The organism is Staphylococcus cohnii subsp. cohnii (assembly GCF_002902365.1).
GTDB lineage: Bacteria > Bacillota > Bacilli > Staphylococcales > Staphylococcaceae > Staphylococcus > Staphylococcus cohnii.
The window spans coordinates 1-115,343 of the sequence record NZ_PPQC01000014.1 but is presented as its reverse complement, the minus strand read 5'-3'; the positions used below and the strand labels follow the sequence as shown (position 1 = coordinate 115,343).

Here is a 115,343-nt window from a genome sequence, read left to right as displayed (position 1 = left end):
ATCTTGTTGGTTATTTCTATTTTTATCATATACGTTGTTTTCTTCTGCTAGTTCTTTTAATCTCTGTTGTCTTTCTTTTTCATTTTTCTCCAACATACTTTTGTATTCTTCCATTTGTTGCTTATTTGCTAGATTATTAGCTCCTAATTTTTCGCCAGTTTCTCTATCAATGATTATTTCGAATGGCATAGGTGTTGAAATTCCATTGTAATAATATTTAACATGATACTCATTTTTATTAGTTCTATCTTTATCTATATGGAATGAATTCCAATCAATGTTTTGAACATCAATTACATCTCCACCAGGAAAGTCTTTAGCTTGTTCAATTGCTGCAACTTCCCCTATATCATTTGCGCTATTTTCCGTAGAAGTATTAGTTTTTTGATTGTTGTTAGTTCCATTGTCTTGATTGTTAGTGTTAGCTGTTTGCTCATTTGATTCTACATTATCTTCTTGGTTTTTGTTGTTTGAAGAGGTGTTATTATTTGCACTTGTTTCGTTTTCTGAATTATTCTTTTGGGAATCATTATTGGATTTTTCTTCTGTTTTGTGGTCTGATTTGTTATTAGATTCTTTATCTGAAGAATTATCGTTATTGCATGCGCCTAAAACTAATGTCCCAGTTAATAGAAGGATTAAAAATTTCTTCACTTTAAAATACTCCTTTAAATAATAATTATTTTGTGAAAATACTCAATGAATTATTGATCTCACTAAGAATTTCCCATTCCACATTCCCCCTTGATATATCATTCTTCTTTCTCTAACCCTAATATGATCAATATTGCAACTGTAATTATGATAGATGGTGCAAATAAAGATAAGGCTATAAATATTAGGATTAAAAGTAAATAGAACTCATCAATTTTATACTTACCGAATTTCATAATAATCCTCCTATTTTTGTTCCTCAAATCCACATATTAAACAGATTAGAAATGCTACAAAAACTGCTGGTACAAATATAGATGTTACTAAGAGTGGTATCGACATCAGTAAATAGTTGTAATCGTATTTGTACTTACCGAATTTCATAAAAATACTCCTTTTGCTATTTATTTTGCTTTTTATATTCTATGTATTTATTCACTACAAGCGTCAGCATCGATGTGAAGATTATTAGACTGAATATAGATAAACATGTAGCAACTACATCATCTTTAGTCAAAATGTTGTGAATAGATAGACCAATGAAGAATAAATGTAATAAAACAGTGATTGGTAACATTGTCTTGAACAATTTTGAATTTGGTTGATTCCTATTTTGTTTGATGAATATGACTCCTTTCAACACTACTTAATTAAAAATTTACTATGTATCTCACAACCTTAAAATAGGGCGTACGTGTGCAAAGACACGTAGGGGTGGTGCTATTCCTTATTCTTTTTTCTCTCTTTAATAAACTCCTTAAAATACAAGTAACCATCGAGCATTGTACTTAATATGAAATTTATTACTTTAATTACTATACCTATAATATACTCCACAGCGATACCCCTTTGTAAACGTAATAGGTATTAATATACTTTATGAACGTATGAAAGGACACAGTTATTGTTCCTATTCTTTTATCTCATCTTCTTTTTTATTTTTACGTCTAAACATCTTACTCAATAACTTTGATGTTTCCTGTTCAAATAAGCTTACTATAGCTACAATTATATCTATTATTTTGATTATGACTCCTATAAGTATATCCACAATGATGCTCCTTTATGTAAGTAATGAGTACGATTTATTGGATTTTTGTTTGATCGTTTAATTTTACAATCCATAAAATTGAAGAGGTCAACAAAACTTTTCTAGCATTTTGTTAATTTACGAGCTAATGCGCTAAAATGGAGCATCTGTCTATTATTAGAATATGACTAGATAACCAAAATACAAAAAGTCCGATTGCATTAGTAAAAAAAATTAATAATTGCCAATATCAAAAAATGTAATAGCTCAAGTTTATCAAAAGACCATTCCAAAAAGTTAGTTTTTATAGAAACATCTTGTTTAATCAATAATATGGATTTAAAGTAACTTATTTAAAATAACTTAAGTAGATTGCAATAATAACAAAGATTGCTGCACAAATAGCGTGTACTATTAAGATTAAATTGTTTCTTAGTCATAGGTTTAAAATTGTTACGTTTTATTCTTCTATTATTTTCCCAACGATATATAGATGCCCAAAAGTAAGCGTAAATAGGTATAATGATGATTCCTAATATTATCGCAACAAGTAAGCTCATTGTTTATCACCTTTTTGTATAAGGATAGCATGGAAATATTTAATTGTTAACAATGTAAAAAATGAAAGTTAGTTCTTGGAATGATACTGTGTTATTACTGTTTAATGGATGTAGTTTTAGAGGTTTTATAAATGTTGGTGAACTATCGTTCATACACAACAAAAAACCAATTTTTACACTACCTTAATTGAAATGAATTTTAATTTTGTTAAACTTATTTTGGAGATGTTATTTATATAGTGATTTGGGAGAATTATTATATAAAAGGAGATTTAACATTGAATAAGCAAATTAAAAAAATATTAACTGCTAGTGTAGCTACAGCGATTTTATCTGGTCCTGTATATTTTACTATTGATTCTGGTAAGGCGAATGCTAAAACTAGAAGTGAAATAGATAAAGAAATGAATCAAAGAAAAGAGATTGGTGATGCACTCTTAAAAGAGATTGATAATAGTAAAAGTGATTTTAAAGATCCGGCAGTTGCTGAAAGGCTAAAATGGCAAGTGAAAAATTATAGAGGTGGTGTAGCTGAAAGAGGCAAAGCCACAATGACTACAAAAGCAGGAGCCCAAGCAATTAGAGCTACTGTAAATAAGGTCGGTGAAAAGGCATGGAACAAATTGGTAAAGAAAATAGAAAATACAACTGGTACTAAACTCGTTATGTTCCATTATCAAAGTATTAATAAATTTTGTGATATTTTAACAGGGTTTGAAGGCAACTTAGCAGATGGCATAGCGAATGGGTTAACTAATAAGTTTGGTTTTAATAAACAATTTGCATATGTTGTTGCTAGAGCATTTATAGCAATTGTTTTGTAGGTTTTACATATGAGTAATAAAAAAAATTTATCTAATATTTTTAGTAATAACATTTATAATTTATATTTCTTTGCCAATTATTTTTGATGATAATTCTTTTAACATACGTTTATTTGCCATATTCCCATTATTATTTTTTGGTGCATTTTTATTTTCTTCTAACTCTAATAATAAAAAGTAATGATTTTATTCAATATTTCTTTGTACTAAGGCAATTTAATATAAAAGGGAAGTAGATATTATTCCAAAATCTCAACAAATAATATTAGCCATTTTGCTATTCTTTATGAGTTTTAATTTTTTGTTACCTATAATAGGAGCAATTTTTCAAATTGAAATTTTAGAGTTTGGTTCAATTTTTATAAAGCTACTTGATAGCATAACTTTAATAGTTGCAATCATCTTTGTATACAGACAAATTAAACGCAAAGGTTTTTGAATAGAAGTATGTAACCCAATATTTTTGATATGAGGAGTGGTATGTAGGATAAACATCTATGTACTTGACCTATTTTTTATATTTATATTCTGAATAAGATTAAATAAACTGAAATAAAGGTTGCTAGAAGGGAGTATTTTAGTCTATGAAATTAAGTCAATGGATAATTTGTATAGTGACTGGAGGATTAATTTTTTTAGTTTCCTTTTATATGGGAGATATGAATTTTTGGCCATCTTTGATTAATGGGTTAATAGGGTTTGTAGGATCTGTTTTTGTAGGAGAAGGTTTAAAAAAAGGTGGAAAATTATGAAGAAAAAAGATTTGAAAATTTTAAAGATTACTTTCTCTGGGTTAACAGCTATTTTATTTTATATTTCTGGATTATGGATTGTTAGTGCTTTCTTTGCTTTACTGTCATTGTATTTTATGGATGAAAAAAAGAAATGAGTTATATGTATAATACAATTCTAAACATCAATACGTGCTGCTGTAGGTTGTTCATATTTCTAATATGTTAGTTTGTGTTTGGTTGTGAACTACACAAAATGCAAGGAGAAGTCTATGTTTGTTATTGATAAAGGTTTTATTATTAGATCTTTAAAAATATTTTTATTTAGTCTGAGTATAATGATCTTAACGATTGTAATTACATATAGTATCGATATGAATGTGGAAGCAATGATTAAAGGTATAGATAACGATATATCCAGTTCTCTTAAACAATCTTCAGGACTAGGTGCAGTTATTATATATATCGTAAATAATGGTTTTATAGTTCCACTACAAATGTTTTTGCTTTCACTAATACCTATTCAATTTTTATACTTCTTTAATTTGATATATAGTTCTATATTGCCAGGTATTGTGATTGGTATTTTATTAAAAATTGATTTTTATAAAGCTATAGCTAACATCATATCTGTATTTCCTCACACTACACTAGAAATTTTAGGTTTCTGTATGTTTGCAAGTGTATTGTTTCAGATAAATAAATCAATTCGAAGTAAAATCAGAGAGCTATTTAATAAGAATAATAGTAAACGAACATCTGTTATAAAATCACTTTTCAGTACAATCAAAATCTATATATTTGCAGTGATACCAGTAATAATATTAGCAGCATTTTGTGAAGAATATTTAAGAGAGTTTTTATATTCGCTTCTTACAGGTATATAATTAACAACCCATCAACAGAAATGTTGATAAGGGTTTATATTTAAAAATTTCGCAAGATTTATAGAGTTTGAGAATTAATAAAATTTGTATATAAAAGCAATAGAACAGAGATACCTGAAATTAATTAGCAATATCTTAGTAGCAACAAAATAGAAGATAATGTTCACTTAAAAAATAAAGTAATATTCATATTAAATGTGTGATTATTTTATGGGGAATAAGGTATCTATATAGTAAAGGGGAATGCTGTATGGACATAATTGGAAAAATATTAACATTTTTAATGAATACATTTTCTAACTTTGCAGGTAGTGACTCCTTGATTAAGGATATTAAAAAAGGATTTAAAGAAAATTCAAAAAAAGAAAATTAGCTATTTCCACCCGTCAGTATAATTTCTGATGGGTGTTTTCGTATTATATTTAAAAACCACAAAATATAAAATTTTGAAAGAGTGATAATTATGATTGAAAAGTTGAAATCTGTAGATGAAGCACCGATTGAACTTCTGTTATTGGCAGATCCATCAAAAAATTTAATTTTAAATTATTTAAAAAATGGTGAATGCTTTGTATATAAAGAAAATAATGAGACTTTAGGATGCTATGTATTACAAAAAATTAATCAAGATAAAATTGAATTAGTTAACATTGCAGTACTTGAATCTAAACAGAAGACGGGGATTGGTAAAAAGTTACTAGCAAATGCTTTTGAATATGCCAAGAAGAATGGTTACAAAAATATAAAGGTTGGTACAGGTAATTCTAGTATAGGGCAAATTGTATTTTATCAAAAAATGGGTTTTAGAATGTGTAATATAGATATAGGCTTTTATGATAGAAATTATAATGAAAAAATTTATGAAAATGGGATATTATGTAGAGATATGATTCGTTTTATAAAGGAATTGTAAGTAAACTTTTAGAAAGCGCCCACAACTTTAAAATTGAAATATAGACTATTTTATACACAATATAAATTTAATCGAGGGTGTGTTAGTATGAAAGCATATTTAAAACAATATTTGTGAGGACTTTTATATGAAATTTCTTAGCAAGGTGTTTGCAACTATCGCATCATTTATTGTAGATGTTATTGGAGGTAGCTTTTTTAGCTATTTAGCAGATATTACTTTTTTGAATAATGTTTTTTACAAGAAAGATAATAAAACTAAAAAGAAGGACTGAATTCACGATGACAATTTGGCTTTCAATATTGGGAATGTGGTTTTGCATAGGAATTGCATTCTTAGCCATTTATTTAAATAAGAAAAACAATAAAAATTAATGAGTAATGAAACACATAAATTTGAAAATTGAAAGGCTGTGTTTATTTGGTTTTTGTATACATAATTCTATCAGCTATTTTACTTTATTATGCAATTAAATACGGTATTAGAGACGGTTTGATTGATCATGATGCTAATAAAGAAAAACTTATCTATTTAAATAAAAGTGCAAACTTATTTGAAGAAATTGGTGATTTATATAGTGCAGTGGCTAAAGAGGGCAAATCTAAAGCTAAGAGCATATATGATAAGTCACTAGATGTATTATTGTCTGAAGTGGAGCCTAATGAAAAGTACAATACTATGATCGAATTAAAAAAACAGATAATAAATTTGAAAGATGGATAAATTAATATTAGGAGATGAATAATATGGACGTACTAAAAATTATATTTTTAATTTTATCTGTGATTTCACTCGTGATTTTTATTGGTTATTCTATCTTTACTTTTTATTATATTTTAAGTAAAAAGAAAAATGAAATGTCTGATAATGAATATCAAGAAAAACTTAAAAAGATAGGCATAACAAATGCTATAATTCTTATTGTAGTGGTTCTAGTTACTGTTGTTTACACTTTGATTCCTTGATCAATAATAAAAGGTTATAGCTCAATTGATTTAATAAAGTTTGATACAAAGCATACGTAATATTAAGGAAAAAGGAATGGTTTTAATAATAAGGGCAAATGTATGAAATGGCATTTACAGAAATGTGCTAGTAAATGCCTTTATAACAGCATTTTGAACATTAATGATTATTAATAAAATAGTAGTATATATAAAGCACGATAATAGATATTGTATCTGAAAACCCCGTAGGCATATACCTACGGGGTTATTTTTGTGTGTTATATATTTTGGGAAAGGACATTAAACTTTATTCAAGTGTAAGAAATTACTAATTTTAAATAAGTGTATTTTAAGTTTTTTAAGTGAACTTTCTATAATATCATTATTGTTGAAGTTTGCGTAGTGATGATTTAGATTAATCGTCATCATCTAATAAATTTATAACATTTACAATGATTTCTCTTGTATCAACATTAAACGAGACATCATTTCCATAACTTAGTGATTTAACTTTTATAGTATCATTTTCCAATTTTAAATATAGGGCAACGTGTTGATAGTTTTCTAAAATAACTAGTGTATCTTCGTCTCTAACTATATTATATGATCCTTTGCCATTAATTGTAACTGTCCAATTATTGAATTCCATTATACCCATCTCCTTTTATATATTATTCATCTTTTTCTAATCCTAAAATAACCATTAACACAGCTGAAATGAGCATGAATGGTACAAAAATAGATGTTATTAAAAATCAGCCAATCATGATTAGATAAAACTCATCAATTTTATATTTGCCAAATTTCATCATATCACTCCTTATAAAGTTATATTACTTCTTGTTATAGTCGTCTATCGTAACGCCGTCTTTTTCGACTTTTTTCGTGCTTGCTCGTATTAATAAAATTGCATTACCCATAAAAATTATTGCTAATATTAATAAAATGGTAAATCCACCAATATTTGTATAATTAAAAATAATGAGTGCTATCATTAAAATGATATTAATTGTATGGTGTATAGCCATTCTCTTATTCATTTTCTCCACTCCTCAAATATTAATCCTCTGGTTTTTAACATTTGGAATCAAAGATTTGTAATGAACTACCTAGCATTATTGTATTTTGACTCGAAATCCATGAGTGCAATAGTATAATTTTTCCACCATGAATCTTTTTCGTAATATTCTAAAAGTATTTTTAATTCCATAATACTATATGTAACTGTGCAATCTGCAAATATTAAAGGATAGGATAGTGTATGTCCTTCATACCAAAAGCCCATATCAACAATTAATCTATTCAAATTATGTCAACTCCTAGAATGATTTGGATGGATACAACATATATTTTATAAAAAGTATGTTAGGATTGAAATAATATTATAATAAAAAGGAGTATTTATATGTGGAATAATATTGAGATAGTTGTTTCATTTATTATATTTGTAGGTGCACTCATATTTGCTGTTTATTCATTTTACAATAATTCTATTACAGCAGGTATTGGTGCTTTAATTGTGACTACAGTAAATATCTATTACATAGTTCAAGCATTGAGAGACAAAAGAAAGAGAAGATAATTACTAAGTGTAGGTATTGTATTAAATAATTATAGAGACATCGCATAATTCAGCACATTATTAATAAATCAAATCAATATATAAGTTTATGTAATACGAGTGAGGTATTTTTTCTAAAATATTAGTGTAATAGGAGTGAGAAATTTGAAAAATAATATGGATACGAGTTTTATAATTGCTAATTTTATGAATATAATTTTAGTACTATTGTTTGCTTTTGGCGCGTTTAATCACCTTAATAATTTTTTTACAGTGATTTTTGCAATAATAACTGTTTTAAATGCAGGCTTTTTAGTTTATAAAAGTATCGAAATTTCAAAGAAAAATAACCATTAAAAGCCTTAACTAAAGTATTTTCTACACTATATAATCCACTGACAGAAATTTAAAAACATAAATACTAATCTTAAGTATTTTAAAATGATTGTTCATATAGCATTTTGGAGGTATTTTATGAATCATGAAAATGATAAGAAAAAATATCAGAAAATAGAAGTTATAGCAAACACTTTTGGCATAGTAGCTTTGATCTTAGTATTTGCCTCATTGATTCTAGCTTTGATTTTTGAATGGAAATTTCTAGACTATGTTGTTAACGGGTCTGGCGTACTTATTATACTAAGCTTAATCATAAGTGCGATACCGCACGTTATGGAAAAAAATATCAAGATAATAGTTTTTGATATTATCTTTATCGTAATAATAGCGATTATATTTTATAGTTTATAAGGGGTTATGTATGAAATTTATCACTAAAATTTTAGATGTTTTAGTATGGATATGTGTTATTTTATTGTTTAGTAAGTATATTGTTAAATATGCAAATATGATGTTTGATTGGAATTTAAGATGGTATTTTCTTGAAGATATTCCTCATTTAGCATTGATATTATTTATTTTACTATTTATATTTGCAGTACCTTCTGAAATGATAAAAGAAAAACATAATAATGAATAAAGTTTTACATATATTTTTGTGTTGTTAGAAAAGAAGACTTGGAATGATTTTGACGATATTAATCATATTTTTATTAATTAATCTCTTGCCAGCTCTATATTTTGGCAAAAAATATAGTGATTTGAAGAAGAAAAATACATCAAATCAAGACTTTGAAAAGTTATCAGATTCAATGATGCATGCAGATAAATTTATAATACCATTGTTAGTCATTATAGTTATAATGCTTTATTGCATTAAATGAAAAAATAAAATTATAAGATGAAATCAAGCGCATGTTACAAATTTAAGATTTACATTATCGTCATGTAGTTTTATAATTAGTTTTGCATGCCCACGGGTGTGCGAAAATGAGGAGATGGGTTTTCTGTGTGCCCTTGGGCATGCAGAAGATTCATAACTCCCGTTATAAGGCCCCTTTTATTAGGGGTCTTTTTGTGTTTAAAAACATTGATTACTATTTACGTAAATAAAGTAATTGTGGTATTGTATTTTCATGTTGGTTATCGTAATATTCATGTGTTTAAAAATATACAAATAAAAAGGAGTTTATGCATATGAGTTTTATAATAATGATCATTGTAGGTGGCCTAATTGGCTGGATTGCAGGCGCTATCGTAGGTAAAGATATTCCAGGAGGTATCATTGGTAATATTGTTGCTGGTCTAGTTGGTTCTGCGATTGGTAGTAGATTGCTAGGTACTTGGGGCCCAGTATGGGGCGGCGTACCAATTTTTCCAGCGTTGATTGGGTCAATTGTATTTATATTTATCGCTTCACTTATTATTAGTGCGCTAAGAAAAAAATAATTAAGATAAAGCGACTTACAAAAAGTTAGAAAAAATTTTTATTATAACGGGTAGAAATTATGATCTTTTTTGTAAAGATATTACGATAATCAACGACCATCTCACATTTATATTATAAAGGTGGTTTAGTATGATAAACATTATTTCAGCTATTGGTTCTATTGGAACTTTTATAATGGCACTATTTTATTTTGTTTCAGTTTCAATACAACTGTACCAAATGAAAATAAGTTTTATTCCTGCGCTTGGATTTAATCAAATTTTACTTTCTTTAGATAAAGATAATCAACTACAAATGATTAATACAAGTTCTGATTCTGTTGAACATCAAGATTATTTAAAATTGTTTAATCTAGGTGGCGGGGCAGCAAAAGATATTGATATTGAAATAATTCTTAATGAAGATAACGTAATTCAAAAAAAATATGTAAGTATATTACCAAGTAAAGAAGGCTATTTATTACCAATTAATAAAGACGTTTTTGATGAGTTGCAAAGTACTATTCAAAATAATGGTTATGAGTCTAATTTAAATATTAGAATTAATTATTATCATAACGTTAGTAGAAAAGTAAAAACAATTATACTCAATGGTAAATTAGATAGATTTAATACGTATGATGAGAAAGAACTTTATGAATTACAATTTATTAATAAATAATACAATTTATGCTTTGTGCATATATATATAAACATTTTATGAAAAACACTCATTAGATAACTTTAGGGTTATGGTGAGTGTTTTTGTTATGTTTTATGACATAGATTTGCTTTAAATATACAATAAAGCAGAGGTGAAGCGATATGATAAGACAAGCACGACAATCGGATTTGCAATCGATTTTAACTATATATAATCATGCAATATTAAATACGACTGCAGTTTATACATATGAAGCAGTAACTATTGAAGAAAGAGAAGTTTGGTTTCATGAAAAATTAGAGCAAGACGAACCCATTTTTGTATATTTAAAAGGTGACAAAGTTGTTGGATTTGCAACATATGGCTCGTTTAGAAATTGGCCAGCGTATCAATACACTGTAGAACATTCCATTTATGTTGATCCAGAAACGAGAAAAGAAGGTGTAGCTTCACAACTGTTAGTTAAATTAATTGAAGAGATCAAAAACAGAAATTATAAGACAATTGTTGCAGGTATTGACGCATCAAATAATGCTAGCATTAAATTACATGAAAAATATGGTTTTGAATTTTGCGGAAATATAAAAAGTGTTGGTTACAAATTTGACAGATGGTTGGACTTAGCTTTTTATCAATTGATATTGAAATGACTATGTTTAAAGCCAAATGATGGTATTTTAAGCAAGTAATTAATTTATTATAAAAATCGAACTAAAACCAGGTATTTGAAATAGAAAACAAAAGTGGTAGTTAGTTTAATGTATGGAAAGGGTATGGATAAATAAATAATATGACCTTTTCATAAGAGATTTATGTTTTTATGTAATGATACGGTTTGAAGATCTTATTAATATGACTTGGGGTGATTGGATGGCTGTGTTTGCGTTGTTATTTCATTTAGTCTGTTTAATTATTGTTTTAATCGCAGGTTTTAAAGCATTAAAAGAGTTCAAAAAACCTATGAATCAACGTAATCAAAGAAAAATTGATTCTATCTTAATACTTGTGTTAGTGGTGGCTTTGATTGCGATATTGTCTAGTGTTTTTACAGATATTTAATAAAACGTCGTTGCTCAAATGAGCGACGGCTTTTAATTTTGCTTTAGAAACCTCAAGTATCTTTAATATGAAGTATAAAACAATATTTCATTTTGTAATTAATTCAATATTAATATAGAATGAATTAAAGAAGTTTTGTAAATGAAATTTTTTGTTACATACATATTAACCGTATGAATATTTTATTTAAGGAGATATCGTTATGAAGTTTAGATTTAGTGTTTCATTGTTATTAGTTTCGAGCTTGCTACTGTCACAAACTGCAATTGCAGCACAAGAAAATAAAAACACGCAAGATACGAAGAAGAATGATACACAAAACAAAGAAAATACGAGCAAGGCCATTTAATATGAAAAAGCTCAAAAAATGAGTCCACAGCAATTGAAAAATGCATTAACGCCAGGAGATTTAAAGTTACATAATAAAGATGGTGAACGTCAAAATACTGAAATGAGAAGTTTTTCGGCTAATCGAGCGTATCAAGATGTAAATACATACATAGCAAATAATAATATAAAACCAGCTAAAATCGTACAAGATTCCAGAATGAATAACTTACCAAAGTATAATTATAAATCTGGTAAATACATTGGTGTAGTAATACATGAAACTGCAAATCCAAACAGTACAATCGATGGTGAAGTAAACTACATGTACAACAATTATAATAGTGCGTTTGTGCATGCGTATGCGGGTAGTGATAAAATTGTTCAAACTGCGCCAAGTCAATATTTAGCTTGGGGCGCAGGTGCTAATGCCAATCCATATTTTTATCAAATTGAATTAACAAGAGCTAACACATTTGATGGGTTCGCAAGATCTGTTAATAACCAAGCATATTTAACTGCAAAAATGTTGAAAGCCAATGGGCTACAGCCTTCGCTTGCTGACAATAATCAAGGAACAGGAACAATTATAAGTCACAATGCGGTAAGCCAATATTGGGGTGGTTCAGATCATTCAGATCCGGTTGGCTATTTCGGACAATGGGGATATAATATGAACCAGTTTTACAGTTTAGTACAGAAACATTATAAATCTCTATCAGGTGGAGGTAGTGACGGAGCAATTACTGGCAACACATATAAAGTATCAAAAGGTGATACGCTGTATAGCATTTCGAGAAGAAGTGGTGTTGCAATAGATAATATTAAAAAATGGAATAAACTAACGAGCAACACGCTTTCTGTAGGGCAAGTACTGAAGTTGAAAAATCCTAGCACCCCAAGTGATTCCATTACTGGCGATTCACACAAAGTGGTTGAAGGAGATACACTATATAATATTTCAAAACGAAGTAAAGTAAGTGTGGCAAACATAAAAAAATGGAACCATTTAAAGTCGGATAATATTAGTAAAGGACAAATTTTATATCTAGTTAAGACATATACGGTTAAAAAAGGTGATACATTATATAGCATTGCTAAAAATCAAGGTACCTCTGTAGATAAAATTAAAAAGGATAACAAGTTGAGTTCTAATAGTTTAAAAGTAGGCCAAATTCTAAAAATAAAATAGAAGCGTTGCATAGAACGAGCATCGTCTAATAAGACGATGCTCGTTTTTGTAATAAATTAAAAAATGTTTTTATGAATATAATTGTGAACGTCATAATTTCGTGTTACTTTAATAATATAAAGTTATGGGTGGGTTTAGGAAATGAAGCAATTCAGTTTAATCATATCATTATTATTTTTATCAGTGATCCTGACAGCATGTGGTAACAATGAAAAAAATAATGATGACGTTGAGCAAAGCAGTAATACAAACAAACAGGATGAAGATAATAATCAACATGAGGAACGACAATCTACAGAACAAAGTGAAGCAAAAAAGGATCAGTCGTTACATCAAGATTCAGCGGCTGAAAATGACAAGAATATGGATTCAAAAGCTAAAACGAAAAACGATAATGCTTCAAAAATGAAAAATAATGATAATAGCAAAAGTTATTTAAATGGTTTAAGTACTTCAAAAATCGAATACGCCCGTATTTGGCATCAACTAGGAATGATTAAAGATGTCAAAAATATTTATGTCAAAAAATATCCAAAAGGAACGCCCGTAAATAAAAATGCGGAAAAGAGCGCATTGTATCCTGAGGATGTCGTTAAATTAGAAGCGCCAATGAAAGTGGGTGGTTCGATAACTTATAGTAGTAATGGTGATGGAACTATTAATATTTATAAAAAAATACCATATAGATGGGAATCAAATGCGTCCTCGAACACTGAGGATATTTATCAAGACACTAAAAATGCAGTTGAACAAGATATAGAAACGGTTGAAATTAATGCTACAGACAATGCGCAAATCAAAAGGTTGGCCCAAAGTATCCAATTGGTTAATGATTGATTAGTTGTGTTTTAAAATAATTACAAATTTTGAAGTATTTTAATCATGATTTATCTGGAATTAACAATTCTCAGTATTTTATGATTATATATAGTGTGATACATTATATGTAATTGAAGTGAGTGCATTGTTAGCGTATTATATAGAGCGTTTGTAACGTTAAATTAAGTTGAGGTGATACAGATGTTAACTAAAGGTATTAAATATCCATATGTTAAATTTTTATTTGATGTGATTGGCATTTTATGTGCAATAAGTGTATTAGTGCTTGTGTTTGTTAACGGTTTTATCAATAATCAATCTGGGAACTTTAGCTTAGGATTTGATGTATCTGGTACACATATGGTGATTATGAATGCTTTGGTATTAATGACTATGATTTGTGCGATAATATCTACAATTTTAAGAAAAGTGAAATAATGTTATTAAGATTTGATTAGACGATACTGAAACGAATAGCGATGTGAAATAGCAATAGACCAGAAATTAAAAGCTAATTTCTGGTCTATTTTCATTTCTTTATAGATGTACATTTTCTTTAGCATAATGAAATTTTTGATTTTTTTCAGTAATAAATAATTGGAGGAATGTAAGTATACCAATTTTACCAATTAACATTGTGAGTACAATAACTATTTTCGTAGGGCTATCATAAAACGTCGTGAAGTTCATCGATAGCCCAACAGTGCCGAAAGCAGAAATGACTTCGAATAATACTTTAGTATAAGATATTGCTGAATTTAAATAACTTACTATAAATGAGACGATTATAACAAATGCACCGGCAGAAAATGTAATGGCCACGGCAGTTTTTAATGTGTGCTCATTTATAGATTTTTTGAAAATAGAGGGGTGCTGTTCGTTTCTTAATGTACTTTTTATAAATAATAACGTTAAGACTAAAGTTGTTACTTTTATACCGCCTGCAGCGCTGATAGGGGCGCCACCAATAAACATTAAAAGCATTAATAATATTGAAGTAGGTGGTGTGATTTGCCCAATATCGACACTATTAAAACCAGCAGTTCGGGTAGTAACAGACTGAAAGAATGAAGCGCCAAGTTTTTCTAAAAATGACAAATGTGCCATAGAATGGTTATATTCTAAAAAGTAAAATACAACCCAACCAATAAGTATCAGTATGACAGATGTCGTTAATACTATTTTTGAGTGTAGGGTTAATTTACTTAACTTTCTAGTTGTAGCGACGTCTAAAAAGACAAGCGGTCCAATACCACCCATGATTATAAGAATTGGAACGATCATAGTTATTATAGGGTCATTAACAGTGCCCATCATATTGTCACTAAATAATGAAAAGCCAGCATTATTAAAAGCAGAAATTGAAGTAAACGCACTTAAAAATATTCCTTTACCTAAGCCATATTTTGGAATAAATGAAAGTGCGATACATATTGCCCCAATGAATTCTGTAAGGATACTATAAATGACAAATTGAAGAATCAATTTGATGACGCCGCCAGGTGATTCAATGTTCCAAGTTGTCATAATCAAATAACGGTTTCTTAAACTGATTTTTCGATGCATCAGAATAAGTGTTAAAAGTGTTACAGTGACGATTCCTAATCCGCCAATTTGAATAAGTAATAAAATAATTGTATCGCCTAACCAATTAAATTGACTAGATATATCTATAGTCGCTAGGCCAGTAACTGTGAAAGCACTGGCAGAGATAAAAAATGCGTCTACAAAATTTAAAGGTTTTACGCCTGTGATTGGTAAATATAACAATAAGGTTCCAACGATTGTGGTGAATGAAAACAACATTAAATACATATATAATGGTTTGTTTAATAGTCTCATTTTTAATGTCCTTCGTATTTTAATAATCAGTATTTTATACTCATTATTAAAAAAAGCAAGTCAATTGATACAAGTAAACTGAAAAAAATAAAATTTTATGTTCGTGAACGAATACCTTTAGTGACAGCTTCTGCGAAATCATAAATTGAATCTCGGTATTTATTTGTATTTTCTCTCGTTTCTCTGTTTAAGTTATCCTTTTTGAAAAATGATTTTCTAATAGATGTAGATATTTCCAGTTGAACACCTGAACCAGAGTCGTTTTCATTGATGAAATTTTTAGAAGAACGACCGTTAATATTATTGGGACTTTTTTCTACATTAAAACCTTCTTTTTCTAATTCTTTTTTTATAGATTGCGCCATTTTTTTATCTTGGCCACCTATATAAACGATATCTTTATCGCCTTGAAATCCGTGTATAGAAATAGATTCTTGTGAACGATTAGTCATTTCGTTCAATTTAGGGTCGTCAAAATTGGTAGATGTAATATGCAATTGTTTGTTATTTGATTTTAATAATCCTTCAAAACTATATAAATTAAAGTCACCTTTTTTAGAAATGATTTTAGCTAATTCAGAGGTTCCTGGTTCTATACCACCACCATGAATAGCAGTGATGAGAATATCTTTATTGTTTGTTTTTTTAATATTTCTTTGCCAATCACGCTGTTTCACTGTGTCTGATTTTAATTGCGCGAAATTTTGATATTTATCTTGATTTGGTGCCTGGTTATTGTTCCATATATATGTAAAATATAGACTAATTAGTATTATGCCAACAATAACAAGCATAATTAAATAGTATACGTAAGTGCTTAGAATATTTTTCATAATTAACTCCTGAACAAAAGTATTTACTAACTAGTAAAGTATAACAAATTTATTAATACTATATAGATTATATGTTATTTACAATTATGTTAATGGCATTGTAATGAACTTTATATTTTGGGGTATGAAATATATAGAGTAAGAAGATAGATTGAAAATAAGACACCTTTGGTATTTTAAACACAACAATAGCGACTGATTGGAAAATGCAATATATAGTGGTGGGATTTTTATAACACACAAGTTTATGATTTTCTTTATCATGTAAGGCTAAGTCTTTTCTTGTTCGGTCAATCATGCTGTGTGTCTTAAGACAATATAATTATGTATTTTCATTGATGATTATAAAACGTTTAACTTTAAAAGAAAGGTTGTGGATCTTTTGGATATAGTAACTAAAATGCAAGTAAATGTATCTAGTAATCAAGTATTTGAAGCTTTTGTCAATCCAGAATATATCGGAGGATTTTGGTTTACTTCTAGTTCTGAACGTTGGGAAGAAGGTAAAACGATTACTTTACGATACGAAGCGTATAATGCTGAAATCGATATTTTAATAGAAAAAATTGTTAAAAATGAATCAATTCATTTCAAGTGGGGCAATAATCATGTGACTATTGAATTGGATGGTGATGATAATCACACAATTGTGACTACTACCGAAAAAGATATTGAAGAAAACGAGGTAGAACGTTTATTAGGTCAAAAAGAAGGTTGGGTATATATGCTTAGTTGTCTGAAATCATATTTAGAATATGGCAATAAAATAAGCGGTGCATTATTGTAACTGTCCAATAAGGATTGAAGGTGTGGTCAATGTTTAACATTGAACGTTCTTTCGATCTTTTTTAATACGCCTTTCAAATATCAAAACAAAACTTTTGCACAATATAGTTTAATATGTTTAAATGTAACTATAAAAGTTTCAATTAAACGTAAAAGGTGATTTCTATGAATTTAGAATTCAATATTGCAGTTCATTTACTGACTTTTTTGCTAAAGCACTATGATGAGCGTTTTAGCAGCAATGAATTAGCAGAACGTATCTGTATTAATCCGGTTCAACTACGCAGGGTAACACGTAAGTTAAACCAACATCATTATTTAGAAACTTCAAGAGGTAAATTTGGAGGATACCAGGCTAATGATATGACAGCAAATGTCAACTTGTCTGAACTATTTGTGATGTTTAAAGAAGACCGTTCGGAAGGACGGTTATTTACTGGTGATGCAGGCAGTGATTGTGAAGTTTCAAAAGAAATAGGCAACACGATGTTTAAGTTTTATAAAAAAGAAGAAGAACTATTAATTCATTATTATCAAAATGTAACGATTAAAGATGTCTTAAATGAAACAATTAAGGAGGATAATTATGAAAAAGTATGATTTATTAATTATTGGATTTGGTAAAGGTGGTAAAACTTTAGCGAAATTTGCGTCTGGCCAAGGAAAAAATGTAGCTGTAGTTGAAAAATCTCAAAAAATGTATGGTGGTACATGCATTAATATAGGTTGTATTCCTTCAAAAACACTTGTACATGAAGGATTAGCGCACGGCTCATTTGAACAAGCTTTTTCTAGAAAATACAATGTAGTAAATGCGCTAAACAATAAGAATTATCATAACTTGGCAGATGATGATAATATCAGCGTATTAGATTATACTGCAGCATTTAAATCTAACAATGAAGTAGAATTATTAGATGAAAGTGGTGAGGTACAAGAAACAGTTACTGCCGAAGATATAGTGATTAATACAGGTGCACAACCAATTATTCCGTCTATCGAAGGTGTAGAAACATCACAACATTTATATGATTCTACTGGCATTATGGAATTGGCAACACAACCTAAGCGTTTAGTTATTGTGGGCGGAGGTTATATTGCTCTAGAATTTGCTTCTATGTTTTCGAACTTTGATACACAAGTAACAGTTTTAGAGAGACATGATGATATTATGCCTAAAGAAGATAAAGATGTTGTGGCAGAAGTCAAAAAAGATCTTGAAAATAAAGGTGTTAAGTTGGTATTTAATGCTGATACAGAGCGTTTTGAAGATAATGCATCTGGTACGACAGTACACACAACGCAAGGTAGCTATGAAGCAGACGCGGTATTGTTAGCTACTGGTCGTCAGCCTAATACAGACTTAGGTTTAGAAAATACGGATGTTGAAATTGGTGAACGTGGAGAAATCAAAGTAAACCAAAACTTACAAACGAATGTGCCAAATGTTTATGCATTAGGTGATGTTAAAGGCGGCATGCAATTCACGTATATATCATTAGATGACTTCAGAATTGTAAAAGATCAATTATTTGGTAATGGCGAACGTACTACTGAAAATCGCAGTGCTGTGCCATACACTGTATTTATTGATCCACCATTATCACGTGTAGGTTTAACAGCAGATGAAGCCAAAGCGCAAGGTTATCAATTTTAGAAAATGCAGTACCTGTAAACACAATACCTCGCCATAAAATAAACAACGATACAAGAGGTTTGTTTAAAGCAGTAGTTAATAAAGAAACGAGTGAAATATTGGGAGCTACTTTATATGGCTTACAATCTGAGGAAATTATTAACTTAGTAAAATTAGCAATTGATCAACACTTATCTTATGAAGTATTAAAAGAAAATATTTATACACATCCTACAATGGTTGAATCATTTAATGACTTATTTAATATGTAAGGCAAATATTTTTAACACTTATTAAAAAATGTCGAATCAAAAAGAGCAGGGTTAAGAAATCTGGTTTAACTGGATTTCTACCCTGCTCTTATTTTTATATTAAATTTTATATAATTGATCTAATAATCTGACCTATAAATCCAAAAATACCAATGATTAAACAGACAACGCCAAAGCTTACTAAACTTTGTTTTTTGCCGACACCTTCATTTTTAGGTGTGCGTTTATTTATGATGAGCAACACAATACCAACGATAATGAGTAATATTGAAACAATCCACATTTTGCGTCCCTCCTTACTTTTATCGATAAAATAATAATGCTTTTACTATATATTTACCCTGTTAACTACTAAAATTAACGCATTCCTTGTTCTTTACACATTATATGTGATGTGGCATCAAAAACCTATTTAAATATATTATAAATGATTATGTAAAGTACGGGTATAAAAAGCTATAAATAGATTGATAAACATTAATTTGAGGATGTAGTATGAAGAGAATTGGTTATATTTATGTATTTGCTACAAATAAACTAGAAGGTTTTTAAAAATATTTCACTCAAATGGTTGGATTAGGCATAATAAGATTAAAGCAGTTATAAATGCTAACACACATATAGTGATAGCAAAATACAATGGTAGTGTCGAAGGATTGGTTCGAAATTTATCAGGCAGTGTTTTTAACGCGTCAATTTATGACGTTATCGTGGATAAATCCTATCAAAATCATAGTAATAGATTATGACAGTGTTCATAGAATGATTATACAATTAGGTGGGAGTCGTGTGTACATTTGATTTTCAAAAATTAAAAGGTGAGTATACTGATTAATGTCTATCAGTTATACTCACCTTTTTGGTCGAGAATTTAGATTATAAAATATTGTGGCTCACATCCTCATGTGAATAGTTTTTCAATAAAGAACAACCTAGTGGATGATGACCATTGTCAACGTAATGGTTGATTTCTTCAAGTACATCTAAAATTTCATATTCTGGAGTATTTACATCAAACGTATATTTGAATACTTGTTTCTTGTCAGATAATACAGTAGCAACGAGTTCATTGTTTTGCATTTTGTAATTTAACAATTTCATAATAATCCCTCACTTTTATCAATATTTTGGTCTTGCTAACGGAAGTACTCAATTGAGAATAAGTTTCATTAACAACACTATTACATTATAATTATTATAATGTAATCCTTATTATACATTAAAATACATAAAAAGTAGAGTGTTTTGGCCTAAAAAATAATTTAAAACGCTTTCTTTTTAAGAATTAATATAATTTATTATAAAATGAAGTATCTGAACTTGAAGTTTAAAGTGTAATTTGATACGATTTCATTAATTGAATAAACCTTTCTAGGGTTCCACAACGATGGTGTTGGTTCGGTCCGAGAGAAAGGCACATATTTATATGTGACACGGAAGGATAAAAGCCTGGGAGATAGTATAGATAACTATCTCCTAGGCTTTTTTAATTTTTAAAGGAGGAATTTGCTATGAATTGGTTAAAAATTGTTATTGCAGCCGTCTTTGAAGTGGGCTGGGTAATTGGTTTAACTCATGCTTCATCAGTATTTGAATGGATTTTGACAGTGATTGCTATATTTTTAAGTTTTTATTTACTTATAGAAGCATCAAAAGTATTGCCAGTGGGTAGCTCTTATGCAGTTTTTGTAGGACTTGGTACAACAGGCGTTACGTTATGTGATTTTATATTCTTTGGTCAACCATTTAATCCAGGGAAAATAGTATTAATCATAACATTGTTGCTAGGTGTAGTTAGTCTGAAATTAGTAACAACAAATGAAGGAGGGCGTTCATAATGGCTTGGATTTTATTGATTTGTGCAGGTGTATTTGAAATGCTTGGTATTACATTTTTGAATGCTTATGTACATAGTCGCAAATATCAATCGCTCGGTTTGATGTTAACATTCTTTGCAATTAGTTTTTTAGCATTATCTATTGCTATGCAACAGTTGCCGATGAGTACTGCATATGCTGTATGGACCGGTATTGGTGCTGTTGGAGGAGCAGTTTTGGGTATGGCTTTTTATAAAGAATCAACAGATATTAAACGGATTATTTGTATTCTTGTTATATTAGGGAGCACGATTGGGTTGAAATTATTAAGCTAAAAACGAATTAACTTGAATCACAACAATTAATTTTGCTGTTCCAAGCTTTTTAAATATTGACTAATGATCTCAATTTGAATTTAGTTCATCTATTATTGTCACTTTATAATAAACGGATAGTAAAAGATTTATTTCGCGTGTTGCGATACCGTGCGCATCTTGATAACATAATTAAGGTGGAGGTGCAGAATATGGAAGGATTAGCCGCATTTATAACAATTACATTAATGATTATTATCGTTCCAGGACCTGATTTTTTCGTCGTGATGAAAAATTCGATCACATCTGGTAAAGGTAATGGCGCAATGGCAGCATTGGGCATAACGACAGGCCATGTTGTTTACTCTCTACTAGCGGTATTTGGTATTATTTTTATTTTGGCTAATATGTATTATGTGTTTTTAGTGATTAAAATACTGGGCGCTTGCTATCTTATATATTTAGGTATCAAAAGTATTATTAGCGCACGTCAAAGTATGAATTTTTCAACCACACAAATGAAAGCACAACAAATAAGTTATTTAAGCTCATATAGACAAGGTTTCTTTAGTACCATTTTAAATCCCAAAGCATTACTCTATTACATAAGTATTTTGCCGCAATTTTTAAGTGCGGGCGATGGTGTTACAACACAAATAGCAGTGTTATCTGCGATTGTAACAACGGTTATTTTATTATGGTTTATTTTCTGTGTATATATTTTTCAATACATTAAATTACTTTTTGCAAATAGAAAGATTAAAGCTATTTTTGACTATACGGTAGGAGCAGTATTGATTGGTCTGTCGCTTAATTTATTATTTAGCAAAAGTAGTTAATCTAGATTTAACTAAAAAAACAGCTTGAGGAAGTTAAAACTTTCCAAGCTGTTTTTTAGTATATTTTCATGGCTATCTAATATTCAAAAACAAACGATTTATCTTAGGGGTTAAAATAAGCATTTTCAGAAATTAATACTTTGATGCCACGATAAACATTTTTAATCGTATACCAAATCGTGAGTATAATTAAAATAATTGCAAAAATAATCGTTATCACTATAATTGTTTGATGTTGTTGATTGACTAGCATACCACCTAAACTTGCAATGATAATAATAAATATTGGCCCTAAATATGTGATGATATGATAGAATAACGATTTAGCAGCATGCGTTGATGCTGGTTTGTCAGCAAAAATCCAAATGATGATGGGTAATATGATTGGTGCGAAAAATATACTAAAATAACTTACAGAAGCTAAGACACGTCCTGCTTGTGCATCTGATTTTAAAGGTTGTTCATTCATTTTTATCACCTCACATTTAAAGTAACAAAAATAAATCTTGTTTTATAGAAGTTATACTTCATCTAACAAAAATGTTACCTTATTTAAAAATGTAAAGGAGTACAAACATATGAAGTTATACTTAATTCGTCATGGTGAATCAAAATCAAATTATGATAAAAAAGAAGGAAATCATTATTTTTGTGGTCAATTAGACGTTCCATTAACTGAAAAAGGCGCTCGAGATGCACAATTATTACAACATCATTTTAATAAATTAAAAATTGATCATATCTATATGTCTGATTTAACAAGAACGAGACAGTCTTATAATGCAATTTTTGATAAAGATATTCCGGCAAGTGTGACGACATTACTGAGAGAACGTTCTTTAGGTAAGTTTGAGGGCGAAAAAGTGAGTGAAATTGAACAAGATACTCAATTTGCAACATATTTTAATGGCGGCCCTAATAGTTCGTTTAGACACAGTTTTACTCAAAAAGCACCAGCAGGGGAAAGTTATGAAGATGTGTTACAACGTGTAGCATCATTTTTTAAACAAGAGCTAGATACATCTTTAGATACGGTTGTAATCATTGCCCACCAAGTTGTAATTAGGTGTTGTTTCGTTTACTTAGGCTATGAAAATAAAACATCTGTGATAGATAAGAAAATTGAAAATTGTGTACCTTATGAAATTGAGCTATAGTATCGATAAAATATTGTATTAAAAAACCTGAACTGTTTACCTATTCAGTTCAGGTTAATATTTTTTTGCTGCTGTTAAGCTATCGTGAAATCCTTGGAATATAGTGTTGATATTGTCTAAGAAGCTACCAACAATAACTGCGAGTATGACGTAAGTAATACTTAAAGCAATGGATTTATATGAAATTACGCCATAAGTTTCTTTTTTCTCAAAGAAATTAAAAGCTATGAAGACAGCAGCCATGGCACCTAGTAAAATCGTAATTACCATAGTGCGACCTCCTTAAAAAGTTTTCGGCTGTGCTCCTATGTTTACTATGTTCAATCTTATAACATAGGATAACAAATACTTCTCTGAGAAAAAAAGGCATTTTATATTAAAAAACCTTACAATCGTGTAAGGTTTTTTACAAATATAAGTCAATATGAATCATATAATTTTAATTAAGCGCTGAAAAGGCTTTATAGTTCTGGAAATAGTTAATGTCATCATTTTGTAATGCATTTTGTTTAATTTGATATCAACTTAAAGTAAAATTGATAATTATTCAAAAATTGTTCACAAACTCAAGTGGTTACATAACGATGAATTGTATTTTACTTATCTATTGCATCACTTTTAATGCCCTTATCTTTAAGGAATTTTTTGATTTTTTCTTGTTTTTTACCATTTACGTCACCCGCTTGTTCTGCGGGTACGTCTACTACGTTTAGTTTATTTTGAGGTTGGTAGTTTACTTCTTCAATTTGCTTATCAGCATCTTTAATAGTGGTATTTAACGCTGTGAAATAGTTTATGATTCGATCCACATCGTCTTTATAACCTTTAGGTAGATGATTGTCTTTGACAAATTTTTTGAAACGCACGTCATTTTTAACTGCATTGTGTGATAAATCAGATAATCTTTTTGCTTGTGCATCTGTAATTTTAGTGTCCGTACCAGTTTGTTTATCTAATTTATATTGTAATAAATATTTATTATCGAGGATATCTGAATTCACATCCAAATATTTTTTAATCGCTTTGTTCATTTCCGCCTCGCTAATATTTTCTCCTTTTTGGTTAGAATCAAAGATATCATTTTCTGTAACTTTTTTTACATTTGAAGGGGCGTGTCTCTCACTGTGTTGCTTATCACCATTTGAATCGCCATTAGCACATGCTGTGAGCATCACAGTTAACATGAATACTAATGTTATAAGTATACTTTTTTTCATAAAACGTATTGCTCCTTTAATCATAGTCCGATTTATATATTAATTTATATGCTTTTGAAATTATAACCTAAGACTATCATTTCAAGCTATTGATTGATATAGATGTCATAAAGTTAAACGCACAATCTTTTGAACAAAGTTTGAAAATTCAAGTCTATACGTTTCATAATAGCGAAAAATTGTCGCTGCTATCACATAGAAGTTAAAACAACAAAAATAAAAAGGAGAACCAATTTGGTCCTCCTTTTTAATCTATTTGAATAGGGAAGTAATTAGTGTCGAATAATATAATCAAATGCATTTAGTGCAGCATTTGCACCTGCGCCCATTGAAATAATAATTTGTTTATTACGATCGTCTGTGACATCACCTGCAGCAAATACTCCAGGGATGCTTGTAGCATTTTTACGATCAATGATTATTTCATTTGCTTGGTTTAATTCAACGTAATTTTCTAACCATTCTGTATTTGGAAGTAGTCCGATTTGTACGAATATACCTTCCAATTCTATTGTGTGATCTTCACCAGTTGCTTTGTCTTGATATTTAAGACCAGTAACTGCATTTTCACCTAATACTTCAGTTGTTTGTGCATTTTTAATAATTGTAACATTTGGTAAAGAGCTTAAACGTTCTTGTAATACGTTGTCTGCTCTAAGCGTAGCGTTACGCTCAAGTAGGGTAACATGTTCTACAATACCTGCTAAGTCTATTGCAGCTTCAACACCTGAGTTACCGCCACCTACAACAGCAACGTTTTTATTTTCAAATAGAGGTCCGTCACAGTGCGGGCAGAATGCCACCCCTTTATTAATAAGGGCTTCTTCACCAGGTACTTCTAACTTACGCCAGCGTGCACCTGTAGCGATAATAACAGTTTTACTTTGTAATTTAGCATCGTTATCTAAAGTGATAACAATACCATTGTCTGTTTTTTCAATATCACTTGCTCTGACACCTGTCATGATATCCACATTATATTGTTTTACATGATCTTCAAGTGCAGATGAGAATTTAGGACCATCTGTTTCTTTGACAGTAATAAAGTTTTCAATTGTTGCAGTATCATTGACTTGACCACCAATGCGATCAGCAACAATACCAGTGCGCAATCCTTTACGTGCAGTATAGATAGCGGCACTACCACTCGCAGGACCACCACCAACGATTAACACGTCATAAGGATCTTTATCGTTGAATTCTGAAGGGTCTGCTTTACTACCTAGTTCAGATAATATATCTTGTACTGTCATACGTCCATTACCAAATTCTTCACCATCTAAATAGATAGCTGGTACTGCCATGATATCCTCAGATTCTTCTCTGAAAATAGCACCATCAATCATTGTATGAGTGATATTTGGGTTTAATAAACTCATTAAGTTCAATGCTTGAACGACATCAGGGCATTTTTGACAGGTTAAACTAATATAAGTTTCAAAATTGAGTGGGCGATCTAAAGCTTTAATTTGATCTATTACAGATTGTTCTTCTTTAGGCGCGCGACCACTTACTTGTAATAAAGCTAATACAAGTGAATTAAATTCATGACCCATAGGTAAACCAGCGAATGTAATACCTGTATCTTCGTCAGGTTTATCCACTGTAAAGCTTGGTGTACGTTTTAAGTCTTTCTCTTCAATTGTGATATGAGATGATGCTGCAGCAACTTCATCTAGCAACTCTTTTAGTTCTTTTGATTTATCATCTGTACCAAGACTTGCGCTTAGTACAACATCACCTTCCATTAATTGAAGTAATTGTTGTAATTGTGATTTTAGCTGATCATTAAGCATTCAAATCAATGCCTCCTTAGATTTTACCTACTAAGTCAAGACCAGGTTGTAATGTTTCTGAACCTTCTTCCCATTTTGCTGGGCAAACTTCACCTGGGTGTTGACGTACATATTGCGCTGCTTTAATTTTGTGTACTAATGTACTTGCATCACGGCCAATACCGTCTGCATTAATTTCAGCTGCTTGAACTACACCATCAGGGTCAACGATAAATGTACCACGTTGAGCTAGGCCAAGTTCTTCATCTAATACGTCAAAATTACGAGTGATTGTTTGTGAAGGGTCACCAATCATTGTATATTGAATTTTATTAATCGCTTCAGAGTGATCATGCCAAGCTTTGTGTACGAAGTGTGTATCAGTTGAAACTGAATATACGTTTACACCTAATTCTTGTAATTTATCATATTGATTTTGTAAATCTTCTAATTCAGTAGGGCATACGAATGAGAAGTCTGCTGGGTAGAAGCAAACAACACTCCAAGAACCTTTTAAGTTTTCATCAGAAACTTCGAAAAACTCATCTTTCTTTGGATCGTAAGCATTAGCTGTAAATGGTAAAATTTCCTTGTTGATTAAAGACATGTGAAACATCCTCCTATTTAATAACTTAGTGTTAGTTTAAGTATTATTGAATTAGATTATCATAATTTCTTAATTATAATAATTCTAATCTTTCGATTACTATTATTGCATGTAGCTATCGTTTCGTCAACATTAGAACCTTCAAAGCACATTGGTTTTAAATCGTGCTCGTTATTTGCATTGGAAGACAATAAAGTTAATTCAGCTACATTCAAAAATGAAAGCATATACATTATTTGTATTTTCTTTCACACTCAATAAATAACCTTCCTATTCTCAACTAAACATAAGAATTGAGAAGGAAGGCTATGAAAGTTTGATATGGTGGGCTTATAAAAATTGTCACAAATTTGTGAATGCAATTACCGTTTTCGGAATCTGTAATGATAAGCGAATATTACATCATTTTTAATGATAATTAATAGATTTATTGTTTCACACTATCATCGCATTTTCACATTTATTCAACGATTTCATACTAAAAATAGATAACTGTATTTATTGAATGATTAAATTGCATAGAGTAATTATTGTAATTTTGGGAAGCATCGCTTTTTATAATTAAACAAACGACTGTACCATCCACCAAATAATAAATGCTACAGGGAAGAATAACCACCAATAGTTAGATAAAAACTCCCAACCATTCATAGGTCGATCTTTCTGATTAGAAACTGGTTGTTGATAGGTTTCAATAATCGTCTTTTTTAATGCTTTATCTCCTTTAATGAGTTCATCTAAAGACACGTCGAATAAATCGCTCATTTTAATGAGCATATCAATACTAGGATAGACTTTGTTTAGTTCCCATTTTGAAATACTTTGACGCGAAATATTTAATATTTCAGCAAGTTCATCTTGTGACCAATTTTTGAGTTCACGTTGTTCTTTGATTCGTGTTCCAATTTCCATAGTTATCACTCCTTTTATTTGAAATTAACTGTATAACCATGTAATGTCACGCACTTAATCGTTTCCTATTATGCAACTCGAGGTTGCAATTGCGTATTTGAAGGTATTTTGGAATAAATAGAGTTTAAAATTAAATATTTAAATGTTTAGTATGTATTTACCCATATTTACATAAAAAAGACGAGAAAGAAATTAAACTACAATGAAAAAATTTCTTTCTCGTACTTTTGTATCATTAAATATATCGTTTAATGGACAGATGATTTTAATTGTATAAGCTTATCTGTCCCAATATCTTGCGCGTTCAAATGCTTGAACAATTGTTTGAGCATCATCTGAAATAAATACACCGGGTGCGTCCAAGTCTAGTTTTGCACTTGATAGTTTTTCTGATGCAGCTTGATTAACTATTAACGGTTTGTTGTGTTTGTAAGTAAGTTCAGCAAATGCCTCTGCATCCGGTGATAATTCTGTACCATCTGAAATTACAAACACACTATCAAATAATGTAGGGTGTGCAGTATCATACGTTTCAGTTATGCCGAAATCTTTAGTGATATCTTTAGGCTGCTTGCCTACAAAAGCATAGTTGAGTTTATTGTCGACAAATGTTTTGGCGTATGATTTTAATGTTTCTTCATCTATTTCACCATTCACTAGTACTGCTACAGAATGCCCAGGTAATGGTATATCGAATTTTTCCATTGTTAACTTACTATCTTTTACATCAGTTTGTACTTCTTCATTTTCTGCTGGCACTTCGACACCTACGTTTGCTGCGACACGTTCTGCCAATGTACGATCAACTTTGTTCAATTGATTTACTGCATTTTGTTTAACCACAGCTGATTTACATTTACCAATTTCAAATGAAAATCCGTCTACGGTATGGTCAAATTCAGGCTCTGTTAAACTGTTTAAATAAAGTTTAGCTTGACTGTAGTAGTCTTTAAAGCTTTCACTACGTTTTTGTATTTTACGGCCTTCAACTTTTTCTTGGTAATGTTCATAACCGCCTTCTTCTTTAGGTGTTGTGTGAGGATCGTTGTTGTTTAAAGCATTGTTGTGGTACGCTGTTTGTCCTTTATGGACATTCATTTGATGCATAGCGTCTCTTTGATTGTTGTGTACTTCGTTAACTGGTCGATTAATTGGAATTTGATTAAAGTTTGGTCCGCCCAATCTTGATATTTGCGTATCTGTATATGAGAATAAACGTCCTTGTAATAGAGGATCGTTAGAAAAATCAATGCCAGGTACGATGTGACCAGGATGGAATGCGGCTTGTTCTGTTTCATCAAAAACATTAGATACATTTTGATTTAACGTCATTTTGCCAACAATTTCAACTGGAACCTCATCTTCGGGCCATATTTTTGTTGGGTCTAAAATATCAAAATCAAAATCAAATTCTTGCTCTGGTCGAATGATTTGCAGACCTAATTCCCACTCAGGGTAGTCTCCTTTTTCAATTGCTTCATATAAATCTTTACGGTGGAAATCAATATCTTTACCAGATAAGATTTGTGCTTCATCCCATACCAATGATTCTAAACCTTGAACTGGTTTCCAATGGAATTTAACAAAATAGGATTGCCCTTTACTATTAACTAAACGGAAAGTATGAACACCAAAGCCTTCAATTTGTCTGAAATTTTTAGGGATTCCTCTGTCACTCATAGCCCAAACAGCCGTGTGCATTGTTTCTGGGTTTTGTGCGAAAAAGTCCCAAAATGTATCGTGTGCAGTGCCACCTTGAGGCATTTCATTGTGCGGTTCAGGTTTAACAGCGTGAATTAAATCTGGGAATTTAATAGCATCCTGTATAAAGAAAACAGGTATATCATTACCTACTAAATCAAAGATACCTTCATCTGTATAGAATTTTGTAGCAAAACCACGCACATCTCTTACCGTGTCTGGAGAACCTTTTGACCCTTGGACAGTAGAGAATCTGACAAACACTGGGGTAGTCTTTTCAGGATGTGTTAAAAAGTCTGCAGAAGTGTATTCAGATAAATCTTTGTAAACTTGAAATTCACCGTGAGCGCCAAAACCACGTGCATGTACGATTCTTTCAGGAATACGTTCATGGTCAAAGTGCATAATTTTTTCTCTGAAATGAAAATCTTCTAGTAAGCTAGGACCACGTTCACCAACAGTTAAGGTGTTTTCATCCTCGCTTACTTTAACACCATTATTCATCGTCATTGCTTTATCGTCATTGTTTTTTTCTACATTTTTTAATTGTTCCTGTTTTTTGTTACTCAAATGAATTACCCCCTTATTAATATCATTCCACATTAAATGATTTTGAAAACATTTCAATTTTTGAATTAGTTTTGAACGTTATTATTTTTTTAACAAGGTATTTTACAAAACGCCAAAAAGTTTGTAATAATGCGAAATCTGAGAGAAGAATTTTTAGAAATATGCTTTATGTGTTCATTTATATTATATGTGTTAAGATGACTTATTTATTTGAGTCACATAAGCGTTACATTCATGCTTTATTTTGTTCATATATTTTATGAATACCTAATATTTAAAAGGGGATTAACATTTAATTAGTGTGAAAAAGGGTAAACAAATAACAAGCAATTCACTGCGAGCTTTGTTAACATTTAAATACTATAAACACTTACATAAAAGAGGAGCGGATAATACATGTCTGATTATGTATACAACTTATTGAAAAAACACCATTCAGTCAGAAGTTTTAAGGATGAACCTATTTCAGAAGAACATATTAAAAAATTAATTGAGGCCGGGCAAAGCGCCTCAACGTCTAGTTATTTACAAGCCTATTCAATTATAGGTATAGATGATCCTGAAATTAAAGAAGACTTGAAAGAAGTGTCAGGTCAACCTTACGTGGTAGAAAACGGTTATTTATTTGTTTTTGTCATGGATTATTACAGACATGCAATTGTAAATGAAAATACTAAAAAAGATATGGCGACTTCATTTGAATCAGCAGAAGGTTTATTGGTCGGGACGATTGATGCGACATTAGTTGCTCAAAATATTGCTGCTGCAGCTGAAGATATGGGATATGGCATGGTTTATTTAGGATCACTGAGAAATGATGTTGAACGTGTGCGTGAAATTTTAGACTTACCTAAGCATACTTTCCCATTATTTGGTATGGCATTAGGTCTGCCAGCAGATGATGAAAATGGAAATCCTAAACCACGCTTACCACTTGAAAATATCTTCCATCACAATAAATACGACAGTGATAAAGAAACGCAGCGTAAAACATTGGCAGATTACGATGAAACCGTAAGTAAATATTATGCATCTCGTACAAATGGCGAACGTAATGAAACATGGTCAGAACAAATTTCTAATTTTATGAGTGCTAAGCAGAGACTAGATATGTTAGAACAATTGAATAAATCAGGTTTTATTAAAAAATAATTCACTGACAACTTCTGTTGCGTGTCATTTATGATGGATAGGTCATATTTAAGAAAGGGGTTGGTTATGTTGAGCATGTTTGATAAATTTTTTGGTAAGAAAGCGCATGGAAAGCATAAAGCGAATGAGCAATATATTTATTCTTCTAGCAGTAAACTAACCCCTCAAGAAGCTCAAGCCTATTGGGTGAAAATGGCCCAAAAGTTAGTTGTCGGAGCAATTAATTCCGTTGATCACACAGCAGAACGTATATTTATTCTTATTTCATTTAACGAAGATGATTCTACAATAGATATATTCTTCCAAATGGACGGCCAGTTAAGAATGTGGAATGATTTAGATAATCAAACGCATAAAAAAACTATATCTAATAGTTTAATTTCACAAGCTCCGAATCTCGTGAAGCATGTAAACTGTTTATATGATAGTGTTGATTTAACTCGTCTCGCATATTCACAGATTCAGTATGAATTTGAAAGTAAGGCATGGTATTTACACGATATTAGTGAAGACAGTGCCGAAGCGCATTTAGACAAAAACCCTGCATTTTTAAAATGGTTTGATGATGTGTCGAATACGATTGATTCCATTCCGTTAGATGGCAAACAGAAAATTACTTGGGGTCCCTTCAAACCGAGATAGTAAATATTAAAAAGTGACGATAAAATCATCTTTAATGAAATTATAGAAAAGCTATCGTTAAGAAAAATAATTAAGCATGAAACATTTTCATATTAAAAAGATTTATTAAGTTGATTATCTCAATATGACCAATGCTTTAAGCGTTCGTAATATTAGTAGTTTCGCTTAAACAGTAACCGCCAATTTCTATTGTAACAATATAGAAATTGGTGTTTTTTATGAAATTTTTGAGTTTGTTGCGCAATGACAGTGCTTAATATTTTATGATAATAAGAAAAATTCAGGTGTTTGTTCAAGTTCTAATAATTTTTGTATGCATATCCTGGTTTAAAGTTTATTCGCTTTCATAAATCCATTAACTTAATATAATAATCAATTTGTTAAATTGTTTATTATATTATATAAAATTCTCTATTTTGTGAATTTATTCACAAATATTTCATAAAAGTCTGTTTTTTTGCCGTTGTAAGTGCTTTCACAAAGTTTTATGATGTGGTTGGAAATAAAAAAGTGATAGATATCAATGAAAATAGAAAGAGGTTTGAGGAAATGGATATTATTTTAGGTGTAGGAACGCTACTCATTGTTTTGTTAGCTATGACGTTATTTTTAAACTTTGCACCTTATGGTAAGAAAGGGCTACAAGCATTATCGGGCGCTGCCTGTGCAACATTCTTACCGCAAGCATTTTTAAGTTATGCTATTGGTGGTGTTTTTGACATTAAATTTTTGCAAGAGATTGGTGACTTAGCTGGTAGTTTAAGTGGTGTAGCAGTTGGCTTTCTTACTTGTTTAAAATTAGGTGTCTCGCCAGTTTTTGCTGTAATTGTTGGTTTAGTACTTCATGACTTTAAATTACTACCTGCTTTTTTAGCTGCTTATTTAGTTTCTTTTGCTATTAAATTTTTAGAAAAGAAAGTCCCTGAAGGCTTAGATTTAATAACTGTAATTTTATTTGCCCCTGCTGTTTCATTCCTTCTTGCAAGTATTATGAGCCCTGGCGTTATCGCATTATTAAAACAAATTGGTAGTGCTGTGACGGCTGTTGGTGATAATAATCCTTATGTCTTAGCAATTATTTTAGGCCTCATTATTCCTGTTACAGGTATGACACCACTTAGTTCTATGGTATTAACAAGTTTATTAGGACTAACTGGTTTGCCAATGGCAATTGGAGCACTGACATGTACGGGTAGCTCATTTGTCAATTTCATTATGTTTAAACAATTAAAAATAGGTAACGCCTCTAAAGCTTTTGCAGTTGCAGTTGAACCATTAACCCAAATAGATATCATTGCGAAGTATCCTTTACAACTCTATGGTACAAATGCGCTTATTGGTGTGGTAAACGCATGTATTGTCACATTTAGTGGATTAGTAATCAATGTGACGGGTATGGCGACGCCAATTGCCGGTGCTATTGTACTGTTTGGATTTAATGATCCAATTAAGTCTGTAATAACGATTGTTACGGTATCAATTACTAGTATTTTATTAAGTCTAGTTATAGGAAAAATGATTAATAAATTTAATATGACAAGCTTAAATTTCAATCTACCTAGAATGAAAAAACAGACAAATTAAGGAGAGAGAAGAATGGCAAGAAAACAAGATTATCAAAGTGCTTTTGATGTTATTGGGCCAATTATGATGGGACCATCTAGTTCTCACACGGCAGGTGCAGTGAAAATAGGCAATGCTGCACGCACAGTACTACAATGTGAACCTCAAAAATTGTGATTCATTATTATGAATCATTTGCCTCCACACACAAGGGACATGGAACGGATTTAGCAATTATAGGTGGATCATTGGGTTTCAGTACATTTGATGAACGTATTAAAGACGCTATTTCATTTGCTGAAGCTCAAAATATTGATATAGAAATTATAGAAGAAACAAGTGCTAGCTTAGGTGAACATCCTAACTGCGCATTAATTAAATTAGATGGCAACGAACGACATGTGGAAATTAATGGTATTTCAATCGGTGGAGGTACAATCAAGATTAAAAGTATTCATGTGGACGGTCTTTGTATCCTTATGCATCACGCATTACCTATTTTGGTTGTAGATGGAGCAGCTAATATTTCATTAATTAACCATTTGATTAATGACTTGATTGAGTATGAAGTAGATATTAATGAAGAGATAAAAACAATTAATAATGACAATTGTTTATTGGCATTACACTTAAATAAAGCTTTAGATATAGATAGTTTAAGTAGGTTACGCGAGAAATATAAAGAATTAGATTTTTCATATATCTGTTAGAGGAGTGGCAATATGTATCATTCAATGCGAGAAATTATAGATTATGCAATGACGCACAACACAACATTTGCTGAAATGATGATTCGTGAGGAGATGGATTTAAAAGGGATATCGAGGGATGAAGTTCGTGCATTAATGAAACAAAACCTTGATGTTATGAGAGAAGCTTTAGAAAAGGGACTTTCTGGAGAAGGCGTAAAAAGTGTCACGAGTTATACAGGACAAGATGCCGTGAAACTAGATCGATATAATGAACATTACCATGCATTATCTGGGCATGATATGGTTGAAGCTTTAAAAGGCGCAATATCAACTAATGAAGTCAATGCTGCGATGGGAATCATTTGTGCAACGCCAACTGCTGGTTCTTCAGGTACAATACCAGGTATACTATTCAAGTTAGAAAAGACACACGGATTAACACAAGCACAGATGATTGACTTTTTATTTGCAGCCGCGCTATGTGGTAAAATCATCGCAAACAATGCAAGTGTTGCAGGTGCCATTGGTGGCTGTCAGGCAGAGGTGGGATCAGCCTCTGCAATTGCAGCGGCGCAGCAGTTGAGATATTTGGTGGAACACCTGAAGAAAGTGGTCATGCGATGGCTTTAGCTATCAGTAATTTATTAGGATTAGTTTGTGATCCTGTGGCAGGGTTGGTTGAAATACCGTGTGTTATGCGTAATGCTATAGGTTCAGGCAACGGACTAATTTCAGCTGATTTAGCATTAGCGGGAATACAAAGCAGAATACCAGTTGATGAAGTGATAGAGGCGATGGATAGAGTAGGACGTAACTTGCCAGCATCATTAAGAGAAACTGGATTAGGGGGTCTAGCTGGAACGCCTACTGGAGAAGCGATAAAGAAAAAGATATTTGGACAAACAAGTGTTGAATCTTAAAATAACTAGGGCCATATAACTTGCCAGCATAAAAAATTAAATTGAAAAAATACATGTTTCCCACTAAACTAAATTAAAAGAGGTGGGAGACATGTTACTGAAACTAGGGCTTATTTTTATTGTGTTTGTTATAAATAGTATCGTGACGTACTACTTAACTACGAACGGTACATGGGTCAACCTATTGTTGAAATCATTGTCGCTAAGTCTGACTATTGTCTTTATTTATAATTACGTAAAACTAATGATAACGATAAAACGACAAAAATAGTAATATGATTAAATTAGAATTGAAAATATAGTAAAAGTATAGAAATGAAAAAAGGTTGGAACGACAAGCGTTCCAACCTTTAATTATATTTATAAAAGATATCTTAAGTTCATAGTATGTGATGTCTTATTATTATGAACTTGTGATTTCACCGTATTCTTTTGAATGATAAGTGTCAGTATCTAAGTTGTTTGTCAATTTAGCTGTACCTGTACCTGCAAGCATAGAGTCGTTAACATTTAATGCAGTACGACCCATATCGATAAGTGGTTCTACTGAAATCAGCACACCAGCTAATGCAACAGGTAAATTTAAAGTAGATAATACAATGATAGAGGCGAATGTTGCGCCACCACCGACACCAGCAACACCAAATGAACTAATCACAACAATGCCGATGACAGATAATATAAATTGTAAGTTAACTTCGACACCAGCTGCTGGCGCTACCATGATTGCTAACATTGCTGGATAAATACCGGCACAGCCGTTTTGACCAATAGAAAGACCAAATGAAGCTGAGAAGTTTGCAATACCATCTGGCACACCTAAACGATTTTTTTGAGTTTGAACATTAAGTGGTAATGCACCAGCACTTGAACGAGAAGTAAATGCAAATAACAATACTTCAGATGTTTTCTTAACAAATGTAACAGGGTTTAGTCCCATACCCGTTATAATGAGTAAGTGAATGATATACATTACAATTAATGCCGCATAAGATGCGATTACAAATTTGCCTAACGTCCAAATTGCACCAAAGTCGCTTGTCGCGATTGTATTCGCCATGATAGCTAAAATACCATATGGTGTTAGACGTAGTACAAATGTCACAATCGCCATAACGATATTATAAATTGCATCGATACCGCGTTTAAGTAAATGGCCGCTTTCAGGTTGTTTACGCATAACACGTAAGAATGCAAAGCCAACAAATGCAGCAAAGATTACTACAGCGATTGTTGATGTTGTACGTTGACCAGTGAAATCTAAGAATGGGTTACTTGGTAATAATTCTAAGATTTGTTGTGGTAGCGTGTTCGCTGTCATATCCTTAGCTTGACTTGCGATTTCACTACCTCTTGAGCTTTCAGCACTACCTAAATCAATCGTAGATGCGTCTAAACCAAAGACAAGTGCTGAGATAATACCGATAATTGCTGCAATTGCTACAGTCCCAATTAAGAAAATGAAGATATAGATGCCAATTTTAGCAAATTTTTCTCCAATATTAATTTTAGTAAATGCTGAAACGATTGAAATAAAAATTAAAGGTATAACAATCATTTGTAAGAATGAAATATAGCCATCTCCAACTATACTAAACCAATCTGTGGTTTGTTTAGTGACCTTTGAGTCCACACCGTATATTAAATGTATGGCAATTCCAAAGACAATCCCGATGCCTAATGCTGTAAAGACACGTTTAGGAAACGAAACATGTCTTCTTGCCATTACATATAATCCGATAAGGAAGGCCATAAAAATAATGATGTTTAAAATTGTTAGTAACATAAAAACAAGACCTACGCTTTCTTTTATTTAATTTATTTTGTTAAATCCGATACGCATACTAAGGATAGTAGCAAAACGAATAATATTCAAGTCAATTACTCAAAAAAATTATAAAATTTATATGACTTTATTTTTGAAACAGAATCGGAAGGGCTATAAATATAGGTAGGGTGTGGTGTCAAGGTGTTTGTGGCTAAATTAGATAGAAATTCAATTTGGATGAAATTAAGGGAAGTTTTTGGTTTAGAAACTAAATAATCCATTAAAGGAAGAAAATGAAGTAACCGCAGTTTTGGTTTTGGAAAAACTGGTGGACATTTTAGACGCCTTTGGGTAGAACAATATGATAGTTAAACGAGGACTTAATTAGTCATAATAGCGCTGAATATTAGAAAAATAGTTACACAACAAGTTACGAAATTTCATGCAAAACAAAGAAACGTCAATTTCTATACTATTTCAATAGAAATTGACGTTTCTTTTTAACCAAAGGCTTTGACGCCTTGGAATTATCTGTCACTTATAAATTGAAGAGGCGTGCGAAAAATCCTTTACGTTCTTCTTTGCGCTCTTCTTTAGCAAGTGGCGAACCGTAAGAAGTAGTTGAAGTAGCCTCTTTAGATGCATTTGATTGCTGTGAATCTGATTCATTTGCAGTAGATGACGCTGATGCGACCGCTTTATTATGATCTGTTTTTTGCTCAACTTCAGAAGCTTCTTTGTGAGTATCCGGTTTAATAGAGTCATCTGCTTTATCAGCTGAGTTTACTTTAGAAGTTTGTTTTTCATCTTCCGAATTTGGTGATTGTACTGATTGTGCTGTAGGTTGTTCACTAATTTGTGTGATTTCTTCATCAACAGTTTCTGCTGATACATTTTCAGAAACTTCATTTGTATGTGGATCTGTTGTGTCAGCCATTTTATCAGGTGTTACTTTAGTATTAGCTTGTTCAGTTATATTTTCAGTGAATGCATTCGCTTCATTATTAATTGAACTTTGGTTGGTATGCACACTTTCAGATTCGACATTAGATTTCACAAGTTCAGTTTGTTCTTTTTGAGAATCTTGAATGACACTTTGTGTAGATTTAATTTCGTCTGTAGATGATTGAATTGCTTTAAGTGATTCTGTATTTTCTTCTAATTTAGATGTAATTTGATTTTGCATTTTATGCAATTCTTGCTGTTGTTGGTGCACTTGATTAATCATTTGTCCAAGCATTTGGCGCTCGTCACGCATATTTTGAATTTCAGTACGTAAGTCCTCTACGAGTAAAGATACATTTTGGTCTGAAGGTAGATTGTTGTCATCTTCTTTGACTAATACCTGTAGAAAATCTTTTTCTTTTTCGAGTTCTTCAAAAGCTAAATCATAGCTATTTGTCTGCTTAACTTTATCAGCAATATCTTGGAAGAGTTCAATATCCTCTTCTTGGAAATCTGTAGCTTCACGGCCACGATATTCAGTTTTACTAAGTTGATAACCGCGTTCTTCTAAATGTTGAACAATTTTACGGACTTGCTTTTCACTTAGTTCAACACGTTGTGCAAATTCTTTAGTTAACATAGAAATGAGTCCTTTCATAAATGATTTTATGTATACGGACGTTTGTCTTCGGTTAGTGAAACGTCAGTCTTACCTCTATGTTAGTCTAAACTGTTTTAACAGTGATTTCAAGTGGTGTACACTATGATTTACGTAAATCCATTTCTTCTAATAGTGGGTAAATAATACTTCTAGAAATTCTGTTCGCAAATACATACTTTAATATATAGTTTGATTTAATACATGGTCCATATATGTCTTTTGTCAGTTCTATATTAGATTTGATAAATAAATCTTTCGGTGATCCCTCTGAATATCCATTTAAATTTGGGGCTAAATAGTCTAGATCATATTGCTTTTCAAAACCATGGCTAAATAAAAATTCACGTCTATTACTGAGCACTTGTTGCTCAGCTTCTGAAACAAGTTCTGGTTCTTTAGGTACCTCTAGCATAATAAAGTTTACATCGTGTTCATGTAATTGATTGGATAAATAATTAATTTCTTTTTCAATACGCGCTAAAGTTTTTGTAATTAATTCACCGTGATCCGGTTGGTCATTTGCAATCAGATAGATTAAAAATGCAGAATTTGTCGTTGCTTCATAATGTGCAGTTGCTAAACTAACAACTTTATCTGACTGTAATCCTACTAAAAAGATATAGTCATCTTTGGTATGTTCATTTTTTAAAGATTGTTTAAATATTTGTTCATCTTCGGATAAATCAATGTCAAATTGCCCATCGTAAAGTTTTAATGCTGCTTTAAATAATGGATCATCAATTGATTTGATAGTTTTAAAATCCATGAATAGATGCACCCCCAATAATAATGCGTTTATTATAACATAGGAAATTAATGGAAATCAGTGAAAATATTGTATGCATCATTTGTAATAGAAATAAAATAGGAGCGACACAGAAACCACAAAATACATAGTGATTTTCTATGTTCGCTCCTGATAAAGGTAGTCTATATGTTAAGCAGTAATTTGAAAGTATGTTGTGATCATTTTTAAATAGTTGCATTAAATCACAATTTGATTAAGCGCAGATTAGGATTTTGGTCCGTTTGTTTCTTCTACGTAATGTTTATCTTCAACAGTATTGCCTGCATATGCAGCGTTTGCTTTTTGAACTTCTTCATGAGAAGAGTTATCTCTAGTTGCAACAACTAGAAAGTTATTATCAAGAAGTTCTTTTTTAAAACGCTCTTTATCATAATCATTAATATCGTAATAAGCTAAAACAGTTTCTTCGCCGTCTTCTCCAGTCAGAATTTTAGCCATTTTGTCACTGAATGAATCACTCGTTGCTGTTAGGTTTACTTCAGAATCATGTAACTCGTCAAAATGAAGTTTTGTCTTACTTAATACCGAAATTTCAGATTCAACATAACCTTCTGACAATTTTTGTTGGATAGTTGGTAGTATTTCATCTTTGCTTTGTACAATTGTAAAATCTGCCATTGTCTTGTCCCTCCGTCCATTTTTCTATTGTTTATCTAATACTTTCCCTATTAACTACTAGGTAAAACGAATATATTTTTATTATATAATGAAGTGACATATCTGACAATGTTGATTTTAAAGTAAAGAAAACGGTTACTACAACCGTTAATTATTAACAAATCTCTTTTTATAAAGCGCTTACTTATAATGTTCGTATTGAAAATCATGCTGAAATTTGCTATCATCAGTTAATAATTTATCTAACTCATATAATCTAGAGAATATGGCTCTAGAAGTTTCTACCATGTTGCCATTAACGACATGACTATGGGTAACCAATACAATACAAAGCATTCAACTCCAATCGTTTTAAAGCTTTATTAGGGAAATGAAGTTATACATATAATTTTCTAAAACAATTGTAGTGTTTTCAATTTTTACATAATTAGGGAAATGAATGTTGAAGACTTAATTTGCAACGCACATGTTGTAAGTTAAACATCAGTTCTTTATAGTATTGCACGTTCACTCATAGATCCTGAAACTAAGTTAGTTTAGGATTTTTTTGTATAAAAAATGAGGAGGTTTTTTGAGTGGATTTGTTAAAACGGAAAGTTGAGGCAGACGGTGTCGTCATTGATGAGAAGATTTTGAAGGTAGATGGGTTTTTAAATCATCAAATAGACGCAAAGCTGATGCACGACGTGGGACTAACGTTTTATAATCAATTTAAAGATGAAGGGATTACGAAAGTATTAACAATTGAGGCATCTGGTATTGCACCAGCAATCATGGCAGCAATGCACTTTGATGTGCCGTGTTTATTTGCTAAAAAAGCAAAGCCCAGCACGTTAACGAAAAATACTTATCAAGCTGATATCCATTCATTCACTAAAAATACGACGAGTACTGTAATGGTTTCAGATGAATTTTTAGACGAAAATGATCGCGTATTAATCGTCGATGATTTCTTAGCTAATGGTGATGCATCATTAGGCTTAAATGAAATTGTTCAACAAGCCAATGCTGAAACTGTTGGCATAGGTATTGTAGTTGAAAAGAGTTTCCAACCAGGCAGAGAACGTTTAGAAACAGCAGGATTGAAAGTATCGTCTTTATGTAAAGTGGCTTCTCTAAGTGGTAACAAAGTGACATTTGTAGAGGAACAATCATGAAAACATTCATCTTAAGTTTACAACATCTATTGGCGATGTATGCAGGCGCTATACTCGTACCGATTATTGTAGGGACAAGCTTAGATTTTACTCCAGAACAAATTGCCTTCTTAGTCACTGTTGATATTTTCATGTGTGGTGTAGCCACATTTTTACAAGTTTGGAAAGGTACAGGCACTGGGTTGCCCATTGTCTTAGGCTGTACATTTACAGCCGTTGCACCGATGATTTTAATCGGGCAAACTAAAGGTATCGGTGATTTATACGGTTCCCTTTTCTTATCAGGTATATTGGTTGTCATCATTGCTCCATTTTTTTCATATTTAGTTAAATTCTTTCCACCAGTTGTGACAGGCAGTGTTGTTACAATTATAGGTATCAATTTGATGCCAGTAGCGATGAATTATTTAGCAGGTGGAGAAGGGGCTGAAAATTTTGGTGATGCCAAAAACATCTTACTTGGTGTAATTACATTAATAGTCATATTAATTGTGCAACGTTTTACAACAGGTTTCTTAAAATCTATTGCCATATTGATTGGCTTAATTGTAGGTACTGTATTAGCGTCAATATTTGGTATTGTTGATGTAAAACAAGTTGGTGAAGCACATTGGTTTTCATTACCACAACCATTTAGATTTTCAACATTCAGCTTTGATTTTGGCGCAACTTTAGTATTCTTTATTGTTGCATTAGTCAGTCTGATAGAATCAACAGGTGTTTACCATGCATTAAGTGAAATTACAGGTAAGAAATTGGAAAGAAAAGATTTTCGTAAAGGTTATACTGCTGAAGGTCTTGCGATTATCTTAGGATCTATTTTTAATGCATTCCCGTATACTGCTTATTCTCAAAATGTAGGCTTAGTATCATTATCTGGTGCTAAAAAGAACAAAGTTATCTATGGCATGGTTATCTTGCTCGTTATTTGTGGTTGTATTCCTAAATTGGGTGCCTTAGCAAATATGATTCCTCTACCAGTATTAGGTGGTGCAATGATAGCAATGTTTGGCATGGTTATGGCATATGGTGTTAGTATATTAGGTAATATTAATTTCAAAAATCAAAATAATTTGTTGGTTATCGCGGTATCAGTTGGACTAGGAACGGGTATAAGTGCAGTACCTCAAGCGTTTCAAGCTTTAGGAGACCAATTCGCATGGCTAACTCAAAATGGTATTGTACTCGGTGCGATTTCAGCAATTGTTTTGAATTTCTTTTTTAATGGCATTAAGAATCAACAAAACATAGAAACTATGGAATAATGGAGCTATAAAACAAATATTAGGAGGCTGTATTCATATGTGGGAAAACAAGTTTGAAAAAGAATCTTTAACTTTTGATGATGTGTTATTGTTACCAGCAGAATCAGATGTATTGCCGAAAGAAGTAGACTTAAGTGTTCAATTATCAGAAGGTATTAAATTAAATATCCCTGTTATTTCAGCAGGTATGGATACTGTAACTGAATCCAAAATGGCGATCTCAATGGCTAGACAAGGTGGTCTAGGTGTCATTCATAAAAATATGAATATTGAAGATCAAGCAGATGAAGTTCAAAAAGTTAAACGCTCAGAAAACGGTGTTATTTCAAACCCTTTCTTCTTGACGCCAGAAGAAAGGGTGTATGAGGCAGAAGCATTGATGGGAAAATATCGTATTTCCGGTGTACCTATTGTAAATAATGAAGAAGAGAGAACATTAGTCGGTATTTTAACAAACCGTGATTTACGTTTTATTGAAGATTTCTCTATTAAGATTTCAGATGTTATGACTAAAGAAAACTTAATTACAGCTCCTGTAGGTACTACTTTAGATGAAGCTGAAGAACTATTACAGCAACATAAAATAGAAAAGTTACCGTTAGTTAAAGATGGTAGATTAGAAGGTTTAATCACAATCAAAGACATTGAAAAAGTACTTGAATTCCCAAATTCTGCTAAAGACAAACTTGGCAGATTGCTAGTTGGTGCAGCGATTGGTATTGCAAAAGATACAGATATTCGTGCTGAAAAATTAGTTGAAGCGGGTGTAGATGCCTTAGTTATTGATACAGCTCATGGACATTCTAAAGGCGTTTTAGAACAAGTTAAACACATTAAAGAAAAATTCCCACAAGTGACATTAGTTGCCGGAAACGTTGCGACTGCTGCAGGTACTAAAGCTTTATACGAAGCTGGTGCAGATGTTGTCAAAGTAGGTATAGGACCTGGCTCAATTTGTACGACTCGTGTGGTTGCTGGTGTAGGTGTACCACAAATTACAGCCGTGTATGACTGTGCAACAGAAGCACGTAAGCATGGAAAATCTATTATTGCTGATGGTGGTATTAAATTCTCAGGAGACATCATCAAAGCATTAGCTGCAGGTGGACATGCTGTGATGTTAGGTAGCTTACTTGCAGGTACTGAAGAAAGCCCTGGTGCAACAGAAGTATTTCAAGGTAGACAATATAAAGTATACAGAGGTATGGGTTCATTAGGTGCAATGGAAAGTGGTTCTAACGACCGTTACTTCCAAGAAGATAAAGCGCCTAAAAAATTCGTCCCTGAAGGTATTGAAGGTCGTATTGCTTATAAAGGTCCATTACAAGATACGATTTACCAACTTATGGGCGGTGTGAGATCAGGTATGGGTTACACTGGTTCAAGAAACTTAGAAGCATTAAGAGAAGAGGCACAATTTACACGTATGGGACCTGCTGGTTTAGCAGAAAGTCACCCACATGATGTGCAAATTACAAAAGAATCACCAAATTATTCATTCTAAGTTAAAAGGAGATTTAAAGTTATGGAAATGGCGAAAGAGCAAGAGCTCATACTTGTTTTAGATTTTGGTAGCCAATATAACCAATTAATTACACGTCGTATACGTGAAATGGGTGTGTATAGTGAACTGCACGACCATGAAATTAGCATTGAAGAAATCAAACGCATGAATCCGAAAGGGATTATCCTTTCAGGAGGGCCGAATTCAGTATATGAAGAGAACTCTTTTACGATTGACCCAGAAATTTACAATTTAGGTATTCCTATTCTAGGTATTTGTTATGGCATGCAATTAACAACTAAATTGTTGGGTGGAAAAGTTGAACGTGCCAATGAAAGAGAATACGGTAAAGCCGTGATTAATGCGAAAACTGACGAATTATTCTTCGGACTACCTGAGGAACAAAATGTTTGGATGAGTCATTCAGATAAAGTTATTGAAATCCCAGAAGGTTTCGAAGTGATTGCAGACAGTCCAAGTACGAACTATGCAGCAATTGAAGATAAATCACGCCGTATCTACGGTGTTCAATTCCATCCTGAAGTACGTCACACTGAATTTGGTAATGACTTATTACGTAACTTTGTACGTCGCGTGTGTGAATGTACTGGTGAATGGTCAATGGAAAACTTTATAGATATTGAAGTTGAAAAAATTCGCGAACTCGTTGGTGATCGCAAGGTATTATGTGCAATGAGTGGTGGTGTAGACTCATCTGTTGTTGCAGTATTACTACACAAAGCGATTGGCGACCAATTAACATGTATCTTCGTAGACCATGGCTTACTACGTAAAGGTGAAGGCGACATGGTCATGGAACAATTTGGTGAAGGCTTCAATATGAACATCATTCGTGTCGATGCTCAAGAACGTTTTATGAATAAACTGCAAGGTGTGTCAGATCCGGAACAAAAACGTAAAATCATTGGTAATGAATTCGTTTATGTCTTTGATGATGAAGCATCTAAGCTAAAAGGTGTTGATTTCTTAGCGCAGGGCACATTGTATACAGACGTTATTGAATCAGGTACAAAAACAGCACAAACGATTAAATCACACCATAATGTAGGCGGATTACCTGAAGATATGGAATTCCAATTAATTGAGCCTATTAATACGTTATTCAAAGATGAGGTACGTGAATTAGGTATCGAATTAGGTATTCCAGAACACTTAGTATGGAGACAGCCTTTCCCAGGTCCAGGTTTAGGTATTCGTGTGCTGGGTGAAATTACAGAAGATAAACTTGAAATCGTACGCGAATCAGATGCGATTTTAAGACAAGTCATTCGTGAAGAAGGTCTTGAACGTGATATATGGCAATACTTCACAGTGTTACCTGGTATTCAATCCGTAGGTGTCATGGGAGACTACCGGACGTATGATCATACTGTTGGTATTCGCGCAGTGACATCTATTGATGGTATGACAAGTGACTTCGCGCGTATTGATTGGGAAGTCTTACAAAAAATTTCAAGCAGAATTGTTAATGAAGTAGACCACGTTAACCGTGTTGTCTATGATATTACATCTAAGCCCCCAAGTACCATCGAGTGGGAATAATAGAATAGAATGATGAAACCCCTTAAGCATAGGCTTGAGGGGTTGTTTTTTGTGGTTGAGGAATGTAAAAAGGGCATGATTTGCAATTTTATGAATTTCGGGCATGAAAAAAAGAGGTAATCAATAAAAGTTACCTCCCTAATATGAAGAATTATTTAAATAATAAAACATACGCAATCCCCATAAATATACCGACTATAGACATTATCCAAATTAAATGAGGATTAAATCTCCAATCACTTGTAGATGTCTTAGCGATTTTTTTTGAATACCATAAATCTAAAGTTTTAAATAAAGCGAAAATCAATCCGAATAACAAAGGATAAATAATAAAATTCATGTTATCACTCTTTCTATTGTATTATAAATTATTGTATTTTCTCTAATTTTTTCATCATATCTTTATCCATTTGCTCAGTTACGTGACTATATATATGTAGGGTAGTTTTATGATCAGTGTGCCTCACACGCCCATTATTGCTTTGGGAGATACACCTAATTGCGATAATAATGATATGTGACTATGACGTATAGTGTGGCTTGTTGTGTGTTTTGTAATACCTGCGCTAGATTCTGATTGTTGCATATTTCTATTGATGGTACTAAGCGATATAGGATTGCCACGATGATTAGTGAATATAAATCGATATTCTTGATAAATAGATGCCCATTGAATAGCCTTTTTATTCTCTAACATAGCTTTGTGTGAAATGTCACAACTGCGAGAGGTTAGTGAAATTGATCTATAAAAAGCCCCAGTTTTGGTTGTATCTTTAAGGCTTACTGTATTATTTTCATTATGCCAATGAATTGTAACGTTTATTTCTAAGGTTTTATTATCAAAATCAATATTATCTGGTTGAATTGCTAATAATTCCCCTATACGCTCATTTAAGAGCCTTTGAGCTTCTTTCTGTGACTACTTATCATTCTTATTTAGAACAACGCTTACACGTTTCCATTTGTCTATAAATGGGTCTTTATACATCTCATAGAAACGATATTGCGTTTAGTTATGTTTATTAGAGAATTGTTCATGCCACATTTGTTATCCCTCCTTAAGATATAAAATAAATAGAGGAGGCGTATTACCCATGAAGAAATTTATTTGTCTTTTAATAAATATTTGACTTGATTATAAATTATTCATCATCTTCTAATAAGTTAATTATATTAACGGTAATTTCTTTAGTTACAGGGTTAATACTTACATCTTCGTTATAACCTAAAGATTTTACTTTTATGGTATCATTATCTATTTTTAATGCTATTTCAACGTGTTGGTATCCTTGTAAAATTAATAATGTATCTTCATTAACAACAACATCATGTGAACCTTTTCCATTTACAGTGACATTCCACTCATTAAATTTAAATTGCATGATAAATTCCACCCTTTGTTATGTATTATTTCTCTTTCTTAAAGCTAAATACTAAAAATGATATGCTAATAACCAAAAATAAAGGCATTACTGTAATAGATAATACTAGAAATGTCATTGCGAAAACAAAGTACGTTTCATCTACTTTATATTTACCGAACTTCATAATATTCCTCCTATTTACGTTACTCAAATCCGTATATTAAGCAAATTACAAATACTACAAAAACTGCTGGTACAAATATAGATACTATTAAAAGTGGTATGGACATGATTAAATAGTTGAAATCGTATTTATATTTACCAAATTTCATGTAATCACTCCTCCCCCTATGTAATTTACTAATAAGTACTGAGCTTTAAATTGTCGAAAGTAGTATATAAGACTTTTAAGATGTCTAAAAAATCATCATAATATGAATCAATCTATAGATATATTGAATTTTGTTTAAGAATCCAATAAAAAATACATGTGGGATGATCTTTTGATATTTAATATTATCCAATTCAAAATGATAGTGAGATTGTTATTATGTCAATAAGTTTAATAAAAGATCTGTTAAATAAGTTTCCATAAATGCTGCGATTATAATTAAAGGTAGGGCAATTAACAAATAAATTTTCAATAAATTAAGTATTGCTAATTTGATAGAAAGATTTTGTTTCTTACTCTTTCTGAAAATGTTATTAATTTTTCTAATAATAGATTGATTAACTTTAAATAAGGCACTAGCTATGAAGCAAAAACCCAATATTTCTACGATAGAATGAGGTGTAGAAGCTATAATCATCATGCTCCCTTTATATAAATCAAAATGAAGTACGAAGCCAAACGCTATACCTAGTGGTACTGTTGTTTTTATTATATTTAAGTAATATAGAAAAGGAATTGGAATTATAGTCAGTATTAGCATTTGAAAAGGCACTTTAAAGCCATTGTTTAGTATATATTCCCAAACCTTTTGCAAACCTCGTGCCTTATCTACGGAATTATGAGTACTCTCTGTAGCACTTTTTAAAGTTTCTATAGATGGACTGAATATAATTGCCAAAATAAGGGTGATTAAAAAAATCAATAATGTTGTAAATAAGAATTTTAATGTTCTTTTGAGATAAGCATCATCTTGAATTTTAAGCATATATGCCTCCGTGTAATAAAGGGTGTGTATGTAACTAATATCACACTATCAAATATTTATTAATATTAATAGGTTGTTTAAATAAATGTAGTTCTCTAAAATGTACACATTATTATAAGTTCTGTTAGGCTGTTTTGTTATAATTACATTTATTTAGAAATAAAATTTATACATTTAGGCAATATAAGTTTTTGAAAAATATGTTATTATATTTTTGAGTTATCCTCAATATTATTAAAAAGAAAACAAAATTTAAGGAGAAAATTATGTTAAGTGGATTGTAAGATGTTCTAGGTTTTTTTATTGACCTATTTATGGGAAAGTATTCCCAATTTTATTTAATAGTATTTATATTAATAATTGTGTTAGCTGCTATAATAGATTTGTTTATATCGATTGGTTTTAAGAAATCAGAAAATAAATTATTATTATTTATTAAAAGTTTAGGTATTCATTTCGTTGGTATTATAGTCTTTTGCGGTATTCTGTTATTCATTAATCGAATATTAACTTTTATACCATTCTTTAATTTTAACTCTAAATCAGAGGAGTTAATGGGTTTAACTGGTATTACATTATATTTATCATTACTTTTTGTATTGTTTGTAGGACTATTTTTCATGAAAATGAGAGGGCATAAATTATTTCATGTTGTAATACAGTTTTTTATTGCTATAGCTATTTTTTACATAGGGACTTTATTATTAAATTTCTCAATACCTTTTAGCATGCTAATCATACTAGCAGATATTGTTATAGTTGTTTTAATTGGGAATGTACTATTGGAATATATAGAAAAGGTGGATTAGTTATGTGGATAGCAATATTTAGTATGTGGTTTTGTATAGGAACGGCATTCTTAGCTATTTATTTAAATAAGGAGAAATAAATATGTCTATACCATATGTAGTAATGCTAATGACAACGATTTACACTTTTATTTATTGGATATTGTTTTATATTTAGTAAATGGGTTATTGGTGTATTTATTGCAGTATTTATTCAATCTATTTTATTATTTAGTATCCGTTATTTCTGGCAAGATAAATCATTTGAAGATGTATTTATACATTCATTTGATTGTCTCACAATAGTTGTAGTAACTATATTTGCTATTTATAAAATCAATAAAGCTAAATCAGGTGAGTAGTGTTAAGATACTGTAAAAAGTATTAAACAGTTTAATTGTTCATAATATGATTGTATTACTATCAGCAATAATGGAAACTTATGTTTTACCTCTTTGGTATTTTCACATTTAGACAAATTAAATGAAAAGGGCCTATATAAAAGGAGTATTTTTCTTGAAAAAATTATTGATCGTTAAGAGTTCCGAGGTTCAACATCAATAAAGAAATTGGAAAAGTAACAATGTAAATGTTTGAAAAATGAGGTGTTGTAATGAAGAATTTAAATATCATATCTAATATATTGATTTTATTAATTATAGCAACTTCCATATTAACAATATTGGATTTAATAAGTCTTATAAATTTTCCATTTTCTTTATCCGTTATAGGTTTAATACTTATCTTAAATTATTGGATTGAAACTAAAAAAGAAGGAAAAACTGAAGTTCTTTACTTATCAGTAGGTGCAGTTTTGTTTATTTTAGGTTTAATAGAGATTTTGTTCTTTTAGAAAGGAGTTTTCTCTTGTATTGATATTAGGATGAGCACCAAAACGTGCTTGCCCTATTTTATTTTACAAATAAAAATGTTTTGATTAATAATATTTCGAAATGATAAAAAATGTAAGGAGTGGGTTATTTGAAATGGTTTTTACTTATTGTACAAGTGATTTTAGGGGTGTTTTTAGCATTCTTTGCATATAAACAAATGAATCAAGCCCATTTAGACACATGGTTTGGAGTTTATGTTATATTGTTTGCAATTTTTGTGGCTTGGTATGCTAAACATTATTATAAAAGTTAAGACTTCAGAGACTCAACATCAATAAAGCAATAATGTTTTATAGTTTAAAAAGTGAAAGGGGGCTTTTTATTATGAATGAAAAAAATCGTGGTATTTTTTCTATGACTTCTTTGATTATTTCTTCTGTATTTTTCTTCATTAGTCTTGTTGTTTTTGCTTTTCAAATAAATTCAGATGTGGCTTCTTTATGTACAACTTTAGGAATTTTATTTGTTGGTATTTATGGAGTGTTAGCTAAATTTAAACTAGGTTATATAGCTATTATTTTAGCTTTAATAGCTATAATTTTGAACTTAGCGTTTTAGGTTTGAGAAACGAGTTCTTCTTGTCTTGATACATAATATAACTACCTATTAGCAGAAGTGTTGGTGGGTTTTGTAATACATAGCGAACAATTGAAAGTATTTTAGCCAAATGGGACATTTACTTATGTACTTGTCCTGTTTTTTTATGAGTAGACATAAATGATAATTTAACACTTATGATTTTAAATATCTAAAAACTAATGATAAAATACAATTAGATTAAGCTTAATTTGATATGTAAAAAGATTAATTAATCGTTATTATTGAATTTCAAAAATTATTGGAGTGATTTTCATGGCAAAACCATTATTTGAAACAACTGTCATAAGTAATGGCGGAAGAGATGGAAAAGTTTTTAGTGAAGATAATACATTTTATCAAGACTTAGCTGTTCCAAAAGAAATGGGCGGCAACGGCGTTACTGAGTCAAACCCTGAACAGTTATTTGCAGCAGGTTATAGCTCTTGTTTTAACAATGCACTAATGCATATTTTGAAAGGTGCAGACAAAGGTACGATCGAGCCAGAAGTCTGTGCGACTGCTTACTTATTGCCAGATAAATCTGATGGCGGTGTAAAATTGGCAGCTGAATTAGATGTATCACTTAAAGATCTCAGCCAAGAAGAAGCGGAGATGTTCGTTGAAAAAGCGCATAATTATTGCCCGTATTCGAAAGCACTAAAAGACACGATTGATATTGAAATTACTGTAAGCGTTAATTAAGTAAAGTGATGCAAAAAGCTAGATAAGATTTTTAGAAATTTTATCTAGCTGTCATATATTTATATAACCGTATCTTAATTGGTGCGGTTATTTTTTATGAAATAATATAATCCAACTAAATGTTTAAGTACTTTTATAAAGAAAAAGTATCAATTTGATCATAAACATATTGGTATAAATCAGAAAATATTTTATGGAATTTAGCACTGTATTTTTAGTGATGATGATATTGTTGCAGCATTAAAAAATGGGTAACCTTCAGTGGAAGCATCAACATTTTTAACAACAATTTTATAAATTGGAGGTATAATTATGCCTAAATCACAACAAGTATTGGTTGGTATATGTCTAATATTATTTAGTTTTAATTTTATAGCCCCTATTATTGGAACAATGATGCATATTAAAATATTAGAATTTAACTCACCGCTAATTAAAACTGTACAATTCGCTTTTGTCATAATTTTTGGTGTTTTTACATATAGACAAATTAAACGTAAAGGTTTCTAGAAGAATAAGACTAAAATACTATATGATTGGAGTTTTAATATGTCTATGCCAAACATAGTCATGCTAATACTTACTATAATAATGCTGTTATTTGTATTTGTTTTTGGTCTATTACTTGATAAACCAGTGATATATATGTTTATTGCGTTGTTTGTTCATTCAACGCTTTTATTCATCATTCGTTACTTCTGGCAAGGAAAAGAATTTGGAGAAGCATTTACACATTCTTATGATTTCATTACCATAACAATAGTTATTATATTTACAATTTTGAAAGTTCAAAAAGCAAAATCAAGTGAATAATATTTAATCATATAAAAAGAGCTGGAAACATTGCTGAGGTGCAGTTTCCAGCTCTTTTTATTTTGATTTGAACATTTTGACAGATTCGATATTAGCAATATTTAAATTTAAAACTTACATATTATTACTATTTTCTAGCTATATTTTTACTTAATTGGAAATATTCCTCTAATACACGAATAAATGCAATAATATAGTGATTAGTAATCCCCCGCAAGTATTCGTTATTAATTTATAAAATATATTGTATACATACAACAGATAACTTCTTGGTAGTTAATGAAAATTTTATATTACGAAAATTCACTTTAACAGTAAAAGTGAGTGAGATATTAATATTACAATAACTTGATTAGAAAGGAAGTTTTAAAATGAAAAAGGTACTATTATCTACAGCTTTATTAATGTCAGTTGTACAATTTAGCAGTCAAGGGGCAAATGGTGAAGAGATTCCTCATGGTATTTTGCATAAGGATGGAAGATTTACAGAGCCAAATGTGTTTCCACATAAAGATATAGCAGAGGTTGAAGAGCCAAAAGAATTAGAAGATGCTACGAATGAATTTAATCATAAATCTAATAGTGAGACATCCTTGCACAATAATGCAGTAAATGAAAAATTAAAAGATGAAGGTGGTTTAAACCCTAAAAATCCAGGAGCAGAAAGTAAGCGATTTAATAAAAATCAGCAGTTAGACGCTTCAAAAAATAGCGTGAAGCACAATGCAATAAAAGAATTACCTGATACAGGCATGATTTCAGATAATAGAACACTAACCATTTTTTTAGCCAGTATCTCATTGATTGCGGGTAGTTTATTTTTATGTAAACGTGTTAATTTTAAAGTTTTTCAAAAATAAGACATTTTAGGTATTACTTTTGTGATAATCTTACAGTGATGTCATTTTGAATAGCATTAACCATAACAGAAATATTATGATGTGAATGTAGTCACAATCGTTTACTTTCCATAAGATAGTCATAGCTGAAACATTATTATGTTTCAGCTTTTGTTTTTATTACAAGTATAGTTTTATTTAAATATTTACCTATACAATAAGCTTAGGACTGAGACTTCATTTTATTGTAAAGAATACCCACGCCACAGCTGCTGTATCCTAATTGGTAATCAAACTTAATGATTTCGATATAAGGATTTTCTTCTAAGAATTCATTAACCTTCTTGTTTAGGCCTTTTTCTGTCATAGCCGTTAAATTTACAAATTTCATACGATGACTCCTTTGCTATTTTTTGTGTTTATTATATTATACAGTATATAAAAACATACTTTTTACAGTTCGAGTTTTAATTCAACTATATCATTTCTCATTTATGGTAGAAGATCATCTTATTTTGATTATTACTCAATTCAAATTTATTAGAACAAATTTGAATTGAGTAATAATAGATAAAAGCCTGTTGCCATAACTGCAAACAAACACCACATAAAGCGGCATTGTTTACCATTCATTGCTGCCGTACCTTCGTTTTCAGCTCGTCTAATAAGTTTGATATGTAAAAGTATTGTTGAATTTGAAGCATATACAAAAACGAAAATAATACCTAAAAGTGTAAGTAAAAATAGTTGCACAATACCCCTCCAACTTTATGATAGCTAACCCATATAATTTTTAAAAATAATCATATACAATGTTAATTATAAAATAACACATATGTTTTTATGTTGTAATAAAAATTAAAATTTATTTCGATATTTATTCTTTAAAAAACTTGTGGTACGATGTGGAATAAATCAGATGATATCTTGGAGGGCGAACCATGGCTATTATATTGTTGAGCATTGTTTTGATCGTTAATTTTGTTGAAGCGTTGTATTTAGGAATCAAATTTATTCGGTTGAAAATGCGTAATGCACCAGATCAAGCGTATAAAGATTTAGTGAGTTCTCCATTTTGGTTAATGTCACTCATTATTTCGATTATATTATTTGTGATTGCATACATATTGAGTTGAAAAACTTTAAGTGTGGTTAAGAGGGACTTGACTGTGTTTTGTAAATGAAAAGTTATTGTATTTGTGACGCCAAATTTTTTAAAACTCTACAACAGACTGTCTTTATTTCTTTTTAAATGAATTTTAGTATAGGAATAATGTAAATTAATATAGCGAAAAGGAAGTAATCCAATGAAACTTTCATCTATATTAATCAGTATTATAACTGGTTTGCTTATGTTTTTAGTGACGTTTTATACTAGCAATCATGCTGTTATACCATCATTAGTTATGGGAATTGTCGGTTTAATAACAAATATATGGATTGGTATTGACGCAAAAAAACGATTATAAGCGTTGAAATGATAGAAAAATATTAGAAGTATCAAAGACTGGGGCAAATGTTGTCTCAGTCTTTACTATATTATTGATTCATGAAACGTTAGTCAAAAGCGAGATAGATTATATCATATAGCGATTTTTATTTTTATGGACGCTATTGTTGTGATATTGCTCTCAAAACTTATGAATCTGTTTCATGGATAGTCAATTTCATCTTATACCCAAAGAATATAATGCATTATAATAGTATAAAATAATGAAATGTTTTGAAAAATTTTAAAAAGGATAGATATAAAATAGGTTCATTATAAGGGGATGAGGTATATGATTTCGGTGTTTTTATGGACGATATAGAAAATTGGTGCCATTTTGTCGATTTTTTATATCGTTTTATTAAATTATAAGTATAAATAAGAATTATCTAAATTAAAGTTTAAAATATAATTTCAGGGTATAGATGTAATATATAACTTTTGGAGTAATTTTAATTCATTGTAAGTGGTATGACTTGATTTATTGTTTTAAGTTTAGGGGTCAAAAAGTTAACTTGATATCATGTAACCTTAATTTGAGATGGATTTGGTGAATGAAATGGGGGATTCGAATGGTTAATGATTACAATAAAGATATAAAAATAGATAGAACTGATGAAATGCGTTCAGATGAAATTTCTAAAATGATTGAAGAGGGTGGACTAGGTGCTGATCAGTATTATGTTATAGATAAGTATCAGCCCAACCATAAGAGATTAGTAGAAAATATTGATCAATTTCGACAAGAATTAGTTCAAATGAATAATGATGATTTAGTAGATATTTTGATTATTAACACTCAAGAAAATACAAGTTCTAAGTATAGCCAAGCATTAATGATTATTAAGCATGAAATAGTCAAAAGAATGAATAACTAAGGCGTAGTCACTAAATCATTACAAACAAAGCGCGCAAGTTAGAAAGTTATATTTTGAAAATAAATATTTCTAACTTGCGCGCTTTTTATATTATCAGCACATTAAAGTGACTTTTTTATTAAGTGAATTATTTAAGTTGATTTAATGCTTTTTTAGGTACTTTATCTTTAGATACTTCTTCATAACTTTGGACATGACCAAGTTCGGTATCTAATTTTAAGAAATGATCTGTTTTTAATGGTTTTTCACCAAAACCATTAAAATCTAAGTGTCTTTTTTCACCTTTTTTATTATAGCCATCTTGCTTATAATTATATGTGACAAAAGATTCTCCTTTATCATCTTTATCGTGTTCAACTTTTGTTGGTTTTTGAGTTTTTACGTAATATGCTTCATTAGTAATGAGGGGGTTTAATTTGGCAAAACTAACGATGTCAGGATTGTCTGCGTTTTTTTCTGCGTAAACTTTCCAGCCAAAAAGACCGATAAGAACAATGACAATGATAATAAAGATGCTTAGAAGTACTTTTATAAATCTGTTCATACTTATTACCTCCTTAAAGTAACTATCTATAATGTAAAAGTTGTTTGCATCGTTTGCTATATTTTTAAATTACAAAAAAGCATTTTAATATAACAATTTTGTCATTTTTTCATTAGTGATTAAATAGTATATATTCACTAATGGATTATATTACTAAAAATAAAGTGCAAAATATATTTTTTTGAAAATAGGGGTATACAAAGGTCGAATTATTCGTTATACTAGGTATTAAGTAATTTAGTTCGTGAAATTGATTTGTAGTTTTATTCTTTTGAATTTACTCCTTTTGATTTTTTAGACAGATTACAAATTTTTGTGCAAAAGCACTTGGAGGATTTTTATTATGAATAACGGTACAGTTAAATGGTTTAACTCAGAAAAAGGTTTTGGTTTTATCGAAGTAGAAGGCGGAAACGATGTATTCGTACACTTCTCAGCAATTAACCAAGACGGCTACAAATCATTAGAAGAAGGACAAGCTGTTGAATTCGAAATCGTTGAAGGCGACCGCGGACCTCAAGCAGCTAACGTTATTAAATTATAATAACGCATAAAAAAGACGAGCAACGCTCGTCTTTTTTTATTTGTCTTAAAATCAATATTTGAAATTATATGTGTGTATTCACTTTTAAAGGTGCAAATTCAAAGTCAACTTGTTAGTTGTTGCTGCGGATTTGCACCTATTTTTTGTTTTTTACTACCAATAAAATATTAATTACTCTTGAAAAATTGCTTAGCATTAATACATCATTGAAGCTAATCTTATAAAAGAATGGTAATAGCCACAAACAGCAACATAAAAATTAATTTTGGATGTATGCATGTAGAATAATTTTTAACATCATTTTGAGTTGAAATAGAGCCTTTTTTTAAAGTACGTCAATGAGAAATTACATATGAATATGTTGTATTTTGGCGAGACTCTTAAGGGGACAGGACAAGCTGAAGACTACAGGCTTAAGCTGTCCCCTAAGAAAGTGAGACAACAATACGAAATATTGAATAATAAAATAGCTATGAAGAAATCTATCGTCATAGATTTCTTCATAGCTAATCTTAGTAAGTTTTTCACCGTTCGAGTTGTTTAAGCATTGCTACTTTCACTTAAATAGATTTAAAATTATACTTCATGCGTATTTTCCGCTTTGTTTTTTGTTTTTATCAGTAGTAGTGTTAATATAAAACCAATAATTAATAAAAGCGTCGTGAATGCAAATGCTGCGTCAACACCTTGGACGGTCGCTTGTTGTGCAATGTCTGTTTTGGACTGATTTTCACTTGGAACATAGTTTGTACGAACAATTGCCATAATTGTAATCATAATGGCAGTACCAATCGCACCTGCAATAATTCTTAAAGAATTGATGATCGCAGTACCATGTGAAATATTTTTGCTTTCTAATGCGTTAATACCAATTGTATTCAGTGGCATTATAATCAATGCTACAGCAAACATTCTTATTGCGTAAATAACGACAATATACCAATAAGGTGTCTCTGACGTTAAGAAACAATGTAGAATTGTCATAAAAATTAACAGTATAAATCCAGGAATCGCCAATACTTTCAAGCCATATTTGTCATATATTTTCCCTGTATAGACGGACATGAATGCGTTGACTACTGCACCTGGTAAGATAACAAGACCTGACAGAATTGCAGATAGACCTAAGCCTGATTGGACATAAATTGGAATCAATAATGCTGGGCCTACAATTCCGATAAATAATACCATAGATGCAAATGCAGATAGTGAAAATGTACGATTTGTAAATACGCGCATATTTAATAGCGGATTATCGATTCTAATTTGTCTTGTTACGAAAATGGTAACAATTAAGATTCCCACAATAAGTGAAATAATAACGATTGGTGATGTGAAACCTAAGTTGCCTGCGCTACTAAAGCCGTAAAGCATTAAACCAAAGCCTAATGTTGAATATATAACAGAGGTTTTGTCTAATTGTGTATGTTTGGTTTCGTTATTACTTTCTACAAATATCGCACCTACAATAAATGCAATAATCGCAATAAAAGCTACCACAATAAATGGTGCTCGCCAGCTAAATGTATCAATTAAAAACCCAGTTAAGGTTGGTCCGATTGCTGGTGCTGATTGTGCTACTATACCGGTAAGTCCCATTGCAAATCCACGTTTCTCAGAAGGGAACAGTGTGAAAACAGTGAATTGCATAAGCGGTAAGAGTATACCTGCGCCAATAGCTTGAATCACACGTGCAAACATGAGTAAGCCAAATGTAGGCGAAAGTGCTGCAATGATCGAACCAATGAGGAACGCACTCATAGAAAAAATATAGAGTGGTCTTGTATGAAATCGATCCATGAGAAAGGCTGTTAGTGGAATCATGATGCCATTCACTAACATAAAACCTGTAATTAACCATTGAGCAGTTGTATCAGTTATTTCTAATCCCGTAATAATTGCTGGTAGTGCGGTATTAAGCAATGTTTGATTTAGCATCGCTACAAAAGCACTACTTAGCATAACTAATATAATCGTATTTCTTTTTTTATTAGATATAACATTCTCCGACATTATAAACGCATCTCCTTTTTATAACATCCCATCGATAAATTTTAATTATTTTAAGTTAGCAAAGCAAACCATTCGGTTTAAAAAATTAATATTTTTTACAAAGGATTTCTAGAAAAAATTAATGAATAGATGATTTAGGTCGGAATACATTGTATTAAAGGTGTCACAGGTCAGTGATGTTCAATTAATGAAAAAGCTACGCTGTTTGCATGGTTGTGCAAACAGCGTAGCTTTTTGAAATAGATTGAGCACCTAATCGAAACTAATCATTTCAGATACATATAAAGCGATACGTATATTTAATGAATGGACAGGGTCTTCAATATTTGTGCCAATCATATTACTACATTTATTGATTCTATATTTCACTGTATTTCTGTGTATAAATATTTTATCTGCCGTTTTAGTTATATCGCATTGATTATCCATATACACTTTTAAAGTTTGTTTTAATTCCAAATCTTTTTTTTGTTTTGGATAACTCAGTGTGCCCAAAGTATGTTTAACGAAAGGTAATAACTTTTCTTGAGGTATAAGTTGCAATAACTCTTGGATATCTTTGGAATGATATTGTGAGATAAATGCTTTTGCGTTATTTAACAATTCATTTTCAAAGGCTTCATTAGCTTCAAAAAAGGAAGATGGTAACTGTGTAAATTCTGTTACTTCATTGCCAATGCCAAATGAAATCGTATCATCAAAGTACTCGCTATAACTTTGCTGTATTTTTTTAAGGTATTCAAAATAATATTCGTGACGATTTTGTATGAGTATCGCAAAACGATCGTTACTAGGTAATTTATAAACACTAATATAAGAATCAATATCGGTTAATTTATGCTTTAACCAAAGGAATGTGAGATGGTGCCGTTCATTTAAGTAATAACTATTTTCTAAATTATTTTTAGTATCAATACCGCAAATGATAATTTGATAATAGTCAGAAGGATAAATATAATATTGTCTTAATAAATCAGCATGCTTTTTAATCGAAAGGGTTTGATCGTTTTGATTATTGACCAATGATTCGAAAAATCGATTAATATCATTTTCTTCGGCCTCTTGTATTTTGGTGTTTTTGTATAGGGCGAAACTCAACACACTGACCACTTGTTCGAGTGTTAATAAACTAAATGGATAGGAAAGCTTATTAACTTGAGAAACCATTAAATAGTAAGGGAAGTATGTGTAGCCTAATACTTTGAAGATTACATGATCTTTATTCTCAAAGACGAGGTTATTTTTATCATATGTTAGCGCATCTTGATAATGGTTCATGAAATATTTGGTATGTTCAGTCATTAGGGCATTACCTTGTCTATAATGACGACTGTATGCTTCAGGTGCTTTGAATGGGTCAAATAGAATGATAGGTACGCCTAGTAATTTGCTCATGCGATCAATCATTGTATCAATACTGAAACCTTTGATTAATAATTGATTTAATTCTTGTTGTACTTGTAATGCATAATTTAGCTTTCCTGTTTCAGAATCTGAAATAAATGAAGAAATTTCATGTGTAATTTCACCTAGATTCCAACTTTCTGGTATCTCAATTAATGGAAATTCGATAGCATCCGCAAAATCAATGACATCTTGATTGATTTCATGCAAAAATCTTGAAACTTTGATGCCAAGTCCAGCAGTGTTTATATCATTCAAATCTTTAATTAACTTTTTCAAGTTATCTTGATTATCTTGAAATAAGACACCAGTTGTTAAGATAAATGAATTATTTGAAGTGAAATGCTTAATATCATTATTCTCAGTAATATCCAAATTGGTTACTTCTGCTGATAAATCTCCGTTGCTATTTAACAATTTTAAGCCTTTAAATTGGGGAACGGATAAAATTTCATTTAGGGTAGTCATAATTATGTCCTCCGCTTCTAATTTACACAATCACTCGTTATGAAAATGCATAAAAAATATCTAATAATAAATTCTATTTGTCTGTATTTATCTTAAAAAGCAGCTTTTTTGTCAATTCGTGATAACGATTGTTCAAAATGCTCAAAAAATTTAGTGTATATCGTTAATTATACATTTATTTTGTCCGATTCCTATAATTTTATTGCATAGAAATGTCATTAATAACAAAGAAAAACGCTTACACTCGTACTACACTTATAACTGAAGATTATACATTTAGTTATTAGCTTATTAAAGTAAAGGAGATATCAATAGAATGGGAAGACAGCAGAACAATGTGGCATTATCACAGGCGGTTTTCGAAAAGCGCGGTTATAATAAAGATATAATGCCAAAGACACCGACACAAAGAAATAACTCCGCATTTAACTTTTTTACACTATGGATGGGTGCTGTACATAATATACCTAACTATACTGCAGTTGGGGGATTCTTATTAATAGGTCTATCGCCATTACAAGTAATATTTGCATTAATATTAAGTTCTTTTGTAATCGCTTTATTATTGGTAAGTAATGGTTATGCTGGTTCTAAATACGGTATTCCATTTGCTATGCATTTACGTCATACATATGGTGATGTAGGCGCGAAGTTACCCGGTATCCTACGTGGTGTTGTCGCAGGTATCGCTTGGTTTGGTCTGCAAACATTTGCGGGGTCACAAGCACTATTAATACTATTAAATAAAATATTCCCTGGTTTTGCGGATATTGGACAAGGCATATCGATACTTGGTATTTCTGTTCCAGGTCTCATTGCATTTTTAATATTTTGGGCTATTAGTTTTGCGATTGGATTTGGTGGTGGAGATATTTTAAATAAATTCACAGCTATATTAAATCCACTTATTTATATTGTTTTTGGTGGTATGGCTATCTGGGGCGTTATGGCTGCTGGTGGCGTTGGAAATATTTTAGATTATGAAATTTCTACAAAATCTAGCGGTATCATTTACCCAGCGATTTTATCCTTTATTTTAATTATCAACTCGCTTTTAGGCGTGTGGGCTGGTCCTGGTGCGAGTGTCTCTGATTTTACACAAAACGCAAAATCAACTAAGACACAGGTGGTTGGTCAAATTTCAGGTATCGTGGTTGCGCACATTTTATTCGCGATTGCGAGTGTGTTTATCATTATTGGTGGTTCAATTTATCTCGGTCATCAAGAGTGGAACATCTTAACAATTATTAATGAGTGGAGCAACTTTTGGGCTATTCTGATATCTACTGGCGTGTTATTAATGACGACGATTTCGACAAATGCGACAAGTAATATCATTCCAGCAGCGTACCAACTCACTGCACTTTTACCAAAATGGATTAATTACCGTCGTGGCGTAATTATTGCCTCGGTATTGAGTATAGTCATTATGCCGTGGAAGATGATGGAAGAAGAAGATAGCATTTTCTTATTCTTAAACGCGATAGGTGCTATTCTTGGTCCGGTAGCAGGTGTAATGACTGTTCATTTCTATATTGTGTCTAAATGTCACATTGATATAGATAAGTTGTATTTTGATTTGAAAGATAAAGAGCACAAAATACCACGTATTAATATTTCTGCATACGTCGGAACGATTGCTGGTGTTATCGTTTCACTATTAGGATTTTTACCAGCATTCACAGTGATATCAGACTTTTCTTGGTTTATAGGCTTTGTCATTGCCGGTGGTGTTTACTTAATTTTACATTATGTATTCCATGCAGAAAGAAGAAAAAAAGGAGGAGCAGATTATAATGAAGTATGATTTGATTATTAAGAATGGTTTAGTCATTTTAGAAGACGGGGAGCAACAAGTTGAAGTTGGTGTTAAAAACGGTAAAATTGCCGCAATTGGTCAAGCATTGGGAGAAGCTGAGCAAGTCATTGACGCACAAAATCAAATTGTTTCACCTGGAATGGTGGATGCACATGTGCATATTACTGAGCCAGGTGGTGGCTATCGTGACGGTTGGGAAGGTTATGTTACAGGAACAAATGCTGCTGCTAAAGGTGGCGTAACTTCATTTGTAGAAATGCCATTAAACCAAGTTCCAGCTACAACTGACAAAGCATCTATCCAAGCTAAATTTGACGCTGGGAAAGATGAATTATCAGTAGATGTCGCAAGTTATGGTGGTTTAGTACCATATAACTTAAATGGAGGTATTCAAGAATTAGATGAAGCGGGTGTTGTGGCTTATAAAGCTTTCTTAGCTACTTGTGGTGATCGTTCTTTCGAAGGAGACTTTGAAAATGTTGACGATTATTCATTATATGAAGGCATGAAGCAAATTGCTAAGACTGGTAAAATTTTATCAATCCATTCTGAAAATGCGGCCATCACTGACCGATTAGGTGAAATCGCAAAAGAAAATGGTGAAACGACATTAAGTGCTTACGTGGATAGTCGTCCAGTATTTACAGAAGTTGAACCAATTCGCAAAATCATTTTATTCGCTAAAGAAACGGGCTGTCGTGTGCACATTGTACACGTTGCTTGTGAAGAAGGCGTTGATGAAGTCATCAAAGCACAACAAGAAGGTGTAGACATTACTTGTGAGACATGTACACACTACTTGTACTTCTATAAAGAAGAATTAGATGACATTGGACCAGTTGTTAAATGTTCTCCACCAATCCGTGAACAATCTCGCTTAGAAGGAATGTGGGATCGTGTATTAAACGGTGATATTAGTTTTGTAACATCTGATCATTCACCTTGTACACCAGACTTAAAAGATACTGACAATGCATTTGAAGCATGGGGTGGTATTGCTGGGTTACAAAACAACGTAGATATTTTATTCGACGAAGGTGTTCAAAAACGTCAAATGTCATTAACAAAATTCGCTGACATTATTGCGACAGCACCTGCTAAACGCTTTGGTTTAGATGCAAAAGGCAGTATTGCAATTGGTAAAGATGCTGACTTCGTATTTATTAAACCTGACGCACCGTATACTTTACAAGCTGAAGATTTAGCTTATCGTAACAAAATGAGTCCATATATTGGACGTGAAATTGGTGCTCAAGTAACACGTACAATTTTAAGAGGACAAGAAATTTATAGTGATGAAGCAGGTATTTCAGATAAACGTATTGGACGTTTTATCTAAAAATTTCTTAAAAAAAGACTGAAGTAAAAACATTGAAACATAAAAGCAAGAACAAAAGGACTAATCCATTTATTAACTGGATTAGTCTAGACTGTCGACAGAGTCTCCGACTTTGTTGGCAGTTTTTTTATGCACGCTTTCCGTGGGCACTGCCTTAGCCATCAGTCTTCGGCTAGTGCTATTCCCGCAGGAGTCGGCATAAATCACTGCCAATATTAAATTGAAAACATATATAAATTAAACAGTGATGGTGTTTATGATGTTGAATAAATCAATTGAAAAAAAGATCAATATGAAATGAGTTCTATCTCTAAATTAGTCTTTAATAATCATTTATTGCATAAATTTGATGCGATATTAGATTTAAATTTTATATAAGAACTTGTCGAAGACAAATATTGACTTGATAATGGTAGACCATCTATAGAATCAATTGTTTTAGTGATAATATTGCATATTCAAAGACTATTTGTTAACAAATCAATGTGACAAATGATTAAAGAAATAGAAACAAATGTTGCATACCAATGATATTTAAAATATAGCTGAAGATTTAAGATTTGTTTTCATAAGCTCTGAACTCGGTTTGAGTGAGCAACTCTAGGGAATAATATTACATATTACATTTATTTAGTGTCTACATAGCTCATTTTTATAGCGTTTTGTGATTAAAGTCATAAGATTTTTATCACAACGGATGGTGAGATGCTTTAAAAACAAAGGGGTTGTAAAATTTGGAAAAATTAATTTCTTTTTCGGATTGGTTATGGGGTTATCCACTTGTACTTCTACTTTTGTTTGCAAGTGTATTTTTGACAGTCTATTTAAATTTTATTCAATTTCGTCATTTTTTCTATATGCTCAAGCAAACATTTGGAAGTGTTAATAAAAAACCCAAAGGGGAAGGGACAATTACACCTCGTCAGGCTTTGACCTCTGCGCTATCTTCAACTGTAGGTGCAGCTAATATTGTTGGGGTGCCTACAGCGATTATGATGGGGGGACCTGGTGCGGTATTTTGGATGATGGTTATTGCTTTTTTAGGTATGGCTTTAAAATTTAGTGAGAATGTCTTAGGTGTCCACTATCGTGAGAAAAATAAAAAAGGTGAATTTGTGGGCGGCCCGACTTATTACATGAAAAAAGGTTTTAAAAACAAGAAGTTAGGTACAGTTTTTTCTTTGATATTTGCCTTTGCATTGATGATTGAAATTATTCCAAGTATTATGGTTCAAGGTCATTCTGCAGCGAGCACTATGAAAGATACATTTAACGTACCTATGGCAGTTTCTGGCGTTATATTAGCATTTCTTGCTGCGCTTGTCGTTTTTGGTGGTGTGAAACGTATCGCATCGTTTGCTGAAAAAATTGTGCCAATCATGGTTGGCCTTTACTGTTTTTTTGGTTTTTTAATCATTTTGATGAATATTGGACATGTGCCTAATGTTATTTGGTTAGTGGTAGAACAGGCATTTAATCCTACGGCAGCTGTTGGAGGTACATTTGGTGCAGCGTTAGCTACTACAATTCGTTGGGGCTTTGCTAGAGGGATTTATTCTAATGAAGCTGGTCTTGGTACATCATCCATCGCGCATGCAGCCGCAAAAACGGATCACCCAGTTCGCCAAGCATTCTGGGGCATTAGTGAGATCGTAGTAGATACATTGATTATTTGTAGCACGACTGGTTTTGTGGTTTTAGTTTCAGGTGTTTGGAAAGCGAGTGATGCGAAAGCGCAGTCTGCAGCGCTAACAGCCAGAGCGTTTGAAAATTCTTTTGGCCAATTTGGAAGTATGATGGTCTCTATTTCAATGATGTTTTTCGTATTTTCGACCGTTGTGGTAGTCATTTTCTACGGATCGAGAATGGCAGAGTTTTTATTTGGACTTACGGCAGGTTGGGTGATGAAAACAATATATGTGCTTTCAATGATAGTGGGTGCGTTAGGTGCGGCACAACAATTGTGGGACTTGCTTGATTTGGCACTTGCTGCCGTATTGATTCCAAACGTTATCGCAGTGATAATGTTATCGCCAAAAGTGAAATCGTTAACTACAGATTTCTTTAAAAATTATAAGTAAAGTTAGTGAATATAAAAAGTACCAAACCTCATACCTGTCATTACTAAAAGGAAAATATTGGGTTTAACTTTTAGTATGATGAATCATGGATGAGCGTTATGGTACTTTTAATTGTTTATAAATAGTTATGATTTTGGGTTCTGAGCTGGTAAGTGATGTGTCGTGTTATAGTCTAGGATGTGCGTGTGGTTGTTGTTAATTTCTAAAGTGCTGAAACTACCATTGGTTAGTTTAGTAACACCTGTGCCGACTGTCCCATTAGAAAAGTAGTGAAATATAGCATTAATAAAGGCACCATGAGAGACAATCAAAATATTTTTATTTGTGTAATTCTGATGTACAGTATGAATCCCCTTTAAAAAACGTTCAGTAACCATTGCTTCAGTTTCTTTGTTTGGATAATCGCGATTAGGAAAACGCACATCTCGTTCGTAATAAGTAAGACCTTCTGCATCTCCAAATGCAACTTCAATAAACGATGTCATTTCGTGAAGTGGTATGTTTAATTTTTGTTGAATAATTTGTCCAGTTTCTTTAGCTCTTAATAAAGGGCTTGTAATAATAAGATCCCATTCATTTTGAAGTAATGAAATGCCACAAGCTTGTGCTTGTTTTATGCCAGACTCATTCAGTGGGATGTCTGTTCTACCTTGTAATTTACCAGCAATATTCCAGTCTGTTTCTCCATGCCTAATAAAGCGTATTTTTGTCATTATATATCAACCTTTACAGTGATGTGTTTTCAGCAACATCTCTATTATAACGCTAACAGTTTTCTATTCATATGGTATTGCATAATTTGAAATGGCATCTATCTATAGATGATAGTCACACACAAGTCGGTGTTAAATGATAAAACGCATATCATTGAGTGTTAGATTCAAAAAATTATGTGCTTATGAATTGATAATAATGGATGTGACTATACTAAAAGTTTTACCTTCATAATAGTAATTGATTGGTCAAAAGCCAATGTACATTATGCGTCCAATACTGTGTCCACTTTTGCTAATTCAATCGTTGTTGCTATCATCACATTAATTCCTTTTTCGATTTGACTATCAGTTACAGATTCTTTTGGGGAGTGGCTAATGCCATTTTTACACGGGATAAAAATCATACTCGTAGGACAAATGGGCGCAAAATTCATAGCATCATAGCCAGCACCACTATACATATAGCGATATTGGTATGCTAGTGTCTTACAACTGTGTTCAGAAATCTTAGCAATTGTTTGATTGAATTTACGTGGTTGATCCTGACCTAAATCTTCTAATACATAATCTGCTTGACGATTTGTTGTAATGGTTTCGATGTGTACTTTCATCTCTTCGACTACTTTTTCACGAATAGATTTATCTTTACCTCGAATATCGATGAGTAGTGTGACCTCACCAGGTATTGCATTCATTGTATTAGGATAAACGTTGGCATAACCTACAGTCGTTACTATCCCCTTATCATGGTAAGCCTGACCTAAGGCTTCGATTTTTAAAATGACTTCAGCAGCAGTAGTTAAAGCATCTGTGCGCATCGGCATAGGTGTTGATCCTGAGTGACTTGTAACGCCAGCTATTTGTAACTTGAAGCGGTGTGGTGCAGCAATGTCTGTAACGATGCCAATATCCTTTTGATTATTTTCAAGAATAGGACCCTGTTCAATATGTAACTCTAAAAATGCTTTGATTTTGTTTCTTTCAAATAATGCTGTTTTACCGTTCATATCTTGAGCTAAAGGTGCAACGATATCATAAAGTACGTTGTCATCATTATCTTTGATGAATTTCATATCATCTTTTGCCATTTTGCCAGTAAGATATTTACTACCTAAAGTTGCTTCGTTGAAACGTGTAGATTCTTCGCAAGCAAAAGCAATAATGATAATTGGATGATCTGTTTCTATGTGATGTGCGTTTAGATGTTCGACAACTTCAAGTGCACCAAGTACACCTAAAAGACCATCATATTGTCCACCATCTTTTACTGTATCGATATGTGATCCTAACACAATTGGCTTTAAAGAAGGCTGCTTTCCCTCTCTACGTGCGATAACGTTACCAAAGAAATCAAAGTAAACATCTAGACCCGCCTTTTGACATAACATTGAAAATTTTAAAGCCGCGACACGTTCTGGATGACTAAAAGCAATGCGGTTAATACCGCCATTCTTAGGATTTCTGGCAAAGTTATTAAACGTTTGAAAATTTTCTATTACATTTTGTAAGTTCATCATTGATCCCCTTCGATATTCAGTTTAATTTGATTCAAGAATTGAATCGCTTGTTCATATATTGCTTTACTAGTGGGGGTAACTTCACGATCAAAATCATGGCTGTCTAGCTCTAAACGTACGAAGTGACTCGTTTCAATTAATTTATCTATATATTCACTTTCACTATAAGGTACATCAGGGTCTCCTGTACAGTGTACAATGAACATAGGAGGGAAATTTTTCAATTCTTGTGGTGTGACATTATAAGTGCTTTGTGTAGATGATTGAATTCCTAAATAGGACATCCAACGTGCTTGACCACGCGCATATAAGTAAATTGGATATCTTGTTTGTAACGGTGCAGATGTTAATGGTTTAGGTTGAATCAATTGATTTAATATTTTTGGTGTAATTTGTGTAGATAATGCTTGATATTGCTTATTTGGTTTCAAAAAGGCAGGTACATGTACACGGGAATAACCATAGAAATCAATGATACCATCAACTTTACGATGACGTGCGACAAGCATCGCTAAAAATGCGCCGGCTGAACGTCCAAAAGTAATCAAAGGTAACGAAGGATAAAGCGACTTTAAATAATCGTAGTTACTCAGTGCATCCTCAATAATCGTATCAATATGACTTTCTGGAGCAAGTCGATAGGAAACCATTATTAAGTGATATGATTCCGATAAAATATCTATATATGCTTGCGGTAAATCGTTTGGTTGCCCAAAAATGAGTCCACCCCCATGAAAATACATAATGATACCTTTAGGGCTTTGGTTTTTAGCTTTTATCATTGAATAAGGTAATGAAAATCCATCCTTTGATAGACAAGTAGCTTGTTGTTGAGTCAAATTGACCTAGCCTCCTATTAGATATATTTTGCTAAATATAGTATCTCAAATAAAAAATACCATGTATTTGTATAAATCGAATAAAAGTAAAGAACATTATTGTTAGAATTGTGAATGATAAGTCATATGTAAACGCTTATAATTGTATGTGAAATGAAAAAGGAGTTGAATTACATGGACATCCGATCTTCTTTTGAGGCTCTAGACAAAAAATTTACTGCGTTTGGCGGTTTGACTGGTGGGGGCATCACGCGTCTACTTTATTCTAAAGAATGGTCAAATGCTGTTCAAGCATTGAAAGAAACACTAGAAAAAGATGGATTTGAAACAGAATTCGATAGCATAGGCAACTTGAAAGGACGTATTGAAGGTAGCAAATACCCAGAAGAAACAATTATGTCCGGTTCTCATATTGACACAGTTGTTGAAGGTGGTCATTTAGATGGTCAATTTGGTGTGTTAGCAGCTGTTGTTGCGATGCAGTCACTTAAAGCTGAATATGGTCAGCCATTACGTTCATTAGAAATTTTAGCTTTAGCAGAAGAGGAAGGTAGCCGTTTCCCATTTGCTTTCTGGGGAAGCAAAAACTTTTTTAACTTAGCTGATAAGGCTGATGTTGATTCAATTGCTGATGGTGAAGGTGTTGCTTTTAAAGAAGCAATGCGGGAATGTGGTTTTGATTATCGAACAGCAGATAATGATTATAGTTACATAAAATCATTTATCGAAGTGCATATTGAACAAGGTAAAGTATTGGAAACTGAAAACAAATCAATTGGTGTCGTTAACGGTATCGTTGGTCAGAAGCGTTATACAATCAACTTAAAAGGTGAAGCAAACCATGCAGGTACAACACCGATGGGCTTGAGAAATGATGCAGTTGTAGCTTTCAGCAAAATCGCTAACCAATTAACTGATCGTGCGCGAGAAATAGGGGATCCATTAGTCATTACATTTGGCCGCGTAGATCCAGTGCCAAATACAGTTAATGTAGTTCCAGGAGAAGTTACGTTCTCTATTGATTGTCGTCATATTAATCAAGATGAGTTAAATCAATTTGCAGAAGAAATTGATGCATGTATTAAACGTGTATCTGAAGAAGAAGGCGTGCAATGTGACATTGATTTATGGATGGATGAAGCACCGACATCGATGGATGAACGCTTGGTTAAAGAAGTTCAGAATGCTGCTGAAACTGTAGTGGGTGAATCAGAGTGGAAATTAATGCCTTCTGGTGCAGGTCACGATTCTCAAATTTTTGCTAAATATGTACCAACTTCAATGTTGTTTGTACCATCTATTAACGGTGTGAGTCACAACGTTGAAGAAGAGACAAATGTAGAAGATTTAGTTAAAGGTATCGAAGTGTTAAAACAAGTATTATATAAACTTGCTTATAAAGAATAATACTTGGTCATAGACAACTAGAACAACATCATTGAGCTATATAAATAAAATAAGCATGGTTCAACAAACTTTTTATAGAGATAAGCATAAAAGATTTTAAATACAGATAAAGAAAAGGAGCATTTTATTTATGGGTTATATTAATCATAATCAAGGATATAGAGAAGGTTTATTAGAAACACGTTCAGTAATTAAAAAAGATAACTACGCAGTCATCACACCAGACGGTTTAGTAAATAACGTTGTGCCTGGTTTTGAAGACTGTGACGTAACGATTTTAGGTTCACCGAGACTTGGTGCACGCTTTGTAGACTACCTTGTAACATTGAAAAATCAAGGTGGTAATAGACAAGGGTTTGGTGGAGATGGTGTTCAGACATTCATCTATGTTGAATACGGAAACATCAATGCGTATGCAGATGATAAAAAATACGAATCGAGTGCAGGTGGTTATTTATATGTACCATCTCATCAAGTAATGACATTTGAAAATAGCAATCAAAATAACGACAGTCGAGTGTTCTTATATAAAAAACGTTATCAACCTTTAGAAGGTTATACGCCAGAAGTTGTAACTGGAAACGTTAATGATATGGTACAAGAACCATACGAAGGCATGGAAGAAGTGAAAATTCTTGATTTGCTACCAAAAGAATTAGCATATGATATGAATATTCACATCTTGTCATTTAAACCAGGCGCTTCACACGGTTATATTGAAACACACGTTCAAGAACATGGGGCTTATGTATTAAGTGGACGTGGCATGTACAACTTAGACAACGAATGGCAACCAGTTGATAAAGGTGATTACATCTTTATGGGTGCTTATGCACCACAAGCAACTTATGCTGTTGGTTTAGACGAACCATTCGCTTACATCTATTCCAAGGATGCAAATAGAGATATAGAAATTTAAGGAAGGTTGTTAGTCATGGAAGAGGGAGCATTAATATACGTCGAACGTGGTAAACTACGCCAATTATTTAAAGAGAAATTAACACATGCAGGTTTACCTGACGCGCAAGCTGAAAAAACAGCAGATCTCATGATATTTGCTGACGAGCGAGGCATTCATTCACATGGCTCAGTTCGAATGCAGTATTATACAGAACGAATTGCTAAAAAAGGTTTTAATTTGGAACCAGATTTGAAATTTACGAAGACTGGTCCTTCAGCAGGCACATATTTCGGCGATAATGCTGTTGGCCATTATGTTGCATATCAAGCGATGGAAGAAGCCATTAATTTAGCAAAATCCAGTGGTATCGGTATGGTAGGTATTCAAGAGATGGGGCATAGTGGTGCCATTGGCTATTTTGCAGAACAAGCTGCAAAACAAGGCATGGTTGCATTAACCGTATGCCAATCTGACCCGATGGTCGTACCATTTGGTGGTACAGAACCTTATTTTGGTACGAATCCAATCGCCTTTGCGTCACCACGAAAAAATGGTGAGCCCATATTGTTTGATATGGCAACAACGGTACAAGCGTGGGGGAAAATATTAGATGCACGCTCAAAACACAAATCAATACCTGATACATGGGCAGTGGACAAACAAGGTGAACCTACTACAAATCCTTTTGAAGTAGCTGCATTATTACCTGTAGCTGGGCCAAAAGGTTACGGTTTGATGATGATGGTAGATATATTAGCGGGCAGCTTATTAGGTTTGCCATTTGGTAAGCATGTCACTTCGATGTATGAAGATTTAAGTCAATATCGTAGATTAGGACAATTTCATATCGTGATTAATCCAGCATATTTTGCTGATGAAGCACAATTTTTAACACGAGTTTCTGACATGGTAGACGAGTTACATGGTGTTAAACCAGCCAAAGGTTTTGATCAAGTGTATTACCCAGGTGAGATTCAAGAAGAAGTTAAAAAACAATATGCAGAGCGTGGTATTCCAGTTGCTCAAGAGATTTATGATTATTTAATATCTGATGACATATATTAAGAAGTCATAAAAAGAAGTGAACGAGATAATTTAATGTAATAAATGGTGACTTACGACATTTAGCATGGTGCGTCTTTAGTAACTTCTTTTTTTACTGCTTGAAAACACATTTTATAGTGAAATAAAACACAATAATAGTAATAAGGAGGTTGTAATATGCGCGTTTCTAAAAATGATTTATTTGATTTAATGAAAAATAAACTTGTTAAAGCTGGATTAAATGAAGATGCTGCAAAGGATGTCGCTGATGTTTTGACTTTTGCAGACCATCGAGGTATTCATTCTCATGGTGCAGTCAGAGTGGAATATTATGCGGAACGTATTGCTAAGGGAGGTATTACTGCTAACCCTGAGTATCAATTTGAGCAAACGGGTCCTTCGACAGGTGTTTTTGAAGGCGATAATGGCCCTGGACATCAAGCTGCAAAACAAGCAATGGAAAAAGCAATTGAAATGGCCAAAAAAAATGGCGTGGCGGTTGTAGGTGTGAAACATATTTCTCATAGTGGTGCTTTAGGTTATTTCGTGGAAATGGCATCTAAAGCAAACATGGTTGGTTTAAGTATGTGTCAATCTGATCCAATGGTGGTACCTTTTGGTGGTACAGAGCCTTATTTTGGTACAAACCCAATTGCATTTAGTGCACCGTCAAATGATGAGCGTATCATTACATTTGATATGGCTACAACAGTACAAGCATGGGGTAAAGTGCTTGATGCTAGAGCTAAACATCAATCTATTCCAGATACATGGGCAGTAGATGCTAACGGTGAGCCAACAACAAATGCAAGAGATGTTCATGCACTTGTTCCAGTGGCGGGGCCGAAAGGTTACGGTTTGATGATGATGGTAGATATCTTGTCAGGAAGTCTGCTAGGTGTGCCACATGGTGTGCATGTTTCATCTATGTACAAAGATTTAACCAAAGGACGTGATCTTGGACAATTACACATCGTCATTAACCCTGCCTTCTTTACAGACTTAGACCAATTTAAATCACGTATTTCAACGATGTTAGATGAATTGAAAGCTCAACCAGCTGCTGAAGGATATGGAGAAATATTCTATCCATGTGAACGTGGACGCTTACGTAGTGAAAAATACGATGAAAAAGGCATTGAAATTGTTGATGAAATTTACAATTACTTAGTGTCAGAAGACGTACACTTTGATCGTTATCACGGAAAAAATAGATTTGCAGAATAATAACGGAGGAATATTATGTTATACACAATAATTAAAGAAAACACGTACCAAGATTCGATTGTCTTAATGTTATTATCGAATAAATTATCTGCGATTGATGGTGTGAACCAAGTATCAATTATGATGGGGACGCCTGCCAATAAAGACATTTTCAAATCATCAGGATTTGATACTGCAGAATTAGACAATGCGAAACCAAACGATATCGTAGTCATCGTAGATACAGATGATGAATCAAAAGTTGATGAAGTTAATGAACAAGTAGATGCAGAACTCAAAGGTAAAGGTGAAGAGGATGACAAGTCTAAAAAACAAGACGAAGCTTCAAACTGGAATCGTGCTTTAGAGTTAGCAAACAATCCTAACTTGGCATTAATTTCAATCCCTGGTCAATATGCAGCGATGGAAGCTGAAAATGCTTTAAAAAACAATTTAAACGTATTTATGTTTAGCGATAATGTTGCTAAATCAGACGAAGTACGTTTAAAACAAATGGCGCATGAAAAAGGATTATTAGTGATGGGGCCTGACTGTGGTACAGGTATTATCCATAGCTTACCACTTGCTTTCACAAACACAGTGAACGAAGGTGACATTGGTGTTATTGGTGCTTCAGGTACAGGAATCCAAGAAGTGACAACAATCATTGACCGTGAAGGAAAAGGTGTGACTAACGCAATCGGTACTGGCGGACGTGACCTATCAACTGAAGTTGGTGCAATCACGATGTTAGATAGTATTAAAGCGTTAAATGCAGATCCTAAGGTTAAAGTCATTACTGTTATTTCTAAACCACCAGCTAAAGAAGTCGAAGAAAAAGTATTAAATCTTCTACGTAATATTAAAAAACCTGTTGTTACCTTATTCTTAGGTTCTAAACCAACTTATACTGAAGAAAATATCTACCATGCATATACATTAGAAGAAGCGGCACGCGTATCTGTTCAACTGTCTAATGATGAAACGCCACAATTCAAACCAACATTTAAAGAAAATCTTGGTATTGAATTTGCTGACAACCAAGATGGCATCAAAGGATATTATTCAGGTGGTACTTTAGCTTCAGAAGCAGCTATGTTAGTTAAAGATACTTTAGGTGACGCTTCAGGCGAAGTAACACCAGAAGGTTTCTCATATAAAGGTGGAAACCATGAAATCATCGACTTGGGCGATGACATTTATACACAAGGTAGACCGCATCCAATGATTGATCCATCCAAACGTATTGAAATGTTAGAAACTTCTTCTGATGATCCTTCAACTGCTGTAATTATGTTAGATAATGTCATAGGTTATGGTAGTCATGATGATATGGCTAGTGAACTTGCGCCGACAATAAAAACGATTTTAGAAAAAGTTAAAGCCAACGGTCGTTCATTAGCGGATCTTGCTACAGTTGTCGGTACGCAACATGACCACCAGGGATATGATAATCAAGTTAAAACGTTAACAGAAGCTGGCGCCATTGTTTGTGAAACAAATGATCAAATGGTGCGTACTGCACTTAACTTAGTTGGTAGTAATGTAGCTCAACCAAAATTAGCAACGAAATCATTTGATTCAGAACCGGTTGATTTAGCTGTCGATGAAAAAATAATGAATTTAATAAACATGAAACCAAGTGTAATTAATATTGGATTGAAGAGCTTTACTGAAGCAATCCAAGCAAGTGATGCACCAGTCGTTCAATTCAACTGGCGCCCAATTGCAGGTGGAGATGAAAAATTAATGAAAGTACTGCAATTCTTAAACAATTATGAAGGAGAGATGGTATAAAATGGCTTATAAAACAATAGATGAAGCTAACCAAGCAGTCATTGATAAGATGATTGCAGCAGCACCATTTTTAGTAGATGTAGTGCCAGCCAAATCTAAAATTCCTGAACTCAAAGAAAATGTATTATTACATGCTGGTCCACCAATTAAATATGAAAATATGACAGATCCTATGCAAGGTTCTTGTGTCGGTGCAATCCTTTTTGAAGGATGGGCAGATAATGAACAAGATGCACGTAAATTGTTAGAAGAAGGTCAAATTACTTTCATCCCGTGTCACCATGTCAATGCAGTTGGTCCAATGGGTGGTATTACTTCAGCTAACATGCCTGTACTTGTTGTGGAAAATAGAGAGACGGGTAACGAAGCATATTGCCAAATGAACGAAGGTATCGGTGCAGTATTACGTTTCGGTGCTTATAATGATACAGTAGTAAATCGTCTTCACTGGATGAAAGATGTTTTAGGACCAGTATTAAGCAAAGCATTACACAAAATGAACGATGGCTTAAATGTTAATGTATTAATCGCTAAAGCAATTGCAATGGGTGATGAATTCCACCAACGTAATATTGCAGCTTCATTAGCTTTCTTAAAAGAAGTTGCGCCTATTATCTCTTCGTTAGAGGATGTTGAAGCAGAAAAACGTACAGAGGTGCTACAATTCTTAGCTGATACAGACCAATTCTTCTTAAACGTAGCGATGGCTACAGGTAAAGCTATGATGGATGCAGCACGTACAATCGAACACGGTACAGTTGTAACAGCTATGTGTCGTAACGGTGAAAACTTCGGTATTCGCATCGCTGGTATGGGTGATGAATGGTTTACTGCACCAGTTAATACGCCTCATGGCTTATTCTTTACAGGCTATTCTGCTGAAGATGCTAATACTGATATCGGTGACTCTGCCATCACTGAAACAATCGGTGTTGGTGGTATGGCAATGATTGCTGCGCCAGCAGTAACTAGATTCGTTGGTACTGGTGGCTTTGATGATGCATTAGATATCAGCAATGAAATGACTGAAATTTGTATCGGTGAGAATCCAAACTTTGCCATTTCTACGTGGAACTTCAAAGGTGCTTGCTTAGGCATTGATGCACGTAAAGTCGTTGAAACAGGTATTACTCCAGTTATTAATACAGGTATTGCACATAAAATTGCTGGTTATGGTTAAATTGGTGCAGGTACAGTTCACCCACCGATTGAATGTTTCGAAAAAGCAATTACTGCATATGCAGAGAAATTAGGCTTTAAAGCTTGATTTTCCACGCAACAGCTATAGGCAATATTGCCAAGGAAATATTAACAAATCATCAAACTTTTTATGTGCATAGCATATTTAATAAAGGATTCAATATTGTTAATGATGCGCAAGAACTTATATTTATAGGTACCGATGAAAATGGCATGTTTCCATTTGGTATATTAATAGACCAACAAACGAAACGAAGTTTGTTAAATGAGATTTCCCTAAACCAATAAATCACTGTAGGTCCTAACACAATTCATATGAGTAAAACATGCCAACTTGTGTGGGATGTTGCATCATTGCCATTTAAAGACTTCGCTGAAAAGGTAAATAATGATGAACTAAAGCAAAATATATCGACATATGACTTTAAGATGTACGATGAAGGTGACTTTGACCGCCAAACAATGAGCCGAATCATACATGCACTTAAATATGAAGATGTTGAAACCGTAGAACAATATTACCGCTACCTCATTGGTAGAGGACAAGGACTTACGCCTTCTGGTGATGACATTCTAACTGGTATGTTGTTTATTCATTTTACCAATCCATATATTAGAAAACCAAATTTAGAAAAATTAAAACACCTACTTCATGAACCATTAACAACACTAGTAGGAGAAACCTTTTTAAAATGCGCACAACAAGGGTTGTTTAGTTCGAAAATATTAGAGTTACAACATGAACCGTCACTGGCAAACATTGATCGACTGCTTAAAGTAGGTTCGTCATCAGGAAGAGACACAGTATATGGCATGTTTGTAGCATTAACTTGAAGGAGTGAAACGTATGAGTAAGCGAGTTGTACTTGCTTTAGGTGGTAACGCTATTTTACAACCTAAACAAGAAGCGTCATACGACAACCAATATAAAAATGTGTTTGCTGCTACACGTAAAATGGCAGAGTTGAAAAAAATTGGACATAACATTGTCATTACACATGGTAATGGACCACAAGTCGGTAATATTATTGCTCAAAATGAAGCGGCAAAAGACGTTGTTGATCCACTTCCAATTAACGCTTGTAATGCTGAATCACAAGGATTCATCGGTTATATGATGGAAGAATCTTTAAAAAACCATTTGCATGCGTTAGACATTCAAAGTGATGTGGTAACATTATTAACAATGGTAGAAGTGGATAAAGATGACCAAGCATTTGATAATCCAACAAAACCGATTGGCGTATTTTTTGACGAAATTGAAGCAAAACGTCTAGAAGAAGCGCATGGTTTTGTGATGGTAGAAGATGCAGGTAGAGGCTACCGTCGTGTTGTTCCTTCACCAGAACCACTTGTGATTCACGGTGTAAATCAAATCAAAGCATTGATTGATCAAGCAATCGTTATTTCTTCTGGTGGCGGTGGTATACCAGTTTATCGTGATGAAAACGGAAGCATTCAAGGTGTTGAAGCGGTTATCGATAAAGACCGCTCTGGTTTGAAACTTGCGCAACAAGTTGAAGCAGATACATTCATGATGTTAACTGATGTCTCAAATGTTTGTGTGAACTTTGGTAAACCGAACGAAGAGAAATTAGCAACGATTTCAGTTGATCAAGCAAAAGCTTATGTTGCAGAGGGACAATTTCCTGCAGGAAGTATGTTACCTAAGATTGAAGCTGCGATTTAATTTGCTGAAATGGGTAAAGAAGCGATTATTTGTTCATTAGATGATGCAGTTGAAGCATTAGAGGGTAAAGCAGGTACACGTATTTTATTAAATGTTGATCAATCATAGATGAGTTCCTTAGAATCAATTATTTGCGAATCGTTCAAATGGTTTTCATTTGTTCGATTCGTTGTATTATTATATTAAAAGACTAAAAGACTTGGAAGAAAGGTGGTATAAGATGACTGAACCCTATCGCATACATAGAATCAAAGAAAATTGGGGCGTAATTTTAGCAATAGTGTTTATTGCTTCTACCTTACGTGCACCACTCACATCAGTAGGGCCTGTAGTTGATGAGATTAAGCATGTAATGGAAATTAATAACAGTGTTGCTGGCATCTTAACTACTATACCGCTCATTATTTTTGCGATTGTTTCTCCATTAGTATCGAGAGTAACCTCACGTTTAACAATGTCTCGTACAATTTTGTACTCTACAATATTACTGATTATTGGATTGTACTTACGTGTAGCTGGAGATTTTAGTTTATTCATTATTGGTACATTAGTATTAGGGATAGCAATTGCATTTGGTAACGTTGTATTACCTAGTTATGTGAAATGGTATTTTCCGATGCAAATTGGTATAGCTACGGGTATCTATAGTGGGACTATGAACTTTACAGCAGGCTTAGGTGGTGGACTGAGTTTCCCATTATCTCAAACACCGCTTGGTTTTAGGTTGTCATTGTCATTTTGGATTATTCTAGGGATTATCGCAATTATTTTGTGGATACCGAAAGCACGTAAAGGTGCAAAATTAGAAAAACAAACCATTGATGAAACACAAGTCAAACATCACAAAAAAGTTAATATTATCAAATCTAAATTAGCTTGGATGGTGGCTTTGACGATGGGCTTCCAATCCATGGTGTTCTATACTGTTGTTGCATGGGTACCATCGATATTAGTGGATAGAGGTGTGGATCCATCCACAGCAGGCTATTTATTAATGCTCAATCAATTTTCCCAAGTACCTATGACATTTTCATTTCCAATTATTGCATCTAAATTGAAAGACCAACGTATATTGGTCGTTATTATTACAATCTTATTCCTAACTGGTTTTGGCTTATTCTTTACACAGTCATTAGTATTACTTGTTATCGGTATGGTCATCGCTGGTTTAGCAATGGGCGCTTGTTTCAGTTTATGTATGACATTCTTTTCCATTCGTGCACGGACAAGTGATGGTAGTATTTCATTATCAGGATTTGGCCAATCAGTAGGATATTTAATCGCAGCGATTGGACCATTTTTAATTGGATACTTACATGATTACACAGGAAATTGGATATCAGGTATTATTGCATTATTGTTAATGTCACTACTATTCTTTATTTTTGGTTATCCAGCAGCTAAAAATAGAGTTGTAGAAGATGAATCGTAGAAAAGACTTAAATTTAAAAAGGTACGACACCAACGCTTTAGGTTTGGAGTTGTACCTTTTTGATTTATCTAATGAAAAGATGTGTTAAAAAGTTTATGATATTTCATTGTTATCATAGTGGTTTAAAAGTGTTTTAATCGCAGTTTCTAGGTCAAGATTTTTGATGTGGCCTTGGGAAATAAGGTGAGTTGCAAATGCAGCTAAAAAACGTTAAGATGTTCTGTTTTTGGATAGCATAGCCCATGATTCCGATTCTCCATATTTTACCTTTTAATTCTCCAAAGGAACCTGCAATTTCTATGCCATAATTTTTTAATAAACCATCTCTGAATGTTATATCATCTATACCATCAGGGAAATTAACGCATATCACCATTTTCATTTCGTTTGATTCATCGCCGTATATTTCTAGTCCTAATGCCTTCAAGGCTGCTTTTAAACCTTCTTGGTGAAAGGCATGACGTTGCGCACGTGCTTCCAGTCCTTCAGATAGTGCTAATCTTAGACCAGTATGAAGTGCATATATTGCAGTCGTTGCTTCAGTATGATGATTTAAACGTTTTGGCTCCAATAATCTTGTAATTGTGTTAAATCTAAATAATTGCTTCTAATAAAATGATCTGGTTCTGTGGTTTCAGTAGAACGAATGCCAAGTTCTACACGTTTGCGCGCATTGATGGCATCACTAAATCTATCGTTGAAAGTAATTGGGGTAATACCTGAAGGAATAGATAAACATTTTTGAGCGCCACCAATGACTGCGTCTAATTCCCACTCATCTACTGGAATAACCATACCTTGGTATGTAGCAACGGCATCTACAACAGAATATATCCCTCTTTCTTTACATGCTCGACCAAGTTGATCAATTGGTTGCAATCTACCAGTCGACGTTTCACCGTGGACAATAGCAAGTACTTTCGGTTGAATTTGATCTAGAGCTTCAATGATTTCTGACTGTTCAAATACCTCTCCCATTGGTTTATAAATGCTGTGGACAATACCACCAGCACGCGTAACCAGTTCAGCGAATAAATAGCCAAAACGTCCAATGACTGGGACTAAAACATCATCACCAGGTTTAACAATACTGGCAATTACAGCTTCTAAGCCAGCACGACTTGTGCCATCAATAGGAAATGACCACTGGTTTTTTGTTAAAAATGATTTACGGATTAGCGCCATCGTTTGATTCATAATATCTACAAATTCATAGTCAAATTGACCTAAGATAGAGTTTGACATTGCTTGTGAAACGCGGGGGTCTACGCTAACAGGGCCGGGTGTCATAATTAATCTTTTGTTGATTTTTAAATCATCCATATTTATTACCTCGTTTTCTTTAAATTGCGTCATTATATATTATAATATATTATACTTTATTAAAGCTGATATATATTCGCCAAAATCGATAATTATTTAACAATAATTTATCTGAATATTACAAAAATAAAGAAGTTTAATAGAAATTATCTTATATACTTGCATGTAGATAAAATGAATTTCCATAACTTCATTTTTTATAAATGTTTGAAAGAAGATACATAAAATTGTACACTATATAAGAATGCCAAGGGCATGCACACACTATGGGTTGCTGTGAGCATGCGCTTAGGCATGTTTCCAGACTTCCTCATAGAAGCAAGCTACTTCCTTTAAGGAAGTGGCTTGTATTTTTTACGATATTCACTTGAACAGTCTTGGTTTTTTAATAATCATATCTCTTTGTATCGTAACGATTTTCTATTACAATGTTGATGGATGTTAAAAGTTGGAGTGACAATGAATGATAAATGTAAAAGAACCTAATCCAATATTTTTGGAAAATGAATCTTCTGAACGTGCTGTATTGTTATTACATTCGTTTACAGGGACAATCAGAGATGTAAAATTATTAGCAACAAAATTAAATAAAGCGGGTTTTACCTGTTATGTTCCTGCTTATAAAGGACATGGTTTATTACTCGAATCATTGATTGCTTATGACGCAGAGGATTGGTGGCAAGATGCGTTAGAAGGGTATCAATTTTTAAAAGATAATGGCTATTCAAATATAAGTGTATGTGGCATATCGTTAGGTGGTATCTTGTCTTTAAAATTGGCAGAAGAAAAGCAAGTTAATTCTGTTGCAGTCATGTCGACACCGTTTAGTAAAGATGATGCAGGACTAGCGAGCAGGCTGGAATTTTATGGTGGACGTATGGGTAATTTAGTAGGTTTGTCTCAAGAAACAATTCAACAACAAATTGACCAAATTGAAAACTATACCACTGGATTTGATAAATTCAAAAAGCTTGTTGATGATGTGATGGCGAATTTAAACCGGATATCTGCTCCTATCGCTATAAAATTTGGTGAGCAGGATGAAAAAGTTTATGAAGTTAGTGCAAATTATATTTATGATCAAATTGCACATGAGGATAAAGAAATTCAAGGTTACGTTACTAGTAAACATTTAATGACGTATGGTGAAGGTCATTTAGAAGTAGAACAAGACATTATCGCATTTTTTGAAGATTATACATAAACCATGAAAATATTAAAAAAGATGATTTCTACTAAATGAAGTAGAAATCATCTTTTTTGTTTCAATATGTTTAAAATTAAGTTCTCCAAAATGTTGTACAATCCGCTTTGTCTTCGATATTGAATTGAATAATAGACTTCAATAAGTCATAGTTGACGTCTTGAGTCCATTTAATACGAAATAAATTATTGGTTTGTGAATATCCGGCTGCTTCAATTTGTTCCGTAAATTCAGCCATTCCTTTAGCTTCGGGTGCTACTGAGAAATGCTGTTTGGACTTACTAAAAGCGATAATAAACGTACCGTGATGCGTATACATCGGTTGATTCCATTTTACAGTTGTTTCGAGTTCAGGAAAAGTTTCAGAAATCCAATTAAAGATAGCTTCCATCGTGGCTGTTTGTTTGTCATTTTCCAGTGACTGTAAAAAGTCATTAAATTCAGTCATACAATATCTCCATCCTTAAAGTGTGAATTTTATGATATAGCGTAAGCGTATTATATCAATTACATGCAAATATATCACTTTATAGGCGAGTGAATTTAATCTAAATTTCCAATTTGAGTGTATCAACAGTTTATGATAATTTCAGAAATCCCTTTTTGGCATTTTGCTATGTTACATATAAAAAATACATCCCATATTTGAAGGGATGTATTGATGAGCATAGATATGTGTTGGCATATCGTTGGATTAACAATGCGCACTAACTTAAGTCATTTCAGTTTGCGATTTAGCATAAAAGAAATCGATGATGATACCGATTAGTAAACATACTATAAATGGTATCAACCATGCTAATTGGATATTCGCTAATGGGAAATGCGCATATACAACATTAAGTACTTTAATTAAATTAAAATCATTTAATATTTGTAATAAAGAAATAATCAATGTTGCAATCGTTGGTATGATAAAGCTATACTTCATTTCAAATGAGATAAATATACTCAATAACGAAATAAGTACTAATACGATAGATGTTGGATAAATAAATGTAAGTAATGGTACAGCAATTTCCAAAATAAGCTCTAATCCTAATGTAGAAACAATAAAACCTAATATTGAAAAGATAAGTACAAATAATTTATATGAAATTTTTGGTAATTTTTTCATTGCAAATGCAGAACAAGCATTTACAAGTCCAATACATGTTGTTAAACAAGCTAGTATCACAATAATCCCAAAAATTAAGTTTCCTAAAGCACCAAACACACGTAATGAGTTAAAAGTTAAAATATCTGTGCCATCTTTAAAGCCTGTCTGATCAGTTGTTGCGCCAACATAGGCTAAAGCAAAATAAATGATAAATAACAGTACAGCCGAAATAAAGCCAGCTTTCACAACATTTTTAACTAATAATTTTGGCTCATTAACACCATTTAATTTAAAACTTTGTACAATTACTACTGAAAAAGCGAGTGCAGCAACGAGATCCATTGTGAAATAACCTTCTAAGATACCTGACACAAGTGGAGTTTGCACAAAGTCGCCACCTGCATTACCGATTGAACCTTCAGGATTGATAATCACTAAAATACATAAAATAGCGATAATACATATTAAAATAGGTGTTAGGTATTTACCTAAATTATCTATGATTCGATTTGGATAAAGCGCAATCAAGTAAACAACTAAGAAAAAGACTGCTGAAAATATAATTAAAGTTAATTGGTTATGTACAGGTAAAACATTTTTTGTGCCAATTTCATAAGCGACATTTGCAGCACGTGGAATACCGTATAATGCGCCAATAGACGCGTAAATACAGATTGCAAAAATCGTACCAAATACTGGATGGACTTTGTTACCAATACTTTCAACGCCACCGTTCATATAAGCAACTACGATGACCGTTAAATACGGTAATAAAATACCGGTGATTGAAAATCCTATCATTGAAACCCACATATTTTCTTGAGCTGTATATCCTAACATAGGTGGAAATATTAGATTTCCGGCTCCAAAGAAAAATGAGAATAACATAAGACCGGAAATCAGTATGAGTCTATTCATTTTAATACCTCTATTATTTTTAAAATTATTTGTTGCAAAACATACATTAATATAACACAAAAGTTATATGAATTCAATGAAATTTCAGAAAATTAAATTATGTAAGAAGTTCAATTGAGTTGGTTTTGTATTGTCATATTAGTAAAGAAAACTGCAATATCAAGTGTTTTAATCAATTAACTATTGAGCTCAATTCAAAAAAATGTTATAGTAGTTTTCTATGTTACATGAACGCTTTAACGTAATAAAGAATAATAGGGTGTAAAGGATGTATGAACGATGCACAATGAATCACAATGGAAGTCTTCGCTCGGTTTTATATTGGCAAGTGCTGGATCCGCGATAGGGTTAGGCGCAATGTGGAAATTTCCATATATGGCAGGTATATATGGTGGTGGTGCTTTCTTATTAATGTTTTTAATATTCACATTGCTTGTAGGACTGCCATTATTAATGATGGAATTTACAGTAGGTAAAATGGGCAAAACGTATACTACTAAAATATATGAAAAATTAACAAATAAAAAATGGTTAAATATTATAGGTTGGAATGGTAATTTAGCTGTATTTATCTTGTTTGGCTTTTATAGTGTTATCGGTGGTTGGATTATCATATATATATTCAATGTATTACTTCAAATATTTTCGCTTAATGGTGATAAATTAGGTCACATAGCATTTGAATCAATTATTAGTAATCCATGGTTGACCATTACAGGCCAAGGAATATTTATCTTGTTAACGATGTTCATCGTAATGATGGGGGTTGAAAAAGGATTAGAAAAAGCATCTAAATTTATGATGCCGTTACTATTTATCTTCCTTATTATTATTGTTGTTAAATCGTTATCTTTAGATGGATCATTTGAAGGTTTGAAATATATATTACAACCACGAATAGAAGACATTTCAATAGAGGGTATTTTATTTGCCCTAGGCCAATCATTTTTTACACTTTCATTAGGAACAACAGGCATGATTACATATGCTAGTTATGCACCTAAAGAAATGACGATTAAAACTTCGGCTGTTTCGATTGTAGCGATGAACATTCTAGTATCAGTGTTGGCAGGTTTAGCAATATTCCCTGCGATTTCAGCTTTTGGCTATAGTCCGACTGAAGGTCCAGGCTTACTTTTTAAAGTGTTACCAAAAGTATTTGATCAAATGGCATATGGTCCAGGTTTCTATTTTATTTTCTTAATATTATTTTTATTTGCAGCACTAACTTCTTCAATTTCGTTACTTGAACTCAATGTGTCCAACTTTACTAAAAATGATAATTCGAAACGTAAATCTGTATCGTTTTATATAAGTATTCTTGTTTTTATCATAAGTATTCCTGCAACACTGTCTTTTGGAAGCTTAATTCATATAAAATTTGCAGCAGGAACTATTTTTGATAATATGGATTTCTTAGTTTCTAATATTTTAATGCCTTTGGGTGCGTTAGGAACAACACTTGTTGTAGGACAATTGCTCGATAAACAAGCATTAAAAGAACATTTTGGAAAAGATAAATTAAGATTGTTTATACCTTGGTATTATCTCATCAAATTTATCTTGCCAATCGTTATTATATTAATATTTGTCGTACAATTTTTATAGAAATTAAATAACATTAATTATTTGTCCCTTATCATATCAATGCAAAAATTGATTATTGATAAGGGATTTTTTGAATTATTTGTAAAGTGTAAATTAAGTTATTATAGTTTTATTTATATTGTTGACTATGTTTTATTTATTTAGTAAAGTCAAATTAAATTATTTATTTAAAAAATTGTTGTATTGTATCAATTGTTTTAAATAGATAATTTAATTTTTACAATTGTTTGAAAACGTTTTCTGAAAGGAGTGGTAGTTTATGAAAGAGATTTTTGGTAAATTTTTCGAATTAGTGCCACGCTTTATTTTAAATTTATTCGTTTAGCAAAAGGAAGTTTGTCATTAATTAAATTCTATTAACCAAGAGGTGTCTAGTATGGAACAGAAAAAAAACAAATATAGTATTCGTAAATTCACTTTTGGCGCATCATCTATATTGATTGGATCTTTACTATTTATAGGTGTAGACAGTGCGCAAGCTGCAGAAACAGATAAACAAACAAGTGAAATGAACTATCAAGACATTGGGGAAAATATTGGGGAAACAAATAGTGATAATGCTACTGGGGAAAGTGGTTTACCGGTTAATAAGAATGATAAACAAACTTCAGATAATCAAAGCTTACATAATGATACATTTACAACTGAAGCAGAAAACGAAAGTAACGAAAAAATCGACGTAGAAAATAATAATAACCAAACAAAAGACGTGGGATCAGAAGAAGTAGATCCGGAATACAACGAGCAAGATAAAGCAAAAGATGAGACATCAAAAGAAATAGATCCAGAATACAATAATCAAGATAAAACAAAAGGTGAAACATCAAAAGAAGTAGATCCAGAATACAACGAGCAAGATAAAACAAAGAATGAGACATCAAAAGAAGTAGATCCGGAATACAACGAGCAAGATAAAACAAAAGATGAAACATCCGAAGAAATAGATCCGGAATACAACGAGCAAGATAAAACAAAAGATGAAACATCCGAAGAAGTAGATCCGGAATACAACGAGCAAGATAATACAAAAGATGAAACATCCGAAGAAATAGATCCAGAATACAACGAACAAGATAAAGCAAAAGATGAGACATCCGAAGAAGTAGATCCGGAATACAACGAACAAGACAAAGCAAAGAATGAGACATCCGAAGAAGTAGATTCGGAATATAATGAGCAAGACAAAGCAAAAGAGATGAAAGTAAATGCAGATTCATCGCAATCAGAAGTTCAAAGTGATGTTAAATTTGGACAGTTAAAAAATGATGATTTAGTTAGTGAAGATCGTCAAAGCAATCAAAAGAACAACGATCAAGAAAAAAGTTTAGCTTTACTTAAGAAAAATGCAGTTGCTACAACAAATAATCAAGTGAATCAACAGAACGTCGAGAAAACTCAAACGCAACCTACAAAAAAAGCGAAACAAAGCCAATATAAAAACCAAGATCCTATTATCTTAGTGCATGGTTTTAATGGTTTTACAGATGATATTAAACCATCTGTTTTACCTCATTATTGGGGTGGAGACAAATTAAATATTCAACAAGACTTAGAACAAAAGGGTTACAATGCATATGAAGCAAGTATTGGTGCTTTAAGTAGTAATCATGATAGAGCAGTTGAATTATATTATTACATTAAAGGTGGCACAGTAGATTACGGTGCTGCACATGCTGAAAAATATGGACATGACCGTTATGGTAAAACATATGAAGGTGTATATAAAGATTGGCAACCAGGTCAAAAAGTTCATTTAGTCGGCCATAGCATGGGTGGACAAACCATTAGACAATTAGAAGAATATTTACGTAATGGTGATCCAGAAGAAATAGAGTATCAAAAACAACATGGTGGCGATATATCTCCAGTATTTCAAGGTAATAATGATAATATGATTAGTTCAATTACTACCTTAGCAACACCTCATAATGGTACACATGCAGCTGATCAACTAGGTAATGAAACGCTCATCAGACAAGTTGCATTTGATTATGCGAAACTAAAAGGTAATAAAAATTCTAAAGTTAGCTTTGGCTTAGAGCAATGGGGTTTAAAACAAAAAGACGATGAGACATATAATCAATATGTTGAACGGTTGAAAGATAGTAAATTATGGACGACAGATGATAATGGATTTTACGATTTAACAAGAGCAGGCGCAACTGAATTAAATAAAAAAACATCGTTAAATCCGAATATAGTTTATAAAACATATACTGGAGAATCTACAAGAGATGGTTTATTTGGTAGACAAAAATCAGATATTAACATGTATTTACCTATGGGAATAACAGGCAATGTTATTGGAAAAGCACCAGAAAAAGAGTGGCGTGTCAATGATGGACTTGTTTCAACAATTTCAGCATTACATCCATTTAACCAAGCATATGTAGAAGCATCGAATCAGGTTCAAAAAGGTGTTTGGCAAGTAACACCAATTATGCACGATTGGGATCATGCAGATTTTGTTGGCCAAGATAGTAATGATACGAAGCGTTCACAAGCAGAATTAAGCCAATTTTATGAAGGCATTGCTTCGGATTTAGTAAGAACTGAAAGTGCTGAAGCATAGTTAAAACGCTACGATTATATTTTATGAAGGTGAGGGAAAATGATGAGTGGAGACTTTTTTGATTTAGTAGGTTCATTATTCAATATATTGAAAACTTTATTTTCGTAAGTAATCAGAAATTGATAAACAAAACAATAATGTTTAACTAGCAATATATACTGAGTATGGTTTAAGCCAATTTTATATGATACATCAGAGCGAGGATAATTAATCAAAAGTTACACTTTGATTTTATCTTCGCTCATTTTTAGTTGCGTAAAATGCAGTGTGCTCTATTTTCTTGAAAACAATATTTGTCTAACGAAGAAAGATGAAAGGTGAATGATATGATTGAAAAAGAGAAGAAAGTGAAACAAGACGCTAAATATGCATGGGAATAATATCAATGAATTGTAATGTGCAACTATTGATTATGCTGTATATCAAAAAGAAAAGAGACTAATATATGTCGTATCAGTCTCTTTAAAGAGGTTAGAAATTATTTACCTGTGAATAAACCAACGATTTTTTTGATGATATCAATGATAAAGTCCATGTCCTTCACCTCACTTTAATTTGTTAACTTCACTATAAAAGAATTGTGCTAAATTTTGTTTGAAATTCCCTAAATAGTAATAAATTATTCCAAAATGGAAATTAATAAAAATATATAACAATAAAGCATTCAAAAGTGTATGAAAGATGATTTCATAATTATTTAAATTATAGAATTTTGCTTTCAAAGAAAAGTAACGGTTTCATTAATACAAAATTTCCATAGAAACAAAGCAAACGTCGTAAATCAAAAACATTGATGTCTTAACATCATAATATTATCAAATTTTGTGAAATTAACTATATTTAATAAAGTTTAAAAAGACTGAGCATAATTGTTTGCAGTGATACCGTATATTTTTTTGAATTGTCTATTTAAGTGTGTTAAATCAGAAAATCCTAATTCACTCACTGCTAAATGTATATCTTTATCTATTTCTATGATATTTTTTGCTTCTTCGATTTTACTGTTTAATAAAAATTGATAAGGTGTTATGCCAGTTTGTTCTTTAAAATATCGTATAAATTGAAATTTTGACATGCCGAATTCATGTGCTAAATCTGTAATTTTCAAATTTTCTTTTAACCCATAAAGTATTCTTCCCTTAATCTTACTAATATAGGCGTTACTTTCAACATGTTTCCTAATTGTAGATTGATTTACTAAATCATCTACAAGTTTGATTAATTGCTCATCTACAATTTCTTCTTCGTTTTCATGAAATATAGCATTCGCTAGATGATATACATCAGATTCAATTTTACTATTATAAATTACTGGTGTTGTAAATTGAATAGCTTCTTTACGTTCAGCTGCATCTAATAATACAGCTGGTTCAATATATAACATAATATATTCAAGGCCTGATTTATCATGAGCCATTCCATCATGTACTTGTTCTGGGTTAAATAACATAATACCGTCTTGGTATGAAAGTTGAAGCTTACCGTCTAAATGATAACGTTGTATTCCACTTTTCGTAACTCCAATTGCATATTCGCTATGCGAATGATTCTTATATGAAAAGTCAGTAATATTAGCAGACAAAGCAGTTATTCCGCCACTTTTTTTATAGATGAATTCTTCCATTTTTTCACCTTCTTTTAAGTCGTTTAAACCCATAACATAACAGCAGCATAAATCAAAAGTATACCTAAAACAACATTTAGGATTTTGCTATATTTTTGAAACATTTTATTAAATACAGCACCGAATATTACCCAAAGTATAAATGCTATAAATCCAATAGTACCTATGATAACTATACTTAGCAACAATAAATAATCTTCATTAAAATACGGTAGTACAAAGCTTGGAAAGACTGTTAAAGTGAATAAAATAACTTTAGGATTTATGAATTGTAGTAATAAACCAGAAAAGAATGAACCTTTTTCTTTTGAATGATCTTTTTTTGAGACATCTATGTTGAATATTTGGTATGCCAAGTAAAGCATATAAATAGTTCCTAAAATTTGTAAATAGATTATGATATTTGGAAGTATATTATTTAAAAAAGAGTTTAATATAGCAGAAATTGCCAGCAATAATAAAAAGCCAATTGTAGATCCATACGTAAATTTCATACCAGCTTTTATACCATAGTTTTGAACATTAGATAAAATAATGATGTTGGTTGGCCTGGGTGTCGCAGTAACAATAAAGCAATAAATAATAAAAGAAACCATACTCGCTATATACTCCTTAATGTTTAATTATTTTAATAGAGTATACTTAAATTAATATTTTATATAGGACATTATTGCAATAATAATTTTCCAAGAACTTAAGTTCTGCAATTATATACTATATAAAACACCTAAATATATCTACTCTTTAAGATGTAGCAAAATATTTGATACTACTTCAAAGGAGTAAGATAGTTATGGCGTTTGATACTAAAATTAAAATTGTATTGAGAGAAGACTTAGAAATGTGGCAAAAATTAAATGTAACTGCCTTCTTAATGAGTGGAATTGCTGGAACTCAAAATATTATTGGGGAACACTATGAAGATAAGGATAATGTACAATATTTACCAATGTCTCAGCAACCTATCATGATTCATTCATCAACGCAAGAACCTATGGTAGAGTTGCTACAAAAAGCTTTGAATAAAGATGTTGTTATCACAGTGTATACTGAAGAGTTATTCTTCACATATAACGACGCAGATAATCGTGCGGTAATTGCTAAATATAAAACAGAGGAATTACATCTTGTTGGCATTGGTATACGCGGTAAGAAAAATCATGTAGATAAATTATTTAAAGGATTTGCATTGCATAGCTAAATGAATTAAAGACGTTATCATAAAAAAGCAACGTACAATCTTTTATGTACGTTGCTTTTTTCATTTATGAGATTAAATTATACTCACAACACTAATTAAACAACTTAAACGAATGTTACTCATTAGTCAGTGATTGCGCCTTTTGAAGCAGATGATACGAGTTTGGCATATTTTGCTAATGTACCACGTGTTTCTTTTAGTGGTGGGGCTTGCCATGCATTACGACGACGTTCTAACTCTTCATCAGAAATATCAAAACTAATTTCTAAATTTTCAGCATCAATAGTAATGATATCGTCTTCTTGAAGTAATGCCATTGGGCCACCTGCTTGAGATTCTGGAGCAGCATGACCTACAACTAGACCATGTGAACCACCTGAAAAACGTCCATCTGTTAACAATGCAACAGATTCACCTAATCCTTTTCCTACCAAAATAGAAGAAGCTGACAGCATTTCTGGCATACCAGGTGCTCCTTTTGGTCCAGCATAGCGAATCACCACGACATCTCCAGGTTGAATATCATCATTGAGAATTGCTTTTGTCGCTGCAGGTTCTGAATCAAAAACTTTTGCAGGTCCTTTAATATAAGTAACACTTAAACCTGAAATTTTTGCTACTGCGCCCTCAGGTGCTAAATTACCTTTTAAAATAACAAGTGGCCCTGTAGGATGTTTAGGCTGATCAAAATTAATGATTGTTTTATCATCAGAAAGACTTGGTTGTTGTGCTAAGTTTTCTGCAACGGTTTTACCAGTAACTGTTAAACAATCACCATGGATTAACCCTTTTTCATGTAATAGTTTCATTACGCCTGGCACGCCACCAACTTCATCAAGATGTGCCATTACGTATTTGCCGCTTGGTCTTAAATCAGCAATATGCGGTACGCGTTTACGTATTTTTTCAAAATCATCAAGTGTTAAATCTACATCAATTGTATGTGCAATAGCTAGTAAATGTAAGATTGCATTTGTAGAGCCACCTAACGCCATGACAACAGTAATTGCATTTTCAAATGCTTCTTTGGTCATGATATCTTTAGGGTATATACCTTGCTCTAATAAATGATAAACAGCTTTCCCCGCTGCGCGACTATCTTTTGATTTGTTTGTTGATACAGCTGGGTGAGAAGCGCTTCCAGGCAAACTCATTCCCATAGCTTCAATAGCAGAGGACATTGTATTAGCAGTAAACATCCCACCACAAGCTCCGGCACCAGGACAAGCAGCGCACTCTACTTTATGTAATGCGGCTTTATCTATTTCTCCATTATTGTATTGTCCAACACCTTCAAAAGCAGATACAGCGTCTAAATCTTTGCCATTCAATTTCCCAGGTAATATAGTCCCACCATATACAAAGACGGCTGGTAAATTAAGACGAGCGATACCAATCATACAACCTGGCATGTTTTTGTCACAGCCACCGATTGCTACAACGCCGTCTAAATTCTCAGCACTGACTACGGACTCAATTGAATCAGCAATGATTTCACGGCTTGGCAGTGAGAAGCGCATGCCGTCAGTGCCCATGGAAATACCATCTGAAACTGTAATCGTATTAAAAATCAGTGGTGAACCACCTGCTTCGCTTATACCGCGTTTAGATGCACGAGCGAGACCGTCGATGTGCATATTACATGGTGTAACTTCACTCCATGTACTAGCAACACCAATCATAGGTTTTTCAACATCTTCGTCTTCAAAACCAAGTGCACGTAAATAAGATCGATTAGGTGTACGGCTTACACCTTCACTAATCACTTTGCTGCGGATTCGTAAATCTTTTGGTTGTCGATTTTGCGATTGTTCCTTGCTCAAATAATCCCCTCCAAAATAAAAAATCACATTATATTAAGAATAATCTGAAAAATTAAAAATAATTAGCACCTGATGTCATGACACTTAAGTGTTCGTACATATCACTGAATCGTTAAGTGACTTCGATACTTTTAAAATATAGTGAATTAGCTATACAAATGTATAGACATACACAATATCTATTTATTTAATTGATGTCAATATCAAAAGATTGTCTATAATCATTATTACCCCTTATCATATAAATTAACAAAACATTTTAAGAAAGTCTTACATAACTTGGAATAATTATATTTTTACTGTTAAAAGTGAATGAGGTTGATCAGTTATAAGTAGTTAATGCTTTTAATGAAATTAAAATGCTGAATTATATAAAAGTTTATCACTGGTAATTGAGTTAATGCATCATCACGCGTATAGGTCTTATTCTACGGCTATTGAGAATTGGAGGGAATTGTATGACTGATTTTAACGTACTAGAAAAGTATTTAGGTATAGATACACATACATATCATGACAATCTTTTAGAAACATTGAACTATTATATTGAAAGGTATGTATTGAACGTTCCGTTTGAAAATATTAATGTGCAGAATGGACAACCTATTGCTTTAGATAATCCATCAATGATAGATAAAATTGTAAACGAACATAGAGGGGGCTATTGTTATGAACAAAACAGATTATTTTGCGCATTTTTAACAAGTAAAGGATATAATGTGTATATGGTTTCTGCGACAATTTATAATGGCTCAGGTTGGGCCATGGAAGGGTCACATATGGCATTAATCGTTACATTGAATCAGAAAAAATACTTAGTTGATGTCGGTTATGCGGATATACCTAAAGCAGCCATGCCAATCACAAATGATGAGGAAATTGTTTATGATGTAAATAGTGAGTTTAAAGTAAGCAAAGTAAGTGACCACACATTTGAAATGAAGAAGAAAGTTGATCATAAATGGCAGACGCAATATCAATTTGAGGATGAACCTAAGGTATTGGCAGATTTTGAACAAGGCATAGCATTTAATCAAAATAATGAAGCGTCTATTTTTGTTCAACAACTTTTAATTAGTAAAGCAACGACTTTCGGTAGAGTAACGATGTCGAATAATCATTTGACAATTACGGATCATGGTCAAAAAGAAAAGAAAAATATAACATCTGGAAACTATAAATACTTTTTGTATCGTTATTTTGGTATTAAAGATATAAATATAAAAACTTTTGACTGAAATATATAGTATTCAACGTTATGTTTCATTGAAATAACAAAAGGTTTACTTTGTAATAATAATGTCATATAAATTATATACAAAAGTATTAAATTAAATTGTATAATAGTAAGCGTGATGGAAACGAAATGTATCGGATTTATATTGGGAGGTTTACATAAGTGCATAAAAAAATAATAGCAACTGTAATTGGGACAAGTGCGCTAGCAGCTATTAATTCTGCAAATGCAGATGCAGCTACAACTTATAAAGTCAAAAGTGGCGATTCTCTTTGGTCAATAGCGAATAAATATAATATTTCAATAGCAAAATTGAAATCATTAAACAATTTAACATCGAATGTGATTTTTCCAAATCAAACATTGAAAGTATCAGGGACTACAAGTTCAAGAACTTCAACAAGCAGCTCAAGTGCGACAACGTATACAGTGAAATCGGGTGACTCATTGTCATCAATTGCAGCTAAGCATGGGACGACATACCAAAAAATTATGAGTTTAAATGGACTCTCTAATTTTACAATTTATCCAGGACAGAAATTAAAAGTATCTGGCTCAATTTCAACAGGTGGTTCTACTCCATCTGGTAATACAACTACATATACAGTGAAGTCAGGCGATTCATTATCTGCGATTGCAGCTAAATATGGTACGACATATCAAAAAATCATGAGCTTGAATGGTCTTAAAAACTTCAATATTTATCCAGGGCAAAAATTAAAAATATCTGGTACAGCATCATCAGGTGGCTCAACAGGATCAACGGGTTCAACTGGTTATAAAACGCCAGTATTTAACCATTCAAATTTGTATGACTGGGGTCAGTGTACATGGCATGTCTTTAATAAGCGTGCTCAAATTGGTAAAGGTATTAGTACTTATTGGTGGAATGCTAATAATTGGGATAACGCTGCACCAGGAGATGGATACACAGTAGATCATAGGGCGACTGTAGGATCAATACTACAAAGTGACCTTGGATATTATGGACACGTAGCATTTGTGGAATCTGTAAATTCAAATGGTAGCATTACTGTTTCTGAAATGAACTACAGTGCTTCGCCTGGAATCGCAACATATAGAACGATTCCGGCATCTCAAGTGAGTTCATATAAATATATTCATTAAGGGTATCTAAGACAAAAATATCTTTGACTAACGCATAAACGTCAATTTCTATTAAATCATATAGAAATTGACGTTTATTTTGCTTTTATGAAATTTTATAGCGCGTTGCTAGTCGTTTCGTGTTTATGGTTCTTGGCGTAATGATTTTATACGCTTGGCAGTTGAGAACAATGTACTTGCCAAAGTGAATGTTGAAAATATTTTAGCAAACTTTTTTGGTGATTTTAAGGCAGTGTAGAAATCTAAGACTGCCCCCACACTTGTAATAGCCATACTCGTGTAAAGTAACTTTTTATTTTTTGATTGATATGCATACCAATTAAAACCTTCTACGGCAATGCCTATGAAGTTAATTGTATTTGAAATGCGATTAATTTTTGTTTTTTTAGCCATGAATGAAATCCTCCATTTTATAAAATACGCTTTATTATTATAACATTAAATAGATTAAACTTTATTGTGAGAGATAAAAAACAAAATGTGTTCAAGGAATGGAATATGATAACATAAGCGTTGAAAGTATAAAAATAGTTTGTTTTGGGGAGTGGAGATGATAGTTATGATTAAATGTGTATGCTTGGTAGTCGAATTAGACGACAAATTATTATTGGTACAAGCTAGAAACAGAAAAAAATACTATTTTCCTGGTGGGAAAATAGATCAGGGAGAGTCTCTAAAACAAGCCTTGCGAAGAGAACTACAAGAAGAATTACAACTGGATATTTCGGAACAAAATTTTAACTATTTAGGTACTATTGTTGGAGATGCTTATCCTCAAAAAAATACTAAGACGGAGTTGAATTGTTTTTCAACGTCTTTAGATATAGATTGGTCATCGGTTAAACCAGCACAAGAAATTACTGATATAAAATGGATCTCAAAAAATGAAACAGAAAAAATTGCGCCTGCTGTGCTTACATGGATTAAATATGCTAAACAAAAAATCGAGTCATCTAAAGCAGTGAAATCAAGACCATATCATGTATCGCTATATGCTGATTTAGTGAATTTTACGCTGTCGGCAGAGGACCGGGAATTCACCAAAACACCTTTAGAGAATATTGATTTGGCAAATCGAGATCAAGAACGTCACTCTACATTAGTGTATGATGACAAGGGGCAATGTGTGGGCTTTTTCACGTTACATGAAGGTGACGGAGTCAAACCTTATTCTGCAAACGCAAACGCAATATTTTTCAGATCTTTTAGTGTAGATAGTCACTATAGAGGATTCGGTTTTGGTAAAAAAGTGATGCGTGTTTTACCTCAATATGTCAAACAGTATTATCCCACAATTAATGAAATTTATTTAGCGGTTAATACAGATAATCATTTGGCAAGAGAACTTTATATTCAAAGTGATTATGAAATTGTAGGTGAAACGTTATTAGAAAATAAACCTGTATACATAATGAAACAAAGTTGTTGAAATCATTGATTGGCGTCGTTAAAACTAACAAAGTTTGTTAGTTTTAACGACGCTTTTTTGTAGTAAGTGAACTTGCTGAAAGTGGTTGTGTAATAGAAGTATCAGCTGAAAATAAGTATAAGTATAAATAAAGTAAATATAATAAAAATCGATAATATTAAAAGGAAACCAAAAATATATTAGAATTATTTAAATTCAAATGAATCAATTATGTTTGTTTAAATATGAAAATCTGTTATGGTTGGATATTAAATGTTAAATATATAAATAATAAAAAATTAAGGATATGATTATTTTGAATGTATAAGTTATTAAACTGAATTGTTAATGCATTGATTGGATTGAATAGGCAATGAGGATGTAAATTTTATTTGAACCATTGATGTGCAGTTTGGTTTATGAAAAATAATTTTAAAATCGTTAAGAATGGCTTTTGCAAGTGCTTCGCATATGAGATTGTACGTAGAGCATAATAGATATTATGGTTAAAAATATTTTATTAATGTTGTCTGCTGTAATGTGATTGGATGATACTTTGTAAGAGTTTGTTTTTTGAAACTTTACCATGCCACAAATAGTAGAATTATTTCATTTTTAATAATTATTGACCTTAAGTTGAAAAATAAATATCAGCTTTGGCACTTCACATTTGATGTGGGGTGTTTTTCTATGTATGTCAGAAGTAACAATTGCGATAGCCAACTATTATGATGAATAACAATTTAGTAGGAGGTTCATCCATGCTTACAAAGCGTAACAGTATGAGTCCGTTTAATATTATTTGTAAAAGTTTTTATGAGGAAATAAAGCCTTTTACGTATCAAAGGTTAGTAGATTTTGGGGAATGTTATTACTATTTGAAAGGTACGTCATTAGACTATGTTTCAACAAGTGTGATTACGAGATATGAGAATGAAAATCACCATACATTTAAATCTAGATTTGACCATTTTGGTGAAACTGAAAAGGTGTGTATTGAAAAATTAGAAGTTGCACCTCCTTTCGAAAACAAAGGTATTATGACGATTATGTTTTGCGACATAATGTTAGCGTTATTAACGAGAAGTTTAGCGAATGAAAACCATATAGAAATTAAATTTATAAATACTTCAGATTTAATTAAAGATGGGGAAATCGTGAATGTGTATCATAGTGTGATGCCTAAATACGAATTATCCCTAGCGCAACCTAGTAGTTCGAGAATTGCTTTGGAGGGTAGACGTACTAAAGCTAATATTGATTTTTATCAAGATGTTTATTATATATTCCCACTAAAAACGCGAGAAGAGGATATCACATATTATAAAAAATTACGAGAACGTAAAATGCAATTATTAAATGAAAAATTGCAAGAACTTTAAATGATTTAGCTTAGTTGAAAAAACGGCTGGCAACTTAAATGCACAAATAAAAACTGAAAAATTTGTGCCATTGTAAGATAGTAAAAAGTTTTAATTTTAAAAATTAGTATGTAGTCATATTATATAATCATACAAATATAAGAAGGGGGTGGGAGATATTTAATGATGACGTCCCACTTCCTTTTTATATTTTAATGTGAAGATTGATGCGAATGTTTTGAGTGACGCTCTTTTTGATATTTAATTAATAGTGCTGTTATCCATGCAGTAATCGGGATGCTAATTGCAACAGCGATGCCGCCTAGTAGGATGGATATAAATTCTTGTGCAAAGATTTTAGAATTGATGATATGTCCAAAAGAATAATTTAACCTAAAAAACCAAAAGAATAATGTCAATTGTCCTCCGAAATAGGCTAGATAAATTGTGTTTGCCGAAGTAGCTAAAATTTCACGTCCTACACGCATACCAGATTGAAATAATGCTTTGCTTGTTAAGTTTGAGTTGGTTTCGTATAACTCGTACATTGGAGAACTGATTGTGATTGCTAAATCAATAACCGCAGCTATGACTGCAAGTACTACGGTAAACACCATGAATTTCACCATATCAATGCCGATATTCATAGAAAAAATATACGTTTCATCTTGTTGTTCGGTTGTAAAACCTTGTAAATGTCCGATGGATACTGATAAATAAATACCAATAATTAAACACAAAGTAGTAATGACTGTTGCACAAAATGCTGCTTTTGTTTTTGTATTGTAACTATTTAAAACAAATAAATTACATGCTGCAATAACGATGCAAAATATAAGTGTTACGAGATAAATAGGCGCACCGAGCATAATTATAATGACAGTGATTAATAATATTACAAAATTCAAAAACAGTGTTAAATATGAGATGATACCTTTTTTTCCTCCGAATATTGCGATTAATAAGAAAAGTACAAGACCTAAGATTGTTATGACACTCACTGGTTAACACCTCGCATTTTAAACCATAATTGCATTAATAAAATTGTGATTGGAATCGTTAAAACTATACCAATACCACCAGTAATTGCCCGGGAAATTTCTAATGACCAATTCATGGAAATGGTATAGGTTACTGTATTTGCATTTTTAAGATAAATAAGAAACATCGGAAGACTACCAGATAAATATGAAAATAATAAGATGTTTGTCATTGTCCCCATAATATCTTGACCAATATGACGCCCTGCAAGCGCCCATCGAGTCATACTTATATTAGGTGTTCTGCGTAATATTTCTGCCATACCACTTGCTATAGTGATAGCTACATCCATGACAGCACCAAGTGTTCCAATCATAACAGAAGCAAGGAAAACATCCTTAGGAGGCAAAGTTAAGAAACTCATTGTTTCAAATTTTAAGCCTGCACCGTCTGTTAACGTAATCACTAATTGGGTGGCGCCAACACAAATAAAAGTGCCTAATAGTGTGCTTGCTATTGTAATTGACGTTCGCCATCGCCAACCGGTAACTAAGAGCAAAGTAAACACGGTGGTAAAAATGACACCGATACTCATAAGTGCAAATAAATTTAAATCAGGAAATTTATTATGTAAATAGATAGCTAAAAGCACAACAATTGTATTGAAAACTAAAGAAAGAATTGATTGTAAACCGATTTTCCGTCCTACTAATAAAACAGTTAATAAAAATATTCCAGTTATCATAACGACGAGGCTATCTCGTTTTTTTTCTATGATATAAGCATCGTCTAGATGTTTGCCAATGTGTAACAACACTTTGTTATGTTTTGAGAATGCCTCACTATCAGCTTGTGATGCTATGTAATGATAAGGAATCTTCGTCGATTGTCCCTCAAATTTCCCGTTTAAAATTTTAAGTGTTAGGGTTTGGTTATATTTAGTATCTTTATTGTGGTTATCATCTGTAACATGTGATGTGGATTTATTTTCGATCTTTGTAATTTGACCGATTGGTGTATCGTAAAATCTGGCATTGAAAAATGTGAAAATAAATACAGCCGCAAATAAGATGACAAATATCAAGATGACCCAATCAAAAGGGCGTTTAAATAACGTTTTAAAAGGCATTATTTTGTTTCAGTCCTCCCTATATAGACAATGCGATTATACGCTCCTAGCGATTTGAATTCAAAAGTTTTATGCATGTGATTAATGATAAGTCGTGCTTCTACTTAATAATTTATCAATCATTTCTAATAAATATTGTAAATCATGTTTTCGATTGTCTAGCCGAACAACTTGGCAAATGGTTCTTTTCAATGCTGTATGTTCTAATGATACTTCTCGCCACTTTTGCGGATTTTTTGAAAGTAAATGATAAGAAGCTGTGACGATGTAGCCACGCCCTTTACTTAAGATATATTCAGCCAGCTGAGGATGCGTAATCGTTTGTATAGGTGTTTTGGTTGTTTTTACTAATGTTTGTCTAATCTTGGTTGGTAATGGATATAATTCGTAAATAGATTTATTCGAAAATTGTACTAAAGGTGGGTTCGTAGCCATTGTGATTGGATCATCTTTAGGTGCATAGACATGGAATGTTTCTTCAAATAAAGGGCTTACCTTTAAAGAACGGTGCTGTTTGAATTCATCTGACATAGCAGTAAAAGCAATATCAATTTTATCTGTGAGCAAAGCTGAAAAAATATCTTCTTCTTCCATTAAAATAGGTTGAATGATAGATGTACTTTCATTTTCAAAGGATTGCATTAATAATGTGAGTACCTGTGTTATATAACTTTCAACATAACCAACACGTATAATATAATGCTCTGTTTCAGATTGGTTATGAAATAAACGAACTGTGTTATCAAGTTGTTCGATAATCTTTGTTGCTTCAGAAAATAATTGTTGTCCTTCTTCGGTAATGTGTATGTTGCGTCCTTCTCTGTTAAATAACGTCACTTGTAATTCCTTTTCTAATAGTGTGATTTGCCTACTGATAGCAGATTGAGCAATGTTAAGTTCTAGAGCAGCGTCTGATAAATGTTCTCTTTTTGCAACTTCTATAAAATATTTCAATTGTTTAATTTCCATATGACCATTCCCAACATATTAATATTATTCGAATTATTAGAATAATATCATCTATTTTATATATTGAATAGATTAATGTATTACTATATAGTTTACTATACTTATTCAATATTCAGAATTTTCGAAAAAGAGGTGAGGGTTATGTTCGAATATGGTAAGCAATTAGGATTATATGATAGTCGTGAAGAGCATGATGCATGTGGTATTGGATTTTATGCCAATATGAATAATGAGAGATCACACGATATCGTTGAAAAATCACTGGAAATGCTACGTAGGTTAGATCACCGTGGAGGAATTGGTGCAGATGGCATGACAGGTGATGGTGCCGGTATTATGACAGAAATTCCTTTTGATTATTTTTCTAAACAAACAGATTTTGAATTACCGGAAGAAGGTCATTTTGCAGTAGGTATGTTTTTTTCGAACGTGAAGATAAAAAATTCAGAGCATGAAGCAACGTTCAATCGTTATTTTGAAAGCGAAGGATTAAATGTTATTGGTTATAGAGATGTGCCAGTAGATGTCGATGCCATTGCCGAACATGTAGCCCAAACGATGCCATATATACAACAGGTATTCATCGCATTAAATGATGATACTCACATAGAAAAAGCGCTATTTTTAGCACGTAAACAAATTGAATTATATGCTAAAAAACAGCAAGTAGATTTATATTTCACAAGTTTATCTCATAAAACAATCGTCTATAAAGGATGGTTGCGTTCTGATCAAATTAAGAAGTTATTTCAAGATTTAAATGATGAACGCTATATATCAAAGTTAGGACTTGTGCATTCTCGTTTTAGTACAAATACATTTCCGAGTTGGAAGCGTGCGCACCCTAATAGATTATTAATGCATAATGGGGAGATTAATACTATTAAGGGTAATGTTAATTGGATGCGTGCAAGACAAAATGATTTGATTGAAACCATTTTTGGTGAAGACAAACATAAAGTAGAGGAAATTATTGATGAAGACGGTAGTGACTCTGCTATTGTTGACAACGCTTTAGAATTTTTATCTTTAGCTATGGAACCAGAGAGAGCAGCAATGTTAATGATACCAGAACCTTGGCTTTATAATACGGCGAATGACAGTAACGTCCGTGCTTTTTATGAATACTATAGTTACTTGATGGAACCTTGGGATGGTCCAACAATGATTTCATTTTGTAATGGAGATAAAATTGGCGCACTAACAGATAGAAATGGCTTGCGACCAGGACGTTATACAATCACTAAAGATAATTACATTGTTTTTTCGTCAGAAGTGGGCGTTGTAGATGTACCTGAGGAACAAGTTGCTTTTAAAGGTCAACTAAATCCAGGGAAATTATTATTAGTTGATTTTCAACAACAAAAAGTAGTTGATAATAATGAATTAAAAGCACATATCGCTGATGAATTACCATATGAAAATTGGATAAATCAATTTAAAGTAGATTTAGATTTAGACAATGTGAAAGTGATTCCATCTAATTGGGATGAAACAACTTTAGCCAGATTACAAAAGCAATTTGTTTATACAAATGAAGAAATCAACAAATACATGACAGAATTAATTGAAAGTAAGAAAGACCCGATTGGCGCAATGGGGTATGATGTTCCAATTGCTGTTTTAAATGAAAAAGATGAATCGTTATTTAATTACTTTAAACAACTTTTTGCACAAGTCACTAATCCACCGATTGATGCATATAGAGAAAAAATAGTGACAAGTGAATTGTCTTATTTAGGTTCAGAAGGTAATTTGTTAAAACCTAACGAAGATGTATTGAATAGAATTCAATTGAAAAGACCTGTGTTAACAGAGGCGCAATTAAAAGCGATTGACGATAGCAGGTTTAAAGTTAAGCATTTATCAACGTTATATCACGAAAACTTAGAAACGGCGTTAGACAATTTAGGGGAACAAGCAATTCAATCCGTGAAAGATGGCTATGAAATTATTGTATTAGATGACCGAGTACTAGTTGAAGCGCAAGGCTATGCAATGCCAATATTGCTTGCAGTAAGTCATGTACATCAATTATTAATTAGAGAAGGTTTGCGCATGCGTACAAGCATCATTGCGCTTTCTGGTGAAACGAGAGAGGTGCACCATGTAGCGTGTTTATTAGGGTATGGTGCTAATGCAGTCGTACCATATCTAGCGCAACATACAATAGAAAACTTAGTGGAGAAAGGACGCTTAAACGGAAATATTGCCGAAAACGTTCAAACATATACGGATACATTATCAGAAGGTGTCATAAAAGTTATGGCTAAAATGGGAATTTCTACCGTTCAAAGCTACCAAGGGGCTCAAATTTTTGAAGCGGTAGGTTTGTCACAAGAAGTTGTTGACCGGTATTTTACAGGGACACAAACAAAACTATCTGGTATGGATATCAACTTGATAGATAAAGAAAATAAAGCGAGACAGTCATCTGAGAGCGAGTACCTTGAATCTGGTAGTACGTTTCAATGGCGTAAACAAGGCCAACATCACGCATTTAACCCGACGTCAATCCACTTACTGCAACATGCATGTCGTTTAAATGATTATGAACAGTTCAAAACGTTTTCAAATGAAGTCAATCATCAACGTACAGATCATATTCGTCACTTAATGGAATTTAAAAACCAAGATTCAATTGATATCAATGAAGTAGAACCAACGAGTGAAATCGTAAAACGTTTTAATACAGGTGCGATGAGCTATGGTTCTATTTCTGAAGAAGCCCATCAAACACTTGCTGAAGCAATGAATCAAATGGGTGGTAAAAGTAATAGTGGTGAAGGTGGTGAAAATCCCGAACGATTTGTAGTGGATGACGAAGGTCGTAATCGTTCTAGTGCAATCAAACAAGTTGCTTCTGGAAGATTTGGAGTGACGAGTCATTATTTACAACATGCTAAAGAAATACAAATTAAGGTAGCGCAGGGGGCTAAACCTGGAGAAGGCGGACAGCTTCCTGGTTCTAAAGTTTATCCGTGGATTGCTGAAGTCAGAGGGTCTACCCCAGGTATTGGTTTGATTTCTCCACCGCCACATCATGATATTTATTCCATTGAAGACTTAGCACAATTAATTCATGATTTGAAAAATGCTAATAAAAACGCAAATATCACAGTTAAGCTTGTCTCTAAAACTGGTGTCGGAACAATTGCAGCAGGTGTAGCCAAAGCTTATGCAGATAAAATTGTGATTAGTGGATATGATGGTGGTACGGGTGCTTCTCCCAAAACAAGTATTCAACACGCAGGTGTACCTTGGGAAATTGGATTAGCGGAGACACATCAAACACTTATGATGAATAACTTGAGATCGAGAGTAATTGTAGAAACAGACGGCAAATTACTCACAGGCAAAGATGTGGCATATGCATGTGCATTAGGAGCGGAAGAATTTGGTTTTGCAACAGCGCCATTAGTCGTACTTGGATGTGTAATGATGCGGGTGTGCCATAAAGATACATGTCCGGTAGGTATTGCTACACAAAATCAAGATTTGCGCGCGCTATTTAATGGTAGAGCTGATCACGTGGTCAATTTTATGCATTTTGTTGCTGAAGAATTAAGAGAGATACTAGCCGAACTTGGTTTGCGCACTGTAGATGATTTGGTGGGGCGTACAGACTTATTAAAACGAAAAGATCATTTATCTCAACGAAGACCTAAAGCTGCATCTATGAATGTTGAAGCATTATTATATCAGCACGAAGGTGAAAGATATAAAAAAATAGCGCAAAATCACCATCTTGATGAAGGTTTTGATTTAACACAACTATTACCTGATGCTCAAGCAGCAATTGAACAACAGAAGTCATTTACTGGTAATTATGTGGTGAAAAATGAGCAACGAGATGTGGGTGTCATTACTGGTAGTATGATCACCGATATCTACGGTGCTGAAGGTTTACCTGAAGATAGTATCAATGTCAATACGGTAGGCCATGCTGGTCAAAGTTTAGCTGCTTATATACCTCAAGGTTTAACAGTACATCACACAGGTGATGCTAACGATTATGTAGGTAAGGGACTTTCTGGCGGTAAAGTGATTGTGAAGGCGCCGACGCAACAGCGAGAATCAGAAATTATAGTTGGTAATGTCTGTTTCTATGGTGCGTCTTATGGTAAAGCTTTTATTAATGGTAAAGCTGGTGAAAGATTCTGTATTAGAAATAGTGGTGTGCAAGTAGTTGTTGAAGGTATTGGTGATCATGGTCTTGAGTATATGACAGGCGGTCGCGTTATTGTGCTGGGAGATGTCGGGAAGAACTTTGGTCAAGGGATGAGTGGTGGTGTTGCATATATCTTCCCATCTGATATTGAAAAATTTAAAGAAGAACATCAATTAGACAGTTTAGACTTCGACGAAATCACTGTTGCAGCAGAAGAAAATGTTGTGAAAGAGATGCTAGAAGATCATTTGCTTTATACAAATAGTACTAAAGCAAAAACTATATTAGATAGTTTTGAAGAAATGGCTAATAAAGTAGTGAAAGTCATTCCGAAAGATTATAAATTGATGATGCAAAAAATCGAATTACAAAAGCGCGAATCTAACCAGCAAGATGAAGCGTTACTGAATGCTTTTAATGACAAGAGAACACATTTAGAACCAGCGCAACAATTAACGTCTGTGTATTAATTTGAAGGGGGACTGAGTATGGGAGAATTCAAAGGATTTATGAATTATGATAAACAACCTTTACATGAATTGTCTTTAGTAGAACGTTTGAAAGGACACGCACCCTTTCAGCAAAGGTTTACAAAAGAAGAAGCCTCGGAACAAGGTGCGAGATGCATGGATTGTGGCACACCTTTTTGTCAAACAGGTGAACCATATGGTAGAGAAACAATTGGTTGTCCCATTGGGAACTATATTCCAGAATGGAATGATTTAGTGTACCAAAAAGACTTCGAAACGGCATATAAACGCTTGAACGAAACGAATAACTTCCCTGAATTTACTGGACGTGTATGTCCGGCTCCGTGTGAACAATCGTGTGTGATGAAGATAAATAGAGAATCTGTTGCGATTAAAGGTATTGAACGTACTATTATTGATGAAGCTTTTGAAAATGGTTGGGTCAAACCAACGATTCCCAATGAGCGTAAAGCAGCATCAGTAGCAATAGTAGGAAGTGGACCAGCTGGTTTAACAGCTGCAGACGAATTAAACAAATTAGGTTATCGCATAACTGTATATGAACGTGCACATGAAGCAGGTGGATTATTAATGTATGGTATACCTAATATGAAATTAGATAAAGACGTAGTGCGACGTAGAATTAAACTAATGGAACAATCTGGCATCACTTTTATCACTGATACGGAAATAGGGATAGATGTCAGTAAAGAAAGTTTAGAGGAACAATTCGATGCCATTATTATTTGTACAGGCTCGCAAAATGCACGTGATCTACCATTAGAAGGTCGAATGGGCATGGGTATTCACTTTGCTATGGATTACTTAACAGAACAGGGCGAGTATTTAAATGGTGAAATTGAAAAGCCGTCAATATCTGCAGAAGGAAAAAACGTGATTGTCATTGGTGCTGGTGACACAGGTGCAGACTGTGTAGCGACTGCACTGAGGGAAAATTGTAAATCTATCGTTCAATTTAACAAATACACAAAACAACCTGAAGCAATTGAATTTGACGAAAATACGTATTGGCCATTAGCCATGCCTGTATTTAAAATGGATTATGCTCATAATGAATATGAGGCACGTTTTGGTTTTGAACCACGTGCATATGGTGTTCAAACAATGCGTTACGAGGTTGATCGTATTGGTAATGTAACAGGTGTTTATACACAAATACTTGAAGAAACAGAAGATGGTATGGTTGTTGTCGATGGTACAGAACGTCATTGGCCGGCTGACTTGGTATTGTTATCAATAGGATTTATTGGTACTGAAACCACTGTGCCACATGCGTTTAATATACAAACTGAGAGAAATAAAATTGTCGCAGATAACAAAAATTTCAAAACGAACCAATCAAATATTTTTGCAGCAGGCGATGCAAGAAGAGGTCAAAGTCTTGTTGTTTGGGCAATTCAAGAAGGTAGAGCAGTCGCTAATGCTGTTGACGAATACCTAACTGAAAAAACATTGGTGTAACATTCTAATTATAATTGACTTTTTTAATGGGCTATAATATTATAATTATTGTGTTCATTTGGAGGAATACCCAAGTCCGGCTGAAGGGATCGGTCTTGAAAACCGACAGGGGCTTAACGGCCCGCGGGGGTTCGAATCCCTCTTCCTCCGCCATTATCGTTAAATACCAAGACTAATAAATAATATAGTAGGCAAACGTTTATTTAATATAAAGTGTTTGTCTTTTTTGTTGTTTAAGGCCAATGATAGAAAAATAGACACGTGTTTAACATAGTTTTTATTATTGTTTGTGGCACATATCATTAAATTTATTGCTGTGATTACGCCAAACACAAAATAATATATACTTTTATTGAAAAAGGTCATCACGTAGAGATTGAAAATTAATGTCTACGTGATGACCTTTTTTAAGAAACTGAGTGAAAGCCTTTGCAAAACTTGTCTATACAAGTTATAATCTGGATAATATTAAAGTTTAAGGGAGTGAATCATCATGGCTGTTAAAAAGAAAGATGTTCAAGATATAGTCGAAGCTATTGGGGGCAGAGAAAACTTGGACACAGCAACACACTGTGTGACGCGTTTACGACTTGTTTTGAAAGATGATGATAAGGTCGATAAAGATCGACTGAGTAACAATGATTTAGTTAAGGGACAATTCAAAGCTGATAATCAATATCAAATTGTTATTGGACCAGGTACTGTTGATGAAGTTTATAAACAATTTATTGAAGAAACCGGGGTTGAAAGTGCCTCTAAAGATGATGCGAAAGCAGCGGCAGCTAAAAAAGGTAATCCTATACAAAGATTGGTTAAGTTATTGGGAGATATCTTTATACCAATTTTACCGGCAATCGTAACTGCTGGTTTACTATTGGGGATTTATAATGTATTAACAATGGAAGACTTGTTTGGGAAGCAAGCATTGGTGACACAATATCCACAATTAGGGGACTTTGCAGATATTATTAATGTTATTGCAAATACTGCCTTTATTTTCTTGCCAGCTTTAATTGGTTGGAGTAGTATGCGTGTGTTTGGTGGGAGTCAAATACTCGGTCTGGTATTAGGTCTGATTTTAATGAACCCACAACTCGCTTCACAATATGATATTGGTAAAGGTAATATTCCAGCATGGCATATCTTTGGTTTAGAAATTAAACAACTGAACTATCAAGGTCAAGTATTACCAATCTTATTAGCGTCTTATGTATTAGCGCAAATTGAAAAGTTCTTAAGTAAATATGTACATGATTCAATCAAAATGTTAGTCGTTGGTCCAGTTGCCTTATTAATCACTGGTTTCTTAGCGTTTATCGTTATAGGTCCAGTTGCCTTATGGTTAGGAACAGGAATTACAAATGGTGTGACATTTGTCTTTGAACATATCGGTTGGTTAGGTGGCGCAATTTATGGTTTCTTTTACGCACCTCTAGTTATTACAGGCTTACACCATATGTTCTTAGCGGTTGATTTCCAACTGATGGGAAGCAGTCTTGAAGGAACGTACTTGTGGCCAATCTTAGCAATTTCAAATATCTGTCAAGGTTCAGCTGCATTTGGTGCATGGTTCGTCTATAAACGACGCAAAATGGCAAAAGAACAAGGTTTGGCAATGACTTCTGGTGTCTCAGGATTCTTAGGAGTTACTGAACCAGCATTGTTTGGTGTAAACTTACCGTTGAAATATCCTTTTGTTGCAGCAATTTTAACTTCGGGTGTTATAGGCGCTATCATAGGTGCAATTGGTGTCTTAGGTAATGTTGGCGTTGGTGGTGTGCCGGCCATTATTTCTATTAAAAAAGATTTTTGGTTAATTTACGGAATAGGTACCGTTCTTGCAATGGTAGTACCAGCGATATTAACTGTTATCTTCTCGAAATTCAGTAAAGAAGAAGCAAAAGAAATAGTAGAAGAATAGTTAATTCGAATAGATAAGTACAACTAAACTCGCTAAGTTTGATTAGCGAGTTTCTTAATTTAAAATACAAAGATAAGGTGGTAATAATATGGTAGGTAATGATTGGAGAAAATCGGTAGTTTATCAAATTTATCCTAAGTCATTCAATGATACGACGGGCAATGGTGAAGGTGATTTAAATGGCATAATTGAAAAGTTAGACTATATACAATATCTAGGTGTGGATTATATTTGGTTGACACCTATTTATGAATCACCAATGAATGATAATGGTTATGATATTAGCGATTATTATAAAGTGAATGAACAATTTGGCACGATTGAAGATTTAAAAACATTGATTGCTGAAGCGCATCAACGTAATTTAAAAATAATGATGGATATCGTCATTAATCATACGTCTACAGAACATGAATGGTTTAAACAAGCATATTCAGAAAAAAGCACCCCATATAGAGACTACTATTTCTTTAGGAGGTCGGCAGATAATCAACCACCGACAAATTGGGAATCAAAGTTTGGTGGTAATGCTTGGAAATACGATGACAAAACAGATGAATATTATCTTCACTTATTTGACGTAACACAAGCAGATTTGAATTGGGATAACCCTGAAGTGCGTCGTGAACTCTATAAAGTGATTAATTATTGGATTGATTTTGGTGTAGACGGTTTTAGATTCGATGTCATTAATTTAATATCAAAAGGTGAATTTAAAAATTCAGAAAAGATAGGAAAAGAATTTTACACTGATGGACCGCGTGTGCATGAATACTTACACGAAATGAATCAACAGACATTTGGAGATAAAGATATGATGACAGTGGGCGAAATGTCTTCGACAACGATTGAAAATTGTATTCAATATACGGATCCTGAACGTCAAGAACTAAGTAGTGTATTTAACTTCCATCATCTAAAAGTAGATTATATTAATGGAGAAAAGTGGACAAACGCAAAGTTAGACTTTCATAAATTAAAAGAAATATTAATGGAATGGCAAATAGGTATTTATAACGGTGGCGGATGGAATGCTATTTTTTGGTGCAATCATGATCAACCACGTGTAGTAACACGATTCGGTGATGATTCGACGGAGGATTTACGTCAAAGTAGTGCTAAAATGCTAGCCATCGCCTTGCACATGCTTCAAGGTACACCATATATTTACCAAGGTGAAGAAATTGGTATGACAGACCCTCATTTCAATGATATCGACCAGTATAGAGATATAGAATCTCTAAATGCATATAAAAAATTAAAAGCTGAAGGTTATCCAGAAACAGAGATTCTAACAATATTAGGACAAAAATCTCGTGACAATTCTCGTACACCTGTACAGTGGACGAGCGGTGAAAATGCAGGTTTTACTTCAGGTACACCTTGGATTGATATTCCTGACAACTATAGGGAAATTAATGTTGAAGCAGCCATAGAAGACGATCAATCCATTTTGCAAACATATAGAAAATTGATAAAGCTACGTCACGAACATGATATTATAACTTATGGAAATATTGAGCCACTTTACATGGACCACGATGAATTATTTGTTTATAAGCGTCATTATAAAGATGAAACATGGTTAGTGATTGCTAACTTTTCAAAAGAAAAAGTTGAAATACCACAAGGCTTAAAAGTTGAAGGGCAAGTAATGTTACAAAATGGCTCGATAGTGAATGGTCTAATAGACGGATTTGGTGCCATCGTAGTTAGACAATAATTTAAATTAAAAGGCAGTGAGTGAAATCACATGAAACAGAAAAAATTTATTGCGATTTATGAAAATTTACGCACAGACATCATCGAATCAAAGCTACCATATGGTGCTCAGTTGCCATCAGAAAACGAATTGGTATACGATTACAATGCCTCTCGTGAAACCGTGCGCAAAGCGCTTAATCTACTTGTTAGAGACGGTATGATTCAGAAAATAAAAGGCAAAGGATCAGTGGTAATCTATCAAGGCATTACAGAATTCCCATTTGCGAATTTAACAAGTTTCAGGGAAGTTCAACAAGGATTAGGACTGAGTCATGAGACTGAAGTCAGATTATTAGAACGCATACCTGCCAGCGAAGTGCCTGAAGTAAAAAAAGCTTTGGATTTGCGGCAGAGTGAAACGCTGTGGCACATTATTCGAACGCGAAAAATTGATCATCGCGTAAAAATTATTGATGAAGATTATTTAGTAGAAAAAATTGTTCCTGATATAACAATGAACATTGCTAAAGATTCGTTGTATCATTATATAGAACAAACGCTAGAGTTAGAAATTAGCTACTCTAATAAATCTATCACCTTTGAATCATTTGGTAATTTAGAATGTGAAATATTTGGAGATGTAACGCCACCATACACTGCAACGGTCCGAGGTATCGTCCATTTAAAGGATACGACAAAGTTTCAATATAACATTTCCAAACATTTAGCCACGGAATTTAAGTTTAATGATTTTTCGAGACGTCACAAAATATAATGAAATAAGTTATAAAATAATGAATTGTATGACTTGCAATCAGTCATTACCTTATAGTATGATATATCTTGCCGTGCTAGGTGGGGAGGTAGCGGTTCCCTGTACTCGAAATCCGCTTTATGCGAGACTTAATTCCTTCGCTAAGGCTACGTTTTTGTGAAGTCTGCCCAAAGCACGTAGTGTTTGAAGATTTCGGTCCTATGCAATATGAACCCATGAACCATGTCAGGTCCTGACGGAAGCAGCATTAAGTGGATCATCGTATGTGCCGTAGGGTTGCCGAGATTTAGCTGTCGACTTTGGTTACGTTTATGATACGTATTCGAAGCGAAGGTGCGCGGTTTTAATTTTTAAATAAATACAATTAATCATATATTACGAGTGACTTATCTTTTGATAGCAGTCACTCTTTTTTTATATTAAAATAATAACGATACATTCGTTTAATTGATTGAACTGTAACGATATCATTCTGATTGTAACTGCCCAAAATTGAATTTAGTGAATATGGAGGAACGACATATGCAAATTTATTTAAGTACATTAACTGAAAATGACTATGACGCAAGTTTAGACGAAATAAAAACTGCTTTTGAAAACGTCGCAGAGTCCAACCATGATGAACAAGATTTAGTTTTGAAAATTAGAGCATCTACAGAATATAATTACGAGTTGGAAGTTGTTGCGAAGACAGATGAAGGTGATGTCATTGGGCATGCCATGCTTTCAGAAATAGAGATTGTTAACGATGAAACACGTTATACCGCGTTAGCGTTAGCACCTTTATCTGTATTGCCTGAATATAGAAGTAAAGGTATAGGCAAAGCGCTTGTTCAAGCTGTGGAAGAACGCGCAAAGGCGCAAGATTATACGACTATTATTGTACTTGGAGATCCTGAATATTATGGTATGTTAGGTTATGAAGAGGCAAGCCACTATCAAATTTATAGTCCGTTTGATGTACCATCGAAATATTTTTTGGTTAAATTCTTGTGGGAGCAACTTGCACAGCAACCAAACGGTGATGTAGTTTATCCAGAGGCGTTTAATTAATATTCAAAATATAAAACACAGTGATATAATAGTTGTTGAATGTTATTGGAGGTGTGAAGGTGAATTATCAAGCTTTATATAGAATGTTCCGGCCACAGAGTTTTGAAGATGTCGTAGGTCAGGAACATGTAACTAAAACATTGCGCAATGCAATTTCAAAAGGCAAGCAATCACATGCGTATATTTTTAGCGGGCCGAGAGGAACAGGCAAAACAAGTATCGCAAAAGTATTCGCGAAAGCTATTAATTGTCTCGAACGCTCCGATGGAGAACCCTGTAATGAATGTGCTATTTGTACAGGGATTACGCGAGGAACGAATTCAGATGTGATTGAAATAGATGCTGCTAGTAATAATGGTGTGGATGAAATTAGAAATATCAGAGATAAAGTTAAATACGCACCAAGTGAATCAAAATTCAAAGTATACATTATAGATGAAGTTCATATGTTAACAACAGGTGCTTTTAATGCATTATTGAAAACTCTAGAAGAACCACCAGCACATGCAATTTTTATATTGGCGACTACTGAACCACATAAAATACCTCCTACAATTATTTCAAGAGCGCAAAGATTTGATTTCAAAGCAATTAGTCATGATGAAATTGTAGAACGTTTGCAATTTGTAGCAGACGCTCAAGATATAGAATATGACAATGCTGCCTTAGATTTTATTGCCAAAGCTTCTGAAGGTGGTATGCGTGACGCGTTAAGTATTATGGATCAAGCAATTGCTTTTGGTGATGATCATCTTACATTGCAAGATGCGTTGAATGTAACCGGTAGCGTAGATGCTCAAGCATTGAATGATTTACTAAAAGAGGTAGTTGAAGGAGATGTAAAAACTGCATTTTCAACTTACCATCAATTTATTGCACAAGGTAAAGAAGTGAATCGTCTGATTAATGATATGATTTATTTTGTGAGAGATACCATTATGAATAAGACATCTAATATAGAAACTGAATACGATGCATTGATGCATTTTGACTTGGAAACTTTGTATAAAATGATTGATGTGATTAATGATACGCTTGTTTCAATCAGATTTAGTGTCAATCAGAGTGTGCATTTTGAAGTATTATTAGTTAAAATAGCAGAAATGATTAAAGGCGAATCAGAAAATGTGCAAACTGTTGCTACAACGAGCGTAGCCAGTGAACCTAATAATGAAGTGTTGTTACAGCGAATGGAACAGTTAGAAAATGAATTGAAAACGTTAAAATCACAAGGTGTCGTAGCTAACAATGCTAAACCGCAAGCTAAAAAAACGGCTAGTAAAGGCACGCAATCGAAAAATGCCTTTTCAATGCAACAAATCGCCAAAGTATTAGATAAAGCTAACAAAGAAGATATTAAACAGCTTAAAGACCACTGGCAAGAGGTTATAGATCATGCTAAAAGTAATGATATGAAATCATTAGTAAGCTTACTTCAAAATTCAGAACCAGTGGCAGCTAGTGAAACGCATGTACTGATTAAATTCGAAGAAGAAATACACTGTGAGATTGTAAATAAAGATGATGAAAAAAGAGAGAATATTGAGAACGTAGTATGTAATATTATAGATAAAGCAGTTAAAGTAGTAGGTGTGCCAGCAGATCAGTGGATGAGGGTAAGAACAGAATATCTTCAAAACCGTAAACAAAGTACGAGTGCAGAAGAAAATAGAACAACGACAACAGCGTCTCCTGAAGAAGTCGACGTCGTTCAAAAGGCCAAAGACTTATTTGGAGAAAATACAGTAAATGTAATTGATGAAGAGTGATACATGACAATGAATTAAAAGGCATGTATAATGAGACAAAAGATGAATTACAATCAGATGAGATTGAAGTTTTTAAGGAGGATAAATATATGCGCGGTGGCGGAAATATGCAACAAATGATGAAACAAATGCAGAAAATGCAAAAGAAAATGAACGAAGAACAAGAAAAATTAAAAGAAGAAAAAGTACAAGGTACAGCTGGCGGTGGCATGGTAACTGTCACAGTATCAGGTCATAAAGAAGTTCTCGATGTAGAAATCAAAGAAGAAGCAGTTGATCCAGATGACATTGAAATGTTACAAGACTTAGTAATTGCTGCTACTAACGAAGCGATGAATAAAGCTGATGAACTTACTCAAGAACGCTTAGGTAAGCATACACAAGGCTTAAATATTCCTGGAATGTGATTGTATGTACTATCCAGAACCAATATCCAAACTTATCGACAGTTTCATGAAACTGCCAGGCATTGGGCCAAAGACAGCTCAACGTCTGGCGTTTCATGTATTAGATATGAAAGAAGACGATGTCGTTCAATTTGCTAAAGCTTTAGTAGATGTAAAACGAGAACTTACTTATTGTAGTGAGTGTGGACATATTACTGAGCAAGATCCATGCTATATTTGCCAAGATAAACAGAGAGATCGTTCAATTATTTGTGTGGTTGAGGACGATAAAGATGTTATCGCTATGGAAAAAATGCGTGAATATAAAGGCTTGTACCATGTATTACATGGTTCTATATCTCCGATGGATGGTATAGGACCAGAAGATATTAATATTCCAAGTTTAATCAATCGCTTAAAAAATGACGAAGTAAAAGAGCTCATTTTAGCAATGAATCCTAATTTGGAAGGTGAGTCAACGGCGATGTATATATCGAGACTAGTCAAACCAATAGGTTTAACAGTAACTCGATTAGCACAAGGGCTTTCTGTTGGTGGAGATTTAGAATACGCGGATGAAGTGACATTATCAAAAGCAATTATGGGCAGAACAGAGATGTAATAAATGCTTAATTGTAAATTAAAATGAAACCAAGCTACCTTTTTTAAGGTAGCTTTAATTTTTTGAAAAGAAATTTAATAAACAGTAAAGTTTGTTTTATAGAGTTATTTAAACTATTTATCAATATCAAAAATCACAATATAAAGATAAAAACGAACGATATGAATCCATGAAAATAAAAAGGTATGTAAAATGAACGAAGATCACATTTGGTCATGAAGAAAAGTGTAAATTTTACTGTTGTTCAAAGCGTTTTAAGCGTGTATAGTATTTACTTGTCGGACGAAACAAAACGACACACATAACAATATTTCAAAACACGACTTCAAATTAATTTTAAAAAGTTCTTGACTTTCAAAGTTAAAACCTGTAGAATTAATTCTTGTGATTGAAACAAATGAACATTGAAAACTGAATTACAATATGTCAACGTTAATTCCGATTTCAACATTAAATGTTGAATCAAAACAA

At 32.6% G+C, this 115,343-nt stretch carries 115 protein-coding genes, 1 tRNA gene, 1 other RNA gene, 7 pseudogenes and 2 riboswitches (1 of these 126 running past the window's edge); of the genes and pseudogenes, 81 read left to right on the top strand and 43 right to left on the bottom strand.

The genetic code is table 11. The features are described from left to right. From CD032_RS02755 to CD032_RS13040, 3 genes are all read right to left on the bottom strand, one after another. Nucleotides 1-654 carry the 5' portion of a hypothetical protein gene (locus tag CD032_RS02755; RefSeq protein ID WP_019469849.1) on the bottom strand. Its footprint begins 114 nt before the window's first position, so the window shows 654 of its 768 coding nt (coding positions 1-654); it begins with the start codon at nt 652-654; its stop codon lies off the left edge, out of view. 98 nt (nt 655-752) lie between these two features. Next, on the bottom strand, nt 753-890 hold the full coding sequence (locus tag CD032_RS13045; protein ID WP_019469850.1) for a hypothetical protein: 138 nt from the start codon (nt 888-890) through the stop codon (nt 753-755). 10 nt (nt 891-900) lie between these two features. Continuing rightward, a complete protein-coding gene (locus CD032_RS13040) occupies nt 901-1,038 on the bottom strand; it encodes a hypothetical protein (RefSeq protein WP_019469851.1) in 138 nt (45 codons plus the stop codon). Between the two features lie 1,484 nt (nt 1,039-2,522). Between CD032_RS13040 and CD032_RS02750 the strand changes: the two genes are divergently transcribed. The 9 genes from CD032_RS02750 (at nt 2,523) to CD032_RS02725 (ending at nt 6,564) form a co-directional block, all read left to right on the top strand. After that, complete coding sequence (locus CD032_RS02750) at nt 2,523-3,068, top strand: hypothetical protein (protein WP_019469854.1); 546 nt, start codon at nt 2,523-2,525, stop codon at nt 3,066-3,068. 584 nt (nt 3,069-3,652) lie between these two features. Then, nucleotides 3,653-3,820 (top strand): hypothetical protein, encoded by a 168-nt coding sequence (locus tag CD032_RS13035; RefSeq protein WP_019469855.1) that lies wholly within the window; start codon nt 3,653-3,655, stop codon nt 3,818-3,820. Beyond that, nucleotides 3,817-3,957 (top strand): hypothetical protein, encoded by a 141-nt coding sequence (locus CD032_RS13030; protein ID WP_019469856.1) that lies wholly within the window; start codon nt 3,817-3,819, stop codon nt 3,955-3,957. The genes CD032_RS13035 and CD032_RS13030 overlap by 4 nt, the downstream gene beginning before the upstream one ends. A gap of 114 nt (nt 3,958-4,071) precedes the next feature. Beyond that, on the top strand, nt 4,072-4,686 hold the full coding sequence (locus CD032_RS02740; protein ID WP_040030357.1) for a stage II sporulation protein M: 615 nt from the start codon (nt 4,072-4,074) through the stop codon (nt 4,684-4,686). 250 nt (nt 4,687-4,936) lie between these two features. After that, nucleotides 4,937-5,059: a hypothetical protein gene (locus CD032_RS13260; protein WP_019469858.1), complete on the top strand. Its 123-nt coding sequence runs from the start codon at nt 4,937-4,939 to the stop codon at nt 5,057-5,059. Between the two features lie 90 nt (nt 5,060-5,149). After that, nucleotides 5,150-5,599, top strand: coding sequence for a GNAT family N-acetyltransferase (locus CD032_RS02735; RefSeq protein ID WP_019469859.1), 450 nt, complete (start codon nt 5,150-5,152; stop codon nt 5,597-5,599). 127 nt (nt 5,600-5,726) lie between these two features. Further along, nucleotides 5,727-5,873 carry a hypothetical protein gene (locus CD032_RS13025; protein WP_019469860.1) on the top strand — a complete coding sequence of 49 codons (147 nt, stop codon included), beginning with the start codon at nt 5,727-5,729 and terminating at the stop codon, nt 5,871-5,873. A gap of 146 nt (nt 5,874-6,019) precedes the next feature. Beyond that, a complete protein-coding gene (locus tag CD032_RS02730; RefSeq protein ID WP_019469861.1) occupies nt 6,020-6,322 on the top strand; it encodes a hypothetical protein in 303 nt (100 codons plus the stop codon). Nucleotides 6,323-6,345: 23 nt separating this feature from the next. Further along, entirely contained in the window at nt 6,346-6,564 is a 219-nt protein-coding gene (locus CD032_RS02725; protein ID WP_019469862.1) for a hypothetical protein, read from the top strand. A 397-nt stretch (nt 6,565-6,961) separates the two neighbouring features. Here CD032_RS02725 and CD032_RS02720 read toward each other — a convergent pair whose 3' ends face one another. The 3 genes from CD032_RS02720 to CD032_RS02710 all read right to left on the bottom strand — a co-directional run bounded on the left by CD032_RS02720 (nt 6,962) and on the right by CD032_RS02710 (nt 7,852). Continuing rightward, entirely contained in the window at nt 6,962-7,195 is a 234-nt protein-coding gene (locus CD032_RS02720) for a hypothetical protein (RefSeq protein WP_019469863.1), read from the bottom strand. 184 nt (nt 7,196-7,379) lie between these two features. Further along, on the bottom strand, nt 7,380-7,586 hold the full coding sequence (locus tag CD032_RS02715; RefSeq protein WP_019469864.1) for a hypothetical protein: 207 nt from the start codon (nt 7,584-7,586) through the stop codon (nt 7,380-7,382). Between the two features lie 65 nt (nt 7,587-7,651). Next, the gene (locus CD032_RS02710) at nt 7,652-7,852 is read right to left on the bottom strand and encodes a hypothetical protein (RefSeq protein WP_019469865.1); all 201 of its coding nucleotides are present in this window, start codon (nt 7,850-7,852) and stop codon (nt 7,652-7,654) included. A 99-nt stretch (nt 7,853-7,951) separates the two neighbouring features. Here CD032_RS02710 and CD032_RS13020 point away from each other — a divergent pair, with 99 nt between their 5' ends. From CD032_RS13020 to CD032_RS02655, 12 genes are all read left to right on the top strand, one after another. Next, on the top strand, nt 7,952-8,128 hold the full coding sequence (locus CD032_RS13020) for a hypothetical protein (protein WP_159081968.1): 177 nt from the start codon (nt 7,952-7,954) through the stop codon (nt 8,126-8,128). Nucleotides 8,129-8,272: 144 nt separating this feature from the next. After that, a complete protein-coding gene (locus CD032_RS02705; protein ID WP_019469867.1) occupies nt 8,273-8,464 on the top strand; it encodes a hypothetical protein in 192 nt (63 codons plus the stop codon). A gap of 117 nt (nt 8,465-8,581) precedes the next feature. Continuing rightward, nucleotides 8,582-8,857, top strand: a complete 276-nt coding sequence (locus CD032_RS02700; RefSeq protein ID WP_019469868.1) for a hypothetical protein — start codon at nt 8,582-8,584, stop codon at nt 8,855-8,857. Nucleotides 8,858-8,867: 10 nt separating this feature from the next. Beyond that, nucleotides 8,868-9,086 (top strand): epilancin biosynthesis-related protein ElxI1, encoded by a 219-nt coding sequence (elxI1, locus tag CD032_RS02695; protein WP_019469869.1) that lies wholly within the window; start codon nt 8,868-8,870, stop codon nt 9,084-9,086. A gap of 557 nt (nt 9,087-9,643) precedes the next feature. Beyond that, nucleotides 9,644-9,895: a GlsB/YeaQ/YmgE family stress response membrane protein gene (locus CD032_RS02685; protein ID WP_019469870.1), complete on the top strand. Its 252-nt coding sequence runs from the start codon at nt 9,644-9,646 to the stop codon at nt 9,893-9,895. 130 nt (nt 9,896-10,025) lie between these two features. Then, a complete protein-coding gene (locus CD032_RS02680; RefSeq protein WP_019469871.1) occupies nt 10,026-10,556 on the top strand; it encodes a hypothetical protein in 531 nt (176 codons plus the stop codon). A 143-nt stretch (nt 10,557-10,699) separates the two neighbouring features. Continuing rightward, nucleotides 10,700-11,188, top strand: coding sequence for a GNAT family N-acetyltransferase (locus tag CD032_RS02675; RefSeq protein WP_019469872.1), 489 nt, complete (start codon nt 10,700-10,702; stop codon nt 11,186-11,188). A gap of 220 nt (nt 11,189-11,408) precedes the next feature. Beyond that, nucleotides 11,409-11,597 carry a hypothetical protein gene (locus tag CD032_RS02670; protein WP_019469873.1) on the top strand — a complete coding sequence of 63 codons (189 nt, stop codon included), beginning with the start codon at nt 11,409-11,411 and terminating at the stop codon, nt 11,595-11,597. Nucleotides 11,598-11,799: 202 nt separating this feature from the next. After that, complete coding sequence (locus CD032_RS13640) at nt 11,800-11,946, top strand: hypothetical protein (protein ID WP_231912218.1); 147 nt, start codon at nt 11,800-11,802, stop codon at nt 11,944-11,946. A gap of 33 nt (nt 11,947-11,979) precedes the next feature. Further along, nucleotides 11,980-13,116: a peptidoglycan recognition protein family protein gene (locus tag CD032_RS02665; RefSeq protein WP_438829910.1), complete on the top strand. Its 1,137-nt coding sequence runs from the start codon at nt 11,980-11,982 to the stop codon at nt 13,114-13,116. A 141-nt stretch (nt 13,117-13,257) separates the two neighbouring features. Continuing rightward, entirely contained in the window at nt 13,258-13,953 is a 696-nt protein-coding gene (locus CD032_RS02660; protein ID WP_019469875.1) for a YdeJ family lipoprotein, read from the top strand. A 183-nt stretch (nt 13,954-14,136) separates the two neighbouring features. Beyond that, nucleotides 14,137-14,373 carry a hypothetical protein gene (locus CD032_RS02655; RefSeq protein ID WP_019469876.1) on the top strand — a complete coding sequence of 79 codons (237 nt, stop codon included), beginning with the start codon at nt 14,137-14,139 and terminating at the stop codon, nt 14,371-14,373. A 99-nt stretch (nt 14,374-14,472) separates the two neighbouring features. On the opposite strand, the gene CD032_RS02650 is transcribed toward CD032_RS02655, so the two are convergent. After that, on the bottom strand, nt 14,473-15,777 hold the full coding sequence (locus tag CD032_RS02650; protein WP_019469877.1) for a TrkH family potassium uptake protein: 1,305 nt from the start codon (nt 15,775-15,777) through the stop codon (nt 14,473-14,475). A gap of 95 nt (nt 15,778-15,872) precedes the next feature. Then, the gene (locus CD032_RS02645) at nt 15,873-16,610 is read right to left on the bottom strand and encodes a poly-gamma-glutamate hydrolase family protein (protein WP_019469878.1); all 738 of its coding nucleotides are present in this window, start codon (nt 16,608-16,610) and stop codon (nt 15,873-15,875) included. A 373-nt stretch (nt 16,611-16,983) separates the two neighbouring features. Here CD032_RS02645 and CD032_RS02640 point away from each other — a divergent pair, with 373 nt between their 5' ends. The 3 genes and pseudogenes from CD032_RS02640 (at nt 16,984) to merA (ending at nt 19,304) form a co-directional block, all read left to right on the top strand. Next, nucleotides 16,984-17,397 (top strand): SRPBCC domain-containing protein, encoded by a 414-nt coding sequence (locus CD032_RS02640; protein WP_307725470.1) that lies wholly within the window; start codon nt 16,984-16,986, stop codon nt 17,395-17,397. A 164-nt stretch (nt 17,398-17,561) separates the two neighbouring features. Continuing rightward, entirely contained in the window at nt 17,562-17,996 is a 435-nt protein-coding gene (gene hypR, locus CD032_RS02635; RefSeq protein WP_019469880.1) for a redox-sensitive transcriptional regulator HypR, read from the top strand. Next, nucleotides 17,983-19,304: pseudogene (gene merA / locus CD032_RS02630) on the top strand (hypothiocyanous acid reductase MerA). The gene hypR and the pseudogene merA overlap by 14 nt, the downstream one beginning before the upstream one ends. Nucleotides 19,305-19,410: 106 nt before the next feature. Here merA and CD032_RS13015 read toward each other — a convergent pair. Together CD032_RS13015 and CD032_RS02625 are read right to left on the bottom strand one after the other, a co-directional pair. Continuing rightward, nucleotides 19,411-19,587 (bottom strand): hypothetical protein, encoded by a 177-nt coding sequence (locus tag CD032_RS13015; protein ID WP_019469881.1) that lies wholly within the window; start codon nt 19,585-19,587, stop codon nt 19,411-19,413. Between the two features lie 593 nt (nt 19,588-20,180). Continuing rightward, on the bottom strand, nt 20,181-20,405 hold the full coding sequence (locus CD032_RS02625) for a hypothetical protein (protein ID WP_019469882.1): 225 nt from the start codon (nt 20,403-20,405) through the stop codon (nt 20,181-20,183). Nucleotides 20,406-20,664: 259 nt separating this feature from the next. Continuing rightward, a riboswitch (guanidine-I (ykkC/yxkD leader) is annotated at nt 20,665-20,762 on the top strand. A 53-nt stretch (nt 20,763-20,815) separates the two neighbouring features. Here CD032_RS02625 and CD032_RS02620 point away from each other — a divergent pair. From CD032_RS02620 to CD032_RS02610, 3 genes are all read left to right on the top strand, one after another. Next, complete coding sequence (locus tag CD032_RS02620; protein WP_019469883.1) at nt 20,816-21,142, top strand: DMT family transporter; 327 nt, start codon at nt 20,816-20,818, stop codon at nt 21,140-21,142. Next, complete coding sequence (locus CD032_RS02615; protein ID WP_019469884.1) at nt 21,142-21,456, top strand: DMT family transporter; 315 nt, start codon at nt 21,142-21,144, stop codon at nt 21,454-21,456. The genes CD032_RS02620 and CD032_RS02615 overlap by 1 nt, the downstream gene beginning before the upstream one ends. 191 nt (nt 21,457-21,647) lie before the next feature. Then, a complete protein-coding gene (locus CD032_RS02610) occupies nt 21,648-22,274 on the top strand; it encodes a LysE family translocator (RefSeq protein ID WP_019469885.1) in 627 nt (208 codons plus the stop codon). 103 nt (nt 22,275-22,377) lie between these two features. Here CD032_RS02610 and CD032_RS02605 read toward each other — a convergent pair whose 3' ends face one another. Beyond that, nucleotides 22,378-22,743: a DUF4870 domain-containing protein gene (locus CD032_RS02605; protein WP_019469886.1), complete on the bottom strand. Its 366-nt coding sequence runs from the start codon at nt 22,741-22,743 to the stop codon at nt 22,378-22,380. 109 nt (nt 22,744-22,852) lie between these two features. Between CD032_RS02605 and CD032_RS02600 the strand changes: the two genes are divergently transcribed. After that, on the top strand, nt 22,853-23,431 hold the full coding sequence (locus CD032_RS02600) for a histidine phosphatase family protein (RefSeq protein WP_103211154.1): 579 nt from the start codon (nt 22,853-22,855) through the stop codon (nt 23,429-23,431). Nucleotides 23,432-23,485: 54 nt separating this feature from the next. On the opposite strand, the gene CD032_RS02595 is transcribed toward CD032_RS02600, so the two are convergent. The 6 genes from CD032_RS02595 to CD032_RS02570 all read right to left on the bottom strand — a co-directional run bounded on the left by CD032_RS02595 (nt 23,486) and on the right by CD032_RS02570 (nt 30,213). Next, nucleotides 23,486-23,701 (bottom strand): hypothetical protein, encoded by a 216-nt coding sequence (locus CD032_RS02595; RefSeq protein WP_103211153.1) that lies wholly within the window; start codon nt 23,699-23,701, stop codon nt 23,486-23,488. Nucleotides 23,702-24,027: 326 nt separating this feature from the next. After that, nucleotides 24,028-24,648: an NDxxF motif lipoprotein gene (locus tag CD032_RS02590; protein ID WP_019469889.1), complete on the bottom strand. Its 621-nt coding sequence runs from the start codon at nt 24,646-24,648 to the stop codon at nt 24,028-24,030. 272 nt (nt 24,649-24,920) lie between these two features. Continuing rightward, on the bottom strand, nt 24,921-26,444 hold the full coding sequence (gene ahpF / locus CD032_RS02585; RefSeq protein ID WP_019469890.1) for an alkyl hydroperoxide reductase subunit F: 1,524 nt from the start codon (nt 26,442-26,444) through the stop codon (nt 24,921-24,923). Between the two features lie 16 nt (nt 26,445-26,460). Further along, nucleotides 26,461-27,030, bottom strand: a complete 570-nt coding sequence (gene ahpC, locus CD032_RS02580) for an alkyl hydroperoxide reductase subunit C (protein WP_019469891.1) — start codon at nt 27,028-27,030, stop codon at nt 26,461-26,463. Nucleotides 27,031-27,591: 561 nt separating this feature from the next. Continuing rightward, on the bottom strand, nt 27,592-27,942 hold the full coding sequence (locus CD032_RS02575; RefSeq protein WP_019469892.1) for a helix-turn-helix domain-containing protein: 351 nt from the start codon (nt 27,940-27,942) through the stop codon (nt 27,592-27,594). A gap of 279 nt (nt 27,943-28,221) precedes the next feature. After that, complete coding sequence (locus CD032_RS02570) at nt 28,222-30,213, bottom strand: catalase (RefSeq protein WP_019469893.1); 1,992 nt, start codon at nt 30,211-30,213, stop codon at nt 28,222-28,224. A gap of 396 nt (nt 30,214-30,609) precedes the next feature. On the opposite strand from CD032_RS02570, the gene nfsA reads away from it, so the two are divergent. The 6 genes and pseudogenes from nfsA to CD032_RS13255 all read left to right on the top strand — a co-directional run bounded on the left by nfsA (nt 30,610) and on the right by CD032_RS13255 (nt 35,453). After that, nucleotides 30,610-31,365, top strand: coding sequence for an oxygen-insensitive NADPH nitroreductase (gene nfsA, locus CD032_RS02565; RefSeq protein ID WP_019469894.1), 756 nt, complete (start codon nt 30,610-30,612; stop codon nt 31,363-31,365). A gap of 75 nt (nt 31,366-31,440) precedes the next feature. Then, complete coding sequence (locus CD032_RS02560; RefSeq protein WP_037540008.1) at nt 31,441-32,007, top strand: hypothetical protein; 567 nt, start codon at nt 31,441-31,443, stop codon at nt 32,005-32,007. 549 nt (nt 32,008-32,556) lie between these two features. After that, nucleotides 32,557-33,591: a PTS sugar transporter subunit IIC gene (locus tag CD032_RS02555; protein ID WP_071560187.1), complete on the top strand. Its 1,035-nt coding sequence runs from the start codon at nt 32,557-32,559 to the stop codon at nt 33,589-33,591. 12 nt (nt 33,592-33,603) lie between these two features. Then, a pseudogene (sdaAB, locus tag CD032_RS02550) lies at nt 33,604-34,280 on the top strand (L-serine ammonia-lyase, iron-sulfur-dependent subunit beta). 12 nt (nt 34,281-34,292) lie between these two features. After that, nucleotides 34,293-35,182: pseudogene (sdaAA, locus tag CD032_RS02545) on the top strand (L-serine ammonia-lyase, iron-sulfur-dependent, subunit alpha). A 91-nt stretch (nt 35,183-35,273) separates the two neighbouring features. Next, nucleotides 35,274-35,453 (top strand): hypothetical protein, encoded by a 180-nt coding sequence (locus CD032_RS13255; protein WP_071560188.1) that lies wholly within the window; start codon nt 35,274-35,276, stop codon nt 35,451-35,453. Nucleotides 35,454-35,585: 132 nt separating this feature from the next. Here CD032_RS13255 and CD032_RS02535 read toward each other — a convergent pair whose 3' ends face one another. From CD032_RS02535 to CD032_RS02520, 4 genes are all read right to left on the bottom strand, one after another. Next, entirely contained in the window at nt 35,586-36,968 is a 1,383-nt protein-coding gene (locus CD032_RS02535) for an L-cystine transporter (RefSeq protein ID WP_103211152.1), read from the bottom strand. Nucleotides 36,969-37,488: 520 nt separating this feature from the next. After that, nucleotides 37,489-38,535, bottom strand: coding sequence for a hypothetical protein (locus tag CD032_RS02530; protein ID WP_040029827.1), 1,047 nt, complete (start codon nt 38,533-38,535; stop codon nt 37,489-37,491). Nucleotides 38,536-38,656: 121 nt separating this feature from the next. Continuing rightward, a complete protein-coding gene (locus tag CD032_RS02525) occupies nt 38,657-39,322 on the bottom strand; it encodes a hypothetical protein (RefSeq protein WP_019469901.1) in 666 nt (221 codons plus the stop codon). A gap of 246 nt (nt 39,323-39,568) precedes the next feature. After that, on the bottom strand, nt 39,569-39,982 hold the full coding sequence (locus CD032_RS02520; protein ID WP_103211151.1) for a general stress protein: 414 nt from the start codon (nt 39,980-39,982) through the stop codon (nt 39,569-39,571). A 227-nt stretch (nt 39,983-40,209) separates the two neighbouring features. Then, nucleotides 40,210-40,312: riboswitch (purine riboswitch) on the top strand. A gap of 245 nt (nt 40,313-40,557) precedes the next feature. Here CD032_RS02520 and xpt point away from each other — a divergent pair. Genes xpt through guaA form a run of 4 tightly spaced genes read left to right on the top strand, consistent with a single transcriptional unit; the run spans nt 40,558 to nt 45,471 of the window. Then, the gene (gene xpt / locus CD032_RS02515; RefSeq protein WP_019469903.1) at nt 40,558-41,139 is read left to right on the top strand and encodes a xanthine phosphoribosyltransferase; all 582 of its coding nucleotides are present in this window, start codon (nt 40,558-40,560) and stop codon (nt 41,137-41,139) included. Then, complete coding sequence (gene pbuX, locus CD032_RS02510; protein ID WP_103211150.1) at nt 41,136-42,404, top strand: xanthine permease PbuX; 1,269 nt, start codon at nt 41,136-41,138, stop codon at nt 42,402-42,404. The genes xpt and pbuX overlap by 4 nt, the downstream gene beginning before the upstream one ends. A gap of 37 nt (nt 42,405-42,441) precedes the next feature. Then, nucleotides 42,442-43,908, top strand: a complete 1,467-nt coding sequence (guaB, locus tag CD032_RS02505) for an IMP dehydrogenase (protein WP_019469905.1) — start codon at nt 42,442-42,444, stop codon at nt 43,906-43,908. A gap of 21 nt (nt 43,909-43,929) precedes the next feature. Continuing rightward, nucleotides 43,930-45,471: a glutamine-hydrolyzing GMP synthase gene (guaA, locus tag CD032_RS02500; RefSeq protein WP_019469906.1), complete on the top strand. Its 1,542-nt coding sequence runs from the start codon at nt 43,930-43,932 to the stop codon at nt 45,469-45,471. Between the two features lie 368 nt (nt 45,472-45,839). On the opposite strand, the pseudogene CD032_RS02490 reads toward guaA, so the two are convergent. From CD032_RS02490 to CD032_RS02480, 4 genes and pseudogenes are all read right to left on the bottom strand, one after another. Beyond that, nucleotides 45,840-46,369 (bottom strand): annotated as a pseudogene (locus CD032_RS02490) (tyrosine-type recombinase/integrase); the annotation flags it as partial. A gap of 244 nt (nt 46,370-46,613) precedes the next feature. Next, nucleotides 46,614-46,853, bottom strand: coding sequence for a hypothetical protein (locus tag CD032_RS02485; RefSeq protein ID WP_019469908.1), 240 nt, complete (start codon nt 46,851-46,853; stop codon nt 46,614-46,616). Nucleotides 46,854-46,878: 25 nt separating this feature from the next. Beyond that, entirely contained in the window at nt 46,879-47,019 is a 141-nt protein-coding gene (locus CD032_RS13010; RefSeq protein WP_019469909.1) for a hypothetical protein, read from the bottom strand. Between the two features lie 364 nt (nt 47,020-47,383). After that, a complete protein-coding gene (locus tag CD032_RS02480) occupies nt 47,384-47,992 on the bottom strand; it encodes a stage II sporulation protein M (RefSeq protein ID WP_019469911.1) in 609 nt (202 codons plus the stop codon). A gap of 1,401 nt (nt 47,993-49,393) precedes the next feature. On the opposite strand from CD032_RS02480, the gene CD032_RS02465 reads away from it, so the two are divergent. The 7 genes from CD032_RS02465 (at nt 49,394) to CD032_RS02440 (ending at nt 52,627) form a co-directional block, all read left to right on the top strand. Beyond that, a complete protein-coding gene (locus tag CD032_RS02465) occupies nt 49,394-49,633 on the top strand; it encodes a hypothetical protein (RefSeq protein ID WP_019469913.1) in 240 nt (79 codons plus the stop codon). Between the two features lie 128 nt (nt 49,634-49,761). Next, nucleotides 49,762-49,926: a hypothetical protein gene (locus CD032_RS13000; protein ID WP_019469914.1), complete on the top strand. Its 165-nt coding sequence runs from the start codon at nt 49,762-49,764 to the stop codon at nt 49,924-49,926. Between the two features lie 71 nt (nt 49,927-49,997). Beyond that, complete coding sequence (locus tag CD032_RS02460; RefSeq protein WP_019469915.1) at nt 49,998-50,231, top strand: hypothetical protein; 234 nt, start codon at nt 49,998-50,000, stop codon at nt 50,229-50,231. A 294-nt stretch (nt 50,232-50,525) separates the two neighbouring features. Then, nucleotides 50,526-50,954 carry an organic hydroperoxide resistance protein gene (locus CD032_RS02455; protein WP_103211149.1) on the top strand — a complete coding sequence of 143 codons (429 nt, stop codon included), beginning with the start codon at nt 50,526-50,528 and terminating at the stop codon, nt 50,952-50,954. 312 nt (nt 50,955-51,266) lie between these two features. Next, a complete protein-coding gene (locus tag CD032_RS02450) occupies nt 51,267-51,464 on the top strand; it encodes a hypothetical protein (protein ID WP_019469917.1) in 198 nt (65 codons plus the stop codon). A gap of 39 nt (nt 51,465-51,503) precedes the next feature. Then, a complete protein-coding gene (locus CD032_RS02445; protein ID WP_019469918.1) occupies nt 51,504-51,767 on the top strand; it encodes a hypothetical protein in 264 nt (87 codons plus the stop codon). Between the two features lie 371 nt (nt 51,768-52,138). Continuing rightward, the gene (locus tag CD032_RS02440) at nt 52,139-52,627 is read left to right on the top strand and encodes a hypothetical protein (protein WP_019469919.1); all 489 of its coding nucleotides are present in this window, start codon (nt 52,139-52,141) and stop codon (nt 52,625-52,627) included. 202 nt (nt 52,628-52,829) lie between these two features. Here the strand turns inward: CD032_RS02440 and CD032_RS12995 are convergent, their stop codons facing one another. After that, nucleotides 52,830-52,997, bottom strand: a complete 168-nt coding sequence (locus CD032_RS12995) for a hypothetical protein (protein ID WP_019469920.1) — start codon at nt 52,995-52,997, stop codon at nt 52,830-52,832. 149 nt (nt 52,998-53,146) lie between these two features. Then, the gene (locus CD032_RS02435) at nt 53,147-53,359 is read right to left on the bottom strand and encodes a hypothetical protein (protein WP_019469921.1); all 213 of its coding nucleotides are present in this window, start codon (nt 53,357-53,359) and stop codon (nt 53,147-53,149) included. A 188-nt stretch (nt 53,360-53,547) separates the two neighbouring features. On the opposite strand from CD032_RS02435, the gene CD032_RS02430 reads away from it, so the two are divergent. The 3 genes from CD032_RS02430 (at nt 53,548) to CD032_RS02425 (ending at nt 54,973) form a co-directional block, all read left to right on the top strand. Then, nucleotides 53,548-53,742: a hypothetical protein gene (locus CD032_RS02430; RefSeq protein ID WP_019469922.1), complete on the top strand. Its 195-nt coding sequence runs from the start codon at nt 53,548-53,550 to the stop codon at nt 53,740-53,742. 171 nt (nt 53,743-53,913) lie between these two features. Beyond that, nucleotides 53,914-54,075, top strand: coding sequence for a hypothetical protein (locus CD032_RS12990; RefSeq protein ID WP_019469923.1), 162 nt, complete (start codon nt 53,914-53,916; stop codon nt 54,073-54,075). Between the two features lie 592 nt (nt 54,076-54,667). Further along, nucleotides 54,668-54,973, top strand: a complete 306-nt coding sequence (locus tag CD032_RS02425) for a hypothetical protein (protein ID WP_019469924.1) — start codon at nt 54,668-54,670, stop codon at nt 54,971-54,973. 127 nt (nt 54,974-55,100) lie between these two features. On the opposite strand, the gene CD032_RS02420 is transcribed toward CD032_RS02425, so the two are convergent. Then, on the bottom strand, nt 55,101-55,517 hold the full coding sequence (locus CD032_RS02420; RefSeq protein ID WP_019469925.1) for a YxeA family protein: 417 nt from the start codon (nt 55,515-55,517) through the stop codon (nt 55,101-55,103). Nucleotides 55,518-55,860: 343 nt separating this feature from the next. Between CD032_RS02420 and cspD the strand changes: the two genes are divergently transcribed. Next, nucleotides 55,861-56,061 carry a cold-shock protein CspD gene (gene cspD, locus CD032_RS02415; RefSeq protein ID WP_019469926.1) on the top strand — a complete coding sequence of 67 codons (201 nt, stop codon included), beginning with the start codon at nt 55,861-55,863 and terminating at the stop codon, nt 56,059-56,061. Nucleotides 56,062-56,637: 576 nt separating this feature from the next. Here cspD and CD032_RS02410 read toward each other — a convergent pair. Beyond that, the gene (locus CD032_RS02410) at nt 56,638-58,074 is read right to left on the bottom strand and encodes an MDR family MFS transporter (RefSeq protein ID WP_103211148.1); all 1,437 of its coding nucleotides are present in this window, start codon (nt 58,072-58,074) and stop codon (nt 56,638-56,640) included. 252 nt (nt 58,075-58,326) lie between these two features. Beyond that, nucleotides 58,327-59,946, bottom strand: a complete 1,620-nt coding sequence (locus CD032_RS02405) for a PucR family transcriptional regulator (protein WP_103211147.1) — start codon at nt 59,944-59,946, stop codon at nt 58,327-58,329. 316 nt (nt 59,947-60,262) lie between these two features. Here CD032_RS02405 and allW point away from each other — a divergent pair, with 316 nt between their 5' ends. The 3 genes from allW (at nt 60,263) to CD032_RS02390 (ending at nt 65,185) form a co-directional block, all read left to right on the top strand. Then, a complete protein-coding gene (allW, locus tag CD032_RS02400) occupies nt 60,263-61,753 on the top strand; it encodes an allantoin permease (RefSeq protein WP_019469929.1) in 1,491 nt (496 codons plus the stop codon). Further along, entirely contained in the window at nt 61,743-63,104 is a 1,362-nt protein-coding gene (gene allB, locus CD032_RS02395; protein WP_019469930.1) for an allantoinase AllB, read from the top strand. Before allW ends, allB begins: the two co-directional genes overlap by 11 nt. Before the next feature lie 734 nt (nt 63,105-63,838). Next, nucleotides 63,839-65,185, top strand: coding sequence for an alanine/glycine:cation symporter family protein (locus CD032_RS02390; RefSeq protein WP_046467721.1), 1,347 nt, complete (start codon nt 63,839-63,841; stop codon nt 65,183-65,185). Between the two features lie 125 nt (nt 65,186-65,310). Here CD032_RS02390 and CD032_RS02385 read toward each other — a convergent pair whose 3' ends face one another. The 3 genes from CD032_RS02385 to CD032_RS02375 form a co-directional block, all read right to left on the bottom strand. Beyond that, a complete protein-coding gene (locus tag CD032_RS02385) occupies nt 65,311-65,898 on the bottom strand; it encodes a histidine phosphatase family protein (protein WP_019469931.1) in 588 nt (195 codons plus the stop codon). 266 nt (nt 65,899-66,164) lie between these two features. Continuing rightward, the gene (locus CD032_RS02380; RefSeq protein WP_040029837.1) at nt 66,165-67,415 is read right to left on the bottom strand and encodes a M20 family metallo-hydrolase; all 1,251 of its coding nucleotides are present in this window, start codon (nt 67,413-67,415) and stop codon (nt 66,165-66,167) included. Further along, the gene (locus tag CD032_RS02375) at nt 67,415-68,257 is read right to left on the bottom strand and encodes an alpha/beta hydrolase (protein WP_019469933.1); all 843 of its coding nucleotides are present in this window, start codon (nt 68,255-68,257) and stop codon (nt 67,415-67,417) included. The genes CD032_RS02380 and CD032_RS02375 overlap by 1 nt, the downstream gene beginning before the upstream one ends. Before the next feature lie 174 nt (nt 68,258-68,431). Between CD032_RS02375 and allC the strand changes: the two genes are divergently transcribed. The 10 genes and pseudogenes from allC to CD032_RS02330 all read left to right on the top strand — a co-directional run bounded on the left by allC (nt 68,432) and on the right by CD032_RS02330 (nt 78,934). After that, complete coding sequence (gene allC / locus CD032_RS02370) at nt 68,432-69,664, top strand: allantoate deiminase (protein WP_019469934.1); 1,233 nt, start codon at nt 68,432-68,434, stop codon at nt 69,662-69,664. A 130-nt stretch (nt 69,665-69,794) separates the two neighbouring features. Continuing rightward, a complete protein-coding gene (gene allE / locus CD032_RS02365; protein WP_019469935.1) occupies nt 69,795-70,583 on the top strand; it encodes a (S)-ureidoglycine aminohydrolase in 789 nt (262 codons plus the stop codon). A 15-nt stretch (nt 70,584-70,598) separates the two neighbouring features. Then, complete coding sequence (allD, locus tag CD032_RS02360; RefSeq protein WP_019469936.1) at nt 70,599-71,630, top strand: ureidoglycolate dehydrogenase; 1,032 nt, start codon at nt 70,599-70,601, stop codon at nt 71,628-71,630. 156 nt (nt 71,631-71,786) lie between these two features. Further along, on the top strand, nt 71,787-72,836 hold the full coding sequence (gene allD / locus CD032_RS02355; protein ID WP_040029838.1) for an ureidoglycolate dehydrogenase: 1,050 nt from the start codon (nt 71,787-71,789) through the stop codon (nt 72,834-72,836). Between the two features lie 15 nt (nt 72,837-72,851). Continuing rightward, nucleotides 72,852-74,612, top strand: coding sequence for an acyl-CoA synthetase FdrA (locus CD032_RS02350; RefSeq protein WP_103211146.1), 1,761 nt, complete (start codon nt 72,852-72,854; stop codon nt 74,610-74,612). 1 nt (nt 74,613) lies between these two features. Continuing rightward, nucleotides 74,614-75,879 (top strand): annotated as a pseudogene (locus CD032_RS02345) (YlbE family protein). After that, entirely contained in the window at nt 75,876-76,100 is a 225-nt protein-coding gene (locus CD032_RS13250; protein ID WP_231912217.1) for a hypothetical protein, read from the top strand. The pseudogene CD032_RS02345 and the gene CD032_RS13250 overlap by 4 nt, the downstream one beginning before the upstream one ends. A 66-nt stretch (nt 76,101-76,166) precedes the next feature. After that, entirely contained in the window at nt 76,167-76,646 is a 480-nt protein-coding gene (locus tag CD032_RS13245; protein ID WP_231912216.1) for an oxamate carbamoyltransferase subunit AllH family protein, read from the top strand. Between the two features lie 13 nt (nt 76,647-76,659). Beyond that, a pseudogene (arcC, locus tag CD032_RS02335) lies at nt 76,660-77,610 on the top strand (carbamate kinase). A gap of 112 nt (nt 77,611-77,722) precedes the next feature. Next, nucleotides 77,723-78,934, top strand: a complete 1,212-nt coding sequence (locus tag CD032_RS02330) for a CynX/NimT family MFS transporter (protein ID WP_019469942.1) — start codon at nt 77,723-77,725, stop codon at nt 78,932-78,934. A 93-nt stretch (nt 78,935-79,027) separates the two neighbouring features. On the opposite strand, the pseudogene CD032_RS13635 reads toward CD032_RS02330, so the two are convergent. After that, a pseudogene (locus CD032_RS13635) lies at nt 79,028-80,257 on the bottom strand (pyridoxal-phosphate-dependent aminotransferase family protein). Between the two features lie 463 nt (nt 80,258-80,720). On the opposite strand from CD032_RS13635, the gene CD032_RS02320 reads away from it, so the two are divergent. Further along, on the top strand, nt 80,721-81,461 hold the full coding sequence (locus tag CD032_RS02320) for an alpha/beta hydrolase (protein ID WP_019469943.1): 741 nt from the start codon (nt 80,721-80,723) through the stop codon (nt 81,459-81,461). 76 nt (nt 81,462-81,537) lie between these two features. Here CD032_RS02320 and CD032_RS02315 read toward each other — a convergent pair whose 3' ends face one another. After that, on the bottom strand, nt 81,538-81,909 hold the full coding sequence (locus CD032_RS02315; protein WP_019469944.1) for an iron chaperone: 372 nt from the start codon (nt 81,907-81,909) through the stop codon (nt 81,538-81,540). Between the two features lie 264 nt (nt 81,910-82,173). After that, nucleotides 82,174-83,478 (bottom strand): branched-chain amino acid transport system II carrier protein, encoded by a 1,305-nt coding sequence (gene brnQ, locus CD032_RS02310; RefSeq protein ID WP_019469945.1) that lies wholly within the window; start codon nt 83,476-83,478, stop codon nt 82,174-82,176. Nucleotides 83,479-83,757: 279 nt separating this feature from the next. Between brnQ and CD032_RS02305 the strand changes: the two genes are divergently transcribed. Then, on the top strand, nt 83,758-85,086 hold the full coding sequence (locus tag CD032_RS02305; protein ID WP_019469946.1) for a sodium-dependent transporter: 1,329 nt from the start codon (nt 83,758-83,760) through the stop codon (nt 85,084-85,086). A gap of 376 nt (nt 85,087-85,462) precedes the next feature. Next, nucleotides 85,463-87,658 (top strand): YSIRK-targeted triacylglycerol lipase, encoded by a 2,196-nt coding sequence (gene lip / locus CD032_RS02300; protein ID WP_103211145.1) that lies wholly within the window; start codon nt 85,463-85,465, stop codon nt 87,656-87,658. 850 nt (nt 87,659-88,508) lie between these two features. Here the strand turns inward: lip and CD032_RS02295 are convergent. Then, a complete protein-coding gene (locus CD032_RS02295; protein ID WP_026034736.1) occupies nt 88,509-89,282 on the bottom strand; it encodes an AraC family transcriptional regulator in 774 nt (257 codons plus the stop codon). Nucleotides 89,283-89,305: 23 nt separating this feature from the next. Further along, nucleotides 89,306-89,878: a LysE family translocator gene (locus CD032_RS02290; RefSeq protein ID WP_103211144.1), complete on the bottom strand. Its 573-nt coding sequence runs from the start codon at nt 89,876-89,878 to the stop codon at nt 89,306-89,308. Nucleotides 89,879-90,075: 197 nt separating this feature from the next. Between CD032_RS02290 and CD032_RS02285 the strand changes: the two genes are divergently transcribed. Beyond that, nucleotides 90,076-90,483, top strand: a complete 408-nt coding sequence (locus tag CD032_RS02285; protein WP_019467868.1) for a DUF2000 domain-containing protein — start codon at nt 90,076-90,078, stop codon at nt 90,481-90,483. 122 nt (nt 90,484-90,605) lie between these two features. Here the strand turns inward: CD032_RS02285 and ilvD are convergent, their stop codons facing one another. Next, nucleotides 90,606-92,306 (bottom strand): dihydroxy-acid dehydratase, encoded by a 1,701-nt coding sequence (gene ilvD / locus CD032_RS02280; protein ID WP_019467867.1) that lies wholly within the window; start codon nt 92,304-92,306, stop codon nt 90,606-90,608. 458 nt (nt 92,307-92,764) lie between these two features. Here ilvD and CD032_RS02275 point away from each other — a divergent pair, with 458 nt between their 5' ends. Next, a complete protein-coding gene (locus CD032_RS02275) occupies nt 92,765-93,544 on the top strand; it encodes an arylamine N-acetyltransferase family protein (RefSeq protein ID WP_019467866.1) in 780 nt (259 codons plus the stop codon). A gap of 161 nt (nt 93,545-93,705) precedes the next feature. After that, a complete protein-coding gene (locus tag CD032_RS02270; protein ID WP_103211143.1) occupies nt 93,706-94,671 on the top strand; it encodes a LysM peptidoglycan-binding domain-containing protein in 966 nt (321 codons plus the stop codon). 123 nt (nt 94,672-94,794) lie between these two features. On the opposite strand, the gene CD032_RS02265 is transcribed toward CD032_RS02270, so the two are convergent. After that, complete coding sequence (locus CD032_RS02265; RefSeq protein ID WP_019467864.1) at nt 94,795-95,064, bottom strand: hypothetical protein; 270 nt, start codon at nt 95,062-95,064, stop codon at nt 94,795-94,797. A gap of 166 nt (nt 95,065-95,230) precedes the next feature. On the opposite strand from CD032_RS02265, the gene CD032_RS02260 reads away from it, so the two are divergent. Further along, nucleotides 95,231-96,100 (top strand): GNAT family N-acetyltransferase, encoded by an 870-nt coding sequence (locus CD032_RS02260; protein WP_019467863.1) that lies wholly within the window; start codon nt 95,231-95,233, stop codon nt 96,098-96,100. Between the two features lie 740 nt (nt 96,101-96,840). Next, the gene (locus CD032_RS02255) at nt 96,841-97,461 is read left to right on the top strand and encodes a hypothetical protein (protein ID WP_019467862.1); all 621 of its coding nucleotides are present in this window, start codon (nt 96,841-96,843) and stop codon (nt 97,459-97,461) included. Nucleotides 97,462-97,652: 191 nt separating this feature from the next. Here the strand turns inward: CD032_RS02255 and CD032_RS02250 are convergent, their stop codons facing one another. The 3 genes from CD032_RS02250 to gltC form a co-directional block, all read right to left on the bottom strand. Further along, on the bottom strand, nt 97,653-98,441 hold the full coding sequence (locus tag CD032_RS02250; RefSeq protein ID WP_019467861.1) for a YibE/F family protein: 789 nt from the start codon (nt 98,439-98,441) through the stop codon (nt 97,653-97,655). After that, nucleotides 98,438-99,550, bottom strand: coding sequence for a YibE/F family protein (locus tag CD032_RS02245; protein WP_019467860.1), 1,113 nt, complete (start codon nt 99,548-99,550; stop codon nt 98,438-98,440). The genes CD032_RS02250 and CD032_RS02245 overlap by 4 nt, the downstream gene beginning before the upstream one ends. A gap of 81 nt (nt 99,551-99,631) precedes the next feature. Further along, a complete protein-coding gene (gene gltC / locus CD032_RS02240; protein WP_019467859.1) occupies nt 99,632-100,519 on the bottom strand; it encodes a glutamate biosynthesis transcriptional regulator GltC in 888 nt (295 codons plus the stop codon). A 141-nt stretch (nt 100,520-100,660) separates the two neighbouring features. Between gltC and gltB the strand changes: the two genes are divergently transcribed. The 11 genes from gltB to recR all read left to right on the top strand — a co-directional run bounded on the left by gltB (nt 100,661) and on the right by recR (nt 114,872). Then, complete coding sequence (gene gltB / locus CD032_RS02235) at nt 100,661-105,160, top strand: glutamate synthase large subunit (protein WP_103211142.1); 4,500 nt, start codon at nt 100,661-100,663, stop codon at nt 105,158-105,160. Between the two features lie 18 nt (nt 105,161-105,178). Further along, a complete protein-coding gene (locus tag CD032_RS02230) occupies nt 105,179-106,642 on the top strand; it encodes a glutamate synthase subunit beta (protein WP_019467858.1) in 1,464 nt (487 codons plus the stop codon). A gap of 60 nt (nt 106,643-106,702) precedes the next feature. Continuing rightward, nucleotides 106,703-106,795: transfer RNA gene (locus tag CD032_RS02225), tRNA-Ser, on the top strand. Between the two features lie 340 nt (nt 106,796-107,135). Next, nucleotides 107,136-108,563 (top strand): PTS system trehalose-specific EIIBC component, encoded by a 1,428-nt coding sequence (gene treP, locus CD032_RS02220; protein WP_019467666.1) that lies wholly within the window; start codon nt 107,136-107,138, stop codon nt 108,561-108,563. 88 nt (nt 108,564-108,651) lie between these two features. Next, complete coding sequence (gene treC, locus CD032_RS02215) at nt 108,652-110,286, top strand: alpha,alpha-phosphotrehalase (protein WP_103211141.1); 1,635 nt, start codon at nt 108,652-108,654, stop codon at nt 110,284-110,286. A gap of 30 nt (nt 110,287-110,316) precedes the next feature. After that, a complete protein-coding gene (treR, locus tag CD032_RS02210; protein WP_019467668.1) occupies nt 110,317-111,042 on the top strand; it encodes a trehalose operon repressor in 726 nt (241 codons plus the stop codon). Nucleotides 111,043-111,113: 71 nt separating this feature from the next. After that, an RNA gene (gene ffs / locus CD032_RS02205) (signal recognition particle sRNA large type) lies at nt 111,114-111,383 on the top strand. Nucleotides 111,384-111,564: 181 nt separating this feature from the next. Then, complete coding sequence (locus CD032_RS02200; RefSeq protein ID WP_019467669.1) at nt 111,565-112,095, top strand: GNAT family N-acetyltransferase; 531 nt, start codon at nt 111,565-111,567, stop codon at nt 112,093-112,095. Nucleotides 112,096-112,154: 59 nt separating this feature from the next. Beyond that, complete coding sequence (gene dnaX / locus CD032_RS02195) at nt 112,155-113,864, top strand: DNA polymerase III subunit gamma/tau (RefSeq protein ID WP_040029844.1); 1,710 nt, start codon at nt 112,155-112,157, stop codon at nt 113,862-113,864. 89 nt (nt 113,865-113,953) lie between these two features. Further along, nucleotides 113,954-114,271 (top strand): YbaB/EbfC family nucleoid-associated protein, encoded by a 318-nt coding sequence (locus CD032_RS02190; protein ID WP_026034724.1) that lies wholly within the window; start codon nt 113,954-113,956, stop codon nt 114,269-114,271. Between the two features lie 4 nt (nt 114,272-114,275). Continuing rightward, entirely contained in the window at nt 114,276-114,872 is a 597-nt protein-coding gene (gene recR, locus CD032_RS02185; protein ID WP_019467672.1) for a recombination mediator RecR, read from the top strand. The last annotated feature ends 471 nt before the right edge of the window (nt 114,873-115,343 follow it).

What these genes read in the sequence shown, in the direction of transcription:
- CD032_RS13045 (WP_019469850.1), bottom strand. Translation starts at nt 890, where the DNA reads ATGAAATTCGGTAAGTATAAAATTGATGAGTTCTATTTACTTTTAATC.
- CD032_RS13040 (WP_019469851.1), bottom strand. Translation starts at nt 1,038, where the DNA reads ATGAAATTCGGTAAGTACAAATACGATTACAACTATTTACTGATGTCG.
- CD032_RS13035 (WP_019469855.1), top strand. Translation starts at nt 3,653, where the DNA reads ATGAAATTAAGTCAATGGATAATTTGTATAGTGACTGGAGGATTAATT.
- CD032_RS13030 (WP_019469856.1), top strand. Translation starts at nt 3,817, where the DNA reads ATGAAGAAAAAAGATTTGAAAATTTTAAAGATTACTTTCTCTGGGTTA.
- CD032_RS02740 (WP_040030357.1), top strand. Translation starts at nt 4,072, where the DNA reads ATGTTTGTTATTGATAAAGGTTTTATTATTAGATCTTTAAAAATATTT.
- CD032_RS13260 (WP_019469858.1), top strand. Translation starts at nt 4,937, where the DNA reads ATGGACATAATTGGAAAAATATTAACATTTTTAATGAATACATTTTCT.
- CD032_RS02735 (WP_019469859.1), top strand. Translation starts at nt 5,150, where the DNA reads ATGATTGAAAAGTTGAAATCTGTAGATGAAGCACCGATTGAACTTCTG.
- CD032_RS13025 (WP_019469860.1), top strand. Translation starts at nt 5,727, where the DNA reads ATGAAATTTCTTAGCAAGGTGTTTGCAACTATCGCATCATTTATTGTA.
- CD032_RS02725 (WP_019469862.1), top strand. Translation starts at nt 6,346, where the DNA reads ATGGACGTACTAAAAATTATATTTTTAATTTTATCTGTGATTTCACTC.
- CD032_RS02720 (WP_019469863.1), bottom strand. Translation starts at nt 7,195, where the DNA reads ATGGAATTCAATAATTGGACAGTTACAATTAATGGCAAAGGATCATAT.
- CD032_RS02715 (WP_019469864.1), bottom strand. Translation starts at nt 7,586, where the DNA reads ATGAATAAGAGAATGGCTATACACCATACAATTAATATCATTTTAATG.
- CD032_RS13020 (WP_159081968.1), top strand. Translation starts at nt 7,952, where the DNA reads ATGTGGAATAATATTGAGATAGTTGTTTCATTTATTATATTTGTAGGT.
- CD032_RS02700 (WP_019469868.1), top strand. Translation starts at nt 8,582, where the DNA reads ATGAATCATGAAAATGATAAGAAAAAATATCAGAAAATAGAAGTTATA.
- elxI1 (WP_019469869.1), top strand. Translation starts at nt 8,868, where the DNA reads ATGAAATTTATCACTAAAATTTTAGATGTTTTAGTATGGATATGTGTT.
- CD032_RS02685 (WP_019469870.1), top strand. Translation starts at nt 9,644, where the DNA reads ATGAGTTTTATAATAATGATCATTGTAGGTGGCCTAATTGGCTGGATT.
- CD032_RS02680 (WP_019469871.1), top strand. Translation starts at nt 10,026, where the DNA reads ATGATAAACATTATTTCAGCTATTGGTTCTATTGGAACTTTTATAATG.
- CD032_RS02675 (WP_019469872.1), top strand. Translation starts at nt 10,700, where the DNA reads ATGATAAGACAAGCACGACAATCGGATTTGCAATCGATTTTAACTATA.
- CD032_RS02670 (WP_019469873.1), top strand. Translation starts at nt 11,409, where the DNA reads ATGGCTGTGTTTGCGTTGTTATTTCATTTAGTCTGTTTAATTATTGTT.
- CD032_RS13640 (WP_231912218.1), top strand. Translation starts at nt 11,800, where the DNA reads ATGAAGTTTAGATTTAGTGTTTCATTGTTATTAGTTTCGAGCTTGCTA.
- CD032_RS02660 (WP_019469875.1), top strand. Translation starts at nt 13,258, where the DNA reads ATGAAGCAATTCAGTTTAATCATATCATTATTATTTTTATCAGTGATC.
- CD032_RS02655 (WP_019469876.1), top strand. Translation starts at nt 14,137, where the DNA reads ATGTTAACTAAAGGTATTAAATATCCATATGTTAAATTTTTATTTGAT.
- CD032_RS02650 (WP_019469877.1), bottom strand. Translation starts at nt 15,777, where the DNA reads ATGAGACTATTAAACAAACCATTATATATGTATTTAATGTTGTTTTCA.
- CD032_RS02645 (WP_019469878.1), bottom strand. Translation starts at nt 16,610, where the DNA reads ATGAAAAATATTCTAAGCACTTACGTATACTATTTAATTATGCTTGTT.
- hypR (WP_019469880.1), top strand. Translation starts at nt 17,562, where the DNA reads ATGAATTTAGAATTCAATATTGCAGTTCATTTACTGACTTTTTTGCTA.
- CD032_RS13015 (WP_019469881.1), bottom strand. Translation starts at nt 19,587, where the DNA reads ATGTGGATTGTTTCAATATTACTCATTATCGTTGGTATTGTGTTGCTC.
- CD032_RS02625 (WP_019469882.1), bottom strand. Translation starts at nt 20,405, where the DNA reads ATGAAATTGTTAAATTACAAAATGCAAAACAATGAACTCGTTGCTACT.
- CD032_RS02620 (WP_019469883.1), top strand. Translation starts at nt 20,816, where the DNA reads ATGAATTGGTTAAAAATTGTTATTGCAGCCGTCTTTGAAGTGGGCTGG.
- CD032_RS02615 (WP_019469884.1), top strand. Translation starts at nt 21,142, where the DNA reads ATGGCTTGGATTTTATTGATTTGTGCAGGTGTATTTGAAATGCTTGGT.
- CD032_RS02610 (WP_019469885.1), top strand. Translation starts at nt 21,648, where the DNA reads ATGGAAGGATTAGCCGCATTTATAACAATTACATTAATGATTATTATC.
- CD032_RS02605 (WP_019469886.1), bottom strand. Translation starts at nt 22,743, where the DNA reads ATGAATGAACAACCTTTAAAATCAGATGCACAAGCAGGACGTGTCTTA.
- CD032_RS02600 (WP_103211154.1), top strand. Translation starts at nt 22,853, where the DNA reads ATGAAGTTATACTTAATTCGTCATGGTGAATCAAAATCAAATTATGAT.
- CD032_RS02595 (WP_103211153.1), bottom strand. Translation starts at nt 23,701, where the DNA reads ATGGTAATTACGATTTTACTAGGTGCCATGGCTGCTGTCTTCATAGCT.
- CD032_RS02590 (WP_019469889.1), bottom strand. Translation starts at nt 24,648, where the DNA reads ATGAAAAAAAGTATACTTATAACATTAGTATTCATGTTAACTGTGATG.
- ahpF (WP_019469890.1), bottom strand. Translation starts at nt 26,444, where the DNA reads ATGCTTAATGATCAGCTAAAATCACAATTACAACAATTACTTCAATTA.
- ahpC (WP_019469891.1), bottom strand. Translation starts at nt 27,030, where the DNA reads ATGTCTTTAATCAACAAGGAAATTTTACCATTTACAGCTAATGCTTAC.
- CD032_RS02575 (WP_019469892.1), bottom strand. Translation starts at nt 27,942, where the DNA reads ATGGAAATTGGAACACGAATCAAAGAACAACGTGAACTCAAAAATTGG.
- nfsA (WP_019469894.1), top strand. Translation starts at nt 30,610, where the DNA reads ATGTCTGATTATGTATACAACTTATTGAAAAAACACCATTCAGTCAGA.
- CD032_RS02560 (WP_037540008.1), top strand. Translation starts at nt 31,441, where the DNA reads ATGTTTGATAAATTTTTTGGTAAGAAAGCGCATGGAAAGCATAAAGCG.
- CD032_RS02555 (WP_071560187.1), top strand. Translation starts at nt 32,557, where the DNA reads ATGGATATTATTTTAGGTGTAGGAACGCTACTCATTGTTTTGTTAGCT.
- CD032_RS13255 (WP_071560188.1), top strand. Translation starts at nt 35,274, where the DNA reads ATGTTACTGAAACTAGGGCTTATTTTTATTGTGTTTGTTATAAATAGT.
- CD032_RS02535 (WP_103211152.1), bottom strand. Translation starts at nt 36,968, where the DNA reads ATGTTACTAACAATTTTAAACATCATTATTTTTATGGCCTTCCTTATC.
- CD032_RS02530 (WP_040029827.1), bottom strand. Translation starts at nt 38,535, where the DNA reads ATGTTAACTAAAGAATTTGCACAACGTGTTGAACTAAGTGAAAAGCAA.
- CD032_RS02525 (WP_019469901.1), bottom strand. Translation starts at nt 39,322, where the DNA reads ATGGATTTTAAAACTATCAAATCAATTGATGATCCATTATTTAAAGCA.
- CD032_RS02520 (WP_103211151.1), bottom strand. Translation starts at nt 39,982, where the DNA reads ATGGCAGATTTTACAATTGTACAAAGCAAAGATGAAATACTACCAACT.
- pbuX (WP_103211150.1), top strand. Translation starts at nt 41,136, where the DNA reads ATGAAAACATTCATCTTAAGTTTACAACATCTATTGGCGATGTATGCA.
- guaB (WP_019469905.1), top strand. Translation starts at nt 42,442, where the DNA reads ATGTGGGAAAACAAGTTTGAAAAAGAATCTTTAACTTTTGATGATGTG.
- guaA (WP_019469906.1), top strand. Translation starts at nt 43,930, where the DNA reads ATGGAAATGGCGAAAGAGCAAGAGCTCATACTTGTTTTAGATTTTGGT.
- CD032_RS02485 (WP_019469908.1), bottom strand. Translation starts at nt 46,853, where the DNA reads ATGCAATTTAAATTTAATGAGTGGAATGTCACTGTAAATGGAAAAGGT.
- CD032_RS13010 (WP_019469909.1), bottom strand. Translation starts at nt 47,019, where the DNA reads ATGAAGTTCGGTAAATATAAAGTAGATGAAACGTACTTTGTTTTCGCA.
- CD032_RS02480 (WP_019469911.1), bottom strand. Translation starts at nt 47,992, where the DNA reads ATGCTTAAAATTCAAGATGATGCTTATCTCAAAAGAACATTAAAATTC.
- CD032_RS02465 (WP_019469913.1), top strand. Translation starts at nt 49,394, where the DNA reads ATGAAGAATTTAAATATCATATCTAATATATTGATTTTATTAATTATA.
- CD032_RS02460 (WP_019469915.1), top strand. Translation starts at nt 49,998, where the DNA reads ATGAATGAAAAAAATCGTGGTATTTTTTCTATGACTTCTTTGATTATT.
- CD032_RS02455 (WP_103211149.1), top strand. Translation starts at nt 50,526, where the DNA reads ATGGCAAAACCATTATTTGAAACAACTGTCATAAGTAATGGCGGAAGA.
- CD032_RS02450 (WP_019469917.1), top strand. Translation starts at nt 51,267, where the DNA reads ATGCCTAAATCACAACAAGTATTGGTTGGTATATGTCTAATATTATTT.
- CD032_RS02445 (WP_019469918.1), top strand. Translation starts at nt 51,504, where the DNA reads ATGTCTATGCCAAACATAGTCATGCTAATACTTACTATAATAATGCTG.
- CD032_RS02440 (WP_019469919.1), top strand. Translation starts at nt 52,139, where the DNA reads ATGAAAAAGGTACTATTATCTACAGCTTTATTAATGTCAGTTGTACAA.
- CD032_RS12995 (WP_019469920.1), bottom strand. Translation starts at nt 52,997, where the DNA reads ATGAAATTTGTAAATTTAACGGCTATGACAGAAAAAGGCCTAAACAAG.
- CD032_RS02430 (WP_019469922.1), top strand. Translation starts at nt 53,548, where the DNA reads ATGGCTATTATATTGTTGAGCATTGTTTTGATCGTTAATTTTGTTGAA.
- CD032_RS12990 (WP_019469923.1), top strand. Translation starts at nt 53,914, where the DNA reads ATGAAACTTTCATCTATATTAATCAGTATTATAACTGGTTTGCTTATG.
- CD032_RS02425 (WP_019469924.1), top strand. Translation starts at nt 54,668, where the DNA reads ATGGTTAATGATTACAATAAAGATATAAAAATAGATAGAACTGATGAA.
- CD032_RS02420 (WP_019469925.1), bottom strand. Translation starts at nt 55,517, where the DNA reads ATGAACAGATTTATAAAAGTACTTCTAAGCATCTTTATTATCATTGTC.
- cspD (WP_019469926.1), top strand. Translation starts at nt 55,861, where the DNA reads ATGAATAACGGTACAGTTAAATGGTTTAACTCAGAAAAAGGTTTTGGT.
- CD032_RS02410 (WP_103211148.1), bottom strand. Translation starts at nt 58,074, where the DNA reads ATGTCGGAGAATGTTATATCTAATAAAAAAAGAAATACGATTATATTA.
- CD032_RS02405 (WP_103211147.1), bottom strand. Translation starts at nt 59,946, where the DNA reads ATGACTACCCTAAATGAAATTTTATCCGTTCCCCAATTTAAAGGCTTA.
- allW (WP_019469929.1), top strand. Translation starts at nt 60,263, where the DNA reads ATGGGAAGACAGCAGAACAATGTGGCATTATCACAGGCGGTTTTCGAA.
- allB (WP_019469930.1), top strand. Translation starts at nt 61,743, where the DNA reads ATGAAGTATGATTTGATTATTAAGAATGGTTTAGTCATTTTAGAAGAC.
- CD032_RS02385 (WP_019469931.1), bottom strand. Translation starts at nt 65,898, where the DNA reads ATGACAAAAATACGCTTTATTAGGCATGGAGAAACAGACTGGAATATT.
- CD032_RS02380 (WP_040029837.1), bottom strand. Translation starts at nt 67,415, where the DNA reads ATGAACTTACAAAATGTAATAGAAAATTTTCAAACGTTTAATAACTTT.
- allC (WP_019469934.1), top strand. Translation starts at nt 68,432, where the DNA reads ATGGACATCCGATCTTCTTTTGAGGCTCTAGACAAAAAATTTACTGCG.
- allE (WP_019469935.1), top strand. Translation starts at nt 69,795, where the DNA reads ATGGGTTATATTAATCATAATCAAGGATATAGAGAAGGTTTATTAGAA.
- allD (WP_019469936.1), top strand. Translation starts at nt 70,599, where the DNA reads ATGGAAGAGGGAGCATTAATATACGTCGAACGTGGTAAACTACGCCAA.
- allD (WP_040029838.1), top strand. Translation starts at nt 71,787, where the DNA reads ATGCGCGTTTCTAAAAATGATTTATTTGATTTAATGAAAAATAAACTT.
- CD032_RS02350 (WP_103211146.1), top strand. Translation starts at nt 72,852, where the DNA reads ATGTTATACACAATAATTAAAGAAAACACGTACCAAGATTCGATTGTC.
- CD032_RS02330 (WP_019469942.1), top strand. Translation starts at nt 77,723, where the DNA reads ATGACTGAACCCTATCGCATACATAGAATCAAAGAAAATTGGGGCGTA.
- CD032_RS02320 (WP_019469943.1), top strand. Translation starts at nt 80,721, where the DNA reads ATGATAAATGTAAAAGAACCTAATCCAATATTTTTGGAAAATGAATCT.
- CD032_RS02315 (WP_019469944.1), bottom strand. Translation starts at nt 81,909, where the DNA reads ATGACTGAATTTAATGACTTTTTACAGTCACTGGAAAATGACAAACAA.
- brnQ (WP_019469945.1), bottom strand. Translation starts at nt 83,478, where the DNA reads ATGAATAGACTCATACTGATTTCCGGTCTTATGTTATTCTCATTTTTC.
- CD032_RS02305 (WP_019469946.1), top strand. Translation starts at nt 83,758, where the DNA reads ATGCACAATGAATCACAATGGAAGTCTTCGCTCGGTTTTATATTGGCA.
- lip (WP_103211145.1), top strand. Translation starts at nt 85,463, where the DNA reads ATGGAACAGAAAAAAAACAAATATAGTATTCGTAAATTCACTTTTGGC.
- CD032_RS02295 (WP_026034736.1), bottom strand. Translation starts at nt 89,282, where the DNA reads ATGGAAGAATTCATCTATAAAAAAAGTGGCGGAATAACTGCTTTGTCT.
- CD032_RS02290 (WP_103211144.1), bottom strand. Translation starts at nt 89,878, where the DNA reads ATGGTTTCTTTTATTATTTATTGCTTTATTGTTACTGCGACACCCAGG.
- CD032_RS02285 (WP_019467868.1), top strand. Translation starts at nt 90,076, where the DNA reads ATGGCGTTTGATACTAAAATTAAAATTGTATTGAGAGAAGACTTAGAA.
- CD032_RS02275 (WP_019467866.1), top strand. Translation starts at nt 92,765, where the DNA reads ATGACTGATTTTAACGTACTAGAAAAGTATTTAGGTATAGATACACAT.
- CD032_RS02265 (WP_019467864.1), bottom strand. Translation starts at nt 95,064, where the DNA reads ATGGCTAAAAAAACAAAAATTAATCGCATTTCAAATACAATTAACTTC.
- CD032_RS02260 (WP_019467863.1), top strand. Translation starts at nt 95,231, where the DNA reads ATGATTAAATGTGTATGCTTGGTAGTCGAATTAGACGACAAATTATTA.
- CD032_RS02255 (WP_019467862.1), top strand. Translation starts at nt 96,841, where the DNA reads ATGCTTACAAAGCGTAACAGTATGAGTCCGTTTAATATTATTTGTAAA.
- CD032_RS02245 (WP_019467860.1), bottom strand. Translation starts at nt 99,550, where the DNA reads ATGCCTTTTAAAACGTTATTTAAACGCCCTTTTGATTGGGTCATCTTG.
- gltC (WP_019467859.1), bottom strand. Translation starts at nt 100,519, where the DNA reads ATGGAAATTAAACAATTGAAATATTTTATAGAAGTTGCAAAAAGAGAA.
- gltB (WP_103211142.1), top strand. Translation starts at nt 100,661, where the DNA reads ATGTTCGAATATGGTAAGCAATTAGGATTATATGATAGTCGTGAAGAG.
- CD032_RS02230 (WP_019467858.1), top strand. Translation starts at nt 105,179, where the DNA reads ATGGGAGAATTCAAAGGATTTATGAATTATGATAAACAACCTTTACAT.
- treP (WP_019467666.1), top strand. Translation starts at nt 107,136, where the DNA reads ATGGCTGTTAAAAAGAAAGATGTTCAAGATATAGTCGAAGCTATTGGG.
- treC (WP_103211141.1), top strand. Translation starts at nt 108,652, where the DNA reads ATGGTAGGTAATGATTGGAGAAAATCGGTAGTTTATCAAATTTATCCT.
- treR (WP_019467668.1), top strand. Translation starts at nt 110,317, where the DNA reads ATGAAACAGAAAAAATTTATTGCGATTTATGAAAATTTACGCACAGAC.
- CD032_RS02200 (WP_019467669.1), top strand. Translation starts at nt 111,565, where the DNA reads ATGCAAATTTATTTAAGTACATTAACTGAAAATGACTATGACGCAAGT.
- CD032_RS02190 (WP_026034724.1), top strand. Translation starts at nt 113,954, where the DNA reads ATGCGCGGTGGCGGAAATATGCAACAAATGATGAAACAAATGCAGAAA.
- recR (WP_019467672.1), top strand. Translation starts at nt 114,276, where the DNA reads ATGTACTATCCAGAACCAATATCCAAACTTATCGACAGTTTCATGAAA.